Below are 115,343 nucleotides of genomic sequence, written 5' to 3'. Positions count from 1 at the left end.
GACCACCATCCTCAAGATGCGCGCGCCAGGCATGGGCTATCTGCGCATGCCGATGTTCTGCTGGACCTCGCTTGCCTCCAACATGCTCATCGTCGCCGCATTCCCTATCCTTACCGCAACCCTCGCCATGCTAACCCTCGACCGTTATCTCGGCTTCCATTTTTTCACCAACGAAGCCGGCGGTAACCAGATGATGTTCGTCAATCTCATCTGGGCCTGGGGTCACCCCGAGGTCTACATCCTCGTGCTTCCCGCCTTCGGGATCTATTCGGAGATCTTCTCGACCTTCTCGTCGAAACCGCTGTTCGGCTATCGTTCGATGGTTGCGGCGACGATGTTCATCTGTATCGTCTCCTTCATGGTCTGGCTGCACCACTTCTTCACCATGGGCGCCGGCGCTGATGTCAATGCGGCTTTCGGCATCGCCACCTCGGTTATCGCCGTCGGCACCGGGGTCAAGATCTACAACTGGCTCTTCACCATGTATGGCGGGCGCGTGCGCTTCGAAACGCCAATGCTGTGGGCGCTAGGCTTTGTCACCACTTTCATCATCGGCGGCATGACCGGCGTGCTGCTCGCCGTTCCGCCGGCCGATTTCATGCTGCACAATTCGCTCTTTCTCGTGGCGCATTTTCACAACGTCATCATCTCGGGCGTGCTGTTCGCGGCCTTTGCCGGCTTCACCTACTGGTTCCCGAAAGCCTTCGGGTTCCGGCTGCATGAGGGTTGGGGCAAGGCGGCGTTCTGGGTCACGCTTGCCGGCTACATTCTGGTGTTCGTGCCGCTCTATATCGTCGGCCTTCTCGGCATGACCCGCCGCCTTCAGCATATCGACATGGATATGTGGGCGCCGTGGCTTGTCGTGGCGGCCTTCGGAATCGTGGTGATGATCGTCGGCGCCGCATGCCAGATCACGCAGCTCGTCGTCTCGATCAGGCATCGCGACGAGTTGCGCGACGAGACCGGCGACCCTTGGGACGGGCGCTCGCTGGAATGGTCGACATCCTCGCCGCCGCCCGTCTTCAACTACGCGCGGCTGCCGCATGTCGAAAACGAGGAGCCCTACTGGACCATCAGGCAAAGGGCAATGGACGAGCAGAGTCAGGAAGAGGACTACGAGGCGATCGAGATGCCGCGCAATAGCCCCACAGGCTTCGTCACCGCCTTCTTCAGCACTCTGATTGGCTTCGCGCTCATCTGGCACATCTGGTGGTTGGCGGTTGTCGGCTTCATCGGGGCCTATGCCACCTTCGTTGTATTCGCCTGGCGCGAGCATGGCGATTACGAGATCCCTGCCGACGAGGTCGGCCGCATCGATCTTGACCGCAAGGCAGCCCAGCTTGCCTGGATGCGTAGACGCGAGCGTGTGGCATGAGCGACATCCCCGCCGGCACCGCAACGCGCGATCCCTACCGGCTGGGCCGCACCGCAGGGCATGGCCATCACGTGTTCTCGGCGACCGGCCACGGCGAGGGAGGCCCGGCCTCGAAGTTCGTCACGGTTGCCTACGGCTTTTGGATCTTCCTGTTGTCGGACATCATAATGTTCTCGGCTTTCTTCGCCGCGTATGCCGTCCTGTCCAATTCGGCGGCGGGCGGGCCAACAGGCAAGGAGCTGTTTGAGTTGACGCGCGTCGCGGCACAGACGGCGCTGCTGCTCACCTCGAGCTTCACCGGCGGCCTTGCGATGCTCGCGACCCACCGCCGGTCAATGGCCGCCACCCAGTTCTGGTTGCTGGTGACCGGCCTGCTTGGTGCAGCCTTCCTGTTCCTGGAGGTGCAGGAATTCGCGGCCATGGTGAATGAGCAGGCGGGCCCATCACGCAGCGCCTTCCTGTCCGCGTTCTTCGCCCTTGTGGGCTGCCACGGAACTCATGTTGGACTTGGCCTGCTTTGGCTCGGCACCATGATGGCGCAGCTCTGGATAAAAGGCTTTCTTCCCGACATATTGCGCCGGCTTCACTGCTTCAGCCTGTTCTGGCACGCGCTCGACATCATCTGGATCGCCATCTTCACCCTGGTCTATCTGCTGGGAGCGTCATCATGAGCGAAATGGACAGCCGGAACGAGGACATGCTTGACCGCCGCGATTCCGCACCAGGCGAAGAACGCAGCGAGGAACACGAGGTGGCGGGAGGCCTTTCCGGCTATCTGCTGGGCTTTGGCCTGGCAATCCTGTTGTCAGTGGCGTCCTTCATTGCGGCACAAACCGATCTAATTTACCAGCCGGCCGTGATCTCGGCCCTGACGGTGCTTGCCATCGCACAAATGGGCGTCCATCTCGTCTTCTTCCTGCACCTGACGACAGGACCTGACAACACCAACAACGTGCTCGCGCTCGCTTTCGGTGTGCTGATCGTGACCTTGGTCGTTTTGGGCTCGGTGTGGATCATGAATCATCTCAGCCAGAACATGGGAGCGATGGATGCGAAACAGGCTCACATGATGCCATAACGCGGTTCCAGGTCTGTGGCCTGGGCGCAAAACCGCCTGTCCGTCGGTTCGGTTACCTTGCGCATAGCGTCTGCACTTTCAGGCGTCGAAAATCCATAGGTGCGGAGAGCGGTGAGGAGCTGGTCGAGCTGTTTGGCCCGGCAATGTCTATATCGGCCCGCTCACGGTCGGCGGCAGAATGAGCTGCTGCCCATGGTCGCAACGTCTGTGCCTTCCATCATAATTTCAGGAACTAGGAACATAGGGGCCTCGTCCGAGTTCCATTGAAAGTGTGGGAACATAGCTCAGTTTGCCAAGGGATCGGGCGAGGATTCCTTGCTCTGTGAGCGCTCCCACTTTCCACATTGTGTTCAACGAATGCTCCGGATCATGGGTCGCCCACAGCTTTCCTCCCTGGCTTTCAGCCTCCTGGTACTCGTTAATTGTGCATTGCTGCAAAGCAGGGCCTGGGCACAGCTACCCTGCCCCGCCGACCACGCCAAGCTCCTGGCTGCCCTCAAGGCAAACGTCAAAGCAAGCGGAGGCCCCGCCAATGGCGGCTTCGAGACCAATGAATGGGCGGCGATCGTTACGCGTGACGGGACAGTTTGCGCCGTTGCTTTCAGCGGCCCCACCAGCGATGCGCAGTGGCCCGGCAGCCGGCTGATCGCAGCCGAAAAGGCCAGCACGGCCAACGGGCTCAGCGTTGCCCAGATGGCTCTCTCGACGGCGAATCTATATGCTTCTGTTCAGCCGGGTGGCCCCTTGTTCGGCTTGCAGCTTACCAATCCTGTCAACCAGGCAGCCGCTTATGCCGGCGACAGCAAGAACTTTGGGAGTGCGAGCGATCCGCTGATTGGCAAGCCGATCGGCGGCGTCGTGGCATTTGGCGGCGGCCTTGCTCTCTACGACGGCAAAACGATTGTCGGCGGGCTTGGCATCAGCGGCGACTCCTCCTGCGCCGATCACAATGTCGCTTGGCGCCTGCGTGCGGCCCTGGGCCTGGACAAGGTTCCGGCGGGCGTCAACCCCAACGCCAAGGACGCCATCGTCTACGATCTCGATCCTGGCGGAAAGAGCGCCTCCGGCTGGGGTCATCCGTTGTGCGCGGGAACCGAGGCAGACGTCGCGGCCGAACTCGGCGCCGGAGTGGGAGGTTCGATCCGCAAATGAGGGGATCTCTGAAAGTGGCGGGGAAATACGCATCTGCGACACCAGACGGCCGAGGAGCGGAAAGGGGCCGCGGTTTCGACTTTAGGCCGTTGAAGTGGCTAGTGCTGGCCGCAGGCTGCTCATTGCTGAACGCCGCGGCCGCGCAGTCCGCGGTGACACCCGCCATCACACCGCCCGCCGCGGCCGCGCCACCTGATGACGGCCAATGGACAATGCCGGCTAAGAATTATGCCTCGACGCGCTACAGCGAACTGGCGGACATTAACGAGGACAATGTCAAGAACCTTCAAGTTGCCTTCACTTTTTCGACCGGAGTGAACAAGGGTCAGGAAGCGGCGCCACTCGTCGTCGGCAACACGATGTATATCGTGACACCTTTTCCAAACATCGTCTACGCGCTCGATCTTTCCAAACCGGGCGCGCCGATGAAATGGAAGTACGAGCCAAATCCTGAGCCTGCCGCGCAGGGCGTTGCCTGCTGCGACGTGGTCAACCGCGGTGCGGTCTTCGCCGACGGGCGCCTCTTCTTCAACACGCTGGATGGTCACACGATCGCGCTGGATGCCGCCACTGGCCAACCGGTGTGGAACGCCCATGTCGGCAACATCAATATCGGCGAGACCATAACCATGGCGCCGCTTGTGGTGAAGGGCAAAGTGCTGGTCGGCAATTCCGGCGGCGAGATGGGTGTGCGCGGCTGGGTCAAGGCGCTGGACGCGGGCGACGGACATGTCGTCTGGACGGCTTACGGCACCGGACCGGACAAGGACGTGCTGATCGGGCCGGATTTCAAGCCGCATTACGACATGGACAAGGGCAAGGACCTTGGCGTGACCACATGGCCGCCGGAAGCCTGGAAGATCGGCGGCGGCAACATGTGGGGCTGGATCTCTTACGATCCGGACCTCAACTTGATCTATCACGGGACCGGCAATCCAGGGCCGTGGAATCCGGACCTTCGGCCCGGCGACAACAAATGGACCTCTGGGATTTTCGCGCGCGATCCCGATACCGGAGCCGCGAAATGGTTCTACCAATGGAGCCCGCACGACCTGCACGACTACGACGGCATCAACGAGCAGATCCTGCTCGATATGAATTGGCAGGGTAAGCCGCGCAAAGTGCTCGTCCGCCCGGAGCGCAACGGCTATCTCTACATTCTGGATCGGACCACCGGGGAAGTCCTGTCAGCGACACCCTATGGGGCCGTCAATTCCAGCAAGGGCGTCGATCTGAAAACCGGGCGCCTGATCGAAAACCCGGACAAGAAGACCGGCACCGGCAGGGTGATCCGGGATATCTGCCCGACAGCATCCGGGCTCAAGGATTGGCAGCCATCTGCGTTCTCGCCGAAGACAGGACTGCTCTACATCCCACACAACAATCTGTGCATGGACGAAGAGGGCCTCGAGGTGAACTACATCGCCGGCACTCCCTATGTCGGCATGAATGTGCGCATGATCCCGGGCCCGGGTGGCAACCGCGGTGCCTTCACCGCCTGGGACATCGCGGCCGCAAAGCCAGCTTGGAACCTGAAAGAGAATTTTCCGGTGTGGAGTGGCGCGGTCGCCACCGCCGGCAATGTCGTGTTCTACGGCACAATGGAGGGCTGGTTCAAAGCTGTGAGCGCAAGGACAGGGGAATTGCTTTGGCAGTTCAAGACCTCGTCCGGGATCATCGGCCAGCCGGTCACCTATCGCGGCCCCGACGGGCACCAATATGTCGCGATCCTGTCGGGCGTCGGCGGTTGGGCCGGCGCGATCGTATCGGGCGACCTCGACCCGCGCGACGCTACCGCCGCGCTCGGCTTCGTCAACGCGATGAAAGACCTGAAGAACGCGACCACGGCGGGAGGCACGCTCTATGTGTTCCGGCTCCCCTGATGCTTTCGAGTTGAAGGCAGTTCGAAGACGCGAGGCGAACGGAGGTCTGGTAGCAGCGGTGGTAGCGTTTGCCTCGCTGCTCTTCGCGGTTGCCGCCGACGCCCGTGAACTCAAGGTATGTGCCGACCCTAATAACATGCCGTTTTCCAACGCCGCTGGACAGGGCTTCGAAAACAAGATTGCCCAGATCATCGCCAAAGAACTGGATGCAAGACTTTCCTATACCTGGTGGGCCCAACGCCGCGGTTTCGTTCGCAACACGCTCAAGGCAGGCCTGTGCGATCTCATACCTGGCACTCCCGCCAATCTCGAAATTCTCCGCGCCACCGCTCCCTATTACCGCTCGACCTATGTCTTCGTGACGCGGCGGGATAGTCCCGAGATCACGTCTTTCAACGATCCACGCCTGCGCACTCTGCGCATCGGCGTGCAGCTCATCGGCGATGACGGGGCCAATTCCCCACCGGTCCAGGCACTCGGCCGCCGCGGCATTGTCGGTCATCTCGTCGGCTATCCAGTCTATGGCGACTATTCGGCTCCCAACCCGCCCGCGCGCATTGTCGAGGCGGTGGCCAGCGGCGAGATCGATGTTGCCGTCGTCTGGGGCCCGCTCGCTGGTTATTTCGCCGCCAAGCAGAAGACACCGCTGCGCATCACGCCCGTGACACCTCGAACCGACGGGCCTCAATTGCCAATGGTCTACGACATCTCCATGGGCGTCCGACGCGGGGACGACGCGCTGCGCGACGAAGTGGATGCAGCCCTTGCCAAGCACAAGGCTGAGATCGACGCGACCCTGGCCCGATACGGTGTGCCGCGCCTTGATACCGGCGGGAGCGCGGCGCGATGAAGCGGAGCCTCACCGTGCTCTTGTCGACGATGCTGACCCTTGCCGCTTGCCAGCGGGAAGAGCGCGACACACGTCCGCAATCGGCCCTTGGGTCCGGCCAACAGCCAACGCCGGTGACTGCGCTGGAGCCAGGCGGCCAAAGGCCGCTCCCGAGCGACAACAAGGCGGCCAGCTTCGAGGCCAACGCCTTTCATCTCAGCGAGGGCAAGCGCCTGTTCAGCTGGTTCAATTGCTCGGGGTGCCATGCCAATGGCGGCGGCGGCATGGGACCGGCGCTGATGGATGAGAAGTGGGTTTACGGCAGCTCGATCGAGAGTATCCACGCAACGATCCGGGACGGGCGGCCTAACGGCATGCCGAGCTTCCGAAACAAGATTCCCGATGATCAGATTTGGGAGCTTGCAGCCTTCGTACGTTCGCTGAGCGGCAACGCGCCCTCCTCCGCCGCACCGCAGCGTAACGACGACATGATGGTCCATCCGTCGGAAAATCGCCTCCCCGATGCCGCGACGCTGGGGAAATCGCCGTGAAACGCCTTTTTCCCAAAGCGTGTTGCGCAGCCGCCCTCCTGGCGCTTTCAGGTTGCAGCGGCTGGCAGTCCGCTCTCGATCCGAAAGGCCCCGCCGCGGGCGAGCTCGCCTGGCTGATCTGGTTTTTCACTGCCCTGTGCGCGGCCGTGTGGATGCTGGTGATGGTCGTGCTGGTCGCTACCCTGTTCCAGCGAGTTCGAACAGGAAAAGATCCGCTCGTGCTCGACCTCGCCTCCGAACATCGCAAAATGCGCGTGGTCTTGACCGCGGTTGGGGTGACTGCGGCGATTCTAATTGGGCTGACCCTGTTGAGCTTTTTCGCCAACAGGACGCTTGCCGGGATCGGCTCGGATGAGGCGCTGACGGTCCGCGTGACCGGCCACCAATGGTGGTGGGAAGTGCGCTACGAGAATGCCCAGCCAAGCCGCATCCTGACGACGGCGAACGAAATCCACATTCCGGCCGGCGAGCCGGTTCGGCTTCTTTTGACTTCAACAGACGTAATCCACTCCTTCTGGGTGCCGAGCCTTGCCGGCAAGCTCGACCTCATCCCCGGACATATGAATGTGCTGGACATCAGGGCTGACAAGCCAGGCGTCTATCGTGGTCAATGTGCTGAGTTCTGCGGCGCGCAGCACGCCAACATGGGCACCTTCATCATTGCCGAGCCGCGGCCGCAGTTCGATGCGTGGCTGGACGACCAGTTGCGGCCTGCCGCCGCTCCGACCAATGCCGAAGCCAAGGCCGGCGCGGATCTTTTCCTCCAGCGGCCCTGCGTGATGTGCCACAGGATCGGCGGCACACCCGCAGGTGGCACGGTAGCGCCCGATCTTACCCATATAGCCAGCCGGCAAACTCTCGCAGCCGGAACGCTGACGATGAGCCGCGGCAATCTCGCCGCTTGGATCGCCGACCCGCAAGGCATCAAGCCCGGCTCCCACATGCCTGTAACGGCTCTCAATGGCGACGAGCTCAATGCCATCATTGCCTACCTCGAGGGGCTGAAATGACCAGCGCCGACCTGACGAGCGGACGCGACCTGCGGGCGGAAGCCCAAGCAAAGGGAGATCTCGCTCCCGAGCATGACGGACCGCGCGATACCGGCATGGAGGAAGCCGACCTCCAGCGGCGGCTGGAGCGCACCTGGCGTACGCCCCCCGGCATCGTCGGCGGGCTTTCGAGCGTCGACCACAAGGTGATCGCCAGGCGCTATCTGATCACTGCCTTTATCTTTCTGTGTCTGGGCGGGCTCAACGCAGTGGCTATGCGTGTTCAGCTCTCGGGACCACAGCGTGGGCTGATCGGGCCGGACCTCTACAACCAGCTGTTTACCATGCACGGCGTCACGATGATGTTCCTGTTCGCGGTACCGATCGTGCAGGCGACCGGCATTTATCTCGTGCCGCTGATGGTCGGCACCCGCAACATTGCGTTTCCGCGGCTGAATGCGTTCAGTTACTGGGTCTATGTTTCGGGCGGCCTGTTCGCCTGGGTGTCTTTCGCTCTCAACATGGCGCCGGACGTCGGCTGGTTCGCCTATGTGCCGCTGTCCGGTCCCGAATTCGCCCCTGGCAAGCGCGCCGACGTCTGGGCGCAGATGATTACCTATACCGAGGTGTCTTCACTGGCTGTGGCAGTGGCGACGATCGTCACGATCTTGAAGCAGCGTGCTCCCGGCATGTCGCTGGACAAGATCCCGCTATACGTCTGGGCGATGCTGGTCACCTCCTTTGTCGTCGTCTTCGCAATGCCGGCGGTGATGATCACCTCGACATTCCTGATCCTCGACAGGCTGGTCGGCACACACATCTTCAACCCGGCCGAAGGCGGTGATGCCTTGCTGTTCCAGCATCTGTTCTGGTTCTTCGGTCACCCCGAGGTCTACATCATCTTCCTGCCGGCGACCGGCATGGTCTCCTCGATCATCCCGGCTTTCGCCCGCCGACCGGTGTTCGGCCATCTCGGCATGGTTCTGTCGTTGATCGCGGTCGGCTTCCTGTCCTTTGGCCTGTGGGTCCACCATATGTTCGCGACAGGCCTGCCCAAGCTCGGCGCCAGCTTCTTCACCGCTTCCAGCATGATGATCGCTATTCCCAACGGCGTACAGATCTTCTGCTGGCTGGCAACGATGTGGGACGGCAGACCGGTGATCCGCGCGCCAATGTTGTTCGTGTTCGGCTTCTTCTTCATCTTCGTCATCGGCGGTCTCACCGGCGTCATGCTGGCCTCCGTGCCGCTGGATCTGCAGGTGCACGACACCTACTTCGTCGTCGCGCATTTCCACTATGTGCTGATCGGCGGATCGGTATTCCCGCTGCTGGGTGCGGCCTATTTCTGGTTTCCTAAAATCACCGGCCGCATGATGAGCGAGCGCCTGGGCCGCTTGCATTTCTGGCTGGCCTTCATTGGCTTCAACGCCGCCTTTTTCCCGATGCACATCGTGGGGCTGTGGGGCATGCCGCGAAGGGTCTACACCTATCCGGCCGAGCTTGGCTGGGGGAACATCAACCTGTTCATAACAGCAGGCGCGGTGGTCTTCTTCCTGAGTTTCGTCCTGTTCACCTTCAATCTTGTGCATGGCGCGTTGAAAGGCGCAGCGGCAGGCAACAATCCCTGGGAGGCCGGCACCCTGGAATGGGCAACGCCCTCGCCGCCGCCGAGCTATAATTTCGCGCGCATTCCGGTCGTCACCAACGCGGAGCCACTCTGGGCCGAGCGCGACGCTCTTCCCGTAGCGACCGGGCTTCGCGTCGACGCGCGCGAGCTGCTGGTCTCGACAGTCGCTGAAGCGCATCCCGACATTCGCGAGAAATCGGCGACACCGTCGATCTGGCCGCTCTTTGCAGCGTTCGCCGTAGGCGGCACGTTTCTCTATTCGATCTTCACCCCCTGGGCCATCGTGTGGGGCGCCCTGCCAATCGCCGTCACCTTGATCGGCTGGTTCTGGCCAAAAGGTGATCTGGAGGACGAGGAATGAACGAGCGTCCCGTCACAGATGTTTCCGGTCTCCCCACCTTTGGGCATGGTCCGCGCAGCCCGACCTGGTGGGGCACGCTCGCTTTCATGGCTCTGGAGGGCACCGGCTTTGCGCTCGCCGCAGCCGCCTATCTCTACCTGGCGGTCTCTTGGCCTGAATGGCCGTTGAGTGCACCGCAGCCGAACCATTGGCCAGGAACGATCGTCACGCTGCTGCTGATCGCCAGCCTGGTGCCGAACCACATCCTCGATCGCTATGCCAAGCAATGCGCCATCGTGCCGGTGCGGATCGGACTGGTTGTCATGTCGCTGCTCGGCCTCGCCCCGCTCCTTGTGCGCTGGTTCGAGTTTCCGGCCTTGAACGTTTACTGGGATACGAACGCCTACGGCTCGATGCTTTGGGTGCTGCTCGGGCTCCACACCACGCATCTGATAACAGATGTCGGCGATACGATCGTGCTGACGGTGCTGATGTTCACGCGCCATGGCTATAGCGGGCGACGCTTCGGCGACGTCGGCGACAATGTTTTCTATTGGGATTTCGTGGTCGCAACCTGGCTTCCGATCTATCTGCTGATCTACTGGGTACCGAGGCTCGGCTGACATGCGCGCGGTCCGGTTGGGAACTTCTTGGGGTGGGCTTTTGTCGGGCCCGTTGGCTTGGGCGGTCTCGACGCAACTGAACTACTCGCTGGTTCCCTGGCAATGCAATCACCAGGTGCCGGTCGTGCTTCCCTTAGCGTTGCTGCTCGCCTTGTTCTCGCTTCTGGGCGGTGCTCTGTCCTGGCAAGCAAAGCGGCAAGGCGGCGCTGCTTTCAAAGCAGAACGCACGCGCGGTACCGAGCATTTTGTCGCCGATCTCGGCATGCTGGCGGCTCTCCTGTTTGCACTGGTCATCATCATGCAGGGAAGCGCCGCACTCATCCTGGACGAGTGTCTGCGATGAACCTGGCCACGCTCTTCTCCACCTCGATCTGCTATGGCTCCGGCGCGCCCGAGGCCGGATGGACACTTGCGCTTCCCATCACGGTCCCGCTGACGGCGGTCGCGCTCATCTACATGGCCGGTGCGATGCGGCTGTGGCGCCGCAGCACTCGCGGCCGTCCGCTGCGGATGCGTCAGGCGCTGCTGTTTGCCGCCGGCTGGAGCGTACTGACGGCAGCGTTGGTCAGTCCGATCCATGCTCTCGGCGAGCGGCTGTTTGTCGCGCACATGATCGAACACGAGTTGCTGATGGCGGTGGCGGCGCCGTTGCTGGTCATCGCCTGCCCCGCCCCTGCTCTGCTGTGGGCATTTCCCGTAACGTTCCGGCGCGCCCTGGGCACGGTCGGGCATGGCAAATCGCTGCGAGCGCTCTGGACCGTTGCGAGCCGGCCTGTCACCGCAACGATTGTTCACGGGATCGCGATATGGGTGTGGCACATTCCGGTCCTGTTTGAGGCAGCGCTCGAGCATGGCGTGCTGCATTATGCCCAACATGCGAGCTTCCTCGGCACAGGCCTGCTCTTCTGGTGGGCGTTGCTGCCGCGCCAAGGCCAACAGCAGGCCTATGGAAGTGCCGTGATGCATCTTTTCTTCACCTCCCTGCACACCGGCCTGCTCGGCGTCCTGCTTCTTCTATCGCCGAAGCTCTGGTACCCGGAGAATGCTGCCGGGGCGGCAGTGTGGAATTTAAGCCCGATCGAAGACCAGCAGCTTGCCGGGCTCGTTATGTGGGTCCCGGCCGGCCTTATCTATGGCGGGGCAGCGCTATTGCTGGCCGGCCTCTGGATAACGACGAGCGGAACCAGGAAGGTCGCGCATGCGCCCTGGCCCATCTAAATTGATCATCGCCGTGTGCATTCTGCTGGTCGTCGCGGGCGGCGCGCTCGCATTGTGGGCCGACCGAGCCCGTCGGGTGCAGCAAGAGGCGGACGCCGCTACCGGCGGCGTCGGTGCACGTGCGGTACCGATCATGCTGGCGAATGGCTGCGCCGGCTGCCACACCATCACCGGTGTACCCGGTGCGGTAGGCCACGTCGGCCCGCGCTTAGACGCCAGTCTATCTGACAGGATCTATGTTGGCGGCGTGCTGGCTAACAATCCGGAGAACATGATCCGCTGGATACGATCAGCAAGGGACGTTAATCCGCACACCGCCATGCCCTCCACCGGCATCACCGAGCAGCAAGCGCGTGACATCGCCGCCTATCTCTATGCTTTGAGATAGACCGCCGCCTCGGCGGGATCACGGGCTGTGCCCAGGACCATAGCCGACAGGGGAACAAAGCTGCCCGATTATGGTTTGGACAGCAGCCGGCGCAGTACAAATTCAAGTCCGCCGTGCTGCTGGGTCATAAGCCCCAGCCAAAAGCCCGCTTCCCCCTCCCTCAAGAGCGGGCTCTTTCCTTGTGGATCGGATGCGGAGCGATCAGGGGCGAGGACTGAGGCGACATGAAGCAACTTCTGTCAGATCTCGCCGCAATGGCCGAACCCGGCTTCTGGATCGCCTTGGGGCTTTTAGCCCTGCCTTACTCCGTGGGAGTAATCTTCCTGATCAAGACATGCCACTGCCTCTGATCGCCCAGCCTTCCGATCGTACGGGCTTTGTTACCTGCCAGCGCAAGATGTGAGTGACCATCACGAACTGGAATCGTCGCCGAGGCCATCCGCGCCGCTCGAACACCCATAAGGTTGCCGACCACGCGTTGGAGGAGTTGCTGGGGGAGCATGCATTGCCGCGGAGGAGCCTTCCGCACTTGTATGTCGCCTTCGGTGGGCCCTGAACGATGCGCGGAAGCGCGCGTTCACAGCATCGAACTGGCCGGTTGAGCATACCGCGACGTTGGTCGAAGAATCCGGATTGCGGCGAGCACATTTCTCCCCTTTTTCGGTCACATTTTATCGGGGCGGATCCCACTCACACCAATGCGGCAACCATCGAGTCCGAGGAGACACTGGACAAGTCGTTCTGTTGCTGGCGGCGAAACCAGTCCAGGGTGAGGCGCACACCCTCTTCAAGAGGTATTTGACAGGCCCAGCCGGGGATGATCCTCCGCGCTAGGGTTAAGTCCGGACAGCGGTTCGTCGGATCTTGGGGAATCGGATCAACATGCACGATTTTGGTGCCTGGCACCAAGCCAGCGACGTAACGGGCAACATCGACAACGGAAATCTCACGATCGTTTCCGATGTTCAGGGGACCAATATAACCATGCTCCTTCCCCCAGAAGAATTGTTCTAGGCCGTCCACGATATCGCTGACGTATCCCCAACTCCGCGACTGCAAGCCGTCGCCAAAAACGATTATAGGTTTGCCGAACAGCGCATTCGTGATGAAATTTGATACTGCACGTCCATCGTCAGGTCGTGTCCTAGGTCCGTAGACGTTGAACAATCTTGCAACTCGAATGTCGAGCCCGCTCAATCGGTTACTCTCAAAAAGCAGGGCCTCGGCGCAACGCTTACCTTCGTCATACGATGAACGCGGCCCGGTGCAATCAACGGAGCCCCTATAAGTTTCCGGTTGCGGCGTTACCAGCGGATCGCCGTAAACCTCAGACGTGGACGTGAAACAGAAGCGGCCCCCGGCGCGAAGAAGGGTCAGAAGCCGCATAGTTCCTATTACGTTGGCCGAGATGGTTCGTACCGGATCTTGCATATACCAGGGAGGCGAAGCAGGCGAGGCGAGATGATAGATCTCGTCAAAAAGGCTCCCCTGCTGAAAATCTTCAACAGCCACATCTATCACGACCAAGCGAGGGTCGGCGATATGATCCAGATTGGCACGCGTACCAGTCCAGAAATTGTCAACAGCAACAATTCGATTGATTTCTTGCCTTAACAACAGTCGATCAACCAGGTGGGATCCGATGAACCCGGCTGCTCCCGCGACAAGAACACTTTTCATTTCCGACCCAAAGCTTTGCAGCTTGCTCAGGAGCTATGAACGCTGACTCGTCAAGCCGTCTGAATTTCCAATGAGATGTCACTCCCTCCACGCAATGATGGTTCGCGCAACGCGCATCGCCCGAACAACCCTAATCCGCGCAAATAGTACCACCCCATTGGACAATGGCACATCTTAAGGACCCTGTCACCAGCGGTGCAGTGCATACACTACACTGTAAAAACGACAGATTTCTGTAGCCTGACTATCTTCGATGGGCATAACATCACCACAAGTTCAATGGGAAATGTATCCTCGACAAACCCAGCACAGGTGGGAGAGTAGCGGTAGAAACTCAGACGGCCCGGGCAGGTGTTCGTTCGCATCCGGATCGAACGTAAAGTCCGTGTGCGAGAAATGCCCTCCTTCTTATCGAACAACGGGGATATGTGGCGCGATCTCGCGCCCCCGGAGGATCTGGTCGAGCATTAAGGGCGGCTGCTTGCGCTCTCGAATGGTGAGGTTCGTGGAACGGCAGGCACCATCAAAAGTGCTGATTGCACTGCGCGGAAATGTAGGCCTCAATGGGGCTGTCAAGGGAGGCGGACGCCATCATCGTGTCAGATCGGACAGGCGCGCAATCAGTTGTCGTGACAATCATCGATCCGTCCCGCAAGCGAGGACTGTTCGAACCTTCCGAGCTTTGGCGATATCGGGAAGTTGTGTTCTTCCTGGCCTGGCGTGATTTCAAGGTCAAATACCGGCAGACTTATCTGGGCATCCTTTGGGCAATGCTGCAGCCGCTCGTTGCTATGTCGGTCTTCAGCATCTTCTTCGGCAAGCTCGCAGGCATTTCGTCCAACGGCGCGCCATACCCGCTATTTGTTCTGTGTGGGCTTGTGCCATGGAGTTTTTTTTCGCGAGCCGTCGCCAGCATGACGGGCAGCCTCGTCAGAAACCAGGAACTGGTGAAACGCGTCTATTTCCCGCGTCTGATCATTCCCATCTCCACGATGGCCTCATGCCTGACCGATATGCTCGTCGGCTTCGCTCTTTTGTTCGCCGCCATGCTGGCATTCGGAAGCTGGCCGGCACCACAAGCAGTCTTCTTGCCGCTGTTCGTGCTCGTAATGGCTGCGTCAGCGACTGGAGTGGGCGTGGCATTGTCGGCGATCAACGTTCGCTTTCGCGATGTGGGCTATCTGTTGCCGTTCAGCCTTCAGATACTTCTGTTCATGACCCCGATCGTGTACCCAGCCAATCTCGTCCCTCAATTGTGGCGGCCGCTTTATAGTCTGAACCCAATGGTTGGGACAGTCGAGGCCATCCGCTGGAGCGTGCTGGGCACGCCTGCGGACTGGCTCATGATCTCGATATCAACGCTCTCCTCGCTAGCCCTTCTCGTTGCCGGACTGACTATCTTCTCAAAATCCGAACGCGCGTTTCCGGACCTGATCTGAGTGATGACCGACATCGTGATCCAGGCTGCCAATCTCTCCAAGGCGTATAGACTTGGTGTGGCGAACAACAGCTTCCCCACGCTGCGAGACGCGCTCGCCAGCAAAAGGCGGGGTCTTCGCGGGGAGGCCGATACAAGCCACCGCAAAGGTGCGGACGAGCCGTTCTGGGCGTTGAAAAACGTCTCCTTCGAGGTGCACGCAGGCGAAGTCCTTGCCGTGATCGGTCCCAACGGTGCAGGAAAGAGCACCATTCTCAAGATACTGGCGAAGATCGTGGAGCCGACTTCCGGCCGCGCGACGATACATGGACGGCTGGGAGCTTTGCTGGAGGTCGGCACGGGGTTCCATGCCGAACTGACCGGCCGTGAGAACATTTATCTCAACGGGGCCATACTCGGCATGCGGCGCATCGAGATCAATTCCAAGCTTGACGAGATCGTGGATTTCTCCGGGGTCGAGCCGTTTCTCGATACGCCTGTCAAACGATACTCAAGCGGCATGTACTTGCGTCTGGCCTTCGCGATTGCCGCCCACGTCAATCCCGACATTCTGGTGGTCGATGAGGTCTTGGCCGTCGGCGATGCCACGTTCCAGAAGAAATGCATCGCCAAGGCAGCGAGCATCGCCGGGACAGGCCGCACCGTGCTGATCGTCAGTCACCAGATGCCGGTTCTGCAGCGACTTTGCACCCGCGCAATCCTTATCGACGGCGGGATGATCCAGGCGGACGGTCCGACTCAGGACGTGGTCCGGGATTATCTCCAGACGCTTGAGGCCCGCGCAGGAACCGATCTGAGTGTGCGATCCACGCGCACCGGGCGCGGCCGCCTCCGTGTGGTCGGCATCGAAGTTTTCAATGAAATGGGTCCCGTCGCGTCCGGGCAGCCGGCAACTTTTCGGCTTCAGGTTGATGGGCCGCGCGAAACATTGCAGTGCCTTGTGACTATCATTGATGATCTCGGGGATCCTGTGACCTCATTTGATAGCCGGGAGCATTCCCTGCATGACCGTCACGGCGAAGTCTACACGGTACATGTGGACAGCCTTATGCTGAGACCAGGGCGCTACAGGATTGACGTAGCGCTGGTGGCGGACGACAGGGTGGTCGAAGACCATGTCGAGACGGCCGCTGTGTTCGATGTCATGCCCGGTTTGCTCGACGATCGACCGGTCAGCGCCCAGCCTGGCTTTGGCAATGTCAGCTTCCCGCATCGATGGGTGGTCAGGAAGTGACGCCTGTTTTCACCTGGCCACGTGCGCAAGCTGTCGCCGAATCCTGCGCCGCTGCTTTGCTGTCCACATCATGATCTTCAGGGCAAGCCGTTCGGCTTTGCTTCCGATCGTTGCAGGCGTGACATAGGGCGCGCGTGCCAGCCGCAGCACCAATTGGAGGCGGAAATCCCGCGTTCCACTTTCCATCATATGCTCCGCGATCCAGTCCAGAAAAGCGGCGCGGGCGGGGTGTTTCCCCATCCGATCGTAGAGCCCTCGCTGAGTGGCAATCGCCGAGGCCGAACTGGAATGCTGCCGGTAACGTGCGAGAGTTACAGGAGTGATAAAGGCTGGGAATCGCAGGAATAGCTTCGCCCACAGAGCCTGGTCTTCATAGAGCTCAAAGTGCTCCTCAAAGCCACCAACCGTGCCAACCGCGCTTCTCCGCAAGAGCACGGAACAGGTACACGGAACGTGGCCGTCCTGCATCAGCAGCAGCCGACCCAAAAGCCGGGGGGGCTGATGTAAGCGTGCGGCAAGTCCATCTGTCGGCTCGACCCAGTCGGAGCGCGCTCCATCCGGGTACCACCATTTGGTCGGCCCGAAAATCATTGCGGCATCCGGGTTGGCATCGGCTGCCGCCAGGACCGTCTGCAGCATATGCGGCTCGTACAAATCATCTGCATCCAGGAAGGCAAGCAAATCGCCGCAGCTGGCCGCTATTCCGGCGTTTCTCGCTGCCGCGGCGCCACGCTTGGATCCGGGAGGCCTGCGCAGCACCTTAATTCGAGGATCGATTGCCGCGGCATCATTGGCGATCCTGATACTGTCGTCCGTCGAATTGTCGTCAACCAGCAAGAGCTCCCAATCTGCAATCGTCTGGGCCCGGACGCTGGCGATCGCTTCACCCAGATTTGACGCCGCATTGAGGAAGGGGGTTATGATCGTCACCCGCGGCACGGAAGTCATCGCTGCAGCCGTCTTACGATGCTTCGCTTGCTCGTCTTCCAGGTTTCGCGCGCGAGCACTTTCCAGATTGCGGAACGAATGCGGAAGGAGGCGCCCTGATCCGCCATCACCCCATTCAGCCATCTGAGAAACATGATACGCGCGGCTTCGTCAGCGCCTGCCCTGGCAGAAGCGGCAGAGCAGCTTTCGACGTGCTGGCGGTATCTCGCCCAGGTCTGGCCGGACACGTAGACGGGCGCGAATGCGAGCGCCTTCGCAAAGAAGGTCTGGTCTTCGAACATCAGGCGGAAGCTGTTCTCGAATCCCCCGAGCGTTGCCAACAAACTTGAACGCATCAGGGCGTTGCAAGTTGTCGGCGTCTGGGCTTGGTTCTGCAGCAGCAGTTCCAGCAGCACGGGCGGATCGTATCGGGCGTTCGGTTCGACTCCGAGCGGGTAATAGTAGTCCGCACGACCAGCAAGCTTTGCCCAGCTATGCCAGATCAACGTCCGGCCGTAGATTAGACCGAGCGCCGGATCGTTTTCCATGATGGAGACTTGTTCGGACAGCTTTTCGGGCAGCCATGTATCGTCTGCATCGAGAAACGCGACATAGGCGCCCCGCGCCTCGGCCAGCCCGCGGTTGCGCGACGCGCTGATACCATGATTGCCCTTGTCGGGATGGGAGAGTAGTCGCACCTTGCCTGGCAAGCGCTGCGCATAGTCGCGCACGATGACAGATGAACGGTCCGTCGAGCCATCGTCGACGACGAGGAGTTCCCAGTCGGTGAAGCTTTGACCTACAACGCTGTCAATAGCTTCCCGGAGGTATCTCTCGCCGTTGAACACGACGATGATTGCCGTGACGCGCGGTTCTCGGCATGCATGGTCAGCCATGGCAAAGGACCGCGCGCCGGAACTCTCTCTCACCCCAATCAGCGACCGTGACCCGCGGCAGTCGGAAGGGGTCGACCCTGAGCCCAGCTTCACGCGGCAGGGTGGTTACTGCATAGTCCATGCCAGCAGATTTTACCGCTTCGGCGGTGCTGTCGTCGAAGTCTCCGAAGGGGTATGCGAATCCCGCCACCCTCCGCCCTGTAATCTCTTCGCATTGTTGGCGGCTAGCAGAGATCTCGCGTTCAAGACTGTCCCGTTTCAGCAACGGCAGGGATGGATGCGTGCAGGTGTGGGCACCGATCGAAACGCCATCGGTGTCGGCGAGATGCCGCAGCTCCGAATGAGTCATGGCGCGGTCACACCTTCGGGGGCTGGCGTCGGTTCCTGCCCATCTTGCCAGCTGCTGCAGCGCCCTCCTCCGTTCGTGTACTCTCAACGGCTTCAGCAGTGCGTGCAAGCCGAAATGGAGCGCCGTGCGGCTGATGACGAGATTCGATTTCGCGCGCGTGGCGTCCTCCGTCACGAGCCAATCATAGTTTCGGCCTGCGATCTGGATCGCGAGCCTCTCCGGGAGAGCAGGCGTTTCCAAAGTGATGCGCGACAGAATATCCCACCAGAACACTGAGGGGTCGCTGAGCGCGTGGGTAGTGACGAAGACGGTCACAGGAGCGTTCATGCGTAGCATGACCGGCACGGCATTTTGCACGACATCCGCATAACCGTCGTCAAAGGTAACTGCCGCGGCATTTCTCGCTGGCTTTCCGTCCCGAAGCCGTTGTGCCAGCCATTGCAGGGGAACAATATCGCGCGCCTTTGTCAGGATTTCGATTTGGCGTGCGAAATTTTGTGGCGAGACCGAGAGTTCCCAAGGATCGACGCGTGGTTCTCCGACGCGATGATACATCAGCACGAGCGGCCGGTTGTAACCGGCAAGCAATCGGCCCCGTCGCAGGAGCTTGCTAAGAGCTTGACGCACTGTCACGCCGCTCATCGCCTGAAAGCGCGCGCGGCGACAATCACCGGGCAACATGGGTCATGCACATCGAGCATTGCCGAATTCAGCTCATGCTCCGCCAAGCCATAGAGAAACCCGGTAGCCGAATAGGCGTTTCCATAGTGGCGGACTTCGACATTCTCCACCCCGAACCTGTCTGAGAGAAGCCGGCCCAGTGCCGCCGGGGTTATCGACCAGAACCAGCTCTCGCCCCATTCTCCTCGGTCAATCGGGCTTACCCAAGGGACCGTGACCAGAAGCACGCCTCCCGGTTTCAGCATCCGCCATAGGGTTGCAACCGCGACAGGCATGTTGAAAAGGAGGTGCAGTGTCTGGGTGAGCACGATGCAGTCAAATGTCTCGGGCGGCAGGTCGTCGCCGTTGGCCAGATCGCCCACGAAGGTTGTCAGCGGGTGACCTTCATATCGGTTTAGAACGTCGCTCCTGGCAACTCGACTGCCTCCGAAGCGGGTCGTATAGGCGTTGTCCCCGATCTCCAGAACCCTGCCGGATATGTTCAGCGAACATGATGCGAGGAAAGTCTCGACATAGCGGCGGTCCACTGGCTTGCCGCGATCAAAACCGAAATTTGTACTGAAGGGCAGCGGGCGGCTGAGGTCACCGAACCGGACGCCCGATCGGCGCCGACTTGACCAGCCCTTGAAACGCTGCCGCAGCATCATGGTGGTCTGCAATGGCGCTGCGAGCGAAACGGCAATGGTGTTCAGGAGCTGACTGCCGAGCGAAGAACGGGATCGAACCGCTGTACTAAGCTGTCCCAGTTGCATGTGCGCATAATAGCGTTTCCAGTTTTCGACGCCCTGATGGTAGGCGGCCGTCCAGTCTGGATTGGTCCGCGCAAGATTCCTCTGCCGGCCAAGGACTTTGAGCGCCGCGCGCAACATCATCGGATTGCTGTTGGACATATTCGTTGCGTGCCTGCGGTAATCTGCGAGACACTCCGGGGTGCATGCGGCCTTGTTTGCCCGAAACAGGCGAAGGTAGACGTCGTAATCCTCGCAAGCCCGCAGGGATCGGTCAAATCCGCCAGCAGCCTCCAATGTGCTACGCCGATAGAGCACTGTCGCATGCATTCCAATCAGGTTGCCGGTCAAGAATCCGGCATACGGGTCCTCTCCCACCGGCCTCAGCGGAACTGAATTCCTGACTGCGCCGGCCTCATCGATGTAGCAATAGGCTCCATAGACCAAGGCGCAATCCGGACTGTCATGGAACAAAGCAAGATTGGTAGCGAGCGCCGTCGGGCGCAGCCTGTCATCGGCATCCAGGAACGCGATGAATTCGCCACGTGCTGCCTTCATTCCCGTATTGCGGGCAGCGGCTAAACCCTGGTTTTCTTGGCGGATGTAGTGGACGTCGACATACCGGCGAACAACATTTTCGGGATTGTCCAACGAACCATCGTCCACAACGATGATCTCATCGGGCCGCACGCTCTGGTTCCGGACACTGTCGATCGCTTCCGCGAGAAATCGAGCATGGTTATAGGTCGTAATGACAACCGAGACACAGGCTGCGGCGGGTCTGACGGTCATCTTTCGCCCACTTGGCTCTGCGCAGTCGGGTAGCCGGCAAAGGTTAGCCATGCGACTGAGCGCCGACATGCCTCCTCGAAGCCGACCACCGGCTGGTATCCGAGCTCGCGCTCGGCCTTGGCCGACGGGAGTTTCACCCGACACCGGTGCAACAGCGCACGTTCTTCAGATACCTTGATCTTTGGAGCCATAGGCGGCCTCTGATCGAGCCCTGATTTCCGCCACTCGGCATAGCCTACCTTTAGTCCGCTACGAACGGGTCTCGGGAGGCTTCGGACAAGCCGCCGGTAAAGGTCGCCATCTCTCAGCCATTGTGTCCAGTTCGGCGCGAATGACAATGGCGCGGAAACCGAAATCGCAGCCAGGTCGAAGCCCAATGCCTCGGCTATCGGGCGGCAAAGATCTGCCCAACTTATCCTTTCGCGGTCCCCGACCAGATAAGTTCGCCCAGCCGCCTCGGGCACTTCGATGGCAAGCTTGATCGCATGAACGACATTGTCGACATAAGCGCTGTTGCAGATGCCATGGCCGCCATCCACCAGATAGGCAGAGCCGTCGAGGAGATCGTTGGCGAAGCCCCCCGTCCAGCTGGAGCGCGGGCCAAAGACAATTCCGGGCCGCAGCACCACCACCTGGACTGCACCGTCCCGTGACAATTCCCCGAGACGACGTTCAGCACGAACCTTGGCATTGTTGTACTCGACCGTCTGGCCGTCGTGCAGCGCGCTCGTTTCGTCCGTTCCGGGCGGCGGCGATTGGCCATGAACGGATGCGCTACTGAGGTAGACCAGGCGAACGACGCCCGCAGCGGCGGCGGCACGATAGACAGGCTCGACGGCATCGACGATCGTGCGACTATCACCGGCAACTGCATGAACAACGGACTGACAGCCAAGAAGGGCCGCAGTAAGAGCCGGAACGTCATGCGCGTCCGCCACCCTTCCATCGATCGCAAAGCGGGACAGGCTGGCGAAAGCACTCGGCCTGCGAACGATCGGCCTCACCTCAGCCCAGCCGGAAAGATGCAGCAACTCCACTGTCCGGCAACCTATGAAGCCGTTGGCGCCAAGCACGGCAACAGTGCCGGTCATTGTCTGGTCTCGGCGGAAGCAATGACGTGGCGAAAGTCTTCTGCTCCGAGCCAAGGCATGTCCAGCCGTTTCCGTCTGGCATAGCATTCCTCGATTCGCTTGAGCACGTTGCGCCCCGCTGTGGCTGACCCGGAAAGGAGGGTTCCATTTCGGACCGTGTCGACCAAGTCCGAAATCTGATCGCAGAACGCGTCGACGAAATCGCGCGACCGGTCGTCGGTGTCGGTGAAGGAGGCGGTGGCTGCCGTGCGGCATCCTTTCAAGGCGATCTCTACAAGCTCAGTCTCATTGACTGCCCAAGAAATCGAGCCACGTTCGCCCTCAAGACGGTAAAGGTTGGGACGAGCCCAATCACGGCTCAGCCGGACCGTTGCCTCGAAGCCGCCAAAACCTAACCGGACAAGGCAGTTCGCCTCGACGCCGCCCATTGCGTCATCGGCGTAGTGGATTTCATGGGGCTCTCCGAACCACCAGGTCAGGAGGTCAAGGCAATGCGTGCCTATGTCCTGAAGCACGCCACCGCCGGATTCCGCGCGGCTGAAATAGCTCGTCGAAGCGACAGGCCACTGGAAAGGGCCACCCTCAAAACAACAGACACCTTGAATTTTTCCGATCAATCCGCCCTCGACCATGGCCTTTATCGATCGGGTGGCAGGGAACTGCCTTCTGACGAGGCCTGTTGCCACATGCAGATTGTTGGCTGCCGCTACCGCGAGGATAAGGTCCGCGTCGGAGCTGCTCGTGGCCATCGGCTTCTCGCATAGAACATGCATGCCGGCCCGCAACGCCTGCATCGACTGATCAAGATGGTATCGAGGCGGGGAAGCGATGATCGCCACATCGGCGCCCACAGCCAGAAGGCCGTCGAAACTGGCTGCAACCTTCGCTCCGGGCAGCCGCGCCTGTACGACCGCGGCGGATTTCGCTTCGGGATCAAAGATGGCTGCGACTGCGATCTGGCCTCTGCCTTGAAGGCGCGACAGCGCTTCCGCATAGTAGAGCTTCGTGACGGCGCCACATCCGGCCAAAACGAGACGGACAGGCTCACCTTGCCGCAGCCGTGCCGGCTGCCGTTGCACAGTTTCAATTTGGGCGGACAATCTCGCCTCCCTGCTTCGCAACGAGCCGCAGCATACGTCCAATTGTCTTGAGCGACGGATCGAGGTGGAAGGCTTCACTCATTTGCGCGAGGCATCCAGCCCAATCACCAGAGCCAAGCAGTCGCCGTCCGGTTTCGAGAGCGCTTTGCGAATAAGTCCGCCGAGCCGATGCGGCGACATCGTCCGCGAGTTCGCTTGGAAGATAGCTCTTGAAAATATCAATCGCCATTCGCGTGTAGGCCATGTCCGCGGCATTCCGGATATGGCGCCCTGTGTTCGATTGCGGGTGCATCCGATAAAGCGCAAGGGCTTGCGGTTCGTACCAGACAGGAAAACGAGAAGCGATGCGTATCCACATCTCCCAGTCTTCGCTGCATTTCAGCCGCCGGTCGAAGCCGCCGAGTTCTTCGTAGACCGCGCGTCGGACCGCGATGGACGGCGTCATGATGCGCTGTTCGAGCGCCAATCGGACCACCGCATTCTCAAGCCTTCCGGAGATTGACTGCATTCCAGGTTCGATCGACAACTCCTGTCCGTGGGCGTCCATGAAGACCGTCCGGCAGAACGCCGCTCCTACTCTCGGATCCGCATCGAAACCCCGACCGAGCAATTCGTAAAATTCTGGTCGGACGGCATCGTCGCCGTGCAGGAGATGGACAAGTTCCCCCTGGGCTCGGCTCAGACAGGTATGGAAGTTGCCGATGTGGCCGAGGTTTTGCGGCTGGCGGAAAAAGCCGACACGCCTTCCCCCGATTTCGTTCACGACTTTTTGCGGATCGTCGGACGAACAATCGTCAACCACTTCGATCTGCATATGAGCCGGGTCAGGGGCTTGCGCGAGCACGCTTTGCAGCGTTGAGGCAAGAAAGCGGGCGCTATTATAGACGGGGATCATCACCGACCACTTCGGACGAACAGCCCCCTGTGGCAATGACGGGACCGGATCGCGATTCTCGAAGTTGCGGAAAGCCGTCATCTCCCGAGCACCGAGGATTTCAGCAGGAGCAGTGCCAACCGCGCGATATCGCGTTTCGGCACGTTGTTTCCGCCAGTGCCGCTTCGCAGCAATCGTAGGAAGCACGATCTGGCCGACGGCAAGTCACCTCCGTTCAGATACTGCTTCGACCATTCGTAAAAGTAGCGGGAACAGCCGCCACGGGCAAACTGTGCCCCACGGGCATCCATGACATTCGCCATTCGCCGGTAGAATCCCTCGATCGCATCAAGCCTGAGCGGGCTTGGCAGCGCCGATACAAGCCCACCCGGGTGCAGACGATAGATACCTGCCACCTCGTCGACAAAGGCGAGGTCTGCTGTCTTTGCGCAATGCACATACAGCGGCCAATCAGTAATCGGAAAGAAATCTGCATACCAAGACGGTACATCCCGAACGCACGCGGTTCGCATCATACCGCCGCAAGTGGCGAAGGGATTGCCTTCCCAAATTTCCCTTTGTGTGATTAAGGGCTTCTGATCCCGTGGCGTCCACCGCCGCGACGTGATCTCGTCGCCGTGCGCCACGAGCGCATTGTAAAATATGGCCGAGAGCTCAGGATGCGCGTCAAGATGGGCCACCTGATCTCGCAGCTTGGTCTTGGATGTCCACAGGTCGTCGCCATCAAGGATCGAGACATAGCGCCCGCGCGCAACCCGGAGTCCTCTCGCAACGACCTCGTTGGATCTCAAATTGCTGCCAGAATAGATCGCCGATAGTCTTTCGGGATAATCGGATACATACCGCTCCACGATCTCCCGGGTACCGTCCGTCGAAAAATCTTCGCTGATCAGGATCTCGACACCGGATTCCGTATCTTGCATGAGAACGCTGTCGATCGCTGCCGCTACGTAGCGAGCGTGATTGTAGGTGACAATGAGCACGGTCACACTGGCCGTCGGTTCATTCACTGTCCGCTCAAAAGTGCATTCTGCCCTCTGAGCCAAATTGCGGCCCGACGAAATCTGCTCTTCCGACAGCAGCAGCTTCTTCATTCCAAGCCTCTAAGGAGAAACGGGCTGTCTGAGCCGCTGCCCTCTTGGGGCATTGCAAAGGTTCCTCGTTCGGGATGCTGCGCCAAATAGCCTCCGCAGGGTCCAAGTTTGCTGTCCATTGCAGCCAGATTGTTGAGCAAGGCACGGTAATCGGTATTCTCGCCGCGATCGAAAAGCTCATCGACAGCGTAGTCCCAGAACGGTTTCCCAATCCCCGAGCTGCGGCCTTCGCGTTCCAGTTTGGTTCCTTGTTTCGCCTTGCGCCGGAAAATGGCAAGCGTCGCACCGACGACTTTCGCGAACTGCGAGGGCGATCGCCAGAGCACTCTGGCGAAGTTCATGCCGACGGCAGCAAAGCGGCGCCTTTTAAGCCCGAGCCTGGCGATCTCGACATCGTTACGGAACATCACATCCGATAGGATCGGGCTCACCATCTCGCTGCAGCGAGCAAAGAGGCTCTCGAGCACCATCCGACGCGAGATGAGCATTCGGACGAAATCTTGCGACATGGCTCCTGGCGTTCGGCGGTATCCGACCAAGTGCTCCTTGACGACATCGAATCGGTATTTCGAGGCGATACTCAATTGGAGGAAGAAGTCCTCACAACCCTCCGCACCGTTTTCGCGCAGTCGCGAGGAATAGCCACCCATTTCGAGTAAGACATCGCGCCGGAACATTGCCGAACTTCCGTGACCGATAAAGTTCTGTCCGAGATGCTGCATGAATACCCATCCGTGCGGGTGCATGCGCTTAGGCGTAATGATCGCCTTATCATCGGCATCAATCGTCCGGTAAAGCGTATAGACAAGCCCAACATCATTGCCTGCTGCAGCGAAAACACGCAGCTGCTTTTCGAGTTTGGTTGGGTGCCAGAGATCGTCGGCGTCTATAGGTGCTATATAGATGCCCTTGCTTGCACGTATCCCCGTATTCCGCGCCGACGCGACGCCACTGTTCTTCTGTTGGAGCAGCTTGATACGCGGGTCGTCATTGGATAGTCGGCGGACGATTGATGCAGTTTCATCAGTCGAACCGTCATCAACGACTATTATTTCGATGTTTCTGTAGGTCTGGTTTATCACCGACGCCAAGGTGCGTTCGATAAATTGTTCTGCGTTGTAGGCAGGGATAATGACAGCCACGAATGCGTGAGTAGGACATTGTGAGTTGCTCGTAGAACAACTCCCCTTGGTGCGGCCACTTCCCTTCACTGTCACCCGGCCTCTGAGCTCTGCATGTACTGCTAAACGGCCGCTGTCCGGCTCACTAACATTTGGGGCCACGCACACTGGACGGCCCTCGCGCGGCCTTCTTAGGTGGCCGATCCATTCTCTTTGTGCCACAGCCCATAGCGTATTTTCCTTTCGCCCCTGGCCGACTTGGGGTTCGAAAACTCACGCAATAGCCCACGCTGCACCCTGACTAAGTGACCCAAAATGATCTCGCCCGTGCGTAGAGCCGCCCACGCAGAGTGGCGGATCCGAGAGTATCTGCTGTTTCCTGCAATCTATGCCCCTGGATGGCGAGTAGATAGATCGTCAAAAGCGGTACCCGTTAAGGAAAATTCGCGACCGTTTCGGGATGCCGCGAGAATAAACGGTCTCTTTGCTGCGCGCGTTCACGAATGTCACGAGCTGACTGAATCGCACCCAAGACTGCGGAAATTCGCCTTCCATCTGGAGTTCGCCCCTGGGACCGGACAAATTGAACAAGCAGGATTGCCGGCTGATGGCGCGCGATCAACCTACTACGATCAGCCCGACACCGCCGTGGATGACACAGCGCTCGTCGAGACGATGGGTCAAATCTCCGACAGCTTCGAAGCTTAAGGCTATCGCCGCATGCAGGCGGCGCTGGCAGCGCGGCATCGTCGTCAGCCCCAAGAAGGTCAAGCGGTTGATGCGCGAGCGTGATCTGCAGCCCAGGATCAGGCGCCGCTTTGTCGCTGGCTGCCTCCGCCCGCCCGATGATGAAGAGCGGGGGTGCCTCGCCCTGATCGATGCGGCACAGGAATTTCCAGATAGACCTTACTGCCATCGTCGAAGGGCGCGCGTCGGCCTCACCCGGTGCCCCGGCGACGGCCGCCTTCAGCGGCAGGACATCGCCGTATATGTCACGACCTTTGCCGGGAAGAATGCTTGCGAATCGCTGCGGAGATCGCCGCCAGGCCACCCCGCAGTTCGTCCTCAAGAGGATAGAGGAAGCCGACACGCATGTGGTTGCGCGGCATCTCGAACCAGTGGCCCGGACCGACATAGGTGCCATAGCTTTCCAGCAGGTCTGCGTAAAAGTCGTCGAAATCGAATCCCGGACCATGACGGAAACGGGGGAAGCAGACCACGCCGCCCTGGGGCTCGACCCATTCGATCAGTTCGTCGCTCTCAATCCAATCGCGCATGATGGCAAGGCGTCCGGCTAGCACTGGCGCCTGCGCGGCGAGGAAGGCGTCGCGGCCTTCCAGGATGCGGGCGCCGATCCACTCGTCGACGACGCTGCCGCAGATGCCGATCTGCTCCTTCGCCGCCAGGAAGCGCTCCATCAAGTGCACGTCGCGCGTCATGATCCAGCCCACGCGGATGCCCGGCGCGCCGTAAGCCTTGGACAGCGAAGCCACACTGATCGCGGCGGGGCTGAGCGAGGCGGCGGGGGGCAGCATCTCGCCATGGGTCAGGTCGCGGTAGGTTTCGTCCACCAGTAGCCTGCATCCCGCCTTTTCGACCAAGGCGATCAGCGCGTCCAGTTGAGGGCGGCCGATCATCGTGCCGGTTGGGTTATGCGGGCAGGTGATGCTGACATAGCGGGTGTTCGGGCGCAGAGCGCTGGCGACGGCATCGATGTCGAGGCCGAACCGATCGTCGAATTTGAGGTCGATAAAGGTGATGCCGCAGCCGATGGCGCGCGGCGTCTCGATATTAGTGGCATAGTTCGGCCGCACCACGACAAGATGGTCGTCGCGCGATAGAAGCGTGGTGGCGATGATGAACAGCGCGCCAGCGGCGCCGGCGGCCACCAAAACGTTGTTGGGGCCGAGGCCCTTGCCCTGCGCGGCTACCAACGCCCGAAGCTCAGGGTCGCCGCGATGCTCGCCATAGGGCAGCAGCAGGTCAGGGACGGAGAGATGGAAATCGGACAGCTTACGGTCTCGTACGGAGCTTTCCGACAGGTTGAAGCGAATGCGGTCATAGCCGTATTCCTCCGGTGATTCCTTCTCGATCACCATGCGTGCGTAGTCCATGCTTTCCCCCGTCAGGCTGCCAGCCGGGCGACGGCCAAAACGGCCTGGTCGACCTCGTCTGCTGTGGTGTAATGCGATAGGCCGAGCCGAGCGACGCCGCCTTGCTCGCGCAGGCCGAGCAGGCCGGAGGCTTCATAAGCGTAGAAATCGCCGGCCCAGCCGAAGATGTTTTCGCCCGCCAGCGCGGCTGCGATCTCCTGCGGCGACCTCTTGGCCAGCCGGAAGCTGAAGGTGGGCACACGGGCGTCCAGCCGGTTGCGGCTGGCGATGCCGCAGAGCTTGAAACCGGGAATGCCGGCAACACCCGCCAGGAACCGGTCCATCAGTCCGGCTTCGTAGTCGGTCGCCGCCTCCAATCCCGCCACGATGCGCTGGCGCAGCGGCGCGGCAACGTCGACGCCGGCGCACTGCTCGCCGAGCCAAGCGATGTGCTCGATCGCCGCCTGCGTGCCGGCCTGCGCCTCGAAGGAGGGAGTGCCGGGGGTGTGGCGCCACGGCATGTCGAAGGAGGCGGGCCGCACCTTGAGCGGCGTGAGCCGGTCGCGCAGCTCCGGCCGTATATACATGACCCCGGCGTGCGGACCGAAGAACTTGTAGGCAGAGCATGCGAGCAGGTCGCAGCCGATCGCCGACACGTCGAGGGCCAAATGCGGCGCCGACTGCACGGCATCGACCATGGTGACGGCGCCGGCAGCTTTACCAGCAGCCACGATACGGGCAACGTCGTTGACGGTGCCAAAGATGTTGCTCGCGTGATTGCAGGCAACCAGACGCGTGCGCGGGCCGATCAGTTCGTCCAGCATGTCGTAGCGATATTCGAAGGTTTCGGTATCGAACTCGAGCCAGCGGACGGTGACGCCACGTTCCTCGGCTGCGATGATCCACGGGCCGACATTGCCATCATGGTCCATGCGGGTAAGCACGATCTCGTCGCCCGGTTTCCAGTCGCGTGCCACCATGCGCGAAAAATGGAAGATCAGCGAGGTGCTGTTGAGGCCGAAGACGATCTCGTCCGGCTGTGCGCCGAGCAAGGCGGCCGCCGCTGCATGCGCTCCCACCAAGATGCGGTCGCTATCACGCGAGGTGTGGAAGGCACCGCCCTCGTTGGCGCAGCTTCGCAGCATCACCTCGCTCATCCGCTCGACCACGCGTGCCGGTACTTGCGAGCCGCCCGGCGCGTCGAGATAGATACGTGGCTTGCCGTCGTCGGTGATCGCCAGCGCCGGGAAGGCCCCGCGCACCGCCTCGATGTCCCATCGTCCAGTCGTCATGGAATTCCCTTTCAGGTCGGTCGCACCGCCGCGATCGCGGCCGTCAGTTCGTCGTAGTCGAAATTCCCGCCGCACAGCACGATCGCATTGACTTGGCCGCGGTACCGTTCCGGGTGCTTCATCAGCCCTGCCAGCGCTAGGCCGGCTGCACCCTCGACCAATAGATGCTCTTCGATCGCGAGACGGGCGAGCGCGCCGGCGATCTCGGCTTCGGAACAGATGACCACATCGTCGACGACCGACCGGGCGAGGCCGAGCGTGACGGAATCCTCATCCATGCCGCCGGCGACGCCGTCGGCCAACGTCGGCAAGTGCTCGACATCGATCACCTTGCCCGCTTCCATCGACGCTGCCAGCGCCATGCTGTTGGCGGCCGCGCAGCCGATGATCCGCGTGCGCGGACTGAAGGCCTTCATCACGGCGCCGATGCCGCCGATCAACCCGCCGCCGCCCATGGCGATGAAGACATTGTCGATATGCGAATGCTCTTCCAGCAGTTCGAGCCCGATCGTGCCCTGGCCAGCAACAACATCGGGATCGTTGTACGGAGATACGTAGACGAGTCCCTTCTCCTCGCCCAGGCGGCGCGCGTGCGCCTCGGACTGGCCGCTTTCGTCGCCATGCAGGATCACGTCGACGCCAAAGGACCGTATGCGCGCCAGTTTGGCCTTCGTGACATTGTGCGGAAGCACGACCGACAATTTTCGGAACAGGCGCGACGCCGCGAAGCTGGAGGCTATGCCGTGGTTGCCGGACGAGGCGGTGACGAACGGCCGGCCCCCGGTCGCATCGTCCATCGCGGTCAGCTTCGAGAAGGCGCCTCGCGCCTTGAAGGAGTTGGTGAACTGGAAATTTTCGCATTTGAACAAAACGGTGCTACCGATCGCGTCGCCGACGGCGGACGCGCCCAGCAGCGGCGTCTTCGCGATGTGGCCGCGGATGCGGGCATGCGCCCGCACGGAACGCGCGGCAGCGGCGGCGATGTCACCTTCGTTCGACATGGTTCTGTCCTGGGTCAAGAGTTTGCGGCTGTGCCGGCGCTCGCGAGGATGGCGCTGGCGATTGCCGCGTCCTCTGCGCCGAGGCCGGTCAGGTCGGCGATGCTGATGTCGCCAGGCTTGCGCGTCAATGAGCCAGTCCGCAGCGATACGCCGATCTCACCGATCCGCTCTGGCTCGACGAGGCCGGCCACGATGGCATGAGCGAACTCGCCATGGTCGATACTCTGCAGGGCCGAATCGGCGAGCAACGTGTCGGCGCGCGCGACCAACGTATTCTCCAATTCCTGTTTGCCGGGCGCATCGGCTCCGACGGCTGTAATGTGCGTGCCGGGCGCGATCCATTCAGCGCGTACCAGCGGCGCGGTCGCGGGCGTCGTGGTGACAATCACTTGTGAATCGGAACAAAGGTCGGCGAGCGAGCCGACTGGCGATACCTGGAGGCCAAGGTCGGCCACGTCGGCGGCGAAGCGTCCCGCCGCCGCTGGGGAGCGGCCCCATACCGCGACCGAAAGCGGCTCGCCGTGAGCCAGCACTCGCAGCGCGCGTAACTGAATGCGTGCCTGGGTTCCGGTGCCGACGATGCCGAGGCGCGTCGCGCCCTTAGGCCAGCACAGCCGGGTCGCCAGCGCGCCGGCATAGCCAGTGCGCCAGTCGGTCAGCATGCCTTGGTCGAACAGCAGCGCTACCGGTTCGCCTGTCGTGGCCGACAGCGCCACCATCATGCCGTTGCCGCTTGGAAGGCCCTTGGTCGGATTGTCGTAGAACCCAGTCGCGACTTTGACGACGAAGATCGACGCGCCCGATACATGGGCGCATTTCACATGGCAATCGCCGTTCGCCGCCGCGAATCCCATATGCACGACGGGCGGCTGCTGGACTGCCCCGGCGCTGTAGGCGACGAGGCTTTCGCGAACGGCCGCAATACCGGCGGCGTGGTCGAGCCGCCGCAGGATCTCCGCCCGGTCGAGGATGAGCGGCATGTTTGCGGCTGGCCTAGCCATGGTCGTTCCGTTCAGGCCGCCGAGCGGGCAAGGCCGCGCAGGAAGAGCTGCACACGTTCCAACCCGTCTTCCAGGACATGCGCCGGCGCGCCGATGCCGACGCGGAAATAGCCGTCCATGCCGTAGACGTCGCCCGGCGCGACAAGCACGCCCTGCTCGTCCTTGACGCGATGCGCCAGTTCGGTCGAATTTATCGGCAAGTGATAGCGCATGAATGCCATCCCGCCTGCCTGCGGCGGCGCCAGCGAGACCAGCCCCTCGTTGGCGCGGACCCAGCGCACCATCATGTCGACATTGCGTGACAGGAGGTCCCGGCTGCGGTCGAGGATCGCCTTGCGGCGCGCCGGCTGCAACACCATCGACGCGACCAGTTCGCTGACCGCGCCGGTGGTGATGGAGGTATAGTCCTTGCGCTGCCAGGAGGCATAGATCTCGGCGGCAGGGCCGACCAGCCAGCCGATGCGCAGGCCCGGCATCGCCATCGCCTTCGACAAGCCGTTGGTGACGATGGCTTTCTCATAAAGGTCGACGCTGCTCGGCGGCTCGACGGTACCGTATTCGGCGCCCTTGTAGACCTCATCCGTATGTAGCCAGATGCCGTTGGCGCGTGCGATGGCCACAATTTCCCCGAGCAGGTCCGCCGGCACCACGCGTCCGGTCGGATTGTTGGGCGTGCAGAGCGTGATGACCTTGGTGCGGGGCGAAATCGCCGCGCGGATATCGGCCGGATCGGGCAGCCAGCCCAGTTCCTCGCGCAGCGGCACATCACGTACCACCGCGCCGAGCGCCTTCGCCCATCCCCTGATCTGCAGATAGTTGGGGACGACGACGAGATCTCGTCGCCCGGCTCCAGCAGCGTCATCGCCATCAGAAAATTGGCTTCGGCCGAGCCGTTGGTGACCATCACCTCGTCGGCCGTACGATTCTTGTATGTGGCCGCGATCGCCTCGCGAAGGACGACGGCACCGTTCGTCCAGCCGTAACCGAGTTCGGCGGCAAGCACCTTTTCGCGTTCCTCCGGGCTCAGCAGTTCGTTGAGCGAATAGGGGTGTACCCCGCTATCGGAGAGGTTGTACTCGACGATGTTCTCGTAGAGCGACTGGATGCGTTCGAGGGTGAATTCTTCGATCTGCATGTGTGTACGATTCCTCTTCTTCAGGAAGCCGCGCGGGCCGGTGAGGTCGCGTTGGCCAGGATGCCTAGCACAGTTCTGTGCAACTCAGGTGTGGCGCTGGCCACGACGGAACGGCGGCCGGAACGGATCGTCAGCTCGCCGCCCTGCCAGTCCGTCATGACGCCACCGGCGTTACGCACGATCGGGATCAGTGCGCAATAATCGAAGGCGTCCAGCCCCCCGTCCACATTGATGTCCAGCGCGCCGTCGGCGACGCGGCCATAGGCATGGCAACCGCCGCCATAGACGCTCCAGCGCACCTGGCGGCGCAGCCTCTTGTAGGCGGCCGTATCCTTGTCGTCGAAGGATTCCGGGTTGCCGTTGCCGACAAGGGCCTCGCTAAGGTCCTGGCAGGCGCGCGTGCGTACGGGCTTGCCGTTGAGGGTGGTCGGCGAACCGTCGGCGCCCAGCCAGCGCTCGTTGGTGACGGGATTGTCGATGACCCCGAGCATGGGAACGCCGTTGCGGGCCAGCGCGATCAGCGTGCCGAAGGTCGGAATGCCGGTGATGAAGGCTTTGGTGCCGTCGATCGGATCGATGACCCAGACCCATTCCGCGTCGAGGCCGACGGACCCAAATTCCTCGCCGAGGATGCCGTGGTCGGGATACGCCTCCTGGATGCGCGCGCGCAGCCTCTCCTCGACCTCCCGGTCTACCGCGGTGACAGGGCTTGCATCGCCCTTGGAAACGAAGCCGTGTTGCTCGCTGAGCGCTTCCTGGATTGTCGCCCGGCTGACGTCTGCCAGCGAACCGGCGAAAGCCGTAAAGGTCTTGGGGTCAGATGCCGGCATTGTCGGCTCCCTCTATGAGTGGGGTTGCGGGTTCGCCCAGAGGACGCGTGTGTCGTGAAAGCCTGTATTCGAGGGCGCGCAACGCCGTGGTGAGCACGTAGGTAATGGTGAGGTAGATAAGCGCCGCGGTGATGAAGAGCTCATAGGGCGCGAAGGTGCGGGCGACGATCGTGTTGGCGGCGCCGGTCAGCTCCATGACGGTGATGGTCGAGGCGAGTGATGTGGATTTCAGCATGCTGACCACCTCGTTGCCGTAAGCCGGCAGGGCGATGCGGAAGGCGCCCGGCAGGATGGTCGTGCGGTAGGTCAACGCCGTCGACATGCCGCAGGCACGCGCCGCCTCGATCTCACCGGCTGGCACCGCCTCGATGGCGCCGCGCAGGATGTAGGCGGTGTAGGCGGCCGTGTTCAGGCTGAAGGTCAGAATGGCGCACACCCAGGCCTGGCGCAGATATGGCCACAGAAAGCTGTCGCGAACGACCTCGAGCTGGGCGAGACCGTAATAGACAAGGAAGATCTGGACCAGGAGCGGCGTGCCGCGGAAGAAGTAGATGTACCAGTGCAGCAGGAGGCGCACCGGCGCCGGGCCGCTGACGCGCAGGATGGCGACGGGAAGTGCCACCGCCATGCCGCAGAAGAGTGAGGCGACGAGCAGTTCGATCGTCGTGACGGTGGCCGACAGCAGCGCCGGCAGGCTCTCGACCATAAGCTCGAAGTTCATCGCGCCAGCTTCCTCTCGCCGCGCGTCGCACGCCGTTCCAGCGCGTCGACAATCGAGGTGTTCAGTATGGTGAGCAGGAGGTAGATCAGCGCTGCGGCGAGGTAGAAGCGGAAGGGTTCGCCATTGACCTGCGTCGCCATGGTGGAGATGCGCATCAGCTCCTCCAGCCCGACGATGGAGATAAGCGACGTGTCCTTGATGAGCGAGATCCAGTTGTTGCCGAGGCCGGGCAGCGCGTAGCGCCACATCAGCGGCAGGCGGATGTGGATGAAGCTGGTCGCGGCCGACATGCCGAAGGCATCTGCCGCCTCGATCTCGCCCTTGGGAATGGCGAGATAGGCGCCGCGCAGCACCTCGGCCGCGTAGCCGCCGAAGACCAGGCTGAGCGCGAAGACGCCGGCCGGCATCGCCGGCACTTCGAGAAAGCGGATGCTGGGGTCAATCATCTTCGCCAAGCCGGTCAGGGCCACCGTGCCGCCGAAATAGGCGATGAGGATGATGAGGAGTTCGGGCGTGCCGCGCACGACCAGAGTGAAGCCCCGGCCGATGGCGCGCAGCACACAGTTCGAGGAGAGCTGTGCCAGCGCGCCGAGAATGCCCCAAACGAGGCCGACCGCCAGCGACAGCAGCGCGACCTCGACGGTGGTCATGAGCCCGCGCGCGACCTCCAAACCCCATCCCTGGAAAATGTCCATCTGCCGCTCCTGCGGTGGCAAGAAGAAAGACGCCGGCCATCGGGTGAAATGGCCGGCGATGAACCGTACGGCTCGGCCTAGTTCGATGCCGGCAGCACGCTGAACGACCAGTACTTGTCGTTGATGGTCTTGAACGTGCCGTCGTCGATCATGGCCTTCATCGCCTTGTCGAGCTCGTCGCGAAGGCCGGCATCGTCCTTGCGCATGCCGATGCCCACGCCTGGCCCGAAATACTTCACGTCCTTGATCTCCGGACCGATGAATTTGTAACCCTTGCCTCGGTCCTTGTTGAGGAAGTCGTTGGCGAGCTTGATCGGGCCGGCGAAGACGAGATCGGTCCGCTTGGAGGTCAGGTCGAGCAGCATGTTGTCGGCCGTGTCGTAGAGCTGGATCGTGGCCTCAGGAAAGTTGTCTCGCATGTAGTTCTCGTAAGTTGAGGCACGCTCGATCCCGATGGTCTTGCCCTTGAGACCATCGGGGTTGGGCTTGCCGTCGTCCGTCAGCGGCTTGGCATCGCTTCCGTCCGGACCGACGAACCGGGCGGTGGAGGAGCGGTACGGGATCGAAAAGTCGATGCTCTTCTTGCGCTCGTCGGTGATCGACATCGACGCGGCGAGAAGATCGAACTTGCCGGCGACAAGGCCCGGAATAAGCGAATCGAAAGGCATGCAGACAAAGGAGGCGTCGGCGCCGAGGCGCTTGACAACTTCCTTCGCGACATCGATGTCGAAGCCGCGCAACTCGCCGTTCGCGTCCTTGTAGTTGAACGGCGGGTATGTGCATTCACTGCCGACGCGCAGGTCGCGCGCCGAGACCTGCGCGGCGAAGGCGGCGAGGCCGGCCGCAAGCATCAAGACAAGTTTTTTCATCATGTTCCCCTGTTGTTTGTCCTGTTCAAAGAACGCGCTGCAGGAAGGCCCGGCAGCGCGCCGATTGCGGATCGCCGAGAACCTGTCCCGGCGGGCCGCGCTCCTCCACCATGCCCTGGTGGAGAAAGAGCACCTCGCGCGAGATCTCGCGCGCGAAACCTATTTCATGGGTGACGACGATCATCGTGCGTCCTTCTTCGGCGAGCGTGCGCATGACCGAGAGCACCTCGCCGACCAGTTCCGGGTCGAGCGCGGAGGTCGGCTCGTCGAACAGCATCAGCTTCGGCTCCATCGCCAGCGCGCGGGCGATGCCGACGCGCTGCTGCTGGCCGCCGGAAATATGCGCGGGGTAGTGGTCGCGCTTCTCGAACAGCCCGACCTTGGCGAGATAGGCCCCGGCTCGCTGCCGGGCCTCCTGTTTGGACAGGCCGAGCACCTTCATCGGTGCAAGCATCACGTTGTCGAGCACGGTGCGCTGGCTCCACAGATTGAAGCTCTGGAAGACCATGCCGATGCGGCTGCGGATGCGATTGATCTGGCGCGCATTCAGCTTCGCGCGCCCCGAACTGCGATCCAGCGTCAATTCCTCGCCTTCCACCGCGATCGTGCCGGCGTCGGGAATTTCCAGAAGATTCATGCAGCGCAGGAAGGTGCTCTTGCCCGACCCGCTGGCGCCGATCATGGTGATCACGTCATGGGCATGGGCGACCAGGTCGACGCCTTTCAAGACTTCCAGAGCGCCGAAGCTCTTACGGATGTTATTTGCCCGCAGGACGGTGTTTTGGTCCATGTCCACTTGGTGCCCTTGCCTCCCGATCGGCTGGACACGGAGATTGTCCCGGAAGCGCGGCTGCCCAAAGAGCCAATTTCGCCGACGGGCAGCGGACCAATTCCAGTCCCGTGGGCTGTGAATGCGTCGTCAACCGTGTTCGAGGATAGTCTGCGCGAGGATGTCGACGCAACGCGGGATGCGGCGGACCGACGTGTTGCCGAAGCCCAGCACAAGACCCCTCGGCTTGGTTTCCCGGCGTGCGTAGCGCGAGAGTGGTGGGCAGTCCAGCCCCTTCTGGAGCAGTGTTCGCGATACGGCCACGTCGTCAAACGGTTCGCGTGCGTGGACGGTCAGGTGCAGGCCGGCGTGAACGTCGGGAACGTCGAAGCCGTCTCGCAGCTTTGCGCGCAGGCATTGTGTCAGGCAGGCGGCGCGATCGCGGTAGATGGTGCGCATACGCCGAAGGTGCGAGGCGAGCCGCCCCTGGTCCATGAAGTCGGCGACCAGCGCCTGGTCCGGTAGCGGTGCGTAGAAGGAGAAAATACGCTGGGCGAGGGCGAACGCCTCGACCAGCGGCATCGGCGCGATCAAATAGGCGAGCCGCAGGCCGGGCGCCAGCATGCGGTTGAACGAGCCGGCATAGATGACCCGCCGCGGATCGCGCGCGTAGAGCGTCGTCTGCGCTTCGCCCGACCAGCGGATCTCGCTATTGGAATCATCCTCGAATATCCAGCCGGGCCGGTCCGCCGCCCAATCAAGCAGCTTTTGCCGGCGATCCGACGTCATCGTGCAGCCGAACGGCCATTGCTCGGTCGGGGAGACAACGGCCATACGCGCCTCTCGGACCATCACGCCGGCGGCTTCTGTATCGAAGCCTTGCCTGTCGAGCGGGGCGGGAACGGTGACAAGGCCGAAGGCTTCCAGCGTGGCGATCTCGGGCATGTGGCAAGGATCCTCGACCAGAACGGTGTCGCCGCGGTCGAGCAGAACATGAGACGCGAGAGCGGCCGCTTGCAGCGTATTGCCGATGACGATGATCTGTTCGGGACGACAGTTGATCGCTTTAGCCTCCGCCAGATAGCCCGCGATGCGGGTGGCCAGCAGTGGCGCGCCGCGCGAATAGTCATAGCCGGTGTGGGCGCTGGCGTGCTCGCGCCAGCGGCGGCTAGCGATCTGAGCGAACTCGTCATAGGGGAACTCGTTCAGCGCCGGCACGCCGGCGCTGAGATCGTAGGTCTCGATGCGTTCGGCTGGCAGGTTCATGTCGAGCAGCGCCTGGCCGCGGCGCGAGGGTGCCGGGAGCGCATTTGGACCTGACACCGGTATGACCGCCGTCTCGGCTCGGGGGTGATTGTCTTCCGGCAGCATGGTTTCGACGAAGGTGCCGGCGCCGATCCGACGTGCGACATAGCCCTCCGTGGCAAGTCGCTCATAGGCGAGGACAACGGTGTTGCGCGAGAGCCCGAGTTCCTCGGCCATGACGCGGCTTGGCGGCAGGCGCGCTCCTGGCGCCATGATGCCATCCCGTATCCAGCGGCGCAACTGCTCGAAAAGTTGCTCGTTCAACGGCGTGCCACGGCTGCGGTCGAAGACGATCCTGTTCCAGCTGGGATAGTTGAAAGCGTGCATGTCTGTTCACCGGCTACGGCGGGACCTCACGAGCGGCGACGCAGCCATAAGGATGATCTTCCTATCGAATTGAAATCACCCTATCACATGACGAACGATGAGCAGAAAGCCTTCTCTGCATGCGTCGAATGCCAGCTTTCAGCCACTGGCAGCGTTCACCAAATGGCCGAGATGCACGCGCAAATTGTTCACGGCTCCACTCGTGAAGTGGAGCCGCTCTTGATCACACCTCAGTTGCCTCGGCAAGTTCGAGAGCATCTTCTACATCGACTCCCAGATAGCGGACCGTGTTCACGATCTTGCTATGACCGAGCAAAGACTGGATGGCTCCCAGAGGATAACTGACCTCAATCCAACAAGCATGTTTCTGACAGCTCAGCCTCCGCACGTCGACAGAGCCGGTTTGGGCGGGCCCGGTCCTTTCCGAATGATTCTCTCTGCTGCTCAGCCGCCGCCAAAGGTTTGTGCCCCTCCGAGCACAGGAACCGTTATTGACCGCTGAATGCCGCAAAGCTTTTTTCGAAGCGGTCGACGACATCCTCGATATCGGACATTGCCAAGCAAAGCGGCGGACACATGCGGATGACATTGCGGTACGGTCCCGAGCGGCTGGCGACGAGCCCGTTGCGGCGCGTTTCCTCGAAAATGGCGAGCGTCTCCTCCGGCGCCGGCTCTTTCGTCGCGCCGTCCTTGACGAGTTCGATCGCAAGCATAAGCCCACGGCCCCTGATATCGCCGATGATTGGAAAGCGCTCCTTCATGTCGTTAAGGCGACCCTTGAGCACCGCGCCAACATCCCGGGCGTTCTCCTGGAGTCGTTCCTCTTTTATGACCTTTAGCACGGCTCGGCCGGCCGCGCATGCCACCGGATTGGCGCCATAGGTGTGGAACAGAAATTTATCGGCCATGGATTCAGCGACATCTCGCTTGGCGATGACCGCGCCGAGCGGGATGCCGTTGCCCACACCTTTGGCGATGACGACGATATCGGGCACAATGCCATGGGATTCAAACGCCCAGAAGGCATCGCCGGTTCGGGCGACACCGGATTGCACTTCATCAATGATACAGAGACCGCCGGCCGCGCGGACACGCTCGACAGCGCCGGCAATGTAGCCCGGCGGCATCGGCACGATGCCGCCATAGCCCTGCACCGGCTCGATAATCATGCCGGCCAGCCCGCCGCTGGTTGAACTCGCTATGGCGCGCTCGACCTCGTCGAGATAGGGCTGCAAGCCTTCGCCATGAATGCCGCGATACTGGTTGGGCTCGGCCACGAAAGTGACCCCGCCAAGCTGGGGCACGGGATGGCGAAAACCCGCTATCCCGGTCACCGACTGCGCGCCGAAAGTGGCGCCGTGATAGCTCGAGGCAAGCGCCAGCATGTCGATGTTGCCGGTATGCGAGCGCGCCATCAGCAGCGCAAGATCGATCGCTTCGGCCCCGCTGTTGGTGAAATGTACGACCCAATCGTGACCGGCCGGCATCGTTGCCACCAGTTCCTCCGCGTACTGAGCCGGAACCGGGTGGTAGAACATCGTCGTGCAATGCGTCAGTTCCGCCAGTTGCTCGGTGGCCGCCTTGACCACCTGCGGATGCGCGTGGCCGACCGAGATGCAAAGGTTCATGCCGAGCAGGTCGATGTATTTACGATCCTTCTCGTCCCAGACATACTGGCCCTTGCCGCGCTTGAGGATCAGCGGGTCCTTGTAAGGAACGAACTTGCGCTGCGTGGCCGAATAGAAGCGGTTCCGCCGATCGACGATGGCCTCGGTCGACCAGTCGATGTCCAGATTGGAATGGACGTGCGGAGCGTTCATGCCGTGTCTCCCGTGTTGCGAACTCCTGGATTGAAAACACGGAATGCGCGGCGCGCACACCGCCAAACCTCCTTATCAGGATAACTGATGGAGTTGATTAGTCATGCGACGAGGGGCGATCGACGGCATAGCAGTCGGCGGGAAGGCCAGGCAGGCGGGTGCTGATCGCGTTGGTCAGCACTTCCGCGGTACGCGTGGCGAAAGCCTCGGGGAGGTTTCCGAGCTCCCGCTCGCGCGCGACCAGAAGGATGTTGCGCGACAGCCCGGTGAACGGCAAGGGATGGACGTCAATCTCCATACCCTCCGCCAGCCCGTCGATGAGCAGGGTCGGCGTCAGGATCGCAAAGCCCATGCCGGCCGCGACCGGCGCCATCACCACGCTGGAGCGGTCACCTTCCATGGCACGCGGGATCTCGATTCGCAGGCGGCTCAGATGCTGGTCGACGCGCAGGCCAACCGGCGTCTCGCGCGAGAAGCGCACGAAGGCGAGCTTCTTGGAGAGCTTGACGATGTCACCGACATCGCCGGCAAAACCCTTTGGCGTCACCAGCAGGAATTTTTCGGTCATCACAGGATAACGTGTCAGTCCCTCGATCTCGAACAGCTCGCCGGAGGTGACGGCGAGGTCGGCGCGGCGGGCCCGCAGCAAGGCGACGTGGTCGGTCGCCAAACCCGCGAACAGGCTGAGCTCGGGAATGCCGAAACCCTTGCGGGCAAGGACCGAAAGCGCCGGCGCCAGCGTTGTCGCGATCGACGCCAGAAGCGCGATGCGCAACAGCGGCAGCGGTGCTGCATTGACGCGCCGCGCGTCGGTGCGCAGGCCCTCGACCTCGGCCAGTATGGCAACGGCGCGGCGATGCAGCGCGATGCCGGCTTTGGTGAGCTCGATCGGCCGCAAATTGCGATCGATCAGGCTGACGCCGAGCGCGCTTTCCAGGTTCTTCAGATGCTGCGAAGCGGCCGATTGCGTCATGCCCAGCATCTGTGCCGCCTGGGTGACGTGCCTGGTCTCGACGATGGCGACGAAAACCTCGATCGATCGGAAAAGGTTGAAATCGAAACTGCCGCTCTTCACCCGCAACTCCGCCCGTGAAGCATCATAAGTTTTCCTAATGTTGCGAAATTTGGGTTGAGCGCAAGTGGTTTAGCGGGAGAAGATCGCGCTGTTCCAATCCAGCGAAGGTATCCCACAAGGTGAATGGCAGCGCACGCATCGTGATCATTGGCGGCGGTGTCATTGGCCTCGGCATAGCCTATCACCTTGCCGAACTGGGCGTGAGCGATGTCGTCCTTCTGGAGCGCCACCAACTGACCAGCGGCACATCCTGGCACGCCGCCGGAATCGTCGGTCCGTTACGCGCCAGCCTCAACCTAACAAGGCTGGCGCAATATGCGACCGAGCTGTTTCCACGCCTCGAGGACCTGACGGGCCAGGCGTCCGGCTACCGCCGCACCGGCGGCCTGTGGCTGGCGCGACGTGCGGAGCGCATGGACGAACTGAAGCGCATCGCGCATATGGGTGATGTCTGCGGCTTGACGGTTGGGATCGTCGATCAGGCGGGCGTGGCCGAGCACGTGCGCGGCATCGTCACCGATGGCGTCGAGGGCGCGCTGTGGGTCGAGGAAGACGGCCAGGCCAATCCAGTTGATATCTGTGCGGCCTATGCAAAACGGGCCCGCGCCGCCGGTATCCGCATCCTCGAGGGGTTAGCCTGTTCGGGCATCGTGACCCGCAACGGCCGGGTCGCTGGCGTCAAGCTGGCCTCCGGCGCCACCATCGATTGCGAGACCGTCGTCAACTGTGCCGGCGCCTGGGCGCGCGATATCGGCGCGCTCGCCGGCGTTCCTGTGCCGCTGCAGGCCGTCGAGCACATGTATGTCGTGACGGAGCCGATCGCCGGCCTGCAGGATCCGTTTCCCATCCTGCGCGACCTCGACGAAGGCATCTACATCAAGGGTGATTCGGGCAAGCTGGTGCTGGGCGGCTTCGAGCCGAACGCCAAGCTCTTCGACGTTCGCGGACCGGTTGGCGACAGGCCATTCCTCGAACTGCCCGAGGATTGGGAGCAGTTCGAGCCTTTCATGTCGGCCGGGCTGAAACTCCTGCCGGCGCTGTCGCAGACCGGCATCAGGCACTTCATGAATGGCCCGGAGAGTTTTACCCCCGACACGCGGCCGCTGATAGGCGAGTCGCCCTATCTGCGCGGCTTCTATGTCGCCGCCGGCTTCAACTCGACAGGCATGATGTCGTCGGCCGGCGCCGGCAAGGCCATGGCCGAATGGATCGTCGACGGCGAGCCCAGCCTCGATCTGTGGGCGCTTGACATCGCCCGCTTCGACCGCGCCGCCGCGGCGCGCTCTTTCGTCGGCGCCAGGATGGAGGAAGCGGTTGCCGACCTCTTCCGCATGCATTGGCCTTACAAGCAGGCCGCCGCCGGGCGCGAGGTGCGGTGTTCCGCCTTTCACCGTACGTTCGCCGAAGCGGGTGCTGTGTTCGGCGCGCCGACCGGCTGGGAGCGACCGCTCTGGTTCGGCGGCACGGAGACGCGCGGCTATTCCGTCGGCGCTCAGAAATGGTGGAGCCCGGCCAAGGCCGAAGCCGAGCGAATGGCGCAAGGCGTTGGCCTGTTCGAGCTTTCGCCTTTCACCAAGATCGATGTGCGTGGACGCGACGCGATCCAGCTGATGCAAAGCCTGTGCGCGGGGGACGTCGACAGGCCCGAAGGCCGCGCCGTCTATACGCAGATGCTCAACGCACGCGGCGGCATCGAGGCCGATGTGACGGTCACGCGAGTCGACGAGCACGGCTTCCGGGTTATTTCAGGTGCCGCGACCAGACAGAAAGATTTTGCCTGGATCGCGCGCCATGCTGAGGATCTTGGTCTCAACGTCTCGGTCTTCGACGCCACGTCCGCGGAGGCCGTTCTCGGGGTCATGGGGCCGAATTCGCGGGCGCTGCTGCAGAGCCTGACTGACGTCGATCTTTCGGACGCAGCCTTCCCGTTCTCGACTTCGCGCCGCATCGACATCGGCACCGCGAATGTGCGGGCGACCCGAGTCAGCTTTGTCGGCGAGCTCGGCTTCGAGCTTTATGTGCCGGTCGAACACGCCGAGAGCCTGCTTGCCACGATCGTCTCAGCGGGCGGCGCCCATGGCCTGACCTTTTGTGGCCACTACGCGCTGGATGGCTGCCGGTTGGAAAAGGGCTATCGCCATTGGGGCCATGATATCGGGCCGAAGGACACGCCGCTGGAGGCGGGCCTGTCCTTCGCGGTGTTCTGGAAGAGGGATGATTTCATCGGCCGCGATGCCCTGCTGAAGCAGAAGGCCGATGGCCTGAAGCGCCGGCTCATGCATTTCGCCGTCGACGGCGACAATCCGCTTCTGCTGCATGACGAACCGATCTATCGCGACGGCAAACTTGCCGGGTTGACGACGTCAGGTGGCCTCGGCGTTCGCACGGGGCTCAGCCTTTGCCTGGGCTACGTTGCCTGTGATCCAGGCGAGACGAAAACGCAGCTGCTTGCCTGCGACTACCAGATCGCGGTGGCCGGTGCGCGCTACAGGCTGCGCCCACTCGACAAGCCACCCTATGACCCAACCGGATCGCGCATGCGCGTAAGCGCGGAGGAAAATTCATGAGACAACAGGCCCGCGTGGTCGTTATCGGCGGCGGCGCCATGGGCGTGTCGCTGCTCTATCACCTGGCCAAGCGCGGCTGGAGCGATGTCATGCTCGTCGAGAGGCAGGAGCTGACAGCAGGCTCGACCTGGCACGCCGCCGGGCTCTGCACGCATTTCGCCCACAATGCGACGATCATGGAGATGCGCGCGCATTCGGTGCGGCTCTATCGCGAAATCCTGACCGCCGAGACCGGGTTGCCGACAGGTTTCCACCCAAGCGGCGCATTGCGCATTACGCGCTCGCCGGAGCGCATGGACGAATTCCGCCATGTGCAGGGGCTTGGCCGGTTCGTCGGCCATGACTTCCACATTCTCAGTCCCGATGAGCTCAAGCAGATCTATCCGCTCTGCCATACCGACGGCATCATAGGCGCGATCTACGAGCCCAATGACGGTCATGTCGATCCGACGCTGGCGACCAACGCAATGGCCAGCGGCGCGCGCTCGCGCGGCGCCGAGATCGTGCGCCACAATCCGGTCCTGGCAATCGAGCGCAAGCCATCGGGCGAGTGGCTGGTCCGCACACAACAGGGTGACATTGTCGCGGAGCATGTGGTGAACGCGGCCGGCACATGGTGCCGCGAGATTGGCGCCATGATGGGGCTCGACCTGCCCGTGGTGCCGATGCTGCACCAATATGTCGTGACCGATACCGTCCCCGAGATTGCCGACCGGATCGCCGCCGGCGCCAAGGAACTGCCGATCATCCGCGATCCGGAAGAAAGCTGGTATCTGCGCCAGGAGCGCGACGGCTTTATCGTCGGTCCCTATGAAAAGTCGGCTCACCCCTGGGCGGTCGATGGCGTGCCACCAGAATTCGGCATGGACTTGCTGCCGCCCGACCTGGATCGGGTCGAGCACATCATCGCGCTGGCGATGGAGCGTGTCCCGGCACTCGCCAATGCCGGCATCAAGACGGTGGTCAACGGGCCGATCACCTTCACGCCGGATGCCAATCCGCTGGTCGGTCCGGCATTCGGCCTCGGCAATGCCTGGCTGCTCACCGGCTCAAGCATGGGCGTGATGGAAGGCGGCGGCGCCGGTCGCTTCCTCGCCGACTGGATCGTCGACGGATCACCGCCAATGGATGCGCTTGCCATCGACCCACGCCGCTTCGGCAATTATGCCGACCGCGACTATCGCATCGACAAGGCGGTGGAAGGGTTCGGCCTGCAATTCGGCATCCACTATCCCAACGAGGAACGCGAGGCCGGCCGCCCGCGCCGCACGACGCCGGCGCTCGAACTTCAGAGAAGCCAGGGGGCAGTGCTGGGCGCCGCCTATGGCTGGGAGCGGCCGAACTGGTTCGCTGCCAACGGCGCCGACCGTGACCCGCCACTGACCTTCCGCAAGCCCGGCTGGTTCGACGCGGTGCGCGGCGAGTGCCGTGACGTGCAGGCCAGCGTCGGCGCCATCGACCTTTCGGCCTTCTCCAAATTCGAGATCGGCGGACCAGGCGCCAGCGCCTTCATGGCTTCGCTCGGCGCCAACCGACCACCGGAACGTCACGGCCGCATCGGGCTCATTCACGCGCTGACGGCAAAGGGCGGCGTGGCGTCGGAATTTACCGTGACCCGACTCGGCGACGATGGGTTCTACCTGACCAGCGCAGCACTTGCGGAGCGACATGACGAAGGTCTGCTACGCTCGCGCGCCGCAGCCTTTCCAGGTGTGACGATCGACAACGTCACCGAAAGGCGCGGCGTGCTCGGCGTAATGGGACCGCGTGCTCGCGACCTGCTGCAAAAGATCTGTGAGGCCGATCTGTCGAACGCGGCATTCCCCTGGCTTTCGGCGCAGATCATCCGCGTGGCCGGCATCAAGACGGCAGCGCTCCGGGTCTCTTATGCCGGTGAGTTCGGTTGGGAACTGCACGTTCAGTTGGCGCAGTTCGGCAAGCTCTACGAAGCGATCACCAAGGCCGGAGCGCAGTTCGATTTGCGTCCGTTCGGCATCTACGCGCTCAACGCAATGCGGCTGGAAAAGGGCTACCGCGCCTGGGGCGCCGACCTGACCACGGAGCGCACGCCGCTGGAGGCCGGACTGGGTGCCTTGGTCAAGACTGACAACCGGATGTTCGTCGGTCGTGAGGCGATGCTGGAGCGGGTCGGCGAAAACGCCTGGTCCATGCTGCTGCTCGAAATCGACGACGACGGCGAGCGACTGCCGTTTTACGCCCATGCCGTGATGCAGGCGGGGCGCCCGGTCGGGATCGTTTCCTCCGGCAGCCACGGCTTCCGCACCGGCAAGACCGTTGCGCTCGCCTATCTGCGACCCGGTGTTGCGGCGGAAGGCCTGACCGTCTCGATCCTCGGCAGGGAACTGACGGCGCGGGAGCTGAAGAAAGCGCCTTACGATCCGGACAATCTGCGGCTGCGCGGCCTTCAGGCCGATGCGCCGGCCGCCTTCATGCCTGCCTGATCACGGAGACGAAAATGGACAAGGACGCGATGATCGACGCTCCAGCGCCACGAAGCGGGGGCCGAGCGGGAAGGCAAGGCCAGCGCCTGGCCCAGCAGGCGCCGCGGCGTCCCTACATCAGCCGGCGGATCGGCACGTTCAATATCCTCGACGAAGAAGGCCTGAGCCTGATCGAGGCGAACGCCGACCGGCTGCTCAAGGAGGTCGGCATGGAGTTCCATGACGATCCCGAGATCCTCGACATCTTTCGCGATGCGGGCGCCGACGTGCAGGGCACCAGAGTCCGCTTCGAGCCCGGCATGTGCCGCAAGATCGTCCGCGCCACCGCGCCTTCGCAATTCAAGCAGCACGCCCGCAACCCGGCCAACACGGTGGTGATCGGCGGCGACAACACCGTGCTGTGTCCGTCGTGGGGGCCGCCCTTCGTCCACGATCTCGATCGCGGACGGCGCTACGCCACGATCGCGGACTTCCGCGATCTGGTGAAGATCCATCAGATGATCCCGCATCTGCATCATTCGGGCGGCGTCGTTTGCGAGCCTGTCGACCTGCCGGCCAACAAGCGTCATCTCGACATGCTCTACACCCACATCCGCCATTCGGACCGTGCCTTCATGGGCGCGTTCATCGGTTCGAGGCGAGCACAGGACGCGGTTGACATGGCCAAGATCGTCTTCGGCGAGGAGTTCGTCGCCAACAACGCTGTGCTCTACAACGTCTCCAACACCAATGCGCCGCTGGTGCTCGACGCCAACATGTCGGGTTCGCTGAAGGTCTGCGCCCGCAACAATCAGCCGGTCGCCTGCACGCCATGGACGCTGGCCGGCGCGATGAGCCCGTGCACGGTCGCCGGCACGCTGGCGCAGGTGCTGGCCGAGGCGCTCGCCTGTCTCAGCCTCGTACAGCTGATCAACCCCGGCGCGCCCTGCCTGATGGGAAGCTTTGCCAGCACGATCTCGATGCAGAGTGGAGCGCCGACCTTCGGGACGCCGGAAGCGGGCAAGATGGTGCTCGCCTGCGGGCAGTTGGCGCGTCGCGTCGGCGTTCCGTTCCACACCGTCGGTTCGCTGTCGGCCTCAAAGCTTCCCGACGCACAGGCCGAGCAGGAAGCGACATGGGGCATATTGATGTCGATGTTTGCCGGCGCCAACGTGATCAACCACGCCACCGGCTGGCTCGAGGGCGGACTGGTCACCGGTTTCGAAAAGACGGTCATCGACGCCGATCTCTGCGGCAAGGTCGCCAGCCTGTTCGAAGGCATCGATCTGTCGCTCAATGCGCAGGCGATGGAGGCGATCGAAGCGGTCGGGCCGGGATCGCATTTCCTGGGCAGTGCGCATACGCAGTCCAATTTCCTCTCGGCCTTCTATCGCTCCACCAGCAGCGACAACAATTCCTTCGAGCAATGGAACGAGGACGGCCGGCTCGACGCCGCGCAACGCGCCAACCGGCAATGGAAGAGGCTGCTCGACGACTACCAGGATCCGGGGCTCGATCCGGCGATCGACGAAGCGCTCCAGGCCTTCATCGCCAACCGCAAGGCCAGCGAGCCGGACCAGGCTTATTTCTAGAGCCGGTACCGCATCTTTGATGGCCCGTTCGTGGAATGTTGACCGGCCGAGCTCCACGAGAAGATCGTTCCCAAACGGCTTTATCTGGTTCGTCCTTGCACGATACGGTCGATGATCATGGCGCAGAGAAGTATGGCGAAGCCCGCGAGCAGTCCCTGCCCGACAGCTGCGTATTGAAGCGCATTGAGGACATCTTCTCCCAACCCTTTGGCGCCGATCAGGGAAGCGATGACCACCATTGAAAGGCACATCAAAATGGTCTGGTTTATGCCGGCCATGATGGAAGGCATCGCTAGCGGGAGATCGACCCGGGTCAGGAGAAACCATCTTGTTGCACCATAGGCTTGCGCGGCCTCTCTAATGGCCGGCGGGACACCCTGCAAACCGAGCGCAGTCAGGCGCACCACTGGCGGAGTACCGAAAATCAGCGTGGCGATGACGCCGGGCGGCTTGCCGATGCCGAACAATGCGATCACCGGGATCAAATAGACAAATGCCGGCATGGTCTGCATGAAGTCGAGCACCGGCCGCACGGCGGCATAGACGCGCGGTCGGCGTCCGCACCATATCCCAAGCGGAACTCCTATCGCGAGGCAGATAATGGCCGATGTGCCCAACAGGGCGACTGTTTCCAGGCTCTTTTCCCAAAAGCCAAGCACGGCAAGATAGGCGAGCGCAGCCACGGTGAAGATGGCGACGCGCGGCCCCGCCAGTTGCCAGGCCAGGGCTAGAATGATCGCCATTGTCACTGGCCAGGGCATGCCCGTCAGTCCATAGGCCAAGGCATCGAGCACCAACGATATTGCGCCTGTGATGCCGCCGAAAAAGCCCTCCCCGAGATGCGACACCGCTCCCATCAGGCTGTCCAGACCCGATGACAACGCGGCCTGCCACTCGCGATTCGAGGGCGCGGCAATCAGCCAGACGGCTGGTGTCGGCGCGGCGAAGCGATAGACCGAAAGCCCATAGGCTGCGATGCAGAAGGCAAGGGCGCATAGCGCCAGCGGATGATTGAGCCCGCGCTGAAGCGTCGGATTCGAACGCCAGCGCGCGAAGCGCCGCTCCAGCATCCGGTTGGCGAGGAAACCGGCGATCAGCCTGGCGAAGAGCAAAGTGACAATACCGGACCCAATTACAACCGGCGCCTTCGCCTTTGCGGCGTCGGCCCGCATTCTGGCCGTGTTGGCAGCTTTCTCCAGAGCGGCCGCTGATGATCTCAGGCCAGCTGCATTGTCCGCCCCCGCTGCCTCGGCGGCTTTTGCCTGTTCCGCGCGCGCCTGTGCCTGCTTGGTCACGCGTTCGGCTCGTGCTTGCTCTGCGGCGCCGAGGTTACCAGCCGCGCCGACGCCGATCTGAACCACCGCAAGCGTCTCCAGGAAGAAGATGAGCCAGAACAGAAGTGTGATGCCTCGGGCAGCGGCCCAGACCGGCCCAAGCAGTGCGGCCGCCAGGTTGAACGGCCAGACGGCACCGGACGCCCGCCGGATGCGGGCGAACACATCGATATAGTAATCGGGGTTGCGGAGGACGAATTCCCGAACGAGTCCTTCCTCTGCCGGTTGCGATTGCACAGCGACAGGATCATGGGCGTTCACGGGTTTCGCCCTTTCGCAGACCGTGGAGCAGGATCTGCCTGTCGACGATGCCGACGACAGACCCACCGGGATCTGTCACAGCAAGCGGTGCGGCATCCCGTGCCGCGAGTTCGACGAGTTCGGCCAGGGATTCTCGAGAATCCACCCTGTGCAACCGCTCGACGTCCAATTCCGGATGAGACCGGCTCTTGAAACTCTCGACCGACTCCATGATGCGCCCGGCGGTGATCACGTTCAGGCGCGAGATGTCGGCGACGAATTTCGCGACATAGTCGTGCTTCGGAGATGTGACGATCTCCTCGGGCGTGTCGGTCTGGACGATGACGCCATCTTTCATGATCGCGATGCGATCGCCGATCCGGATCGCCTCGTCGAGGTCATGGGTGATGAAGATCACTGTCTTTCCCATCGAGCGTGAGAGGGCCAGGAACTCGTCTTGAAGTTGCCGCCTTATCAAGGGATCGAGCGCGCTGAATGGCTCGTCCATGAGCAGGATCGCTGGATCGGCAGCCAAAGCGCGGGCGAGGCCGACGCGCTGCTGCATCCCGCCTGAGAGCTCATGGCAGTAGCGATCCCCCCAGCCCGACAGGTTCACCTTGGCAAGTGCCGTCTCGGCGGCGTCAAATCTCCGCTGCTTGGTCGCGGCTTGGATCTCCAGCGGGAGCGCGACGTTGTCGCGTACGGTGCGATGCGGAAGCAGACCGAAGCTCTGGAACACCATGGCGATCCTGCGAGACCGCAATGCCCTCAACTCAGCGGGCGACTTGGCCATGACGTTTTCACCGTCGACGAAAATCTCGCCGGCGGACGGCTCGAGTAGGCGGTTTATATGGCGGATCAATGTCGATTTGCCACTGCCCGACAGGCCCATGACGCAGAAGATTTCACCCGGCCGAACCGAAATGTTGACGTTGGCGACGCCCACGACACATCCGAAGCGCCTGGCCACTTCGTCCTTGTCCAGGCGGTCGCGCAAAATCGCCATCATCGCCACTGGCGCGCGGGCGCCAAAGATTTTCCAGACGCCCTTCAAAATGATGGCGGCACCGTGGCTTGCCGCGTCTCCGCGGTCCGCCAGGCCGGGTCCTCCCGGCGCAATGATCGGTGCGGTGTCCACCGGCTACCGCTCCCGTCCGATCACGGATTTGAGCGGCCGGGCAACAGTGCAGGCCGGTTCAGAGCCTGCAATGCCGGCCCTGGCCTTCAATGACCGAACCACTTCGCCACGTCGTCGGGGTGGGCTTTGATCCATTCCTTCGCCACATCGCCTGCCGGCTTCTTGTCGACGATGATTGCATAGGCCCATTTGCTGATGTCGTCCGGATTGAAAGTAATCCGATCCAAAGCGGCGGTCAGTTCCGGTTGCCGCTGGGCCAGCGAACCAGCATAGGCGATGTGCACGGTGGTGTCAGCATATGCCGACGACACTTTCGATTTTTCGAACCATTGAGGATCCTCGCTCGGCTGCAGCATCATGAACTTGGCTGGGTCGTGTTTCGGTTCGGTGAGAAAGGCAAGCTTGTAGCGGGCGAAATTCTGGTGTGGGCCGTAGCAGTAGCCGACCCATGGCTTGTCTGCCTTCGCGGCCCGGTCGAGCGATGCCGCGGCCACCGCTTCGTCGGTCACCTGGAGATCGAAGAAATCGGCGAATCCATAGTCGCGGGCCCGCACCTTTTCGATGTTTGTCGACTGCCAGCCTGACGCGCCGATCCAGATTTCGCCCTTGCCGTCGCCATTGGTGTCGAAGATCTTGGCGTTGTCCGGATTGGTGAGATCCGCGACATCCTTGATGCCATATTTGTCGATCGCGACCTGGGTGACGCAGTAGCCTTGCTTGGCTTCGTAGCCGTTCTGCGCGAGTTTCACCGTGCCGGCGCTTTTGACATATTTGTCTACCAGGCCCTGCTGGTTCGGCAGCCAGACATCTGGCCAGATGTCGACCTCCCCTTTGTTGCGATCCATGGCTTCCCAAATGACTGGGACTGCGGTGGTGGTGACGGTGGAAACGTCGAGCCCAAGCTCCTGTTCGGCCGCGTTCTTGATGACGTTCATGACCGCCGTTGCGGTAGCATAGTTTGGATCCGGCATAGTCACGTCTGCACCGAACGCCGACGATACCGGCGCCAACAATAGAACGCCGAGAGATGGTGCAAGAAGTCGGTTTTTCATATCGTTCCCCAGTTGAGTTGCGCTGATTTTTCTCAGCTTATTGGTCAAGTTAGCGAAACGTGCAGGCAATCCATCCCAAATTGTGCCGCATTAGCAAAAACGATGAAGCGCATAAGGCGGTCGTTGAGATTCCGATACCCGCTCTGTAGGCAGAGGGTGTCTCCATGCTCAGGCCGTCACGTATATGCTCCCTGCCTCGACGGAGACTGGGAACGTCCTCGCGCGAACGGACGGGTTGACCAATGCTGCGCCCGACCTGATGTCGAATTCCCACCCGTGCCAGGCACAGCGAACGATTTCATTCTCACGGTGATAGATGAATTCGGCTCGCTCGACGGGAGCAGTCGTTCCGCATTGCGGTCCCTCACAAAGGGGGGCCCCTCGATGCGGGCATACATTCAGCAGCGCATGGAAACTATCGCCGATCCGGAACACGCCGATCGACAGGCTGCGCACCTTGGCGATGAACGGCGTTCCGACCTGGATCTCGTCGGCGCGACAAATATACGTCTTCTCAGCCATGTCAGGTCGTCACGCTGCAGCAGCGGCTTGCGGGCGGGGAATGCGCTTGTAAACGTCCAGCGCATTCTGGCCGAGCACCTTGCGGCGCCATTCCGGCGGGATGTGCAAAGTGTTGACGTCATCGTAGTCCCAATGGGGGTAGTCGGACGCAAACAGCAGCGTGTGCTCCCCGTCCATGGCCTCCAGGATCGCCCAGAGGTGGTTGACATTCGAAGGCTGCTCCAGCGGTTGGGTGGAGAAACGTATGTTACGCCGGCAATATTCCGACGGCAGCATTTTCAGCCATGGCGTCTCTTTTCGCAGTGCTTTGTAGTCGGCATCCAGGCGCCACAGGACCGACGGGACCCAGGCGACGCCGCACTCGATGATCACGAAGTAGAGGTCCGGCCATTTCTCAAAAACGCCATGGGCAATCATGCTTGCCACATGCGACATGGCCGACATGTGCAGGATCGCATGGGTCTCCCAGAAGAAAGTGGTGGGCGCTGGCGCGACAGCGTTCCAGTTGATGCCGCCATGTCCACCAAGATGTATGGCGAACGGCAAACCGACCTCGGCACAGGCCTCGAAGATCGGGTGATAGAACGGGTCGCCATACGGCCGCACAGAGCCTTGGGAGGCCAGAACTTGCGCCATCCGGGGATGCGCGCCGAGGCGCCGGATCTCCGCCGCCGCAAGGCGCGGGTCTTGCGGTGCGATGATGATGGAGCCCATGAAGCGGCTGTCTTTCGGCAGCCATTCATTGATCTGGTAGTCGTTGTAGGCGCTTACCAGCGCGCTAGCGTAATAGGGATTTGCCAGTGTCGACGCTTCGATGGGCTCGTCGCCAGTTAGGATTGCCACTCCGACATTGTATTTATCGAGGTGCTTCTCCTTCATGATCAGGTAGTTGTCCGCCTCCACCTTCGGTCGCACATCCTTGCGGGAGAAATCCTGCGGATGAAACCAGGGGCGATGGCCGTGCGGAAAAGCGCCGACCGGGCCGGTCTTCTCGCCCTCGATGAACATGTCTTTCCAGACACCGGACAGGTAGGGCTCCAGCACCGTCGCGTTGGACCAATAGTTGTGGCAATCGCAATCGACTATGAACACTTTTCCCTCTTCCTTTGATGCGGCCGTCACAGACCGTGGCTTCTGCACCGAACTTCCGCTTTGATAGTGCACGGATCAAGCGTATGAACAGCTAGATACGATCGCAAAAATCGATGGCTCGCCTATGCAGTTGGAACAAATAGAGACGTTTCTCGACATCATTGAATCGCGAAACTTCAACCGGTCGGCGGAGCGCCTCGGACTGACGCAATCGACGGTCAGCACCCGTGTCAAGAACCTGGAGGCCGCCGTGGGGTCCGAACTCTTCCATCGCGGCCGCGCCGGTGCCGAGCCGACCGCGGCAGGGCGGCGGTTTGAGGTTTACGCGCGGTCAATGCTGTCGACCTGGTCCCAGGCCCGTCACGACGTGCGCGCCTTTAACAGATTCGAAGGCAGCCTTCGGGTCGCTGCCCAGGTTGGAATGACCCGCTCGATCCTGCCGGGTTGGTTGGAAATGCTGCTGCAAGTCTTGCCGCGGTCCTCGATCCATGTCGAATCCGACTACTCGCCGCAGATGATATCTGATCTGAGCCTGGGAAACCTCGATATTGCTGTTGTTTATGCTCCACGCTACCTGCCCGAGATCACATATGACCAACTGATGGTCGAGGAATATACAATGGTCTCGACCAAGGCACGCCGGCTTAGCGATGTAAGCCCGGACAATTACATCCGGCCGGGTTACACCGTTGCGCTCGAGAAGGCTCATGCCGAGGCGTTGCCAAATCTGACTGCGTGCCGGCTTTCGATGGGCTCCGAAACGCTGGCCGACAATATGCTGAGGCGCGCAGGCGGCACCTGCTACATGCGCGCCGACGATGCGCGTCGCTTCGCCGCCGAGCAACCCTCCCACATTGTGGAAGGTGCTCCAACTCTGCATCAGCCCGTCTACACCGCAATTCTCGCGCGACGCCGGCATGAGCCAATCATAAAGAAAGGCATTCGCGCGCTTCATCTTGCGGTCATGTCGCTGGAAGGTTGATCGATATTGTCGATCATAGATGCTTGAGGTTCCTCCTGTATCGAACGTAGGCCTGCTGGCATTCTTGGCCCCTTAATGGGAGCCAGATGATGAACGCCCTCGTTTCTTTCCCTCCCTCCTGCCGATCCGACCGCGTCAGCGGACGTCACACGCTGATCTGTCGCGGCATCGTTCAGGAGACGCACGACGTGAAGACCTTCGTCTTTTGTCCAAAGCGCGGGCAGGCCGGCCAGTTCAAAGCCGGGCAGTTTATCACTCTGAACCTCGTGATCGACGGCGCTCCGGCCGTCCGGACTTACTCGATCTCTTCGCCGCCAACCCGGGTGGGAGACCTCAGGATAACCGTCAAGCGCGTCCCCGGCGGCCTCGCTTCCAATTGGCTGCATGACAATCTCGAACAGGGAAGCGAAATAGAGATCGACGGCCCGTCCGGCAGCTTCAACTGGGATGACCTGCGGAGCGACCGGCCGCTTTTCCTCTCCGGCGGCAGCGGCATAACACCGGTGATGTCGATGCTGCGCACGCTCGCCGACAGTGGCTCCGACAAGGATGTCTGCTTCATTCATAGCGCACGCTCGCCGAAGGACATCATCTTCGGTGACGAGCTTGACAACCTGGCACGGGACCATCGCAATTTTCACGTCCATGTCGTCTGCGCCGAAGCTGTTCATAATTGGGCCGGTCCAACTGGATTGGTTGGTGAGTTCATGTTGCTGAAGTTTGCTCCCGACATTAGGGAGCGCACCGTTTATGCCTGTGGGCCCGAGCCTTACATGAACGCAGTCCGGAACGCCCTCAACAGCATCGGCTTGGATCCTGGTCGGTACCATGAGGAGAGCTTTGGCGGCCTGCTGAAGCCTGCACCGGTGTTGCAAACAGCCCAGGCCGCTTCCGTGCGTTTTGCTCGCACAGGTGTCACCCACCAATGCCGTTCGACACAGACCCTGCTCGAAATCGCTCGAAGCGTTGGTCTGTACCTGCCAAGCGCTTGCCAGCAAGGGATTTGTGGGACCTGTCGTGTGCTGAAGGTCAGCGGCGACGTGGAAATGGCTGATTTCGGCGGACTCAGCGCACAGGAGAAGGACGCCGGATATGTGCTCGCCTGCTGCACTCATCCCATGGGAGCGGTGTCGATAGACTTGTAGCTGCAGGCGCACACCGCGGCCGTGCAAATCACAAAGCAATTCAATACCGATATTGTCGTGGAAGGCACCGAACCGATGACCAATTCGCGTGAGAGATAAGACATAGGCAGCATCGATCTGGTGTTCGACGTCATCGGTGGCGACATCCAGAAGCGGTCTGCAGCCCTGATCCGGGGCGAGGTATGCTGGTGACCGTCGTCGGACCAGCCGAGGCGCAGCCCGCGGATGGGTTGGCGGTCGATTTCGTCGTCGAGTCCGGTCGTGGCCAGTTGAGCGAGATCGTCCAGCAGGTGCGGAACGGACGGCTGCGGACGAACATTGGCAAGGTCGCGATCTCGACGAGGCGATCGCCGCCTCAGGAAAAAATACTGTCAGAGCATTGTCACCCGACAACGCTTCACTCACAACAACGCGTGCATGTCACGACGCGATTCGTGGCCGCCCGGTGGCTGTCGCGACGACGATGGCTTCCACGAAACTGCGCTCGCCTTCGATTGTAGCAACTCTTATGTCGCGTGCGATCTCGATCCGAGCCTGATCGGCCCCGGCGCGCTCGGCAAGACCTGCCGCCAAGACTCGAATGTGGGCTTCGGCTGCGGCCATCGCCTCGTCCTCGGTGTCATAGTCGTCCAGCCGCTCGCCGGAATTGAGACGGAAAAGCCCGATCTCCGGTTGGCTGACACGCGCTTCCGCTGACATTCGCACCTGCCCAACCACGGCGCCCAACGCATTTGCGACATCGGCGTGTTCGGCAATGCTGCATTCATTGCCGATCAATTGCGGCAGCCCGGCAAAGTGCAGCGAAGCCGACGCCCCGAGGCCGATCACCGGCCGGTCGAGCGCGATCGACAGCCGCGCCATGCCGCCTCGCCCGCCAACCGCCCGCTGAACCAGCGGGTTGGCAACGGAGACGCCGCCCTCCAGCCCGTCCTCGGCAAATACCGATTCAAGAATTACTTCGGCAGAACGCCGGGTGACGGCGGCAAGAACCATCTCGGAAAACGCTTCTGCGCCTTTGGCGACACGATGCCCCTGGCCGTCGCGCTTGCGTGAGAACAATTCGGCGCCCAGTCGAGCCGCGACAGGATCCCAGTTCCCTTGCCGGCCGAGCACATGGGCTGCATCGGATGGCGTGAAGCCGACGATATGCACCAGGCCACGTGCGACGAGGCGATTGAGCGTCGCGACCTGTGACGTCGATACGAGCAACCGGTCGAGCGCGGCGGGAATTGCCGAAATGTCAGCATAGAGCCGCGTCTCGGTAACCGTCAGGCCTGCGGCTAGACGTTCGGGCACACCTGTGCGCAATGCGAAGCGGCCGTCCAGCCGGCTGGTGTTGGGACTGAGCAATTGCCGCTTGAGACCTTGGTATATGGCATCGCCATGTTTCACCGCAGCGAGCGCGAGCGGTACCAGCCGCCGGGGCCCGAGCACGATCGTCGAAGCCAACGACTGCTCATGAAGCGAAACTTCCGAATCCCCACCAAGGCCAAAGGTGTGCATGGCGACGGCTTCCACCATGGTTCGCATTCCGCCGACGGTGGCGCCTTCCGGATCGAGCCGCAGGCGGCCACCATCCAGAACTGCGATGTCGGTGGTAGTGCCGCCTATGTCGGACACCACCGCATCATCGATGCCGGTCATGTACCGCGCGCCCACCAGGCTTGCCGCTGGTCCTGACAGAATGGTCTCGATCGGCCGAGCGCGGGCGAATTCTGCGGTAATGAGCGCGCCGTCGCCGCGCACGACCATGAGCGGAGCGACGATCCCGCGTCTTGCCAGAAATCCCTCCGTGGCGTCGACAAGGCGATCGATCATCGAGATCAACCGGGCGTTGAGAAGCGTGGTCAGCGCCCGACGCGGGCCGCCGAGTTTCGACGACAATTCATGCGAACAGGTCACCGGGAGCCCGATGCGCTCGCGGATGACGTCACGTACCGCGATTTCGTGTTCGGGATTGCGAACGGCAAAATAGGAGGCCACGGCGACGCCTGAAACCGTGTCGGCGAGAAACGGCAGCGCAGCCACGAGAGCGTCGAGCACCAGCTCACGCGGATCTCCGTGGACGTCATGTCCGCCCGGGCAAAAGATCACGGGATCGGAGCCAAGGGCCTTTGACAATCCGTTCCGGGCAAGGTCGGCTTCAGTGAAGCCGATCATCACCAGCGCGACCCGCCCGCCCTGCCCTTCGACGAGGGCGTTGGTGGCCAGCGTGGTCGACATCGAGACGAGCTTGATCGCGCTGGGCTCGATGACTGCCTCGGACAAAACAGCGTCTGCGGCGCCGGCGATGCCCTCGGCAAGATCGTGTCGCGTGGTCAGCGACTTGGCCTTGGCCACGATGCCTGTGGATTCCGACCACAGCACGGCATCGGTGTACGTGCCGCCAGTGTCAATGCCCAGATAAAGTGGCGACGGCTGGTGCGCACATGCGTTCATTTTGATCAGTCACCCGACCCAGGTTCCGGCGAAAAATATTTCGCGAGCTTGTCCGCTTCGCCGTCGAACGCCTTGGCGTCGGCGGGTGGATCGCGCTTGATCGCAATATTGGGCCACACAAACGCATACTCGGCGTTCAGCGCGAGCCAATCGTCGAGACCAGGCTCGGTATCGGGAAAAATGGCCTTCGCCGGGCATTCCGGCTCGCAGACGCCGCAGTCGATGCATTCATCGGGATGGATGACGAGCATGTTCTCGCCTTCGTAGAAGCAGTCCACCGGGCAGACTTCCACGCAGTCCATGTATTTGCATTTGATGCAATTGTCGGTGACCACGAATGTCATTCGGTGGCCTTCAGACCAAGCCGTAGGTCATATCGAAGGGAATGCGATGGTCATCGATAGCCCGCACGCCAGCGGTGTTTTCAGCCAGGACGATCGAGGCTTTCCGCTCCTGCTCCGACAGATACGTTCCCCACAGGGTGACCACGCCGTTGTTCACGATCACGTCCGAAGTCGAGGGCCACGATTCGGATCGCAAGGCATCGACAATCTCCATCCTGATGCTGCTGTCGTCATGCAAGGCCGGAGCGCGCCACCCTTTCCTGGCAATGACCAGCGCTCGCACCAGATTAGCGCGACTGACGATCCCAACCACCTGCCCGTCGCGCAGCACTGGGACACGCTTGATCCGATTGTGCTCAAGCAGGATTGCGATCTCGGCGACTGGCGTACTCTCGACCACCGTCGCAACCTGCTGTGTCATGACGTCGATCACATGATCGGAATGAGATTTGACATAGTCTTCCGCCTGAACCGCGTTGTTGGTGAATAAATGAAGCCACCAGGAACGACCCTGCGGTGCTGTTCCGATCTCCGCCCGGCGGATCAGGTCTCCTTCACTGACGATGCCCAGCAGCGCACCTCGATCGATCACCGGCACGGCGCTGATCCCGTGCGACAGAAGAATATCGGCGACCTCGTCCACCGTACTGTCAGGCCCTACCGCGATGGCCGGCGACGTCATGACGTCCTTGGCGATCAGCATTTCGTTCTCCTTCACCGGCCTGCAGGCGGCAGTACCGGCGGCAAGGTCGTTCCAGAGCCTTGCCCGTTGCCAGCATGGAGATGGATCGCGCGACAAAACTCCCTTGCATGGAAAGCGTACGCTTCCAGATCGGCCGGATCGCCAGCGAACAGCCCCATGTCCTCGGCTTTGTGGAAGAACCAGGGAGCGGGCAAACCAGGATCGAGCGCGTTCACGGCAACGGCCGCAAGCAATGGCAGGCCTTCGTCCGCATCGTCGTCCATCAGTTGTTCGAGTGCACCCTGGATCACGCCTGTTGCTTGCGAACCAACCATGCTCTTGGCCAGTCTTGCATAGGTGATCGGCAGCCGGGTCCGTGCTTGCAGGAGCAGTTCCTCGCGCAGCCGGGTTTTGAGAGCATTGTCATCCACGGGTACGATTGGGATGCCGTCATCTGCGTCAGGGCGATTGGCAGATACCATTCGACCGACGACATGACGCCGAATGTCCGGGCCAGAAAGGATCCTGCCGAAATCGTGTTCAAGCCTGTCCATTATTGTCATTGCCGAGCCCAAGGTGCCCTTCGCGCGATATCGCCAAACAGTCCCCTAGCGTTGAGACCTGCTGGCTGGCACCCAATCTGTCGTTTCGCTACGCACGAGCTTCACTCATCCTTATCTGCAAGACAAACGAAATTTATTGCCGCTTCAGCACAATTATTTTGCATCATGATTCGATCGCGGTGAGGGGCGCAACCCTTTCCTTTTCGGATTCGATATGCATTTTTTACGGACGCGGCCGTCGCACTCCCAGCGTCCTGGGTTTCAGCAGGCGGCAATTCGCTCCCAAAGCGATCCAGAAGGAGATTTTGAGGATGATCACTGGTGCTCAATGCCGTGCCGCTCGCGCACTGGTCGAATGGACCCGTGAAAAGCTCGCCGGCAATTCAGGCGTGGATGCGCTGGTCATCGAAGAATTCGAGCGCCGGATCAACCTTCCTGACCGAGATATCTGCGACACGCTGCAAACCGCGCTTGAAAGCGCCGGCGCCGTTTTCATTGCCGAGAACGGCGGCGGTATTGGCGTTCGCCTGAAGCTCAACCGCTCGGAAGTCAAGCGGATCGGCGTTCTGGAGAATGAAGGCGGCATTGTCGGAACAGATGCCGTTCCATAAGCAAGACCTTCGGGGCCCAATGAATTCATGGTCGCAGCCCGTCGCTGGACAATCCAGGATCGGCATCGGCTTGATAGTGCACACAAGGGAGATGGCTCTCATGACAGTTATCTGGGACGATCTCACCAAGGAGGAGCAGACGGCACTCAAGCGAATGAACCGCGGACCCTACCCATCTCTATCGAAAGCCTTGGCCGAACGTCTTGTCTTTCTCGGGCTGGCTGAAGAAAGACCCAGCGGGACCGGGATAAACCGGGCCGGAAGAGAGCTGGTGATAAGAACGTTGCTTGGCGCCCGCTCTGACTAGTTTAGGATTGATACCCGCCAAACTGCACCGAGGTGGCTGACTTGACTTCCCGGATTGCTTCACCAACTATGGTCCTATGAACGCCGCAGTCAGAATTCGTCGCGATTTTCTTTTCCGGGTTTGCCCCATAGCGGGAATGTAGCCCCCGGCTCGGCTGCCATGCGTGCCCCGAGCCGAGGGGCGGTGCGATTACCCACATGGGATGGTTCCGCAGGACCTCAAGCCTCCGGAGCATTGGCGTTCCATCAAGATTTTCACGAATTGGCTCGATTCCGGCACCCTCCGTGGCGGCTGGTCCGAGCGGAAGCACGAGTATTCAAATGCAAGACAACACGAAAACGCGGCGCAAGCCGAACATCCGCATCTCACAGTCAGACCATGCGCGTCTGTCGGCGGTTGCGAGCACCGTGGCCGCGCGCAATCCGGAGGCCTCCGATGAACTGCTCGCCGAACTCGAGCGGGCACGTATCGTCGCCGATGATTGGGTCTCCGCCGGCACCGTCCAGATGGGTTCGACGGTGACATTCAAGCCCGATACTGGCAATGCCAAAACAGTCACGCTGGTTTTTCCTGGCGACGCGGACATCTCCGAAGGCAAGGTTTCAGTCCTCACGCCGATCGGCACGGCCCTGATCGGCCTCTCGGCCGGACAGTCGATCATGTGGACAGCGCGCGATGGGCGCCGGCACAAACTGTCGGTGCTTGCCGTAGGCCAACCCGCTGCGGAAGGCGATGCAGTCGATCGGCGCGCACCAGCGTCTTCGGCGATCCCGGCAGACGCCTAGACATGGGCGTTTCCACCCGTCTCCTCAATCACGCAGGCAGCCTGATCGCGGGAGTGTGACCCCTGCGCCGGCCTGTTCTGGTCCGGCACAGGGGTAGCTTCCACATCCGATCAAATGCTTGACGCCGGAACCCTTTCACGGGTCCGTCTTGGAGACGCACCATGCCCACTATCGATAGCTGCCAACTGACCACCAAGGACTTCACGATTCTTGAAATGATGCAAGAGCGCCATCCCCGCGGCGATGCCTTGTCCGTTGTCCTTCAACGGAAGATTTCGAGCGCAATTGTGATGTTTCGAGAAGACATTCCGCCAACGGTCGTGACGCTCAGCACCCGAGTGACCTATCGTGTAAACGACGGCCCTGCCGAGACCCGCATCGTCGCACATGACGAGATGCGCGGTCTGGTTGGCATGCTTTTGCCGATCACCAACCCGCGCGGCCTGGCGCTGCTTGGTCTGGCCGAAGGTCAGTCCATGTCCATTCCGACCGCGCAGGGCGGCCATGAAACGCTGACTGTGCATGAAGTGGTCTACCAGCCGGAAGCGGCAAGGCGGGAGAGATTGGAGCTGGCGGGGGATGCAGCGCCGGACCCGTGGCGACCGAACGGACCGGTTTTGCGCGTCGCCCATCACTCTGATGAGTCACAACCCAAAGCGGAAAACAGCGTCATGGCGGCTTTCAACGACGGGTTCGACGACCCGGGGCCGTCGGCCGCCTGAGGCCTCGACTATCCAGAACGCTGGGAAAGCGGGTAGACAAGCGTTCCGTCGAGCCTTGCCTCCACACCGTCGGTGAGCTTCGCCGGCTCGACCTTGTCATGGCCCATCAGATGAAAAACGGCCTCGCCACGACTGATCAGATAGTCCGCGACGATTCTTCTGTGGCAACGCCACCAAAGCGTTTCCGAGCACATGATGGCGCACCGCTGCTGCCTGCCAAGGGACACAAGCCGCTCCAGACCGCCATGAAACTCCGCTGACAGCGCGTAGTCGGCGTAGTTGTGAAAACTCTGGTTGAGCCAGAATGCGTTGAGCGTCGGTGGAATGGCGTGCGCCCTGCCGCGCAGGCCGCCAAGCTCGGCAATATGCTCATATCCGATCGCGAAATCCGCAAGGCTGTCCGGCAGCGTTTCGCTGTTGAATTGCGGATTCGCCCGCGATCGCCGCATGGTCCTTATGTCGACCACGAGCGTAATCTCGCCAACCCGCAACAGGGCGACGAATTCGGCGATCGACCGGGTCGAGTGGCCGATGGTGTGGAACGGATAAGGCATGTTCGATCAATCCATGGCGGTGGATTTCTTTCCGGCCGCATGATCAGTGATTTGGAACTGACAGAACACGGTCATTTCACCACCTGCTTCAATCCACGTAGCGCCTCCTGTACGTCGGTTCGCGACGCGCTTGCATCCGGATAGACTGCATAGGCCGGATAGGTGAATTCCGGCGCGCCCTCCACGACCTCCAGCTGCCCGGCCTCGATATGGGGCGCTGCCGCGCCCCTACGGAAATAGCCCATTCCGCCGGCGCGCAGAATGTAGCTCAGCCCAAGCGGACCAAGGCCGACCATTAATCCCGGCTCGCCGAAGGCAGAGGAACTGGCGCCATGTTGGGCCGCAAACAGCGGCCCCCAATCGACATAGACATAGTCCCTTGAGGCGTCCAACTCTGAGTCTCTGTCCGTGCTCCGAACCAAGACGAGCTGCTCCTCCACGAGGAGCTCCACCCTGAAGCCTGGCAGCAGCTTCGGCGCATAGAGCACCGCGATGTCGAGAACGCCAGTCCTGAGCTGCTCGAGGAGCTGGTCCGGCACGCCGACCTGGGCTTGGATGGCGATTTCCGGCCTGGCCTTCTTCATCCAGACCAGCCAATCGAGCAGCAGCGGGTTCCACAGGCTGAGCTCCCCGCCCAGGGCAACGACGCTTGTCCGTCCCGATGGGATGGCGAGCTGGTGGCGTGCTCGTTCCCAGATTTGCACGAATGATTGCGCGAACCGCTCGAACTCCCGGCCCGCCTGCGTCAACTGCGCACCATTGCGATTGCGGACAAAGAGCTGACGTCCGAGCTCTTCCTCCAACGTGCGTATCCGCGCGCTGACAGTGGTCTGGGTGACGTGGAGTCGGTCGGCAGCTCTCAGAAAGCTGCCGGAATGGACGATTTCCAAAAACGTGCGCGCGCGGTCGATGTCCATGCTGGTTCCCGATTAGTGCAATAATCTTGCATCAATACAGCATTTAATTCCGTTTGCCTTCCTGTTTTACGCAGCGCAACGTCCACGTAGGCGAGGGTCTCCGCTGTAACGGATATGGAGCGTGCGATGTCTGATCAGGAGGATGTTTGTCCGGAGACGAGAGAATACGCCTCTCCACCATGCTTTATGCATGAGCTTGTCCCGGGGTACGGCACTGAGCCGGCCGTTCAGGACGCATGGCCCGATGTCTGTCGATGGCGCAAGGCGGAACGCAAGCGTCTAATCGATGAGCGTCTCGCGATCGACGCCGAGGAACGCAATGCGAGGTCTTTACGCATCGCTTCCGTTCTCGACCTGGCCGTCGGTCGGGTGAGCGGGCGGATCGTCAGCGGCTATTGGCCGTTCCGCGGTGAGCCCGACCTCCGCAACTGGGCGATAAAGGTGATCGAGCGCGGCGGGCGGATTGCGCTTCCAGTCGTCATCAAGAAAGGCTGGCCGCTGGAGTTTCGCATCTGGGGGCCGGGAGACCCGCTCGAACGCGGAGTCTGGAATATTCTTGTCCCCTCTCATGGACCTGCCGTCCAACCGGATGTGGTCATCGCGCCCGTTGTCGGTTTCGACGACGCTAACTATCGCCTGGGTTATGGCGGCGGCTTCTTCGACCGGACCCTGGCCGCGGCGCCCAGGCGGCCTCTCGTCGTCGGCGTCGGTTACGCCCGTAGCAGGATCCGAACCATCTATCCGCAGCCGCACGACATTCCGATGGATGCGATCGTCACGGATGAATGAAAGAGCGCAGGCAAGACCTAGCCCCGTGTGACGGCGGATCGCAGGTGCCGTCCATGGTTGAGGCCGTCTTGCCTGCCGGAAGAGGAGAGCAGGAAGCACATCATGTCCAATCCAGCCTCGACCTTGGATGATCACAAGCCCCGGTTTCTCGTCCGATGGCTGTTCTCGACCAACCACAAGGATATCGGGACGCTTTACCTGCTGTTCTCGATCATGGCAGGCGTCTTCGGTACGGCGCTTTCCGTGTTGATCCGCATGGAGTTGCAGGAACCGGGTTTGCAGATATTTGGCGATCCGGGCGTCTACAATGTCGTCGTCAGTGCCCATGGGCTGGTCATGATCTTTTTCGTGCTCATGCCGGCGCTGATTGGTGGCTTCGGCAACTGGATGGTGCCGATCATGATTGGCGCACCCGACATGGCTTTCCCCCGCTTGAACAACATCTCGTTCTGGCTGCTGGTGGTGTCATTCATCCTCTTCATCACCTCGATGTTCGTTCCGGGAGCGCCCGGTACGCTCGGCCATGGCGGCGGCTGGACGCTCTATCCGCCTTATTCGACGGATGGCCAGCCAGGTCCCGCCGTCGACCTCGTTATTCTGTCTATCCACCTTTCGGGGGCCTCCTCGATCCTCGGCGCGATCAACTTCATCACGACCATCTTCAACATGCGCGCACCCGGCATGACCATGCACAAGATGCCTCTGTTCGCCTGGTCGATGCTGGTCACCGCCTTCATGCTTCTCATGTCGCTGCCGGTGCTCGCCGGCGCGGTCACCATGCTGTTGACCGATCGCAATTTCGGGACGACCTTCTTTTCGCCGTCCGGCGGCGGTGATCCGATCCTCTACCAGCATCTGTTCTGGTTCTTCGGCCATCCCGAAGTCTACATCATGATCCTGCCTGGCTTCGGCATCATCAGCCACGTCATCTCGACCTTCGCCAAGAAGCCGATCTTCGGCTATCTCGGCATGGCCTATGCAATGGTGGCAATCGGCGCGATCGGCTTTGTCGTCTGGGCGCATCATATGTATACGACCGGCCTGTCGGTCGACACGCAGCGCTACTTCGCCTTCGCATCGATGGTCATCGCCGTTCCAACCGGCGTGAAGGTGTTTTCGTGGCTGGCGACCATGTGGGGAGGATCGATAGAGTTCAAGACACCCATGATGTGGGCTCTCGGCTTCGTCCTGCTGTTCACCATTGGTGGCGTCACTGGCATCATGGTTGCGAACCCCGGTATCGATCGCGTGTACCACGACACTTATTTCGTGATCGCTCACTTCCACTATGTGCTGTCTTTGGGGGCGGTCTTCGCGATCTTTGCCGGCTTCTACTACTGGTTCCCGAAGATGACCGGCTACATGTACAGCGAAACGCTCGGCAAGCTGCATTTCTGGCTGATGTTCATCGGCGTCAACCTCGTCTTTTTCCCGCAGCATTTTCTGGGCATGGCCGGCATGCCGCGACGTTACGCCGACTATCCCGATGCTTTTGCCGGCTGGAATTTCGTCTCGTCGATCGGTTCCTACATCTCAACGGCCGGGCTCGTCGTTTTCTTCATCGCGGTTGCCGAGGCCTTCAGCCGCAGACGCCCAGCAAGCGCCAATCCTTGGGGCGAAGGGGCGACCACGCTGGAATGGCAACTGCCATCGCCGCCGCCCTTCCATCAATGGGAGAAGCTGCCGCACGTTGCCTGAAATTCAGCTCCGGTTCCGAACCGGCGCCTGCTTCGACATTCTGTCGGGAGAACGTCATGAACGAAACCACAGATCCAAACAACCAGATCCTGCTCGTGGCGATCATAGCGTTTTATTGGGCATTGCTGGGCAGTTGGGGCCAAACTCTGCCGCGCTCGGGCAACGACAAGGCCAAGCAGGACGATGCGCCGACAGAGCAGCGAACCGGCAGTATCGACGATATATCCTATACGGACACACGCTTGGATGCGATCCGAGAGATCGACCCAACTTTCGACCTTGCCGCGTTTCTGACCGGTGCCAATATGGCTTATGAAGCTATCCTGCGCGCGTATGCGGACAGCGACATCCCAACGTTGAAGCGTCTCGTCGGGCCGGAAGTGCTCGATATCTTCGGACGAGCGATTGCCGGCCGCCGGGATCGGGGGGAGATGCTGCAACTCACCTTCATTGGCACGAAGGAAGCAAAGGTCGTCGACGCTCTTGCGGAGAACGGCACCGCTGAGATTGCCGTTCGCTTCGTTTCCGACGTGGTCAGCGTTACACGCTCGGCCAACGATGCGATCGTCGCCGGCGATCCCCAGCAGATCGTTGAGGTGATCGATACGTGGACGTTCGCCTGTGACACCCCGTCAACAAAGCGCAATTGGATGTTGATCGCCACGGAAGGCGAGTAACGAGTGCATGCTCATCCGATGCCTGCCTGACAGCCTTGTCAGGTCAACCCGGAGCGCTCGAGCCGCGCGGAATTTCAGCTTTTGACAATGTGCATCCACGATTTGTGTATCACGATCAAATCGGCATGACCGGTTCAGTCGATCATTCTCAAGCCGCGAGCGGGTAGCACCGCCAAAGATCCACTCCCTGAACCTGCTGTAGCCTCAGGCGCCGGATATGGTCAGATCCGCATGCATCGCATCGGCCACATCAGCGATTGATCCACCATCAGATCTTTCCGGAAACACGTCAGCCTTCGCCCTTACGCCGTGGCTCGAAAGGAAGGCGACGATATTGTTCAGGCTGTTCCAGGTTTCATCGGTCGCGGCATCCTCGATCGTGATTATACCAGCCTCCTGAGCCATTTGAAAAAGGGGCACGGCATCGGTAACCGCGCGCTTGGCTTCACGCCTATCCTTCCATCCGACAAGAATCTTGTTGATGCGGAAATTTTCCTGGCTGGTCGAGGCGACGAAGACAGGCCGTCCTGCCTGAAGGATCAGGCTACCGAGGTCGGGTGGAACGACGAAAATTGCCAGAAGAGGCGCCCTCGGGCGACGCTGCGACGATGCCGGCTTGGCCAAGGGGAAAACGTCAACAGACACCCTGCCGCGCAACGCGGCTTCACAACGCGACAACCCTCAAAGCCGGAGGTCTACCTGCACAGTTTCAAAAAAGTCGATGATGAACGATGGTTGTGGTGAGAAGTACGCCGGCCGACGTGATCGTGAATGTCCTCCCTACTCGAACATGATCCGAGCGGTGCCTCTTTTGGCAATCAACAGTCTCCGAGCCTCTTGGATCCGCTCAGCCTGTTGTTTGGAATAGGGACCCATTGGCCGAGTCTTTTCATCGCCGCGACGGACCCTGCAGTACCAGCGGCCCCTGTCCGAAAAGATTTCGACCGAGGTCGGCGCCTCATCGGACGCTTCCCTGGCCACACCGGTAGCGAACTTGACGATCTTTGAATGAACCGCGTCCAATCCGTTGGTGGTGCTCGGTTCCTGTTGCACTGTGGACATAAGTCGAACTCCTTTCAGTCACAGCGACGCACCGCTGCGCCATACGGGTTGCGCTCTCTACGGATCGCGGTGCCCAAGAGCGCTTGCTACCTTGCCATTTGGCGCTCCATTTCCATCTCCGCCCCTAGACTTTCGATGTCACGGAAGATCGAAGCGACAGCCAGCGTGCGCCCTTCGCGCTTGAAGCGCAGCAGGCAGTCCCTGGCACCGATGTCTCCATCGACAGCAATCTCGTCCCATTGCCCGGCATGGCCGACATAGTTGATGGGAACGTCGTAGTGCTGGCTCCAGAAGAACGGCACGGCCGCGAATTTCTCGCGATGGCCGAGCATGTTCAGGGCCGCGGTTTGCCCCTGCCTCTCTGCAACCACCCAATGCTCGACCCGAATGTTCTCGCCAGTGTGAGGATCCGGCCACCGCGCAATGTCGCCGGCCGCGAATATGTCCGGTGCGCTCGTCTCCAGAAAGGCATTTACGGCGACGCCGCGGTCAAGAGTGAGCCCCGCCCTTTCGGCAAGCCCGGTCCGCGGACGCACGCCGACGCCGGCGACGACGAAATCCGCCGTCAACATGTTGCCACTGCTTAGTTTCACTTTGTTGCCGTCGATGCTGCTCGCGGTGTCCTCGAGATGGAACACGACTCCATGCTCCTCATGGAGTGCGCGGATGAAGTCACCCATTTGCGGACCGAGGGCCCGTTCCATGGGTCGTTTATCCGGCGCCACGACATGAACGTCGATATTGCGCGCGCGCAGCGCTGCGGCAACTTCCAAGCCAATGAAACTGGCGCCAAGCACGATGGCGCGGCGCGCAGTCGTGGCTCGCTCGATGATCACCTTGCAATCTGCAAGCGAGCGCAGCGTGTGAACATGTGGCTGATCCGCGCCGGGGATGGAGAGGCGCACCGGTTCGGCCCCCGTGGCAAGTAGCAGTCTATCGTAAGGAATCCTGCTTCCGTCAGCCAGAATGACCTCGCGAGAACGCAGGTCGATATCGACGGCCTTCGTATCGAGACGCAGGTCGATGTTGTTTTTTGAATAGAATTTCTGGCCGCGCAGCGGAATCCAATCCTCCGGAGCCTTCCCTGCGAGGTAGTCCTTGGAGAGATTCGGCCGGTCGACGGGCGGCGCATGGTCGTCGCTGATTATGACGATGCTGCCCTGGTACTGCTCTCGCCGCAGCATTTCGGCCGCCGCGAAACCGGCCGCGCCGCCGCCGACAATGACGACTTTCTCGGGGACCCCGCCCGCGCTTCCGCCGCGCGGCTTCGGCGCCGTCCGTTTGAGTTTCTCGCCCACGAATATCCGCCCATCGCGCTGTTCCACCGACCAGCAAGCGAGTGGATTGAAGGCAGGCGCTCGCAAGGCCTCGCCTGTGCGCAGATCGAAGCAAGCGTGGTGCCACGGACATCGAATGGAATCCGACACCACAAGACCGTCACCGAGCGGCCCGCCGTAATGTGTGCATGTCGCGCCGATGGCGAAGATCTCGGCCCCGCGGCGCACCAGCAACACCTGCTCGTCGCCGCAATGGCCGACAAGCTTTCCGCCATCGGGAAGGTCGGACAGCGCGATCCCCTGGACCAGATCCGGTCCGTTTGATTTGGTATCAGCTTCAGCCATATTCTCGTCCTTGGCGATCCGTGTCAAAACCGCTCGTGCGGCGAGGCGGCACACTGCTTCGGGGTACCTTCTGCCTGGCTAGTGCGCCTTCAGATTCTCAGCATTATCCGCGCCGACATTCCGACTGCGTCATGTACTGGGCTGAGTGGCTCAGACCGCAGTCTCCCGCTCTCGCGGACATCATGCAAACGAATTTAATCGATAGTTGAGTGCAGTTTTCATGATGGCTTTCCCTCCGCGATTCCACTGCGCACAACTACAAGATCGCCTGCCCAGTCTTTCCCCAGTCGGCAAGAAACGACTTGAGGCCCTTGTCGGTGAGTGGATGTCTGGCGAGGTTTCTGAGTATCGCTGGTGGTACGGTCGCGACATCCGCGCCTGCGATCGCCGCCTGTTTGACATGGAGTGGAGTGCGAATTGAGGACGCCAGGATTTCCGTCGTGAAGGATTTGCCGTTGTCGTAGATCGCACTTCAGGTTCGGGAGCGACTCCGGCTGGCACGGTCATCTGATGAGGCGTTGGCGACTCTCGAAACTGAGCCACATCGGGAATTCCCCGCCAATTTAGATACTTCCGGCCTCGGGCCTGGGGTGATGTCCAGGCAGTTCGGAAATGCCTAGGATTAAGGGCTCGTCATTCGCCGCTTGGTCGGACAGACCCATTTCTGGTGCGGCATCACGGCGTCTTGCCACGCAATAAGATAGATTGACAATATATCTTATATAGAGGATCACATCGAAGAGCGAACCAAGGCTTCAGCCAGCTTGCGTCGGAGAAAACAGGAGCTTCGGAATGACCGCGAACGGTCGAAGCAAGAGAACAATCGTGGTCGACGGCGTGCCATTGCCCAACATACTCGACGAGGCAATGATCCGCGGTGTAGTCCACGGGTTTTATGACGAAATTCGCCGTGATGACCTTCTCGGTCCCATTTTCCACGATCGGATCGAGCCAGATAAATGGCCGCAGCATCTGGCGAAGATGTGTGACTTCTGGTCCGCTACTCTACTTCGGACATCCCGATACGACGGCAGGCCACTGCCGCCGCACCTGGTCATAGCCGGCCTCGGCGCGGCGCATTTCCGTCGCTGGCTAATATTGTTTCGGACAACGGTGCGTCGCATTTGCCCGGCCGAGGTGGCGACGCTTTTTATGGATCGCGCGCTGCGAATTGCTCACAGTTTCCGTCTCGCGATCGCCTTCAACCGCGGCGAGACCACGATCGGCATCGAACCTATCGTCGAGAGAGACTTGTGATGCACGACCGGTTTGTGAGTGGTTCCTACAATGCACAGCGATCGACAGGGAGCCGTGATTCATGCGGCTGACCAGCTTTTCGGATTATGCATTGCGGATGCTGATGTACACTGCCGCCGCCGGTAGCCGGCTTATAACGATCGAGGAGGTTGCCCGCACCTTCAACGTGTCGAAGACGCATCTGAACAAGGTCGCCAACACCCTGACCCGTGGCGGCTATATGAAGGCAATCCGCGGCCGTTCCGGTGGTCTCATTCTCGGGCGCCGGCCTGAGATGATCCGGATTGGCGATGTCGTGCGGTTAACCGAGCCGGATTTCGCGCTGGTCGAATGTTTCGCGACCGGAAACCTATGTGTGCTAACCGCCTCCTGCAAGCTTTCAGGCATGTTTGACGAAGCGACAGCCTCCTTCCTGAACGTCCTTGACCGCTACACGCTCGCCGACATCACACTGATGCCCGAAGACTTCCTCGGCGGTCAGATACCACCCGTTCGCACCGGGGCGACACGCAAGACCGTATAATGTTGCGCGGCTTCGACGCGCGCTGTTTTTGCTCGGATGTGAGATGGGCCATGGCTGAACCAAAGAAGAATGATCAACAGGTCACAAAGGACATTGATTCTGATATCGACCCGGACAACACTCTGCTGCCGATGCTTATCGGTGGGCTTGTCCTGATAGTTATCGGAGCGATCATCGTGATGATGTTTGTGTAGTTTCGCAACGATGGCGTGTGACTTTATCGGCCCGGCTGTTGTCTGGGCGCCTGCAACCCCAATTGCGATTTGGCGGATGGAGAACTGTCGGCCGAGGAGGGGAAGTACAGAGCGCGCGACCGGCGGGCGCTTGGACAGCGCATAGCCGGCGACGATGAGCTGCAGGAGGTATATCGTCGTCTGCGCCAGCCCGGCCCCGATGATCCGGCAGAGCCGATCTCCACGGCCGAGATGCGGCGCAAGCGCCTGCTGCTCACCCCGCGGAGACGTACGTCGTCATTGAGTTCAGAACTTGCATTCCGCTTCGTTAAACTACCATTTCGCACTGCTCTTGTTCCGAGCCCCTCATGACGTCGGCGTACCGTTTTGGGTTGAAGTGCAGATAGAGAAACGCTGTGACGGTCACGCAGCCGAGATGCATGATCCATCCGCTGCTGAAGCTCCCGCTCCAGCCATGCAGGAGCGCGGTGGCGAATGGACCAAGCGCGGCGATCAGAAAACCGCCGCCCTGCATCAGCGCAGCCAGCGCGCCCGCCTGCTCCGGGCGCGGCAGATGATCGAGCGCCGTGACGATTGCAAGCGAGAAGCTTCCGCCAAGACCGGCCCCGCATATCCCCACCCACAGAAGGGGCGACAGTGCGGGAAAAACCGCAAGTCCGGCAAAGCCCGCCGCCTGCAGCAGCAGCGTCAGCCAGAGCCAGGGACGGCGGTCGATGCCTCGACGCGCCAGGACAGGCAGCACCAGGGCCGAAGCCGCCTGGCAAATGGCCATCACGGCCACAAGATTGCCGCTGGCGGCACTGCTCCATCCTTGCGCCTGGTAGTAGGGCGCAAGCCAGGCGACCATAGAGGAATAGCCGGAGTTGACCAGGCCGAAGGCCGCCATCAGAACCCAGGTCCGTGGGCGGCGAAGCAGAAAACCGGTCAAGGCGCGATCGGGTCTTGAAGCCTTGGCGTCGGACAGGACGCGGAATGCCGCGCACAGCGCAATGGCGGCGGGAGCCGCGAGCCAGGCAAGGGCTGCCCGCCAGTCGTATCCGTTGTTGACGAGCAGGGGCGCCAGACGTGCGCCGAGCGCCCCACCGCCCATGATCATGCAGGAATAGAGGCCGGTCACGGCGGGTGTGCTGGTCGGGAACTTTGCCTTGATGATCCCCGGAAACGCGGCCTGGATGAAGGCCACCCCCGCCCCGCAAAGTGCCGCCGTCAGGATCAACGACAGGCCGCCGGGCACGACAAGCCTGAGCAGCGAGCCCGCTGTCAGCACCGTTAGCGCCGCGAGCAGGCCCCGGCGCGTTCCGACGGCCGCCTGGATGCCCGGTGCAACGAACGCACCGAGGCCCATCAGCAGCATCGGCAACAGCGTCAGCATGGCCAGGCTGCCATAGCCCATCCCGGTGTCGGCCACGATATCGGCCAATATCGGTCCCGGCGCCGTCAGAAAGGGACGCAGGTTGATCCCGATTAGCACGACGAGGGCAAGCAGGGTCCATTGCCTGTCGGTTGCAGGCTGCGCGGTCATCGACATTTTCGCGCTGTTCATCTGGCGCCCGCTTGCACCAGCAGGGTTATCATCTGCGCATAGCCGTTCCTGCGCGCGTGCCGCAGCGGCGTCGCCCCGTCCTTGTCGGCGAGATTGACGTTGGCGCCGGCCTCGATCAGCCGCCTCACGATCTCGACATGACGCTGCCCGCCATCGCCGAGGATGATGGCCTCCAGCAACGCGGTCCAGCCGAGCTTGTTGACGTGATCGACATCAATACCGGCATCGATCAGCGCGCCGACGGTGTCGACATGTCCGCGTTCGGCAGCCGGAATGAGCGCGGTACCGCCATAGCGATTGGTGCTCTTCAGGTCGGCGCCGTGCGCAAGCGTCATCTTCAGGATTTCGAGATGCCCGCGCGCGCCGGCGTAGAGATATGGACTATCCTGGATATCGTCCTTGGCGTTGACGTCCGCGCCAGCCTCGATGAGAGTCCTGGCAGCGCTGACCTTGTTGCCGTGGGTCGCGACGAGAAGAGCCGTGCGGCCGTTCTTGTCGCGCGCGTCGATCCGGGCCCCCTCGGAAACAAGCATCTTGATCATGGAGACATCGTCATTTGCCGCAGCCGAGTGAAGCCTTGTCTCATTCATGTTCTGCCCCAACGCTATCAATGGAATGCAGGCGACGATGACGCCCAAAAGTCTGCGCTCGATCATCGGCATCAGCCCCCCGACAGGCCAAGGGTGGAAGCCGGGCAGGTTGCCGCGGCGAGCGAAGCTGTCATGCTCCGCCGAGAGGTGGCGAAAGCATCCTGCCTGGGACGGAGCTCCAGGCCGACGAGCAATTCCGCGAGCCTGACAGCCGCCGACACCCCTTCGACGACCGGGACACGGTGAAGGCTCGCCAGTCGCCTCGCCATGTCGGCCATGCCGGCGCAGCCAAGCACGATGGCGTCGGCACGATCGACCCGCAGCGCCTCCTGGATTTCTTCGCTGATGATCGACAAGGCCGCCTCGCCATTAGCTTCCAGCGCCAGGACGGGAATGCCGCTCGCCCGCACGGTGGCGAATGGCGAAAGGCCGTAGCGAACCAGATTGTCCTCGAGAATGGGAACGGAAACCGGCAAGGTGGTAATCACCGTGAAGCGCCTCGCCACGATGCTGGCGACACGGGCGGCGGCCTCGCCTATGCCGATGACCGGCTTGCGCGTCAGCATCCGCGCGGCGTCGAGTCCGGTATCGTCGAAGCAGGCGATGATATAGGCGTCCACGGCGTCACTGCGCTCGGCCCCTTCGATACGGTCGAGAAGACCTGGGACCGCCTTCGCGCCATCGATCGCGCCTTCGATAGAAGCCGGGCCGCTGTCGTTCTGCATGGCGATGATTTCGGTGCCCGCCTGCGCGGTTAGCCGCGCCGCGACGGCGATGGATCCCGTCATCGACACGGTCGAATTGGGATTGATGATGCCGATGCGTACCATGCGAAAATTCCTATAGCCGCCGTCCGATGGAACGTGCATCGCTGCCGTTCCGCATCGCTGATGGGACTGTCTCGATATTGAAGCCTATTCGATCAGATCCGTGTCGCGGCTGTGCCGCCAGAACCGGTCCGGGGTCCTGAGCAGATCGCGCAGGCCCAGCCGCTCGATCATCAGTTCCGTCTCCCGCTGCGCGGCATCGAGCACGGCATCCTGATCGATATGAACCGGCTTGCGGTCTCGCAACAGCACGCGTCCGCCGACCAGCACGGTGTGGACGTCGTTGCCGTTGGCAAAATAGGTGACACGGAATTCCGGCATGTTGGCCGGGTAGAGATGCGGGCGCCGCAGGTCGACAAGAATGACGTCGGCCTTCTTGCCGGGCTCCAGCGATCCGACCTGATGGTCGAGGCCCAGGACACGCGCGCCGTCGATGGTGCACATCTCCAGGGCCTTGCCCGGCGGAAGCCAGCTCGGATCGTGGAAATGAGTGCGATGATAGTGCATGCATTGCTGCATGTGACGGAACATGTCCGCGGAGCGGTCCGGCGCGGTCGCATCGGAGCCGATGGCCACCACGACGCCAGCGTCGAGAAGTTCCGTGACCGGGCAGCGCGCGAGAATGGCGGCCACGGCGCTCGGATTGTGCACGATGCTCGTGCCGGTTTCGGCGCAGATCGCTATTTCTTCGTCAGTCAGGGCGGTCGCATGCGACAGCAGTGTGCGCGGCCCCAGAATGCCGATCTCCCCGGCGATCTTCACGCTGCCCTTGGTATGACCATCCTGGGTGAAGATCAGGCCGCGCTGTTCGGCGATCTGCCTGACCTTGCGCGATTGCGCGATGGCGTCCCCTGCCCCGGGACCATCGAGATGTTCCTGATGCATGGTCGGCGTCAGCAGGGCGAGATGCAGACGATCCTCGTGGGTGCCGTGCCAGCGGTCGGCCAGCTTTTGCGAGGTGGCAAGCTGCTGGTCGAACGACACCGGATAATCGGTACGGCTGGCGCCCTTCCAACGTGCATAAGTCAGGGGGTGCGGCGGGCGCGTGGTGCCGACGGCGACCACTGAGCGCGTGCCGATGCCAAGCACGCCTTCCATATGGGCGTTGCCATAGGCCGGATCGTCGGTGCGCATGACCGAATCGCCGCCGCCAAGCAAGGACACGCCGGTCGTCACGCCGAAACGCAGGCGTTCCAGCGCGGCAAGCTGCGCCTCCGCATGCCAGAATTCCGGCGTCGAACCCACCGTATAGGCACCTTGGCATGCCCTGTACCAGAGGTCGCTGCGGCCGCCGCCCATCGTCTTGATCAGCCCGTGCCCGGCATGGGCGTGGCTGTCGACGAAGCCTGGCATGACGGCCATGCCGCGGGCGTCGATCGTCTCGCGCGCCGGATGGTCCCGCGCCACGTCTTGCGAAGCGCCGACGGCCACGATGCGGTCTCCCTCGATGGCTACGGCGCCATCGGGAATGATCCGCCGATCGGGATCGACAGCGATGACGGTGCCGTTTCTGATCAGAATGTCTGCCATCACAGGCTCGCTTCTCTTTTTTCGCTGCAAAGGATGCGGTCGAGCGAAGGCGCGAGGCGCAGGAGTTCGCGCGTGTATTCGTGAGTGGGCGCGGAGAACAATGTTTCGGTATCCGCGAGTTCGACGATCTCGCCGCCTTTCATCACGGCGACCCGGTCGCACATCTGCCGTATCACCGCGAGGTCGTGGCTGATGAACAGCATCGACAGCCCGGCAAGATCTCGTAGGTCCTTCAACAGGTTGAGAATTTGCGCCTGCACCGACACGTCGAGCGCCGAGGTCGGCTCGTCGCAGATCAGCAGCGATGGCCGGGGGCCGAGCGCCCTCGCAATCGCGATGCGCTGGCGCTGGCCGCCTGAAAAGGCATGGGCGAACCGAGAGCCGGCCTGCGCCGGCAGGCCCACCGCCTCGAGCAATGTCTCGGCGTCCAGCCGCGCTTCCGCTGCGCTGGAGGCAAGCTTGTAGAACAGGATTGGCTCCGCGATCGCCGAATTGATCCGCAGCCTTGGATTGAGGGCCGAATACGGGTCCTGGAACACCATCTGGAGTGACTGGCGCACGGTCTTGTCGCGACGGGCGGCCAATGCCGTGCCCTGAAACTCTATGGTTCCCGAACTCTGCGTCACGAGACCGGCAATGGTGTTGGCGACCGTGGTCTTGCCGCAACCGGACTCGCCGACAAGCCCGAAGATTTCGCCGCGGCGCACCTCGAAGGAGACGTCCTTCACGGCCTTGAAGACCGATGCCTTGCGGCCCGGGATGAACGAGCGCTGGCCGTATTCCACGCAAAGATTGCGTACCGTCAGCGCGGTTTCGCCGTTGCGCCCCGCAGCGGTGCCGGTGTTCTTGGAGCGCACGGCTTCGCGCGCCTCCAGTGTTGTCTTCGTTTCCTCGCTTGGGACCGGCAAACGGTCAAGGCGAATGTCGATCGGCGGAACAGCGGCGATCAGCGTGCGCGCGTAAGGTGCCTTGGGCGCCGTCAGCACATCGTGTGTCAATCCACTCTCGACCACGCAACCGTTCTGCATGATCGTGACCCGGTCGGCAATTTCCGCAACCACGCCCATATTGTGGGTAACCAGCAGGACGCCGACGCGGCGATCATCGGCAAGTTCGCGGATCAACTTGAGGATTTGCGCTTGCACCGACACGTCGAGCGCCGTCGTCGGCTCGTCGGCGACGATCAGCCTTGGGTCGCAGGCAAGTGCGGTGGCGATGACGACACGCTGGCGTTGGCCGCCCGACAATTGATGCGGATAATTGCCCAGCCGGCGTTCCGGCTCGGGAATGCCAACGGCTCTCATCAATTCGAGCGCGCGGGCCCTGGCTTCGCGGCGCCCGATCTTCAGATGCGCCAGCATGCCTTCGCACAACTGGCTTTCCACGGTGAAAAGCGGGTTCAGGCTTGTCATCGGATCCTGAAAGATCGCGCCGACGTCACGGCCTGGAATGATCCCCTTGGTGCGACCGGTTCGGATGTCGATCGGCTTGCCCGCTATGGTGATGGTGCCGGAAGCAATCCTGCCGGGAGCCTGCAACAAGCCCATCAGCGCATTGCCGACGGTGGTTTTTCCCGCACCGGATTCTCCCACCAGCGCATGTATCTCGCCGGGCCGGATCGTCAGGTCGATGTCGTCGACGGCAGCGAGAATGCTGCCGTTGGCAAGCGGATATTCGACCCGCAGATTCCTGATGTCGAGTGCGTGTGGCGTTGTGTTTTCCATCAGTTCGCCATCAGTTTGGGGTTGAAGCGATCGCGCAGGTAATCGCCGATTATGTTGACTGCCAGAACCAGGACGACTAGCACGACGGCGGGCATAACGGCGATCCACCACAGGCCAGAGAACAGGAACTCGTTGCCGATGCGGATCAGCGTGCCGAGCGAGGGATAGGTGGCCGGCATGCCGGCGCCGAGGAACGACAGGGTCGCCTCGGTCAGGATCGCGCCCGCCAGATTGATGGTGGCGATCACCATGACGGAGCTCATCACGTTGGGCAGGATGTGCCGCATCATGATGCGGCGGGACGGAAGACCGATGACCTTGGCGGCTCGTACATAGTCGCGGGAAATTTCCACCATGCTGGAGGCCCGCACAGTGCGGGCATATTGCACCCATTCGTTGACGGCGATCGCGAAGATCAGGATGACCGGTGCCCAGCTCGAGACCGTATCGGCGCTCAATTGCGCGCGGGCTATGCCGCTGATCAGAAGCGCGACGAGGATCGTCGGAAAGCTCACCAGAACATCGGCGATCCGCATCACGATGCTGTCGATGATACCGCCGAAATAGCCGGCTATCGATCCCAGCGTGACGCCTATGGCAGCGGCCAACAATACCGCCCCGGCGCCGATCAGCATCGATATGCGCAGGCCGAAGAGGATGACCGAGACCAGATCGCGTCCCTGATTGTCGGTGCCCAGCAGGAAGCGCGGATCGCCACCGTCCATGAACACGGGCGGGATTTCCATGTCGATCAGCGAATATGAGGAGACATCGCGCGGATCGATGGGTGCGATCAACGGAGCGAAGATCACCAGCACCAGCATGGTCACCAGGATCAAGCCAGCGATCATGACCGAGATGGGAGGAAGCCTGCGAGACAGAGATACCTGCGTTGCCATCATTTTGTCCTCAGCCGCGGATCGATCAATGCGTAGAGCATGTCGACGACCATGTTGATCACGACGAACAGGAAGCCGACGAACAGCAGATAGGCCGCGAGGACGGGGATGTCCGGATAGCCGACGGCGTTGGTGAAAAGCAGCCCCATGCCCGGCCACTGAAAGACGGTTTCGGTGACAATGGCGAAGGCGATGAGTTGTCCGATCTGCAGCCCGGTGACGGTCACGACCGGCATCAAGGCATTGCGCAGCGCCAGACGGCCGTAGATGTAGCGGCGGGGCAGACCGCGCGCGAAGGCGAAGCGGACATAGTCCGAAGAGAGCACGTCGATCATCTCGGAGCGCACGAGGCGCATGATCAGCGTCAACTGGAACAGCGCCAGTGTGATCGAAGGCAGGATCAGCGATTTGAGGCCGGAGGCCGTCAGGAAGCCTGTCTTCCAGAAGCCGAGATCGACAAGCTCGCCACGCCCCGAGGACGGCAGCCAGCGCAGACTGACGGCGAAGATCAGGATGAGCAGCAGGCCGGTGACGAATGTCGGCATGGATATCCCGACGAGGGTCAGCGACTGGATCAGCCGCGACAGAAAGCCGTTCGGCTTCAGGGCGCAGAGAACCCCCGTCGGGATGCCGATGAACAGCGACAGGAGGGTCGCGACCACGACCAGTTCCAGCGTTGCGGGAAGCCTGGTCAACAGCAGGCTGACGACAGGCTCCTGGTAGCGAAAGCTGGTGCCGAGGTCGCCATGAAGCGCGCGCCCGACGAATTCGAGGAACTGTACGAAAAGTGGCCTGTCGAGTCCGAGAGCGACGCGCAAGGCATCCTTCTCAGCCTGGCTCGCGCCTTCGCGCACCATCGTGGCGACCGGATCGCCGACGAAACGGAACATGATGAAGGCGATGGCGGTTACGGCAACCATCACGAGGATGGCCTGCAACAGCCGCACCGATAGAATCCGGATCATCAGGAAAAACCTTTCAAGAAGCGCGGATCGAGACAGGCGGGGCTTGCGCCACCGCTGGAGCAGCTCGCGATCCACCACGGATAGCAGGCGCTCCAACCGAGTCAGGCGTGTCCGCGAAAGCTCCCTCGCAAGCGCGGGCACGCCTTACCGGCGCATTTTCCTAGTTCATATGCGCGAACCAGGGACGCACATACTCGTCGGGGAATTGCGGCATGTCGACCTTGTCGCTCATCGCCCAGGCGACCGGCTGCTGGTGCAGCGGCAGATAGAGGGCCTCATCATGCGTGATCTTGAAGGCCGCCTTCAGCATATCCACCCGCTTGGCCTCGTCCAGTTCGGTCGATGCCGAACGGGCCAATTCGTCGATCTTGGCGTTGGAAAGCCCGTTGGGGTTGCTGCCGCCATAATTGCCGTCATTGGTCGCCAGCAAGGCTTGCAGCACGCTGTAGCCATCCATCGGCGGTAGCGAGGCCCATCCGAGCATATAGATATCGAGATCGCCCTTATCCATTCGAGGGAAATAGGTCGTCTTGCTTTCGACGTGCACGTCGGCCTCGACGCCGATCTTGGCCCACATCGACGCGATTGCCAGGCAGATCTGTTCGTCGGCGATGTAGCGGTCGTTGGAACAGGCCAGTCCAACCTTGAAGCCGTCGGGATAGCCGGCTTCCGCCAGCATGGATTTCGCCTTCGCGACATCATAGTCCAGCGGTACGTCGATCGACTGATCGTAGCCGGTGACCTGTGGCGCGACCAGCGTGCCGGAGGTGCGCGACTTTCCGCGCATCAAACGCTTCTGGATCGTGTTCAGGTCGACCGCGTGCCAAAGCGCCTGGCGCACTTTCACGTTCAGCAGCGGATTGGGCTTGCCGGGCGCTGCATGAAGCTCCGGCCGGAAGCTGAAGCCGAGAAAGATCTCGCGCAGCGACGGGTTCTCGACAACCTTCAGGCCGGCGGTGTTGGCGACCCGGTCGATGTCCTGCAACGGAACCGGCGCGATCATGTCGAGTTCGCCCGAAAGCAGCGCCGCGACGCGCGTGGCGTTCGAAGCGATCGGGCGGAATTCCACCCCCGTCAGATTGTGCTGCGGCTTGTCCCACCATTCCTTGTTGACGGCGAAGACCGAGCGCGAGTCCGGCTCGTAGCTGACCAGCTTGAACGCGCCGGTGCCATTGGCATGATTGCTGGCGTAGGTGACGACCCCCGTCGAGGCATTGCCGGGCTTGAGGGCATTGTGCTCCTCCATCCATGGCTTGCTCATCATGTAGATGGCGACGAGATCGTTCAGGAGCAGCGGATAGGGTCCGCGCAGGATCAGGTCGACCGTGTAGTCGTCAACCTTCTCGACGCCGGTTACGGCGGAGAGGTTTTCTCGGTTGCGCGCGCCGGGATCGATCTGACGTTGGATGGTGGCGACGACATCATCGGCATTGAAGGGTTGACCTTCGTGGAACTTGACGCCCTGCCGCAGCTTGAAGCGCCAGCGCGTCGGCGAGACGATCTCCCAGGAGGTCGCAAGCGCAGGCTCGATAGCCATTTCCTTGTTGCGGCGCACCAGCCCGTCGAACACCATGTTCTGGACGCTCTGGGTAAAACTGTCGACCTGGGCATTCGGATCGTACGAAATGACGTCGCCGGCCGATGACCAGCGCAGTGTCTGTGCAAGCGAAGGCGCTGTCACCGACATCACCATCGCAAGTCCGGCGAGCAGGACCCTAACGCATTTTCTCATTCTCTTCTCCCATTTGTATACGAAGTTTCCGATATATTGGATACCATTTATCCCCATTGATATCGTACACACATTGTGCACAATATCAAGGCAGGCATGTTCGATTTCGTTTCTCATGTGCAAAACCGCTCAAGTGACCGTTCCGAAAAGGGATTCCGAATGACCCAGGCCTTGCTGATAGAAAACGGTGTCATCGTCACCATGGATGCGGGGCGCCGGATTTTCTCGAGGGGTCATGTCCTGGTGGAGGATGGCCGGATCGTCACCGCCGGCGACGGCGCGGCCCCCGCCACAGATCAGAAGGTGGCGCGCATCGATGCTTCGGGAATGGTTGTCATGCCGGGTCTCGTCGACACGCACGCGCATGCGGGTCACATGCTGACCAAAGGCCTGGGAGACGATTCCGAAGCCTGGATGACTATCGCGGGGCGTATCTATGCAGAGGCGTCGGATACGGAATTCTGGGCAGCCGAGGCCACATTGTCGGCCCTTGAGCGCATAAAATGCGGAACGACCACCGCTGCCCTGCTGTTTGGCGGCGGGCCGGACATCATGCGCACCGAGGCGCCGGGGGCAGCACGGGCACATCTTGCCGCCATCGCCGAAATGGGAGTGCGCGAGATACTCGCCGTCGGGCCGAACCGGCCGACCTCGTCCCATGTCTATCGGGACCACGCATACGTTCCGTCTGTCGAAATCACCATTTCGCCGGAAACCCAGTTGGCAGTGTGCGCGGAAATCATCGATGATTGGGCTGGTCGCGATGGCCGGGTGCGGATTGCGGTCTCTCTCCCGGTGTTCACTCGGCGCGAACTTGACGAACAAACGGTATACAATCTGTCCCGCAATGCTCGCGACCTTGCTCGCGCAAAAAACGTGCTGTTCATCCAGGATGGCCATCGCGACGGTTCCATCGCCGCCAATGCGGAACGGCTCGATCTGTTCGACGAGCATTCGCTGCTGGCGCACTGCATCGAACTGACCGAGGCAGACATCGCCGCGCTGAAACGCAGCCACGCCAAGGTGGCGCATAATCCAAGTGCTCTGATGTCGGTCTCGGGCCGTTGTCCGGCGACGGAACTGATGGAAAGGGGTGTCACCGTGTCGCTCGGCACCGACGCGGCGGCGCCCGATCGCTCTTTCGACATGTTCCGCAACATGTTCCAGGCGCACCGCTATCATGCCCGGCACTTCAGGAACGATGCGGTCCTGCCGCCGATGCAATTGCTGGAGATGGCGACCATCGAGGGCGCGCGTGCCCTGTCGATGGAGAACGAAATCGGCTCGCTGGACCCGGGCAAGCGCGCCGACATCATCCTGGTCAACATGCGCCAGCCGCATCTGTGGCCGCCGGCACACCCCGCGCAGCGGCTGGCACGCTTCGCCAACGGCGCGGATGTTGACACGACGATCGTCGACGGGCGTGTCCTCATGCGCGGACGCCGCCTCGTCGATCACGATGAAGACGCCATTCTGGATCGCGCCGAAGGAGCCTTCCATCTGATGATGAAACGCGCCGGGCTGGCATAGGCCGAGTTCCGGGGCGCAAACAGGGAGACCCAGATGACCGAAGACCTTCTCATTCGCAATGTCAGGCCCTTGGGCGGCGCTGTCACGGACCTCTACATTCGCGACGGTCGGTTCGCGCACGCAACCAGCGGGAAAGCGGCGCATGAAATCGACGGGCTTGGACAGGTTGCCCTGCCCGGCCTGGTCGAGGCGCACACGCATCTCGATAAGACGCTTGTCGGCATGGACTGGTTTCAGAACCGTGTGGGACCCACGCGCAACGACAGGATCCTGGCCGACAGGAAGGCCAAGCGGGAACTCGGCATCGATGCGCGCAGGCAATCGGCGCGTCAGATCGTGCAGACGCTGGCTTTCGGCGTGACGCATATCCGCAGCCATGTCGATGTGGATACGGAAATCGGCATTACCAACATCGAGGGTGTCGTTGCAACGCGCGAAGCCTTCAAGGGATTGGTCGACGTGCAGGTCGTCGCCTTCCCGCAAAGCGGCATGCTGGGACGCGAAGGCACGCAGGCGCTGATGGAGGACGCATTGAAGGCGGGGGCCGATATTGTCGGCGGCATCGACCCGGCAACGATCGAGCGGGATCCGGTTCGCCACCTGGACGCAATCTTCGCGCTCGCGGATCGATACGGCAAGCCGGTCGACATTCATCTGCACGAACCGGGAGAATTGGGCGCCTTCTGCCTTGAGCTGATCGTCGAACGGACCAAGGCGCTCTCCCTTCAGGGCCGCGTCATGGTGAGCCATGCCTATTGTCTCGGCATGCTGGACACGCATAGGCAGCACACGTTGATCGACGCGCTGGCGGCTGAAGACATCGCCGTCATGACGGTCGGCAGCCCATCCGCGCCGGCGGTTCCGCTGCGCATGATGCGCCAGTCCGGCCTCGTCGTGGCATCCGGTTCCGACGGCATCCAGGGCACCTGGGAGCCATGGGGCAATGGCGACATGCTGGAGCGGGCCAAATATCTTGCGCAGCGCAACGGCATGACCAACGATGCCGATCTGGAAGAGACGGCGCGCGTTTGCACCTTTGGCGGCGCGCAAGGTATCGGCCTGACGGATTATGGGCTTTCGCCCGGTTGCCACGGCGATGTCGTGCTGGTTTGCGCGCGGACCCTGGCGGAAGCCGTGGCCCTGACCCCACGGAAGCGCACGGTCATCCGCGGCGGCCGCGTGCTCGTGCGTGACGGTGCGCTGGCCGGAGATCTGCCCGATGTCGCATAGTCGTCGGACGAACCAGCGTGACGACGGACCTGTCCTGCTCACCGCGCGATGGGTTGTCGGCCACCGGGACGGGCGCCATGTCCTTCTGGAGAATGGCGAGGTCGTCCATGAGAACGGCAGGATCGTCTTCGTCGGCCATCGCTACGGCGGGCCTGTAAAGCGGCGGATCGATCATGGCAGGGCGCTGATCGGCCCGGGTTTCATCGATCTGGATGCGCTTTCGGACCTGGATACGGGCGTGCTCGGCCTCGATCATCAACCCGGCTGGAAGAAGGGCCGCGTCTGGCCGCGCGACTATGTGGAAGCCGGGCCGGTCGAAATGCTGGCGCGCGAGGAGCTGGCGTTTCAAAAACACTATGCCTTCGCGCAACTCATCCGCAACGGCATCACTACTGCATTGCCGATCGCATCGCTGTTTTATCGTGCATGGAACGAGACATCGGACGAATTCGCATCCGCCGCCGAAAGCGCCGCAGAGTTGGGCCTTCGCGTCTATCTCGGGCCTGCCTTTCGCGCCGGCCATTCCGTCATCGAGGTGGATGGCGGCATCGTCGTCGAGGTGGACGAAGAGCGCGGCGCGGAGGGTCTGGACGATGCCGTTGCCTTTTGCCTGGAGCACGAAGGACGCTTCGGCGGATTGGTGCGAACCATGCTTGCACCGGACCGTGTCGAGTTCTGGACCGCCGACCTGTTGCGCAGGACCGCCAATGCCGCGCGAGACCTCGGCGTGCCGGTCCGTCTGCATTGCTGCCAGTCTTCATTCGAGATCGAGACAGTGCGTCGCCGGTTCGGCACGACATCCGCCCGCTGGCTCCAGGACATCCGCTTTCTCAGCGAAAGAGCGTTGTTGCCGCATGGCACCCACGCCGACGGCGATGATCTCGAAATCATCGCCGGTTCGGGTGCCACATTGGTGCATTGCCCGCTGGTGATGGCGCGGCATGGCGCGGCGCTCGACAATTTCGCCCGCCTTCGCGGCCAGGGTCTGCGCATCGGCATGGGCACGGACACCTGGCCACCCGACATGGTGCAGAACATGCAGGTCGGCCTGATGCTCGGCCGCGTCATGGCGGGCAATCTGGAGACGCCGAAATCAGCCGATCTCTATGACGCGGCAACGATTGGCGGCGCCGACGCGCTCGGCCGGTCGGACCTGGGACGTTTGCAGGCGGGAGCAGCCGCCGACATCGTCGTGTTCGACCTGTCCGGCAACCATCTGGGACAGGTCCTCGATCCGATCGCCTGCCTGACGACGTCCGCAAGCGGACGCGATGTGCACACGGTCATCATTGACGGGCGCACCGTGATGAGCGCCCGAACCATTCCGGGTTTCGATCTCGATGCAGCCCACCAGCGCGCACAGGCCCAGTTCGAACGGCTTGTCCAGCGTTATCCGCAACGCACCTGGCGACATCCGACGGTCGCCGAGATTTTCCCTCCCAGCTATCGGATGTTCATGGCATGAGGGCTCCAGAAACGACACACAACGATTGGAATAAACCTTGATGGCACGCGAGCCGACGGCATTGGCCCTCGACGCCGGGCCGTTTGCATCTCTAAACTCCGGCTTTGCGGATGCTTTTCTTCTTGTGTGCTTGGATATGAATTTTCAGGATCGGTCATGACAATCAACATTCGCAATAAAAATCCGAAATCCGCCGTATCCAAGTCCGACGCGGTCTATCGCACGTTGAAGCGCGTCATACTCGACCAGGCGCTGACTGCGGGAACAAAGCTGCCTGAGGATTCGATCGGCGAGCGGCTGGGCGTCAGCCGCACCATTGTCAGGCAGGCGCTGGCAAGACTGAACGGCGAAGGCCTGGTCGAATTGCGCCCGCACAAGGGCGCCTGCGTCGCGCAGCCGAGCCTGGAGGAAGGCCACAATATATTCGAGGTGCGGCGGGCGCTTGAAGCGCTGGTGGTCGACACGCTGATCGGCAAGCTGACGCCGCAAAAGATCAAACAGCTCGAAGCTCATGTCGACGCGGAAGAGATGGCCAAAGCCAACAATGCCGCGTCGTCGATTCAGTTGGCCGGCGAATTTCATGTGCTGCTTGCCTCGCTGACCGGAAACGAACTGTTGCTGCGCTATGTCACGGAACTCGTTTCGCGTTCATCGCTCATCCTGTCGCTCTACGGGCGGCCGCATTCGTCCGACTGTGCCGTATCCGAGCATCACGAGATCATTGCCGCCCTGGCCGCGGCCGACCGGAACAAGGCTGCTGCCTTGATGGATCATCATATTGATGCAATCACCACACGTGCACTGCTGAAAGCGAAACCCGAAAATGACTTTCCGGACCTTCTTGCTGCCTATGCGCGGGAGGAAGGGCTATGATTTATTGGATGAATGCCGAAGAGACGAGGAGTGACCCGAAAATGATCAGGACGAAGGTGATGTCAGGTTAAATCCGCCTCCTTATGCGGTCGTGGCGACCAGCACTTCGGTCGGCTGGAACTTCAACACATCGATCAGTCCGATGTCGGAGATGCGCAATTCCGGGATGACGACAAGCGCCAGCAGAGAGTGCTGCATATAGGCATTATTGAGGGCGCATCCGCAGGCAAGCATCGCCGCGATCAGGCCATTGGCTTCTTCTGCCACGATTTCGGCGCGCTGGTCAGACATCAGTCCGGCGATCGGCAGCTTGACAAGCGCAAGTTCGCGTCCTTCGCTGAACAGCACGACGCCGCCGCCGACCTGTCCCAGCCGATTCGCCGCCAGCGCCATGTCGTCCTTGTCGGTACCCACCACGATCATGTGATGACTGTCATGGGCGACGGTGCTGGCGATGGCGCATGGTTTGTCGTAACCGAAGCCGGAAACAAACGCGTTGATGACCTTTCCCGTGCCGTGATGCCGTTCCACCAGCGCGATCTGGCAGACGTCACCGGTCCGATCCATCTGAACGATACCATTCAAGACGCCGAGCGAAGCCTCCAGGGCACGGGTCGGTGCCTGGTTCTCGAGCACGCCGATGACCCGCGCCATGACCTGGTTCGCACCCTCGGGCGCCACGATGTCGAAGTCCGCCGCTGAGAGCTTCTTGCCCAAGCGAACCGTGTTCTTGGTCGAGGCGGGATAGTCGTAGGGCGTGATGTCGGCGACGAGCTTGCCGTCGTTCGACACCACACAGCCGCGTGCGATGACGGTTTCGACCGGGAGTTCGGTGAGATCGGAGGTCAAAACCAGGTCGGCGCGCCGCCCGGGCGTTATCGAGCCAAGCTCACGCTCCATGCCGAAATGCTGAGCAGTATTCAGGGTGGCCATCTGAATCGCGGTGATCGGCTTTAATCCCTGGGCGATGGCATGGCGCACAACGCGGTTCATATGGCCGTCATTGACTAGTGTGCCGGAATGGCTGTCGTCGGTACACAGCACGAAATTGCGCGAGTCCAGGCTGAGCTCGGTCAGCGCCTTGATCTGCGCGGCGACGTCGTACCAGGCGGAGCCAAGCCGTAACATGGCGCGCATGCCCTGGCGCACCCGCGCAACGCAGTCCGCCAGGCTGGTGCCTTCGTGATCGTCGGACGGACCGGCGGCGACATAGGCATGGAAGGGCAGACCGAGATCCTTCGAGGCATAGTGGCCGCCCACCGTCTTGCCTGCCGCCTGAGTGGCAGCGATCTCGGCCAGCATGTCGCCATTTCCGGCGACCACCCCAGGAAAGTTCATCATCTCGCCGAGGCCGACGATGTTCGGCCACGACATCGCCTCACGCACGTCGGCGGGACCGAGGCTGGCACCCGCGTTCTCGAGGCCCGGAGCGCTCGGCACGCAGCTCGGCATTTGCACGAACACATTGATCGGCAGTCCGGCAGCCTCGTCGTGCATCAGCTTGACGCCCGGCATGCCCAGGACGTTGGCGATCTCGTGCGGGTCGATGAACATCGAGGTGGTGCCATGCGGGATGACCGCACGCGCGAACTCGGTAACGGTGACCATGCCGCTCTCGACATGCATATGCGCATCGCACAGCCCCGGCAGCGCGTAGCGGCCCTCTCCGTCGATAATCTGCGTCTCGGGGCCCACGGCATGGTCGGCATTCGGGCCGATGAAGGCGAAGCGGCCGACCGCGATGGCAATGTCCGTCGCGGGGATGATCTCGCACGAATGGACATTCACCCAGCGCACGTTCCGGACCACCATGTCGGCCGGCGTGCGTCCCATGGCGACATCAACCAACTGCGGCGCGCATTCGAACCAGCTCTTGATCATCTGTTGTTTTCTCCCCCAGCGCGCGCGCCCGCAAAGGGCCGCACGACCTCGACGCAATATCTTGGCGAACTGTAAGCGGCGCGCTGGCGGTAATAGTCCAGGCAGAAATCAAGGAAGGCGGCGAACTTACGCGACACATACCGGCGTCGCATGTAGAGCAGATTGATTGGAACCAGTGGCGAGCGCCATTGCGGGAGCACCGGCACCAGATCGCCGTTCTTGCACTCGATCTCGGTGAAGAAGGCTGGCAGATAGACGATGCCCTCGCCGGCTACGGCGAAGTATTTCAGCATCCAGTAGTCGTTCGCCATGCACTGCGCGGTCGGCATGAAGTCGACCGTTTCCGCGCCGCGCTCGAGATGCCAGGATTGCACGCCGCTCGGGCGGCGGAAGGCGACGGCCCCATGGCCCGCCAAGTCTGCGGGCGTCGACGGTTCCCCGAATTGCTCAATGTAGCGCGGGCTGGCGTAGAGACAGAAGGAAGCCTCCCCGAGCTTGCGAGCGATGTAGTCTGAGTTCGCCGGCTCGCCCCAATGGAATATGCCGTCGAAAGGCTGGTGCTTTTCGGGCGCCAGGAAATATCCGAGCGAAAGGAAGATCACGTCGACATTCACCTGCGGATACTGTTGGCGGAAGGCGAACAGCAGTTCCGAGGTGAAGGAAGTGCCGAACTCGCCGGTCGAGCCGATCGTCAGCGTGCCGGCGATATCGTGGCCCGCCTCGGCGATCGCCGCTTTGGCTCCTTCGCAACTTTCCTTGATGCGTTGCGCATGGTCGAGGAACTCGGCCCCGGCATCGCTCAAATGCAGTTCCCGACCGTCGCGCACAAACAGTGCGACACCGAGCGAATCCTCCAACGCGCGCACTTTGTGACTGAGGCTGGACTTGGGCAGTCCATACAGTTTCGCGGCGTGCGAGAGCGACTGCGCCTCCGCCACTTTGATAAAATAATCGATCGCTTCAAAATCCATCGATCGTCCAAGAATTTGAACGGTGCGTCCAGAACTAGCCAGAAACTGCCATTTGCATGGACGACCCTAATACGACAGGATCAGAGCGCGCAAGGTGGGATTTTTGGCGCAGACAAGCTTGGTCCCAAGCCCGAGCGAGGCCACACGAGCGGAGATGAATTTGTCCGACATACGCGAATTCATCCGTGCTGGTCGCGCCGAGCATAAATCGACTCTCATCGTCACCGGCGGCACACTAGTCAACGTCGCTTCGGGCGAGATCTATCCGGCCGACGTCGCCGCCTACAAGGATCGCATCGTCGCTGTCGGAGACGTCTCGGAGTACCGCGGCCCCGAGACCGAGATGATCGATGCTACTGGTTATTTCCTCTGCCCTGGCCTGATAGACGGCCACCTCCACGTTGAATGTTCCAAGATGTCGGTAACTAGCTTCGCCAAGGCGGTGGTGCCGCTCGGCACCACTTCGATTGTGTCGGGCCTCGACCAGATCCTCGTGGTGTCCGGCCTGGAAGGCGCCCGCGAATTCCTCGACGAGGCCAAGGCAACCCCTCTCAAGATCTTCTGGGGCGCACCATGCAAGACGCCCTACACACTGCCTCGCTCCAACGTCGGCTATTATTTCGGACCGGACGATCACCGCGCCACCCATTCCTGGCCGGAATGCGTCGGCATATGGGAGACGGTGCGCGAGTTCGTCGACACGATGGATGAGCACGTTCTGCAGGCGGTCGAGATCGCCGAAAAGAGCCGTCTGCCGATCCTCGGCTGCTCGCCGATGTGTCGCGGCAATCGATTGAACAGCTACCTGCAGGCCGGAGTGCGCTCCGACCACGAGAGCTACACGGCGGACGAGATGCTGGAGAAGCTGCGCAAAGGCATGCATGTCGTCATTCGCGAATCTTCGATCTCCCATTTTCTCGAAGAGAACCTGCGGATGGTCACCGAGATGGGAATAGCCGCGACGAGCCGGGTCAGCTTCTGCACCGATGACGTGGTCGCCTCGGATATCCTGGCCCGCGGCCACCTCGACAACATGATCCGCATGGCGGTCGCGATGGGAGTTCCGCCGCTCACCGCCATCCAGATGGCGACCATCAACGGCGCCGAGGCGCTGCGCATCGGCCAGAAGGTCGGCTCGATCTCGCCCGGGCTCGCCGCCGATATCCTGCTGGTCAAGGATATCGCGGATTTCCATGTCTCAGGTGTCATCGCGAAGGGCAAGCTGGCCGCCCGCGACGGCAAGCTCGTGGACGATCTTGCGCCGCCTGCCCGCAGCGCCGTTGTCACCAACACATTCAAGGTAGCGCCGGTTTCACAGAAAGACCTATTGGTGCGCGCGCCCGGAGCGGGCGACAAGGCGGCCGTGCTGGCGATCGCCGTTACGCCCGAGAGAATATTCGTACGCACGCGACGTGATGTCGTGCTCCCGGTCCGCGACGGCTATATAGACGCGGATCCATCACAGGACGTGCAGTATCTCACCGTCGTCGAACGCTACGGCCGCACTTCCCATCGGCCGGTCGCGTTCGCTTCAGGCTTCGGACTGCGCTCCGGCGCACTCGCCACTTCGACGGCGCCTGATGATAACAACATCGTTTGTGTGGGCACCAATCCCCACGACATGTCGTTGGCAATCAACCACATTATCGAGAACAATGGCGGCCAGGCGGTGGCGGACGGCGGTCGGATCGTGTCATTCCTGCCCCTGCCGATCGGCGGAATCGTATCGGACATTGATCCTCCAGAGATGGCGAAGAAAGAGCAGGAGCTCGACGCGGCCGCGCGCGCGCTCGGCTGTAGGCTGCCATGGCCTTTCATGTACATGTTCGTGCTGCAGATCACCGCGATACCCGATTTCGCGATAACCGATCTCGGCCTGATCGATTGCATAAACCTGACGGTGGTCGATCCGTTAAGCCGGCTTCATGACTGGGAACGCTAGAAAAGGGAGGGAACCATGCTGAAAAACCTTGTTGTCGCTGTTTCGCTCGTGGCCGCGACGTGGCTGTGGGGCGGCCGCGTACAAGCCGAAGAGCCGACCAAGCTCAGGATCGCCGGTATTCTTTCGGCGGGCAAGGAAGCACCGTGGGAATCATCCTTCGTGAGTTCCATGGACCGGATCATCGCCGCCAAGCCCCACGGCCTCGACATCGAGGTCAATTATACCGAGAACGTTTACGACAATGCCGAGCAGGTGTTCCGCACCTATGCTGAGACCGGTGACTACGACATCTTGTTCGGCGACACCGCCTATGCAGATGCGATCGAGAAGCTGAAGGACGAATTCCCCGATACGATGTTCGTCATGAGCGGTTCGGGCAATCGCGGACTCGGCGGCAATGCCTATTGGATATTCGTCCACGCGCACGAGCCTGCCTACGTGATGGGGCAACTGGCCGGCAAACTCACGAAGTCGAATGTCATCGGCGCCATCTCCACCTTCCCGGCCGAAGATACCAACGATCAGATCAATGCTTTCTTCACCGGCGCCAAGGAAGCGAACCCAAAGGTGAAACAGAAGATCACCTTCATCCAGTCCTGGTTCGATCCGGCTAAATCGAACGAGGCGACCTCGGCGCAGATCGCCGCCGGCGCGGACATGATCTACCAGATGTCGGGCGCCTTCGAGGTTTGTGAGGAGCGCGGCATAGGCTGCTTCGGCAATTATGTGGACATGTCGAAAGTGGCGCCGAAGTCGATCGTCGCCTCCACCATCGTCAAATGGGATCCGCACATTAATTGGATCATCGATGAATGGTGGAAGGCAAAGACCATGAACGCCAAATTCGACGCGCCGAAGGAACCAAGGTGGTTCAGCTGGCAGCAGGGTTCGGGCGACCTCATCCTCAATCCTGCTTGGGAAGCCAAAATGCCCGATGACGTAAAGGCGCTTGCGGCTGAAACGGCCAAGGCCATCCAGAGCGGCGAGAAGAAAATCGAGCTCAATGTGAACGAGCCGAAATCGGACTGACGCCGGAGGTGGTGCCAAGCCGGGCCGATCCGAGATGAGCAAGATACCGCGCCTGTCGGTTCGGCACCTGACGAAACGTTTCGCTGCGCTTGCCGCCAATGACGACGTCTCGCTCGACGTCATGCCCGGAGAATTGCATTGCTTGTTGGGGGAGAATGGCGCAGGCAAGTCGACACTGTCGTCCTGCCTTTATGGGCTCTACCAGCCAGACGCCGGCGAAATTCGGGTGGACGGCAAGACCGTCCAGCTAGGCTCGCCGGGCGAAGCCATCCGCGCCGGCATCGGCATGGTGCACCAGCATTTCGTCTTAGTGCCCAGCTTCACTGTGCTGGAGAATGTGGCGGTAGGCACGGGCTCCGGCTGGCGGCTCGGCCGGGCTGAGGCTCTGTCCAGGATCGAGACGATCTGCTCCACCTACGGCATCTCGCTCAACCCACACCGGCACGTCGGCGACCTTTCCGTCGGCGAACAGCAATGGGTCGAGATTGTCAAGGCGCTCTACACTGGCGCCAGACTGCTTATCCTCGACGAACCGACGGCGGTGCTGACGCCCGAGGAATCGCGCCGCCTGTTTGCGATCGTGCGGCGGCTCACCAGTGAAGATCTGTCGGTCGTGCTGATCAGCCATAAGATGTCGGAAGTGATGCAATCCGACCGGGTCAGCGTGCTTCGCAAGGGCAGACTGGTCGGAACGGTCGTAACCTCGAACGTCAGCCGCGACCAACTCACCACCATGATGGTCGGCCGCTCCGTTGCGGCGCCGGCGCGCGCCGCAGATGCGAAAGCGACCGGCGAGACGGTGCTTTCGGTGCGTGGGCTCACGCACCTGCGCGATGGAAGGCCCGTGCTGGACAACGCATCGCTCGACATCGCAGCCGGCGAGATCGTCGGCATCGCCGGCGTTTCCGGGAATGGCCAAGATGAGCTGTTCGAGTGCCTCGCAGGCCTCGCCGCGCCCGACGGCGGCACGGTCTTGCTCGATGGCGAAACTCTGCAGGCGTACTCACCGGCGACGATTGCTGCGAAAGGCATTGGCTACGTGCCCAGCGACCGCTTCCGCGACGGGCTCGTTGCCGATCTCGATATCGGCGAGAATCTTGTACTCGGCCAACAATGGCAAACGCGCTGGCGCAATGGGCCATTTATCGACACCGCGGCGCTCGACGCAAATGCACGCATGGTCATCGCTGCCTATTCGATTGCCGCAACCGGGCCGTCGTCACCCTCTCGCAAATTGTCTGGCGGCAACGCGCAGAAGGTCATCCTCGCCCGCGAGTTCGCCAAAGCGAAGCGGCTTCTGCTGTGCAACCAGCCGACGCGCGGACTCGATGTCGGCGCCATCGAATTCGTTTACCGACAACTCCTGCACAAGCGCGACGAAGGCTGCGCCATCCTGCTTGCGAGCGAGGAACTGGAGGATCTTTTCGCTCTCAGCCGTCGTATATGTGTGATGTTTCGCGGCCGCATCCTTGCGGTGCTCGATACGGAAAAAACCACCTATGACGAAATCGGCAGCCTGATGGCCGGCCATGGGAGCGAGGCTGCGGCGTGACCGGTTTCAATCTCGTGGAGTGGCGCCTCGAGCGCCGGCTGGAACCGCGGCCGACCGCGCGCATTGTTGCACTTGCTTTGGCGGCGATCGCGGCGGTTTTGGTTTGCAGTCTGCTTTTCGCCGCCGCGGGCGCCAGCCCGGGTGCCGCCTTCACGGCTCTCCTGAAAGGCAGCTTTGGCTCGTTGCGCGCCGCCGGCGAAACGCTGGTCAAGGCAACGCCCCTGATCTTCACCGGTCTTGCCGCCTGTGTCGCCTTCCGCGCGCGTATCTGGAACATTGGCGCCGAAGGCCAGGTTTTTGCCGGCGCCATGTTCGCTTATTGGGCGCAGCACAATCTCACCGGATTTTCGCCTTTCATCCAAATTCCTGTGGTTATAATCGGTGGCATTGTCGGCGGCGCACTCTATGCCGGCCTTGCGGGCGTGCTGAAGACCCGCTTCTCGGTCGATGAGGTGATCTCGACCGTCATGCTCAACTACATCATCGTCTATGTCCTTTCGCTGCTGCTGCTGCGCGGCCCATGGAGCGAGGCGGGCGCCTTCTTCGAACAGACGCCGAAGGTCGATCCGGGCTCGGTGCTTCCGTTGCTGTTTTCCGGTTCACGCCTGCATTCCGGCTTCCTGCTGGCGATTGTGGCGGCTGGCTTGGTTCACATGCTGTTGACGCGCACACCGCTGGGCTATGAGATCAAGGCTGCCGGGTCCAACATGCGCGCGCTCGATGTACAGGGCACCAATACTCGAAGGCTGGTCATAGTTGTGCTTCTGGTTTCCGGCGCGCTTGCGGGGCTCGCGGGGATCACGGAAGTCTACGGCGTCCATTACCGCCTGAAGGCAGGCGTAATAGCAGGTTACGGCTACAGCGGCATCATCGTGGCCATCCTCGGCCAATTGCATCCGCTTGGCGTCGTCGTTGCCTCGGTGCTGTTCGGAGCGTTGCTCAACGGCGCTACGCTCATGCAGATCAAGACCGGCGTGCCCTCGGCGCTGATATACGCCATCCAGGCGATCCTGCTTTTGTTCTTCCTAGCTGGCTGGGCAGCGTGCAATTTCCGCCTGCGGAGGGTCGGCCGTGCTTGACGCACTCTTTCAAACCTCAATCCTGGTCAGTGTGGCGGCGGCCACCATCCGCATCAGCACCCCGCTCCTGCTCGCCGCACTTGGCGAACTTATCGCCGAGCGCAGCGGCGTCTACAATATGGGTCTTGAGGGCATGATGCTGATGGGAGCCTTCACCGGCTATCTCGCCGCCTATGAAAGCGGGTCGTTATGGCTGGGCGTCCTCGCTGCCGGATTTACCGGCGCGCTGATGGCTCTCGTCTTTGCCGTGCTGGTGATCACGCTGAAAGTAGAGCAGATCGTCACCGGTCTTGCCGTCAACCTGCTCGGCGCCGGCCTTTCCACATACTGGTTGCGTTCCGCTTTCGCTGGCGACGGCAAGACGCCGACCATCCCTTTCTTCGCCGATGTGCCGGTGCCAGGGCTGAGCGATGTTCCCGTGCTGGGCCCCATCCTGTTTGACCAGCGGGTGCTGACCTACATAGCCTTTCTGATGGTGCCGGCGGTATGGCTCTTCCTGTTCCGGACGCGTTATGGACTGATCGTGCGCTGCGCCGGCGACAATCCCAAGGCCCTCGATGTTAAGGGGGTAAAGGTCGCGCCGGTGCAATATGCCGCCGTGCTCTTCGGCGGCCTGATGGCGGGCGTTGCCGGCGCGTTTCTCTCCGTCGGCCAGGCGGCGCGTTTCGTGCCGGACATGACCAACGGGCGCGGCTGGCTGGCCATCATCATCGTCATCGCCGGCCTATGGCGCCCCTACCCGATTTTCGTGGCGGCTCTGGTGTTCTCCTTCCTCGACGCGCTGCAATTGCAAATCCAGGGCGTCGGTATCGCCATTCCCTACCAATATATGTTGATGATGCCTTATGTTGCGGCGATCGTTGCGTTGATGATCCGTCGCTCGCGGACCAGCGCACCGGCTATGCTGGGCGTGCCGTACAGGCGGGAATAGGGTGGTCGGTTTTCATTCTGCTGCTGTAAGGCTGCCTGTACGTAGCTGCCATGCGGCATGGCTCAACCCGTGACCGCGGCAGCAAGCTTCCAGCAAGATCGACCGCTTTGGCGAAGCCGGTATTGTAGCCCAACCCGCCCAGGTAGGGAGACCTGACCGTCAGTCACGGGACGTCACAGGGCAAGCAATTTGCCGCCCTGGAAATCTGGATCGTTGGAACTCGACTATCCCGCTGGTGGTTAGCCAGAAGGCTGCATAAGCCTCGCTCAGGAACGCCAGCCACCACTGCCGAAGTGACCTGAACTACGGAGCGTCGCCAGCAGGATGTTGGCTGCTCCGCGTTGATCAATCTTCGCTTGCTCACCAAGCGGAGACGCATTCCAGGCAGCCAGTTCTGACACCAAAAGAGCGGTCTCCCCGTCTACCGATGCGCATCTAAGTTGTCCGTTCTTCCCCATCACGATTATAGCTGTACCTATCACGCCATATCCAATCGCAGCTATCCGCTGAACCCAGGTATCGCCGTCAACGCGGACATCGAACAGAACCGACCCTTCGGTTTTTTCCGCAGCGTCCGCCACACGATCACAGAACGGTCGATTGAGGCCTTCGATGTTGCCGAGTGACTGCTCAAACAAGGCCAATTCGACATGCTCTGCCACCATAGCTGTGAGAGTGCGCGCTAGCTGGCCCAATCAGCAAGACACCAGGACCATTATCCACAGCAGCCACAGCTGGTCCCCTTTTTGCCTACTTAATGCCCCCCGTCGGACCGCGAGCCGGGCAACGGCCTCTATGGCTTGGTCGACCTCGTCCGTCGTGGTGTAGTGTGACAGACCCAGCCGGGCGACGCCGCCTTTTTTCGCGCAGTCCAAGCCTGCCGGAGGCTTCATGGCATAGAGTCGCCGGCCCAGCCGAAGATGTTTTTCCTCAGCCAGCGCGGCCGCGTTTTCCAGCGGCGAGCGATTGGCCAGCGGCGAGGTGCCTGTTGAGCGGCAGATTCAGGGCCCTGATATCTGCGCACGCGGCACATCTTGCCCACCCCGGTTGATCGCCTAAATGTTTGGTCCCGGCATTTGCTGGAGCGGATTGAGTCTGAAGCGTTCCGGCTGTGACGCCCACGCCTTGCAGATGAACTCGTAGCGATCCTTCCGCAGTCAGCCTCCGGTTCAGCGGTCAGCTTCACTCCAATTTCTTCAAGCGATTGCGGGCCTCATCTATTCTCGGCACTACAATTGTCAGCCTACTGAATCCAGCATTCTCTTTATCACGGAAAATTTGAAGGTTCGCGCCTGCGACGCCACGCCATATGGATCAACCCCGGCATGGGACGGTCATCAGGCCCCGGGTCGAACAGGTGAGTATAGAACTTCTCTCCACCGCTCATGCTTGGATGTTGCGAGTGCGTCGAAAATTCCTTGGATTTCCGTTGTGCGCGTCCTTCCAAGTCACCAGCATCTGCAATTAGAGAACGTTTGGCTTCGTTCCAAGATGGTTCCCGGGCGGCAGCGCAAAGTCCGCTCGGCGTGCACACCATATGTGTCTCAGCTCGGCCCTTTTTTACTTTGCGTTGGATTCAAGGTGAAATTAGGGGACGCAAGCGAGAGGTCGGCTTTCGGCATCAAGCGGGCTAAGCAGTCATTCAACTCCTGGCCTCAAGCAGCTCATGCACGCTCCACTTGACGGTGCGTGCCGCCCCAGCCGATGTCGGGTTTATCTATGTCGCCGGCGAGACATGCCTTTGACCACGCTTATTGGGGGCGCCGACTGGCGAGCCGCTTCGCAATCATTAGCGATGGAACGGAAAAGAAACCATTCTGCATAAGACTGCTGCTTTTCGACGCACCTTTTCGAAACGTCGGAACGAGCGCTTTTCGCGCAGGCCTCGATGCCCCCATAGGTGAACCGGTTCCATGACGAGTCTGACAATACGCCACCGCATCCTCGTCAGTTTCGCTGCCGTTCTGGTGGTTATGTCCGTGATCGCCGTTATCGCGTACGCCTGGTTTCTTCAGGCGGAGCGGGAGGCAACTGAGGTCGAGAAGGGCATCCTTCCAGACCTCTATCACAGCACCGAGATCATGATGGGGCAGATGAAGGCACATAGCCTGCTTCAGGAATATGCCCTCCAGGACAACCCGTCGGATAAAAGCACGCTTGAAAGCACGATCGCGACCAATCGCGACCAAGTGCGGCGGTTGATGGACGAGTATGAAGCAACGATCGTCTCCGACATCGACAAGCAGAATTACGCAGTCGTCAAAGAACTCGCCAACCAATTTCGGCTGGCGGAAACTGCTGTGCTGGACACGAGCCGAGCTGCCTTGTCGAAAGGTGAAACTCCCAATGAAAGCCCGGTCATCAAGAACACGGTAGAGCCGATCTTTGTGAAATTGCAGTCCGCTCTGCAAGCCATGCTCGAGGATCACAGAGGCGAGGCAAACAGCGCGACGCAGCGAATCAGCTCAATCGTTAGCACGGCGGAAGTCGGTTTGAGCGTGGGCTTGTTGATAGCCCTCGGACTAGCCCTTCTTTTGGGTTACCAGCTGTTCCGCGCTATCACAGCTCCGCTCACACGTTTGGTCGACGCAGTTCAAATGATACGGCAAGGCGACTTCAGCGAACGCCTCGATCTGAGGCGCCGGGACGAATTCAGCGTGCTTGCCGACGGCTTCAACGCAATGGCAGACGATCTCACAACTCTCATTGGTCAGGTACAAAGGTCCAGCATACAGGTCGGCACGTCGATAACTGAGATTGCTGCAACCTCCAAGCAGCAGCAGGCAACAGCGACTGAAATCGCCGCGACCACAACTGAGATCCGCGCGACAGCCAAGGAAATTTCCGCCACTTCAAACGAGCTGGTTCGCACGATGAACGAGGTCTCGACAGTTGCCGAGCAAACGGCGGCCGTCGCCGGCGGAGGGCAAGAGGGGCTGACCCGTATGGAAGGAACCATGCAGCAGGTCATGGACGCGGCGGGTGCGATCAATTCCAAACTCGCGATCCTGAGCGAGAAAGCTGGCAGCATCAATCAGGTGGTGACGACCATCACCAAAGTGGCCGATCAGACGAACCTGTTGTCGCTCAACGCTTCCATCGAGGCTGAGAAGGCCGGGCAATATGGCCGGGGCTTTGCAGTGGTGGCGACAGAGATCCGAAGGCTTGCGGACCAGACGGCCGTCTCCACTTACGATATCGAGCAGATGGTCAAAGACATCCAGTCGGCAGTCGCTGCCGGTGTGATGGGCATGGACAAGTTTTCCGAGCAGGTCCGCCGGGGCATGCACGAAATCCAGCAGGTCGGCGGTCAACTCTTCGAGATCATCCAGCAGGTCCAAGGGCTGGTGCCACGTTTCGAAGTCGCCAATGAAGGCATGCAAGCACAGGCGATCGGCGCGGGACAGATAAGCGACACGCTAACCCAGCTAAGCGAGGCAGCTCAGCAAACAGTCGAGTCCCTTCAGCAATCGACGCTCGCGATCGACGAGCTCAATCAAGTCTCAGGCAGCATGCGAAGCAGCATTTCAAGGTTCAAGCTGAGAGCACAGTGAACTGGCAGTAGGAGGTGATAATGTTATTCCTCGCCTTCAGTATGGGTTCGGATCGCTACTTGATCGATGTCCACCAAATTGAAGAGGTGCTGCCCTATATCGATGTGAAAGTTCTGCCGGGTGCGCCAACCGGTGTGGTGGGCCTGGTCAATTATAACGGAATACCCATTCCCCTGATCGATGTTACTCTTCTCGCGCTTGGCCGGCCATCGGAGCGCCTATTGAGCACCCGGATCGTTGTTACGCGCTACCCGGCGCGAGATGGCGAGCAACGCCTGCTTGGGTTGGTCGCGGAACGGGTGACGGATACGGTCGAGCGAGACCCTGCCGACTTCGCGCCGTTCGGCCTCGAGCCAGAAACGCCGTCTTATCTTGGTCCGGTGGCTTCGGATGGCACGGAGATCATTCAGTGGGTCAAAGCGGAAGCGCTGCTTTCGGAAGAGATTCGTACCGCATTGCTCCGCCAGGCCGCGATGAGTGTTTAATGACCGGCGCAATAGAAAAGCTCCTGATGGAAACCATTGGACTGGACAGTGCCAGCGTTGGCCCGACAGTGGTCCGTCAGGCGGTCAGAGACCGGATGGCAGCGTGCCGGATTGCCAATCCTCAGGCCTATAGGGAACACTTGACCGGTTCCCCGCAGGAGCTGCAGGAGCTGATCAATGCGGTGGTGATCCCGGAGACTTGGTTCTTTCGCGACCGAGAAGCGTTCACGATGTTGGCGCGGCATGCGCGCGTGCACAAGCGTGCTCAGCCGACAAAAGTCTTGAGCCTGCCATGTTCAACCGGTGAAGAGGCCTATTCGGTCGCAATGGCCATGTTCGATGCCGGCTTTGAAGCGCACGAGTTCAACATCGATGCGGTGGACGTCAGTACCCGCAATATCGCGTTGGCTGAACGTGCCGTCTACGGGCGCAATTCCTTTCGCGGCAGCTATCTCGAATTCAGGGACCGCTATTTCGAAGCGGTCGAGGGTGGGTTGCGGCCCAGTGCTGCGGTGCTGAAACAGGTTCGCTTCAGGGTCGGCAACCTATTCGGTACTCGCGCAATTTTTGGGCAAGAGGTCTATGACATCCTACTCTGTCGGAATTTGCTGATCTATTTCAATCGCGAACTGCAGGATCGCGCATTGACCCGCCTGAAAGATCTCTTGGCCACGGACGGACTTCTTCTGGTCGGTCCCGCGGAAGCAGCACTTCCAAGGCTGCATGGCTTTATTTCCGCTGAATGGCCCTTGGCCTTTGCCTTCCTGGAATCGGAGCCCATCAAGGCCGCGGCGCCGACAACTGCTATCCCGGTGCGGACATCAACCCCGAAGCTCAACAAGAGCAAGCCCGTTCTTCCGCCACGACTGACCGTCCGCAAGGAAAACAGTGCGCCGGCCCTGGCCAAGCCCGTTGATCAGGTCTCGGAAAGCCTAGTCGCGGTTGAACGGATCGCCAATGCGGGTCGGGTAAAGGAGGCACAGGAGGTCGCCCTCGCCCATCTCGAGAAATTCGGTCCTTCCGCGCAAATCTTCTACCTGCTGGGCCTCGTTCAGGATGCGGATGGCGCTGCATCCAAGGCCGCGCAAAGCTATCGCAAGGCACTCTATCTCGCGCCAAATCATCGAGAGGCTCTGGTCCACCTGGCTTTGCTGCTTCGCAAGCAAGGCGACCACAGCGGCGCCGAGGCGCTGGCCGGAAGGCTGGTCCGGGTCCAGAAAAGGAGCGGCACCTGATGCCGGCTTCGACAAGGATCGCTCTGCCAGTGGAGCAGATTGAAATCGACGACTGCTGGCGGCGGATAGGCGTTCGGGGTGACAAGTCCTGTCCCCAACTGGAGCAGCATCTCCACTGCCGGAATTGCCCGACCTATAGGAAGATTGCACGGCGCCTCCTTGATCGTGCGGCGCCCTCGGCATATCGCGGCGAATGGCCTGATGACGCTGGTCGTGCAGCGGTCGTTTCGGCGGACGATGAAGCGCCGCAGACGGCCGTTCTCTTCCGGTTGGGGCACGAATGGCTGGCGCTTCCAGCTGGCATTTTTCATGAAGTGGCTGAATCCCGTCCCGTTCATTCCCTTCCACACCGCAGGAATAGTGCAGTGCTCGGCATCGCCAATGTCCGGGGCGAATTGCTGATTTGCCTGTCGCTCGCTGAATTGCTCGGGATCGACGAACCCAAGGAGGAGGAACAAGGCAGACGAGCCAAGATATTTCGCCGCCTCGTCGTGGTGGGCGAGCGGGACAAGCGGGTTGCTTTCACGGTTGATGAGGTCCACGGCTTACATCGCTACCGGGCACGCGACACTCTCGCTGTGCCAGCTACGATCGGCAAGACGCTGTCGGCGGCTACTGTTGCCGTTTTGCCCTGGCGGGAACGGGCTGTTGGCTGTCTCGACCCGGGACAACTGCTCACGATGATGGATCGGAGCATGGCATGACAGATGAGGACTTCAGCCAGGTTTCGATGTTGAGCCTTTTCCAGGCCGAACTGGAGACGCAATCACAGGCTTTGACCTCCGGCCTTCTAGCGCTCGAGCGCGATCCTGTCGCCACCGACGCCCTGGAAGAATGCATGCGGGCCGCGCATTCGCTGAAAGGAGCAGCCCGCATTATCGATCTGACGCCCGCCGTCAAAGTTGCAAATGCAATGGAAGATTGCTTGGTCGCCGCGCAACGTGGGCATCTGAGGGTACGCAAGGAGCATATAGATGCGCTTCTGCAAGGCTCTGACCTTCTGAAATTGATCGCATCGGGATCATCGAACGAGAGCGTCAACCCGGAAGTCGAAAGCTTTCTGGCGAAGTTCGAGGAACTGTCCCTCCCCGAGCCCGCACCCCAAGATTCGGCAGCTGATTTCGCAACCCCAGAGCATAGCCGAAAGGAGCCGACGGCAACCTCGTCAGCGAACCCCCTTGTCGAGCCGAAAGCTCAAGCCCGAGGGAGCATCGGCTCAGATAGAATGGTTCGGGTGACGGCAGACAGCCTGAACCGATTGCTCGGTTTGGCTGGCGAGTCGCTGATGGAAGCTCGGCGGCTCAGGCCATTCGCTGACGGGCTGCTGCGGCTGAAGCGCCTTCAATCAGACATCGCAAGTGCGTTCGACAATCTTGATGCAGTGCTGCTGCCGGTCGCAAAAGATGCGGCTGTGGTGGAGGCGCTGGTTGAAACGCAGCGAAAGCTTCGGTTGAGCCAAGCCTTCTTGGCGGAGCGTCTCGATGAGTTGGATTCAGTCGATCGGAAAGCCACCGATCTTGCCAACCGATTGTACGAGGAGACGTTGGCGAGCCGGATGCGGCCTTTTGAGGACGGGGTGAGACACTACGCAAGAACGGTCCGCGACCTCGGTCGTACACTTGGCAAGCGGGTGCGACTGGAGATCGTAGGCGGCTCGACCGGCATCGACCGCGATATCCTCGAGCAGCTGGATGCCCCCTTGGGGCATCTTCTGCGCAACGCGGTAGACCATGGGCTTGAACCGCCTGATGAGCGCCTCGCAACCGGCAAACCCGAAGAGGGACTCATCAGGCTCGAAGCGAGGCACAATGCCGGACTGCTGCAAATAGCCGTGGTGGACGACGGCAGAGGGATCGAGCTCTCGAAGCTGCGCGAGACTGTCGTCGCCCGGCAGTTTGCAACCAGGGAAAGCGCCGACGCGCTCAGCGAAACGGAATTGCTGGCATTCCTTTTTCTGCCCGGCTTTTCGATGAAAGTTGGCCTGTCCGACGTCTCCGGCCGTGGCGTGGGACTCGACGCAGTGCAGGCGATGACGAAGGAGGTCCGCGGAATCACGAGCGTCTCCTCGGAATTTGGTCGAGGAACCCGGTTTCAACTGCAACTGCCGCTGACGTTGTCAGTCCTGCGCACCTTACTCGTCGAAGTCGATGGGGAGCCCTATGCGTTTCCACTCGCTGCCATCTCCAAGACAATGAAATTGCAGCGGATGGAGATCAACCTCCTGCAGGGCCGCCCGCATTTTCGCTTGAACGATCGACAGATCGGGTTGGTGATAGCGCGCGAGGTGCTGGATCGAGGAGAGTCTGCGTCCGAACCAGAGGAACTCTCGGTCGTCGTGGTGGAAACGGGTCGGGGGGAAGCCTACGGCCTAATCGTCGACCGTTTTCTCGGGGAACGCGAACTGGTGATCAGACCTCTCGATTCCCGGTTTGCCAAGATCAAGGACATCAGCGCAGCGGCCCTGATGGAGGACGGTTCGCCTGTTCTGATCTTCGACGTCGATGATCTGGTTCGATCGGTGGAAAAGCTTGCGTCGTCCAGCGGATTTCGAGCCCTTCGGCGAGCCGCGGGCGGTCCCGGACCGAGCAGACGCAAGCGCGTGCTGGTGATTGACGATTCACTCACGGTTCGCGAACTCCAGCGCAAGATGCTGGGCAATCACGGTTATGACGTCGAAGTGGCAGTCGACGGTATGGACGGGTGGAATGCCGTCCGATCTGGTCCTTTTGATCTCGTCGTCACTGACATAGACATGCCGCGCATGGATGGTATCGAACTGGTGAGCCTGATCAGAAAGGACGCCCATCTCAGGAACACACCCATCATGATCGTTTCATACAAGGATCGGGAAGAAGACCGCTCGCGCGGGCTTGACGCCGGTGCCGACTATTATCTGACCAAGAGTACCTTTCAGGACGAGGCGCTGATCCATGCCGTCGTGGACATGATCGGCGAGGCGACTGAATGAGATCGAAATTGGCGACCAACGAATGAGAATTGGCGTAGTCAACGACATGCCGATGGCGGTTGAACTTCTGCGCCGGCTGGTCATGTCGACCGGCGAACACCAAGTCGCATGGATTGCGACCAATGGGCGTGAGGCGGTCGAGGTCTGCAGACGTGATCTGCCGGATCTGATACTCATGGATCTAGCGATGCCAGAGATGGACGGGGTGGAAGCGACCCGCAGAATCATGGCGGAAACCCCATGTTCAATCTTGCTGGTGACCGCCAGTATCGAAGCCAACGTCGCCGGCGTCTACGAAGCGATGGGGCATGGCGCGCTCGACGCCGTCGATATTCCCTCAGTCGGCATCGAAGGTGATGCGTCCTCGCAATCCGCACGGCTGTTGACCAACAAGATAGCAACGATCGGCAAGCTGATCGGCGATGCGCCGGGCAAGGCAAGAAGGAGGATGTCCCGTGCGGCTGAGCCGACAGCTCGACGGCTAATTGCAATCGGTGCCTCTGCTGGCGGGCCGGCCGCCGTTGCCGCAGTCCTGAGCGCGTTTCCCGTTGATTTCGCCGCCGCCATCGTGCTCGTACAGCATCTCGATGCCCAATTCGTTCCAGGCCTTGCTGATTGGCTCGGCCAGCATACGCCTCTCCCGATCCGTCCAGCGCGGGAAAACGATAGTCCTCAAGCGGGCACCGTTCTCATTGCCAGTTCCGCGGATCATCTGGTTTTCAAGTCAGCTCAGCAACTTGGCTATACGCCTAGCCCCGAGGACAGCGTTTATCGGCCGTCCGTAGATGTGTTCTTCGAAAGTGCCGCGCAATGGTGGCCTGGCTCGGTGATTGGAGTCCTGCTCACAGGCATGGGCAGGGATGGTGCGCACGGGTTGAGACAGCTCCGCGACAAGGGGCATCTCACAATCGCGCAGGATAGAGCAACCAGCGCCGTCTACGGCATGCCGAAGGCCGCCGCCGATGTCGGCGCGGCTGTTGATATTCTTCCTTTGAGTGCGATCGGCTCACGCATAATCGAAGCCCTTTCAGCGCTCCAGGTGAAAGGGTTCGTCCGATGACGCTAGAACCACAGCTGGTCCCACCACTTGCAGATAACTATTCATCCATGGTTCTGCTCATCGATGACCAGATCATGGTTTGCGAGGCGGTCAGGCGCGCTCTAGCCAGCGAGCCTGATATCTCGTTACACTTCTGCACCGACCCATTGAGAGCGATGACGGTCGCCGACGAGGTAAAGCCAACCGTCATCCTGCAGGATCTCGTCATGCCCGGGGTCGATGGGCTGCATCTGGTGCGAGAATACCGGAAGCATGCTTCGACACGCGCGGTCCCAGTCATTGTGCTGTCGAGCAAGGAAGACCCAGCCACCAAGGGCGAAGCGTTCGGTGCGGGAGCGAACGATTATCTCGTAAAGCTTCCGGATCGTATCGAGCTGATTGCACGCGTTCGATATCACACGCGGGCCTATCTGGATCACGTCCAGCGAGAAGCTGCATACCGAGCGCTAAGGGAAAGCCAGCGACAGCTGATCAGTGCTAATCTCGAGCTTGAACGTCTGACGCGGATCGATGGCCTGACGGGCCTCGGCAACAGGCGCTATTTTGACGAATATCTGGCGTCTGAATGGAAGCGTGCTTTTCGCGCACAATCCCCATTGTCGCTGTTGATGATCGATGCCGACAACTTCAAACGATACAATGATACCTATGGCCATATGGCCGGCGACGAGGTGCTCAAGCAAATCGCCCGCGTAATCCAGAGCGGTTCCGGCCGTTCCACCGATCTCGCTGCGCGGTACGGAGGCGAAGAGTTCGTCATCGTGCTGGTCGACACTTTACTGGAACAATCCAGTGCGATCGCAGAGCAGCTCGTCCAGAGCGTGCGGGAGCTGAACATACCCCACGGCTCGGATCGCGTGACCATCAGCGTTGGCGTCGCAACAGCGGTGCCCACCGAGAACGAAACGCCGAAGGATTTCGTCAATGCCGCCGATCTGGCTCTTTTTCGTGCCAAATCGGAAGGACGAAATCGTGTTGCGCTTCAGATGTCCCGCGCTTGACGGGTGGCTAGGCAAACTGTTGGGCCATGCAAGCCGTATTGCCGGTCGTGAGCTCATGGCGGCAGGATGGTACACTTTCACCAATTGCATGATAGCGGACGTGCTGCGGCCGCCGACCTGTCGGCCTATCCGAATACGCAGCAGGCTCCAAACATTTGAAAATACGTTGAATGCACCCCGCTCGCCGGCCTTCAAGAAGGTCTATGCCGACCAGCTCGCTCATTCCGCGGTTGGACATCAAAAACTCATCGCCATTGCATTTGGCTGAAGCGGGCGCCGCAGTTCTGCTCTGACAGGAGCGTGGACCGCAAGCAGTTCGTTCCACTCCACCGAGTTTTCTGCTTGAATACCTCTAAAGCCATCCATGGAGGCCCCTTCCATTCTGAATGATCCCTTCGCCCCCTTACGACAGCGTTTCCTGGCTCGGTGCGCCACTCAACTCGCGGAGTTGAGGGCGGCGCGTCAGAGAGGCCCGTCAGTGGGCTCCAACGACACCCTGATTCCCACCGCGCACTCGCTCGCCGGGGCCGCGGGGACATTCGGGTTTGCGGAGATCAGCGCGCGGGCATCGGCGTTGGAGACATTGCTGATCGAGCAGGCGGACGATGGGGCCTCGCACGCCGCACTCGATGCGCTTATCACGGAGATCGAGCGGACGCTGAAGTGACTCAGCAGACGGGGCTCACTTCTTCGCGCCGCCCAGGCCAGTCCTGGTCATCTCACCCCAGCTCTGGTCGGCCCGAAGAAATTGCCACCAGCCCTTCACGCGCCAGAAATTGTTGAGCTGGCGGTAGCCGAAATTCTCGATCACGGCGACCGCCGTCAATACCGCGAGGTCCCTGGCGCGGGGAAAACGCTGCAACTCGGCCTCTTCGAGAACGAGGGAGCATACGCTCACGCAGACGCCATAGGTGAAGATGAGCGAGGTGAAGGCCAGAAGATATTCGGCCGAAAGGACACCGAGCAGCCAGAAGGCGGGGATGAGGATATAGCCCAGCACCTCCGCCACCGGTCCCAGAACGTCGACAATGAAGATGTGGCCGAAGCCGAGAAAGCCGACGCGGCCATAGCGCGGGTTGAAGAGCATGGAGCGGTAGCGGAAGAAGCATTCGAGCGAGCCGCGCTGCCAGCGCGTGCGCTGCCGGGCAAGGACGCTCAGCGATTCCGGCGCCTCGGTCCAGCACACCGGCTCCGGAATGAACTGGATGCGGTATTTGCGCTTTTTATCCCGCATATAGCGGTGCAGCTTGATGACGAGGTCGAGGTCCTCGCCCATCGAACCCTTGGTGAAGCCGCCGACCGCCACCACTTCGGCCCGGCGAAACATGCCAAAAGCGCCGGAGACCAGCATCAGTGTGTTGATGCGGCTCCAGGCAAGCCGCGCCATCAGGAAGGCGCGCAGGTATTCGACCACCTGGAGCAGTGGCAACAGACGGCGTGGCAGACGGACTTCGCGCACCCTGCCTGCCTCGATCCTGGAGCCGTTGGCGATGCGGATCGTGCCGCCGACGGCAATGGTGCGCTCGGGGTCGTCGATGAATGGCTGGGCGGCACGCATCAGCGCGTCGGGCTCAAGGATAGAGTCGCCGTCGATGACACAAAAGAGCGGCGCGCGACAGACATTGATGCCGGCGTTCTGGGCGTCGGCCTTGCCGCCGTTCTCCTTGTCGACGACGAACAGCCGCTCGGTCATCGGTGACGAATAGAGGCCGCGGATCGGATTGTGCGCGAGCGCCTCCTCATGGGGCCGATGGAACTTTACCAGCTGGAACGCCTCGATAAGGCGCAGCAAGGTCTCGTCTTTCGAGCCGTCGTTGATGACGATGACCTCGAAATTGGGATATTCGAGCGCCAGCATGGAATGGACGCTCTCGACCACGTTCAAGGCCTCGTTGTAGGCGGGCACCAATAGCGCGATCGGCGGCGCGACATCGCCATAGCGGTGCCAAAGCAGCGCCGAGCGCGCGACCGGTGGGCGCTTGGACAATGCATAGCCGGCGACGATGAGCTGCAGGAGGTATATCGTCGTCTGCGCCAGCCCGGCCCCGATGATGAACCAAGACAAGATGGTGGCGGCAAGAACGATCTCGTCGCTCCAGTCGGCGATCATACGGCTGGTCCCTCGGCAAGAATGAGCGAGGCGGTGCGCTGGCTGCGCGAGACCTCGCTGTCGGCAATCTGGCGCAGCAACCGCTCTCCCGGCTGGCCGAAGGAGCGCAGCGCGTTGGCGGCGGCATAGCGCACGTTCCACACCTCGTCGCCCATCAGCTTGGATAGCGGCCGGCCAAGTTCGGCGAGGCCGAGGCGGCCGGCGGCATCGGCGGCCGCGCTGCGCACCTCCCAGTCGCCTTTTGTCATCGCGGTCGAGAGGATCGCCGGCGCGTCGGCATTTCCGGTGAGGCCGAGCGCCCGCAGTGCCGCCGCGGCAACCTCGGACGAGGCGTCGTCGGCCAAGCGGGCGAAGAGATCGGCGAAGCGGAAGCCGCCGGCGCGGGCCAATGCGTCGATCGCGGCCGCCCTTATGAAGGGCACGGCGTCGGCGCGCGCGGCATGGTCCGCCAGTTCCTCCAGGCGCGCGTGCGGAAAGCGCCTGAACAGCTCGATCAGGCGTCGCGAGCGCTGCCCGGCCACGCCGATCTTGCGCAGCGCAATGCCGAGCGGCGGCAGGCTGTTCAGATCGCAGAGCGCTATGGCGACGGCGATCCTGACCTCGCGCGAGCGGTCGTGGTCGAGCGCGGAAAGCAGGCTTGCCACCGCACCTTCCGAGCGCAGCGCCGCCAGCATCTCGGCCGCATGGATGCGTTCGGCGCCGTTGCCCTTTTCCAGTTGCCTGCCGACAAGGGCCGGCAGGCCACATTCCTTGAAAGCAGCAAGGACATCGTCGTGCTCCTCGCCGCGCAAAAGCGAAATGAACTCGAAGCCGGTATTGATCGCCACGCCAGCGGGCACCGAAAGAATGGCCGTTTTCAACACCTCGCGGTCGCGGCTCTCGGTGAAGGCGATCAGCGCATTCAGAAGCTGACGCCGCTGGTCGGCCGCAGCCTTGCTCCGGCGCTCCTGCAGGACGCGTCTCGCGATCAGGAACAGCATGATCACCAGCGAAAGAGCGCTGAGCAGTATGGAGAGATCCCAGATGTTCCACATGGTCAGAACCGCGCGGTCAGGCCGAGACCGAATGTATTCCGGTCGAATCTCGGTCGTTCTTCATGCGCGATGCTGGCGCGCAACGTCAGCGGATCGCTGATGTCCCAGGAAACACCACCAAAGACCGCGCGCGTCGGCACCAGCGTGCCGTCGGAGATTTCGGGAGCGTCGGCATAACCGCCGAACACGTTGAAGTGCGGTGTCGCAGCAAGGTCGACGCGAAGCACATAACCGTCTGCGCCCGTGCCGATATCATCCTGCGCATGAACCCAGCGGGCGGAAAGCCCCAGGCGGCCGTCTAGGATAGAGGTCTGCACCCATGGCGAGATGCTGGTGACATTTGTGTCGGCGAAATTGTCGTAGCGGGCGTCGATGTTGAGCGAAAGCGGGCCGAACGCCTTTGCCGGCGCCATGACCTGCCACGAAGCCCCGGCGCCGATCGAATAGCGCGCGAGGAAATCAGCGTCCGGCGTCGCCGCCGCCAGAGCATAGGCAGAGAACGCCGGCGAGAAGGCCTGGTCGATACGGCCTTCGATCTGGACGTCGGTGCGGCCGAAGCGTGTAGCCAGCCGGGTGCGACCGGAAATCGTGGTGCGCGGCGACAGCCGATAGGCAAGACCTGCCGAACTGTCGGTCCAGTCGCCGAGCTCGCTCGTGAGATCGCTCACCTCGCTGCCGAGATCGAGCCGCCATTTGCGCGGCGGCGGCACGGCCAGCCTTTGCTCGATATCGAAAGAGCCAGGCTCGACGGCGAGCGCTTGGCTGTAGGCATCCCGCGCGTCCTCCTCTTTACCCTCGGCGCGGCGCACATCGCCGAGCCCGACCAGCGCCTCGGCATTGCGCGGATCGGCCGCAAGCACGCGCTGGAACGACTGCCCGGCCCGCGTGTAATCGGCCTCGAGCAAAGCCACTCTCGCATCCAGCTCGAGCGCCTCGACATTGCCTGGCACTGAGGCCAGCACGCCATCGACCAAGCGGCGGGCGCTCGGCGCGTCGCCCCGCCAGATCGCCAGGCGCACCTTGCCGAGCCGCGCGTCGAGAAGGCCCGGCTTGATCGCAAGCGCGCGGTCGAAGAAAAGCCCCGCCTCGTCGAAGCTTTGGCTGGAGCCGACGACCAGGCCAAGGGCGACGAGGATGTCGGTGTTCTTCGGCGCCAGTCCCAGTGCCCGGCGATAGACTTTCTCCGCCTCGGGCAGCTTTCCCGCCGCTCGCAGGCGTCTGCCCTGCTCCATCAGACCGGCGACGGGATCGGGCCGCCGGCTAGTCGGTTTCTTTGTCGGCGCCGGAACCGCGGGAGACCGTCTCACCTCACTGCCGGCGGCTTGCTTCGCCTTCTGGATATTCGCGATAAGCGTGGCGGCGTCAGCGTTGCCGGGCTCCGCCCGCAGGGCCGTTTCGGCTAGCGGAAGCGCGGCATCCAGATTGCCCGAGCGGAACTCGACCTCAGCCATGCCAAAGCTGGCGTCCCGATAGGTTGGGGCCAAGGACAGGGCGTTGGAAAAAGCGTCGCGCGCTGCCGACAGATTGTCGCGGCCGAGTTCGGCAAAACCGAGTTGCACCAAGGCGTCGGCGTTATCGGGTTTAAGCGCAAGGGCGCGCCGTAAAAACTCCACCGCCTCGTCAAAATGCTGCGCTTGCCTGGCCTTGACGCCGAACTCGTAAAGTTCATCCACCGTCTGCGCCAGCACCGCGCCCTGGGGCGCAGCGATCGCCAGGATCAGACATGCGCCAAGGGCTGCGCACCGGCAGCGCCGCATCAGCGTTTCCCGCTCTTTCGCGCGAGCAGACGCGCCAACCGCGCCAGAAGCTCCTCGGGGATGAATGGCTTCACAAGGTAGTCGTCGGCTCCTTTTTCGAGGGCCGAGACGATGTCCCTTTCGCCCTTGCGGGCGGTCAGCATGACGACCGGGGTTTCGGACAAAGCCGGATCGCCCTTGATGCGGGCAAGGACCTCCAGGCCGTCGGCCTTGGGCATCATCGCGTCGAGCACGATGATGTCCGGCGCCTCATGCTCTGCCTTCGAGAGCGCTTCCGCCCCGTCTACTGCTTTGATGACCTCATATCCCTTTGCCCTGAGCCTGAATTCCATCAGCTCGATCAACAAGGGATCGTCATCGCAAATCAGAACTCTTGCCTTCGCTCCGTTCACCAGCCTTGCTCCGGTTCCGTCGCCCCCCGGAGTGATCCCATGAACCGACATCCGCCAATGCGGTCCATGCAGACAGAAATATTCGTCTCGACTCTCTCATCGACGTCCGCCGATGCCACGCGATTATAGACAACCTGATTCGCTGCGCCTGCACCTCGGCACAATCAGTAGATGAATAAGGCGACATGGTATAGGAGCCCTGAACGGCATCGCACAGTGTGCAGACAAACTGCGCTCGGTGGCCAAGCCATACGTCGGCTCAGGTGCGCGATAGAAGCAATCTTTTGACTTCACCGGCAAGCGCAAGCGGGTCGAAAGGTTTGGCGATCACCCCCACCGCCCCCATAGCCAGATAGCGTTCGACCTCATGCGTCTGGGTGCGCGCGGTGATGAACACCACGGGTATCGACGCCGTCGGCCGGGACTCGGCCAGGCGCCTCAGCGTCTCCGGTCCGTCCAAGTCCGGCATCATCACATCGAGCAGGATGAGGTCGGGCCGCCATTCGGCGGCATCGGCCAGCGCCTGCATGCCCGAAGAACAGGATCGCACCTCGAATTCCGGCTCGAGCTCCAGCGACATCTGGGCGATTTCGCGGATATCGTCCTCGTCGTCTACATAGAGGATCCTTGCGGGCATTAGCATCACTCCTTGGCGTGCGCGGCAGGCCGAGTGCCATTGCGGGACGAAACCAACATGTTCCGTACCAACTTTGCCACATCGATTTCCGACGCTCTGGTCTTGGTCATGATCGCCTGCACCCGATCGCCGAGCTTCTGGTCGAGTTCCGCCGCCGAGAACACGATGACCGCAGTCTCGAGCGGCAGATCGGTCAGGAGGTCGAGGCCCGATCCGTCGGGAAGCGCGATATCCAGGATGACTAGGTCGAAGCGATAGCGGGCGATCGCCTCCTGGGCCTGCTTTAGTGTCTTCGCCGAGGTGATCGAGACGCCCGAACCCAGCCCTTCTGACATCACCGCAAGCACGCCCTCATCGTCTTCGACATGCAGGATTTGTGGCTTCGGCTCGACCCTACGGCCGACGATCTTGGCAAGAGCGGCGTGAAGCCGTTTCGAATCCACCGGCTTCTCCAGCCAGTCGACGATGCCGACGGCGCTGCCGTTCAGCGAGCGCCTGGCCTCGTCGGCGACGGCGGAGATGACGATGACCGCAATGTCGGAATTCACCGGTGATGCCCGTATGTCGTGGAAGAGCTTGATTCCGGATTCCCCCGCCAGCTTGATGTCGAGCGTCAGCGCCACGTAGTCGCGCGAGCTCAGCAGCGCTTTGGCGGTGTCGATATCGGGCGCGACGTCGCTGGCAAAGCCTTCTGCATCGAGAAGTGCTGCGATCACCACAGCAATATCAGGCTCGTCCTCGCAGATGAGGACACGCAGGCGGCCATCGCGCTTGCGCGCCCGGCGCTCGACCGAAACCGGCTTCTCGGTCTGCCTGTGCGCTTCGGGGAGGTCAATGTGAAACGAGGTTCCCTTGCCTTCCTCGGTTTCGAAGGAGATGCCGCCGCCCAACTTTTCAGTGATGGCCTTGACGATGCTCAAGCCCAGGCCAGTACCGCCTATCTTGCGAGTGCTGGAGGCGTCCGCCTGCTCGAACTTCCCGAATATGCGACTGCGGAACGCCTCGGGGATGCCAGCGCCCTGGTCCACGACCGAGATGCGCAGCATATCGGGGGCACGACGATGGAGTTTCACCGTGACGATGCCATCAGTGTGCGAGAACTTGATCGCATTCGACAGCAGGTTGGCCATCACCTGATGCAGGCGATCCGGATCTATGTTGGCTTCGGCGCGCGGGGCATCGTCGACCAAGACGATCCTGATTCGGCTGTCGGCCATGTAGTTGGTGCTGGCGGCAATCGCCTGTTCCAGGACCGGGCGGACAGCCATCTGCCTGATCTTGAAGGTGATCACGCCAGATTCGATCTTCTCCATATCAAGGATGTCGTTGATGAGAAGAACCAGCCTTTCACTGTTGGTGTGGGCGATGTTGACGAGATTGGCGGCCTTGGGCGGCAGTTCGCCGGCGACGCCGGCCGCGATCAAACCAAGTGAGCCGCGGATGGAGGTCAGTGGGGTGCGCAATTCGTGGCTGACCGTCGAGATGAAATCGTTCTTCAGCTGGGCATTTCGCTTTTGCTCGGTGATGTCGCGATTGTAGGTGATGACGCCGCTGATCTTGCCGGTCTCGTCGCGGAACGGTGCCTTCAGCGTGTAGAGCCAGCCTTGTCTGCCGTCCGGGAAAACCGCCGGCTGGTCGATGCGCAGCGTCTGCCCGGCTTCCAGAGCGCCCATCTCATCCTGCCGGAAGCGCTCGGCCACGTCCTTAGAGTAGAAATCGAAATCCGTCTTGCCGATAAGCTGTTCGACCGAAGCGGCGCGCATCATTTCGGCAGTGGCGGGATTGGCGGCGATGAACCGGCCGTCGACATCCTTAATGTTCAGGCAATCCGGGAGTTCGCGGACCATGGCCCGGTAGATCATGTTGGACATCGCAAGATCGCGCCGCCGCTGCTGCCGGTCCAGCAGAACGCTTATGAGGACGGTGCTGAGGAAGCGGAACACGAGTGATGGGAGTGTGCTCTGCTGCACCAGGTCGGCAACGACTTGCGAGGGGATGATCAGGAGCGTGATCAGCCCGGCGAAAGCTACCGACACGCCGAGTCCGAATATGTCGAACATGGTGCGAGACCGGGCAGTAACGATGTGGTGCCACGCAATACCGACTATAGCGGTGATGAGGATCCCCACGACACCGACGCTCGCGCCCTGTCCACCGAGATAGATGCGATAGGCAATGGAGCCGGCAGTAGCGATGAACATCGCCGGCCATCCACCGAAGAACGCGGCAGCCGCAATGAAGGCGGCGCGGAGATCGACGACGAAGCCGGAGACGGACAAGCCCGTCGCCATGGAAATGATCGCGCCCATGCACATGACCACACCAAGAACCAGCGACTGCATCCGCGTCGACAGGCGCCCGGTGAAGTCCGCCACAAGATCCCAGGCGACCACGAGGATGGAGACCAGGGCAAGATTGGCGAGGAGTGACTGCCAGAACTCGGTCATGACTTTCCCGCTCCTTTTCCCGATAGATACCGCCAAAACCTATCCGAGGTCTAAAGAAGCTACAGACTCCGGCCCTCTGCCAGTTGAGGCTCGCTGCTCGAAGTCGCGTCGGTGGTTAATCCGCGCGTCGACAGCCCTCTGGCCGAGCCTGCCATAGCCCGGGCGGAACCATCCTCTCCGCTCGCGGTTTGGGCGAGCAACCCAAAGGGAGAGCTTCATGACACAATCGCGCAACTGGTTGATACAGTGGCTGAGAGACGCTCACGCCATGGAGGAGCAGGCCGAGACGATGCTCTCCGGGCAACTGTCACGCCTCGAAAGCTATCCGGAACTCGGCGACCGCATCCGTCAGCGCGGCAGCAGGCCTCGCGCCTCAAAAGCTGTCTTGACCGGATCGGAGAGGGATCCTCCGCGATGAAAGACGCAGGTGGCAAGCTCACCGCCATGTCCCAGTCGATCAGCGGCGTGTTCGCCGGCGACGAGGTGATGAAGGGTTCGCTTGCCAGCTATACTTTCGAGCATATGGAGATTGCCTCCTACACGATGCTCATCGCCGCGGCCAACGCCGAAGGGGAGGCCGAGGTGGCGCGTGTGTGTGTGAACAGAATCTGCGCGAAGAGGAGGCGATGGGGGGATTGGCTCAAGAGCCATCTCGCCGAGACGACGCAGATGTTCCTGTCTCGCGCCGCTGCCGACAGCGATGCCGCGAAACGGTGACGCCCAAATGGCGTGGGCGGACTTTTTTTCTGGCGATCGGGTCCGCTGGGCGGCTCTTGCGCCGGCCGCTGGGTCTTAGGTCGCAGCTAAGAGCCCGCTTCTCCTCCCACAAGAGCGGACTCTTGTCTCGAGTTTATGATCGGCCGCGGATTCGTCAGGGCACGGGTGGGGCAACATGAAGCGACTTCTGTCAGATCTCGCCGCAATGGCTGAGCCCGGCTTCTGGATCGCCCCGGGGCTTTTGGCGCTGCCTTACGCAAGTGGGCGTATTCGTCCTCATTAAGACATGCCGGTGCCTCTGATCGCTCAGGCTTCCAGCCGCCCATGCGCGGACCTTAATACACCATCGTTGAGAGCACTTTCGGGTCTCACTGTCATGATCGCAAAGGGGCCGCGTGACCGACGAGGTGGGGATGCATCGACCGATGAAGTTGCTGGGCGCGTGTTGAGCAATCCGCTCGGTGTTATTGCGGGGTTGCTCCCATTCTTGCGCGTGGCGCACCATATTAGCCATTTGACGGGCGCAGATGCCGGTTTGCGGGGACTCGTCCACCAAGAGGCTCTAGAGTTGCGAGTGTAGTCTGCTGGCCAGCCAGTCCGATATTTTTTCGGTCAGGGGGCGCGCTTCCCATTCGCCCAAACTGATCTGCCTTGATCGCGCAAGATCCTGGCTGAACAGGTCGATCTGCGTTTTGGCAAAATCCCGGCCGTATACATTCAGCGTGGCTTCGTCGTTCAGTCGCAAAGAGCGCTCGTCCAGGTTGGCAGAGCCAAAGCTCGTCCAGACGTC

General features: G+C 61.5%; 102 protein-coding genes and 4 pseudogenes (1 of these 106 running past the window's edge). 50 read left to right on the top strand and 56 right to left on the bottom strand.

The genetic code is table 11. From position 1 onward, the window contains the following. From cyoB to FJ443_RS31935, 14 genes are all read left to right on the top strand, one after another. Positions 1 to 1,375, top strand: the 3' portion of a protein-coding gene (gene cyoB, locus FJ443_RS08270; protein ID WP_181175081.1) for a cytochrome o ubiquinol oxidase subunit I. The gene continues 623 nt to the left of window position 1, outside the view; only the last 1,375 of its 1,998 coding nucleotides appear in the window; its start codon lies off the left edge, out of view; it ends in the stop codon at positions 1,373 to 1,375. Then, positions 1,372 to 2,046 (top strand): cytochrome o ubiquinol oxidase subunit III, encoded by a 675-nt coding sequence (cyoC, locus tag FJ443_RS08265; RefSeq protein WP_140622727.1) that lies wholly within the window; start codon positions 1,372 to 1,374, stop codon positions 2,044 to 2,046. Before cyoB ends, cyoC begins: the two co-directional genes overlap by 4 nt. Then, positions 2,043 to 2,453 carry a cytochrome o ubiquinol oxidase subunit IV gene (gene cyoD, locus FJ443_RS08260; RefSeq protein WP_140663474.1) on the top strand — a complete coding sequence of 137 codons (411 nt, stop codon included), beginning with the start codon at positions 2,043 to 2,045 and terminating at the stop codon, positions 2,451 to 2,453. The genes cyoC and cyoD overlap by 4 nt, the downstream gene beginning before the upstream one ends. Positions 2,454 to 2,882: 429 nt before the next feature. Continuing rightward, positions 2,883 to 3,605 carry a heme-binding protein gene (locus FJ443_RS08255; protein WP_224656130.1) on the top strand — a complete coding sequence of 241 codons (723 nt, stop codon included), beginning with the start codon at positions 2,883 to 2,885 and terminating at the stop codon, positions 3,603 to 3,605. 122 nt (positions 3,606 to 3,727) lie between these two features. After that, complete coding sequence (locus FJ443_RS08250; RefSeq protein ID WP_263486167.1) at positions 3,728 to 5,488, top strand: methanol/ethanol family PQQ-dependent dehydrogenase; 1,761 nt, start codon at positions 3,728 to 3,730, stop codon at positions 5,486 to 5,488. 58 nt (positions 5,489 to 5,546) lie between these two features. Next, positions 5,547 to 6,338, top strand: coding sequence for a substrate-binding domain-containing protein (locus FJ443_RS08245; protein WP_224680348.1), 792 nt, complete (start codon positions 5,547 to 5,549; stop codon positions 6,336 to 6,338). Further along, entirely contained in the window at positions 6,335 to 6,868 is a 534-nt protein-coding gene (locus FJ443_RS08240; RefSeq protein ID WP_140663469.1) for a c-type cytochrome, read from the top strand. The genes FJ443_RS08245 and FJ443_RS08240 overlap by 4 nt, the downstream gene beginning before the upstream one ends. Continuing rightward, positions 6,865 to 7,878, top strand: coding sequence for a cytochrome c oxidase subunit II (gene coxB, locus FJ443_RS08235; RefSeq protein ID WP_140500653.1), 1,014 nt, complete (start codon positions 6,865 to 6,867; stop codon positions 7,876 to 7,878). The genes FJ443_RS08240 and coxB overlap by 4 nt, the downstream gene beginning before the upstream one ends. Further along, the gene (gene ctaD, locus FJ443_RS08230; RefSeq protein ID WP_140663467.1) at positions 7,875 to 9,845 is read left to right on the top strand and encodes a cytochrome c oxidase subunit I; all 1,971 of its coding nucleotides are present in this window, start codon (positions 7,875 to 7,877) and stop codon (positions 9,843 to 9,845) included. Before coxB ends, ctaD (FJ443_RS08230) begins: the two co-directional genes overlap by 4 nt. Further along, positions 9,842 to 10,447 (top strand): cytochrome c oxidase subunit 3, encoded by a 606-nt coding sequence (locus FJ443_RS08225; RefSeq protein ID WP_140500655.1) that lies wholly within the window; start codon positions 9,842 to 9,844, stop codon positions 10,445 to 10,447. Before ctaD (FJ443_RS08230) ends, FJ443_RS08225 begins: the two co-directional genes overlap by 4 nt. A gap of 1 nt (position 10,448) precedes the next feature. After that, complete coding sequence (locus tag FJ443_RS08220; protein ID WP_140500656.1) at positions 10,449 to 10,790, top strand: hypothetical protein; 342 nt, start codon at positions 10,449 to 10,451, stop codon at positions 10,788 to 10,790. Next, positions 10,787 to 11,665, top strand: a complete 879-nt coding sequence (locus FJ443_RS08215; protein WP_140663465.1) for a cytochrome c oxidase assembly protein — start codon at positions 10,787 to 10,789, stop codon at positions 11,663 to 11,665. The genes FJ443_RS08220 and FJ443_RS08215 overlap by 4 nt, the downstream gene beginning before the upstream one ends. Before the next feature lies 1 nt (position 11,666). Continuing rightward, positions 11,667 to 12,053, top strand: coding sequence for a c-type cytochrome (locus FJ443_RS08210; RefSeq protein WP_246671766.1), 387 nt, complete (start codon positions 11,667 to 11,669; stop codon positions 12,051 to 12,053). A 224-nt stretch (positions 12,054 to 12,277) separates the two neighbouring features. Next, a complete protein-coding gene (locus FJ443_RS31935) occupies positions 12,278 to 12,403 on the top strand; it encodes a hypothetical protein (RefSeq protein ID WP_263486168.1) in 126 nt (41 codons plus the stop codon). A gap of 340 nt (positions 12,404 to 12,743) precedes the next feature. Here the strand turns inward: FJ443_RS31935 and FJ443_RS08205 are convergent, their stop codons facing one another. Further along, positions 12,744 to 13,733: an NAD-dependent epimerase/dehydratase family protein gene (locus FJ443_RS08205; protein ID WP_140663461.1), complete on the bottom strand. Its 990-nt coding sequence runs from the start codon at positions 13,731 to 13,733 to the stop codon at positions 12,744 to 12,746. A gap of 629 nt (positions 13,734 to 14,362) precedes the next feature. On the opposite strand from FJ443_RS08205, the gene FJ443_RS08200 reads away from it, so the two are divergent. After that, positions 14,363 to 15,172 carry an ABC transporter permease gene (locus tag FJ443_RS08200; RefSeq protein WP_181168455.1) on the top strand — a complete coding sequence of 270 codons (810 nt, stop codon included), beginning with the start codon at positions 14,363 to 14,365 and terminating at the stop codon, positions 15,170 to 15,172. Between the two features lie 3 nt (positions 15,173 to 15,175). Next, complete coding sequence (locus FJ443_RS08195) at positions 15,176 to 16,405, top strand: ABC transporter ATP-binding protein (protein ID WP_140558720.1); 1,230 nt, start codon at positions 15,176 to 15,178, stop codon at positions 16,403 to 16,405. Between the two features lie 9 nt (positions 16,406 to 16,414). Here the strand turns inward: FJ443_RS08195 and FJ443_RS08190 are convergent, their stop codons facing one another. The 23 genes and pseudogenes from FJ443_RS08190 to FJ443_RS08085 form a co-directional block, all read right to left on the bottom strand. After that, on the bottom strand, positions 16,415 to 17,353 hold the full coding sequence (locus FJ443_RS08190) for a glycosyltransferase (RefSeq protein WP_181175080.1): 939 nt from the start codon (positions 17,351 to 17,353) through the stop codon (positions 16,415 to 16,417). After that, entirely contained in the window at positions 17,350 to 18,228 is an 879-nt protein-coding gene (locus tag FJ443_RS08185) for a glycosyltransferase (RefSeq protein ID WP_140657566.1), read from the bottom strand. Before FJ443_RS08185 ends, FJ443_RS08190 begins: the two co-directional genes overlap by 4 nt. Then, on the bottom strand, positions 18,221 to 19,165 hold the full coding sequence (locus FJ443_RS08180) for a polysaccharide deacetylase family protein (protein WP_181171785.1): 945 nt from the start codon (positions 19,163 to 19,165) through the stop codon (positions 18,221 to 18,223). The genes FJ443_RS08185 and FJ443_RS08180 overlap by 8 nt, the downstream gene beginning before the upstream one ends. Before the next feature lie 50 nt (positions 19,166 to 19,215). Continuing rightward, entirely contained in the window at positions 19,216 to 20,778 is a 1,563-nt protein-coding gene (locus FJ443_RS08175; protein WP_140663455.1) for a glycosyltransferase, read from the bottom strand. Next, positions 20,775 to 21,869 (bottom strand): NAD-dependent epimerase/dehydratase family protein, encoded by a 1,095-nt coding sequence (locus FJ443_RS08170; RefSeq protein WP_181172023.1) that lies wholly within the window; start codon positions 21,867 to 21,869, stop codon positions 20,775 to 20,777. The genes FJ443_RS08175 and FJ443_RS08170 overlap by 4 nt, the downstream gene beginning before the upstream one ends. Then, the gene (locus FJ443_RS08165; RefSeq protein WP_181167229.1) at positions 21,866 to 22,969 is read right to left on the bottom strand and encodes a Gfo/Idh/MocA family oxidoreductase; all 1,104 of its coding nucleotides are present in this window, start codon (positions 22,967 to 22,969) and stop codon (positions 21,866 to 21,868) included. Before FJ443_RS08165 ends, FJ443_RS08170 begins: the two co-directional genes overlap by 4 nt. Beyond that, positions 22,953 to 23,945, bottom strand: coding sequence for a glycosyltransferase (locus tag FJ443_RS08160; RefSeq protein ID WP_140663451.1), 993 nt, complete (start codon positions 23,943 to 23,945; stop codon positions 22,953 to 22,955). The genes FJ443_RS08165 and FJ443_RS08160 overlap by 17 nt, the downstream gene beginning before the upstream one ends. After that, positions 23,942 to 24,958 carry a glycosyltransferase gene (locus FJ443_RS08155; RefSeq protein ID WP_140663449.1) on the bottom strand — a complete coding sequence of 339 codons (1,017 nt, stop codon included), beginning with the start codon at positions 24,956 to 24,958 and terminating at the stop codon, positions 23,942 to 23,944. The genes FJ443_RS08160 and FJ443_RS08155 overlap by 4 nt, the downstream gene beginning before the upstream one ends. Next, on the bottom strand, positions 24,955 to 26,100 hold the full coding sequence (locus FJ443_RS08150; RefSeq protein ID WP_181165248.1) for a glycosyltransferase family A protein: 1,146 nt from the start codon (positions 26,098 to 26,100) through the stop codon (positions 24,955 to 24,957). The genes FJ443_RS08155 and FJ443_RS08150 overlap by 4 nt, the downstream gene beginning before the upstream one ends. A 971-nt stretch (positions 26,101 to 27,071) precedes the next feature. Further along, positions 27,072 to 28,193, bottom strand: a complete 1,122-nt coding sequence (locus tag FJ443_RS08145; protein ID WP_140517481.1) for an aminotransferase class I/II-fold pyridoxal phosphate-dependent enzyme — start codon at positions 28,191 to 28,193, stop codon at positions 27,072 to 27,074. A gap of 11 nt (positions 28,194 to 28,204) precedes the next feature. Further along, complete coding sequence (locus FJ443_RS08140; RefSeq protein ID WP_140500672.1) at positions 28,205 to 29,464, bottom strand: cysteine desulfurase-like protein; 1,260 nt, start codon at positions 29,462 to 29,464, stop codon at positions 28,205 to 28,207. A gap of 11 nt (positions 29,465 to 29,475) precedes the next feature. Then, positions 29,476 to 30,465, bottom strand: a complete 990-nt coding sequence (locus FJ443_RS08135) for a pyridoxal-phosphate dependent enzyme (protein WP_140584233.1) — start codon at positions 30,463 to 30,465, stop codon at positions 29,476 to 29,478. A gap of 14 nt (positions 30,466 to 30,479) precedes the next feature. Further along, positions 30,480 to 31,466, bottom strand: a complete 987-nt coding sequence (locus FJ443_RS08130) for an ornithine cyclodeaminase family protein (RefSeq protein WP_140663447.1) — start codon at positions 31,464 to 31,466, stop codon at positions 30,480 to 30,482. 11 nt (positions 31,467 to 31,477) lie between these two features. Then, the gene (locus FJ443_RS08125; protein WP_348641933.1) at positions 31,478 to 32,272 is read right to left on the bottom strand and encodes an aminotransferase class I/II-fold pyridoxal phosphate-dependent enzyme; all 795 of its coding nucleotides are present in this window, start codon (positions 32,270 to 32,272) and stop codon (positions 31,478 to 31,480) included. A gap of 349 nt (positions 32,273 to 32,621) precedes the next feature. After that, complete coding sequence (gene hisN / locus FJ443_RS08120; protein WP_140500676.1) at positions 32,622 to 33,431, bottom strand: histidinol-phosphatase; 810 nt, start codon at positions 33,429 to 33,431, stop codon at positions 32,622 to 32,624. Then, entirely contained in the window at positions 33,418 to 34,152 is a 735-nt protein-coding gene (locus tag FJ443_RS08115; RefSeq protein WP_140663445.1) for an ABC transporter permease, read from the bottom strand. Before FJ443_RS08115 ends, hisN begins: the two co-directional genes overlap by 14 nt. After that, complete coding sequence (locus FJ443_RS08110; RefSeq protein WP_140500678.1) at positions 34,149 to 34,847, bottom strand: ABC transporter permease subunit; 699 nt, start codon at positions 34,845 to 34,847, stop codon at positions 34,149 to 34,151. Before FJ443_RS08110 ends, FJ443_RS08115 begins: the two co-directional genes overlap by 4 nt. 77 nt (positions 34,848 to 34,924) lie before the next feature. Beyond that, positions 34,925 to 35,719: a transporter substrate-binding domain-containing protein gene (locus FJ443_RS08105; protein WP_140565715.1), complete on the bottom strand. Its 795-nt coding sequence runs from the start codon at positions 35,717 to 35,719 to the stop codon at positions 34,925 to 34,927. Positions 35,720 to 35,741: 22 nt separating this feature from the next. Then, a complete protein-coding gene (locus FJ443_RS08100) occupies positions 35,742 to 36,506 on the bottom strand; it encodes an ATP-binding cassette domain-containing protein (RefSeq protein WP_140500680.1) in 765 nt (254 codons plus the stop codon). 129 nt (positions 36,507 to 36,635) lie between these two features. Beyond that, positions 36,636 to 38,117, bottom strand: coding sequence for a PLP-dependent aminotransferase family protein (locus FJ443_RS08095; RefSeq protein WP_140663443.1), 1,482 nt, complete (start codon positions 38,115 to 38,117; stop codon positions 36,636 to 36,638). 223 nt (positions 38,118 to 38,340) lie between these two features. Further along, positions 38,341 to 38,451 (bottom strand): annotated as a pseudogene (locus FJ443_RS31605) (integrase); the annotation flags it as partial. 154 nt (positions 38,452 to 38,605) lie between these two features. Beyond that, positions 38,606 to 39,937: an aspartate aminotransferase family protein gene (locus FJ443_RS08090; RefSeq protein ID WP_140500682.1), complete on the bottom strand. Its 1,332-nt coding sequence runs from the start codon at positions 39,935 to 39,937 to the stop codon at positions 38,606 to 38,608. Between the two features lie 97 nt (positions 39,938 to 40,034). Continuing rightward, on the bottom strand, positions 40,035 to 41,012 hold the full coding sequence (locus tag FJ443_RS08085) for a LysR family transcriptional regulator (protein ID WP_140500683.1): 978 nt from the start codon (positions 41,010 to 41,012) through the stop codon (positions 40,035 to 40,037). 119 nt (positions 41,013 to 41,131) lie between these two features. Between FJ443_RS08085 and FJ443_RS08080 the strand changes: the two genes are divergently transcribed. From FJ443_RS08080 to FJ443_RS08070, 3 genes are read left to right on the top strand one after another with little or no spacing between them, the layout of a single operon-like run. Beyond that, positions 41,132 to 43,579, top strand: a complete 2,448-nt coding sequence (locus FJ443_RS08080) for an FAD-dependent oxidoreductase (protein ID WP_140663441.1) — start codon at positions 41,132 to 41,134, stop codon at positions 43,577 to 43,579. Continuing rightward, positions 43,576 to 46,041, top strand: coding sequence for an FAD-dependent oxidoreductase (locus FJ443_RS08075; protein ID WP_140663439.1), 2,466 nt, complete (start codon positions 43,576 to 43,578; stop codon positions 46,039 to 46,041). Before FJ443_RS08080 ends, FJ443_RS08075 begins: the two co-directional genes overlap by 4 nt. A gap of 14 nt (positions 46,042 to 46,055) precedes the next feature. Continuing rightward, positions 46,056 to 47,612, top strand: a complete 1,557-nt coding sequence (locus FJ443_RS08070) for a trimethylamine methyltransferase family protein (protein ID WP_224618847.1) — start codon at positions 46,056 to 46,058, stop codon at positions 47,610 to 47,612. A gap of 80 nt (positions 47,613 to 47,692) precedes the next feature. Here FJ443_RS08070 and FJ443_RS08065 read toward each other — a convergent pair whose 3' ends face one another. The 5 genes from FJ443_RS08065 to FJ443_RS08045 form a co-directional block, all read right to left on the bottom strand. Further along, positions 47,693 to 49,207, bottom strand: coding sequence for an ABC transporter permease subunit (locus tag FJ443_RS08065; RefSeq protein ID WP_140663437.1), 1,515 nt, complete (start codon positions 49,205 to 49,207; stop codon positions 47,693 to 47,695). Further along, positions 49,194 to 50,285, bottom strand: a complete 1,092-nt coding sequence (locus FJ443_RS08060) for a betaine/proline/choline family ABC transporter ATP-binding protein (protein WP_224705404.1) — start codon at positions 50,283 to 50,285, stop codon at positions 49,194 to 49,196. The genes FJ443_RS08065 and FJ443_RS08060 overlap by 14 nt, the downstream gene beginning before the upstream one ends. A 125-nt stretch (positions 50,286 to 50,410) precedes the next feature. Then, complete coding sequence (locus FJ443_RS08055) at positions 50,411 to 51,295, bottom strand: glycine betaine ABC transporter substrate-binding protein (protein ID WP_210239604.1); 885 nt, start codon at positions 51,293 to 51,295, stop codon at positions 50,411 to 50,413. Between the two features lie 249 nt (positions 51,296 to 51,544). Then, positions 51,545 to 51,898: a Rieske (2Fe-2S) protein gene (locus FJ443_RS08050; RefSeq protein ID WP_140500687.1), complete on the bottom strand. Its 354-nt coding sequence runs from the start codon at positions 51,896 to 51,898 to the stop codon at positions 51,545 to 51,547. Between the two features lie 9 nt (positions 51,899 to 51,907). After that, a complete protein-coding gene (locus FJ443_RS08045) occupies positions 51,908 to 52,990 on the bottom strand; it encodes an amidohydrolase family protein (protein ID WP_140558747.1) in 1,083 nt (360 codons plus the stop codon). 124 nt (positions 52,991 to 53,114) lie between these two features. On the opposite strand from FJ443_RS08045, the gene FJ443_RS08040 reads away from it, so the two are divergent. From FJ443_RS08040 to FJ443_RS31600, 3 genes and pseudogenes are all read left to right on the top strand, one after another. Beyond that, the gene (locus FJ443_RS08040) at positions 53,115 to 53,972 is read left to right on the top strand and encodes a LysR family transcriptional regulator (protein WP_140521272.1); all 858 of its coding nucleotides are present in this window, start codon (positions 53,115 to 53,117) and stop codon (positions 53,970 to 53,972) included. 86 nt (positions 53,973 to 54,058) lie between these two features. Further along, positions 54,059 to 55,117: a hybrid-cluster NAD(P)-dependent oxidoreductase gene (locus FJ443_RS08035; protein WP_140663433.1), complete on the top strand. Its 1,059-nt coding sequence runs from the start codon at positions 54,059 to 54,061 to the stop codon at positions 55,115 to 55,117. A 99-nt stretch (positions 55,118 to 55,216) separates the two neighbouring features. Beyond that, positions 55,217 to 55,469 (top strand): annotated as a pseudogene (locus tag FJ443_RS31600) (zinc-binding dehydrogenase); the annotation flags it as partial. A 68-nt stretch (positions 55,470 to 55,537) separates the two neighbouring features. On the opposite strand, the gene FJ443_RS08025 reads toward FJ443_RS31600, so the two are convergent. The 4 genes from FJ443_RS08025 to FJ443_RS08010 are packed head-to-tail and all read right to left on the bottom strand — an operon-like array spanning position 55,538 to position 59,136. Beyond that, positions 55,538 to 57,556 (bottom strand): hydantoinase/oxoprolinase family protein, encoded by a 2,019-nt coding sequence (locus FJ443_RS08025; RefSeq protein WP_140663431.1) that lies wholly within the window; start codon positions 57,554 to 57,556, stop codon positions 55,538 to 55,540. Positions 57,557 to 57,561: 5 nt separating this feature from the next. Beyond that, positions 57,562 to 57,900 (bottom strand): ferredoxin FdxA, encoded by a 339-nt coding sequence (gene fdxA, locus FJ443_RS08020; RefSeq protein WP_140525745.1) that lies wholly within the window; start codon positions 57,898 to 57,900, stop codon positions 57,562 to 57,564. A 10-nt stretch (positions 57,901 to 57,910) separates the two neighbouring features. Then, positions 57,911 to 58,603: a CBS domain-containing protein gene (locus FJ443_RS08015; RefSeq protein WP_210239603.1), complete on the bottom strand. Its 693-nt coding sequence runs from the start codon at positions 58,601 to 58,603 to the stop codon at positions 57,911 to 57,913. 11 nt (positions 58,604 to 58,614) lie between these two features. Then, positions 58,615 to 59,136, bottom strand: coding sequence for a hypothetical protein (locus FJ443_RS08010; protein ID WP_140525743.1), 522 nt, complete (start codon positions 59,134 to 59,136; stop codon positions 58,615 to 58,617). 2 nt (positions 59,137 to 59,138) lie between these two features. On the opposite strand from FJ443_RS08010, the gene FJ443_RS31595 reads away from it, so the two are divergent. The 4 genes from FJ443_RS31595 (at position 59,139) to FJ443_RS07990 (ending at position 61,570) form a co-directional block, all read left to right on the top strand. After that, positions 59,139 to 59,756 (top strand): hypothetical protein, encoded by a 618-nt coding sequence (locus FJ443_RS31595; protein WP_246671102.1) that lies wholly within the window; start codon positions 59,139 to 59,141, stop codon positions 59,754 to 59,756. Between the two features lie 100 nt (positions 59,757 to 59,856). Continuing rightward, positions 59,857 to 60,063 carry a hypothetical protein gene (locus FJ443_RS08000; RefSeq protein WP_140500693.1) on the top strand — a complete coding sequence of 69 codons (207 nt, stop codon included), beginning with the start codon at positions 59,857 to 59,859 and terminating at the stop codon, positions 60,061 to 60,063. Positions 60,064 to 60,383: 320 nt separating this feature from the next. Beyond that, positions 60,384 to 60,848, top strand: a complete 465-nt coding sequence (rnk, locus tag FJ443_RS07995) for a nucleoside diphosphate kinase regulator (RefSeq protein ID WP_140518336.1) — start codon at positions 60,384 to 60,386, stop codon at positions 60,846 to 60,848. A gap of 161 nt (positions 60,849 to 61,009) precedes the next feature. Beyond that, positions 61,010 to 61,570 (top strand): nucleoside-diphosphate kinase, encoded by a 561-nt coding sequence (locus tag FJ443_RS07990; protein WP_140663429.1) that lies wholly within the window; start codon positions 61,010 to 61,012, stop codon positions 61,568 to 61,570. An 8-nt stretch (positions 61,571 to 61,578) separates the two neighbouring features. Here the strand turns inward: FJ443_RS07990 and FJ443_RS07985 are convergent, their stop codons facing one another. Further along, a complete protein-coding gene (locus tag FJ443_RS07985; protein ID WP_140663427.1) occupies positions 61,579 to 62,124 on the bottom strand; it encodes a DUF488 domain-containing protein in 546 nt (181 codons plus the stop codon). Between the two features lie 71 nt (positions 62,125 to 62,195). Beyond that, a complete protein-coding gene (locus tag FJ443_RS07980) occupies positions 62,196 to 63,041 on the bottom strand; it encodes a LysR family transcriptional regulator (RefSeq protein WP_140518333.1) in 846 nt (281 codons plus the stop codon). Between the two features lie 126 nt (positions 63,042 to 63,167). On the opposite strand from FJ443_RS07980, the gene FJ443_RS07975 reads away from it, so the two are divergent. The 3 genes from FJ443_RS07975 to FJ443_RS07965 all read left to right on the top strand — a co-directional run bounded on the left by FJ443_RS07975 (position 63,168) and on the right by FJ443_RS07965 (position 66,205). Continuing rightward, positions 63,168 to 63,830 (top strand): 5-formyltetrahydrofolate cyclo-ligase, encoded by a 663-nt coding sequence (locus FJ443_RS07975; RefSeq protein ID WP_140663425.1) that lies wholly within the window; start codon positions 63,168 to 63,170, stop codon positions 63,828 to 63,830. A gap of 102 nt (positions 63,831 to 63,932) precedes the next feature. After that, positions 63,933 to 65,528 (top strand): cytochrome c oxidase subunit I, encoded by a 1,596-nt coding sequence (gene ctaD, locus FJ443_RS07970; RefSeq protein ID WP_140663423.1) that lies wholly within the window; start codon positions 63,933 to 63,935, stop codon positions 65,526 to 65,528. A gap of 56 nt (positions 65,529 to 65,584) precedes the next feature. Then, positions 65,585 to 66,205 carry a Tim44/TimA family putative adaptor protein gene (locus tag FJ443_RS07965; RefSeq protein WP_181165451.1) on the top strand — a complete coding sequence of 207 codons (621 nt, stop codon included), beginning with the start codon at positions 65,585 to 65,587 and terminating at the stop codon, positions 66,203 to 66,205. A 204-nt stretch (positions 66,206 to 66,409) separates the two neighbouring features. Here the strand turns inward: FJ443_RS07965 and FJ443_RS07960 are convergent, their stop codons facing one another. The 3 genes and pseudogenes from FJ443_RS07960 to FJ443_RS07950 form a co-directional block, all read right to left on the bottom strand. Beyond that, the gene (locus tag FJ443_RS07960) at positions 66,410 to 66,829 is read right to left on the bottom strand and encodes a universal stress protein (RefSeq protein WP_140500700.1); all 420 of its coding nucleotides are present in this window, start codon (positions 66,827 to 66,829) and stop codon (positions 66,410 to 66,412) included. Positions 66,830 to 67,353: 524 nt separating this feature from the next. Beyond that, positions 67,354 to 68,889 carry an FAD-dependent oxidoreductase gene (locus FJ443_RS07955; RefSeq protein ID WP_140663419.1) on the bottom strand — a complete coding sequence of 512 codons (1,536 nt, stop codon included), beginning with the start codon at positions 68,887 to 68,889 and terminating at the stop codon, positions 67,354 to 67,356. Positions 68,890 to 69,145: 256 nt separating this feature from the next. Continuing rightward, positions 69,146 to 69,355 (bottom strand): annotated as a pseudogene (locus FJ443_RS07950) (transaldolase family protein); the annotation flags it as partial. 326 nt (positions 69,356 to 69,681) lie between these two features. Here FJ443_RS07950 and FJ443_RS07945 point away from each other — a divergent pair. The 3 genes from FJ443_RS07945 to FJ443_RS31105 all read left to right on the top strand — a co-directional run bounded on the left by FJ443_RS07945 (position 69,682) and on the right by FJ443_RS31105 (position 70,863). Next, entirely contained in the window at positions 69,682 to 70,146 is a 465-nt protein-coding gene (locus FJ443_RS07945) for a group III truncated hemoglobin (RefSeq protein WP_140500702.1), read from the top strand. Between the two features lie 61 nt (positions 70,147 to 70,207). Further along, positions 70,208 to 70,669, top strand: coding sequence for an Rrf2 family transcriptional regulator (locus tag FJ443_RS07940; protein ID WP_140500703.1), 462 nt, complete (start codon positions 70,208 to 70,210; stop codon positions 70,667 to 70,669). A gap of 50 nt (positions 70,670 to 70,719) precedes the next feature. Continuing rightward, entirely contained in the window at positions 70,720 to 70,863 is a 144-nt protein-coding gene (locus FJ443_RS31105; RefSeq protein WP_181165452.1) for a hypothetical protein, read from the top strand. Positions 70,864 to 71,170: 307 nt separating this feature from the next. Here the strand turns inward: FJ443_RS31105 and FJ443_RS07935 are convergent, their stop codons facing one another. The 8 genes from FJ443_RS07935 to FJ443_RS07900 all read right to left on the bottom strand — a co-directional run bounded on the left by FJ443_RS07935 (position 71,171) and on the right by FJ443_RS07900 (position 80,673). Next, complete coding sequence (locus tag FJ443_RS07935; RefSeq protein ID WP_224619935.1) at positions 71,171 to 72,406, bottom strand: cyanate transporter; 1,236 nt, start codon at positions 72,404 to 72,406, stop codon at positions 71,171 to 71,173. Further along, positions 72,403 to 73,062, bottom strand: coding sequence for an ankyrin repeat domain-containing protein (locus FJ443_RS07930; RefSeq protein WP_140581935.1), 660 nt, complete (start codon positions 73,060 to 73,062; stop codon positions 72,403 to 72,405). Before FJ443_RS07930 ends, FJ443_RS07935 begins: the two co-directional genes overlap by 4 nt. A gap of 5 nt (positions 73,063 to 73,067) precedes the next feature. Beyond that, positions 73,068 to 73,826 (bottom strand): aspartate/glutamate racemase family protein, encoded by a 759-nt coding sequence (locus tag FJ443_RS07925; RefSeq protein WP_140581938.1) that lies wholly within the window; start codon positions 73,824 to 73,826, stop codon positions 73,068 to 73,070. An 84-nt stretch (positions 73,827 to 73,910) separates the two neighbouring features. Continuing rightward, the gene (locus FJ443_RS07920) at positions 73,911 to 75,353 is read right to left on the bottom strand and encodes an amidohydrolase family protein (RefSeq protein ID WP_140518195.1); all 1,443 of its coding nucleotides are present in this window, start codon (positions 75,351 to 75,353) and stop codon (positions 73,911 to 73,913) included. Then, on the bottom strand, positions 75,353 to 77,077 hold the full coding sequence (locus FJ443_RS07915; protein WP_140581943.1) for an ABC transporter ATP-binding protein: 1,725 nt from the start codon (positions 77,075 to 77,077) through the stop codon (positions 75,353 to 75,355). The genes FJ443_RS07920 and FJ443_RS07915 overlap by 1 nt, the downstream gene beginning before the upstream one ends. Continuing rightward, positions 77,077 to 77,976: an ABC transporter permease gene (locus tag FJ443_RS07910; RefSeq protein WP_140518197.1), complete on the bottom strand. Its 900-nt coding sequence runs from the start codon at positions 77,974 to 77,976 to the stop codon at positions 77,077 to 77,079. Before FJ443_RS07910 ends, FJ443_RS07915 begins: the two co-directional genes overlap by 1 nt. After that, a complete protein-coding gene (locus FJ443_RS07905; RefSeq protein ID WP_140500709.1) occupies positions 77,976 to 78,941 on the bottom strand; it encodes an ABC transporter permease in 966 nt (321 codons plus the stop codon). The genes FJ443_RS07910 and FJ443_RS07905 overlap by 1 nt, the downstream gene beginning before the upstream one ends. Positions 78,942 to 79,101: 160 nt before the next feature. Continuing rightward, positions 79,102 to 80,673 (bottom strand): ABC transporter substrate-binding protein, encoded by a 1,572-nt coding sequence (locus FJ443_RS07900; protein WP_140581946.1) that lies wholly within the window; start codon positions 80,671 to 80,673, stop codon positions 79,102 to 79,104. A 159-nt stretch (positions 80,674 to 80,832) separates the two neighbouring features. Between FJ443_RS07900 and FJ443_RS07895 the strand changes: the two genes are divergently transcribed. The 4 genes from FJ443_RS07895 (at position 80,833) to FJ443_RS07880 (ending at position 85,771) form a co-directional block, all read left to right on the top strand. Next, entirely contained in the window at positions 80,833 to 82,203 is a 1,371-nt protein-coding gene (locus FJ443_RS07895) for an amidohydrolase family protein (RefSeq protein WP_140581949.1), read from the top strand. A gap of 33 nt (positions 82,204 to 82,236) precedes the next feature. Further along, a complete protein-coding gene (locus FJ443_RS07890) occupies positions 82,237 to 83,433 on the top strand; it encodes an amidohydrolase (protein ID WP_140500712.1) in 1,197 nt (398 codons plus the stop codon). After that, positions 83,423 to 84,898 (top strand): amidohydrolase family protein, encoded by a 1,476-nt coding sequence (locus FJ443_RS07885; protein WP_140581951.1) that lies wholly within the window; start codon positions 83,423 to 83,425, stop codon positions 84,896 to 84,898. The genes FJ443_RS07890 and FJ443_RS07885 overlap by 11 nt, the downstream gene beginning before the upstream one ends. A gap of 156 nt (positions 84,899 to 85,054) precedes the next feature. Beyond that, the gene (locus FJ443_RS07880) at positions 85,055 to 85,771 is read left to right on the top strand and encodes a GntR family transcriptional regulator (RefSeq protein ID WP_140500714.1); all 717 of its coding nucleotides are present in this window, start codon (positions 85,055 to 85,057) and stop codon (positions 85,769 to 85,771) included. Positions 85,772 to 85,852: 81 nt separating this feature from the next. Here the strand turns inward: FJ443_RS07880 and ade are convergent, their stop codons facing one another. Both ade and FJ443_RS07870 read right to left on the bottom strand, forming a co-directional pair. Further along, positions 85,853 to 87,652: an adenine deaminase gene (ade, locus tag FJ443_RS07875; protein ID WP_140581954.1), complete on the bottom strand. Its 1,800-nt coding sequence runs from the start codon at positions 87,650 to 87,652 to the stop codon at positions 85,853 to 85,855. After that, positions 87,649 to 88,623, bottom strand: a complete 975-nt coding sequence (locus tag FJ443_RS07870; protein ID WP_140500716.1) for a LysR family transcriptional regulator — start codon at positions 88,621 to 88,623, stop codon at positions 87,649 to 87,651. The genes ade and FJ443_RS07870 overlap by 4 nt, the downstream gene beginning before the upstream one ends. A gap of 160 nt (positions 88,624 to 88,783) precedes the next feature. On the opposite strand from FJ443_RS07870, the gene FJ443_RS07865 reads away from it, so the two are divergent. From FJ443_RS07865 to FJ443_RS07845, 5 genes are read left to right on the top strand one after another with little or no spacing between them, the layout of a single operon-like run. After that, positions 88,784 to 90,565, top strand: a complete 1,782-nt coding sequence (locus tag FJ443_RS07865; protein WP_140663417.1) for an adenine deaminase — start codon at positions 88,784 to 88,786, stop codon at positions 90,563 to 90,565. Between the two features lie 15 nt (positions 90,566 to 90,580). After that, the gene (locus FJ443_RS07860) at positions 90,581 to 91,594 is read left to right on the top strand and encodes a BMP family protein (RefSeq protein WP_140560696.1); all 1,014 of its coding nucleotides are present in this window, start codon (positions 90,581 to 90,583) and stop codon (positions 91,592 to 91,594) included. Positions 91,595 to 91,628: 34 nt separating this feature from the next. Then, complete coding sequence (locus FJ443_RS07855; protein ID WP_140663415.1) at positions 91,629 to 93,146, top strand: ABC transporter ATP-binding protein; 1,518 nt, start codon at positions 91,629 to 91,631, stop codon at positions 93,144 to 93,146. Then, positions 93,143 to 94,225, top strand: a complete 1,083-nt coding sequence (locus FJ443_RS07850) for an ABC transporter permease (RefSeq protein ID WP_224681965.1) — start codon at positions 93,143 to 93,145, stop codon at positions 94,223 to 94,225. The genes FJ443_RS07855 and FJ443_RS07850 overlap by 4 nt, the downstream gene beginning before the upstream one ends. Continuing rightward, a complete protein-coding gene (locus FJ443_RS07845; RefSeq protein WP_140500720.1) occupies positions 94,218 to 95,156 on the top strand; it encodes an ABC transporter permease in 939 nt (312 codons plus the stop codon). The genes FJ443_RS07850 and FJ443_RS07845 overlap by 8 nt, the downstream gene beginning before the upstream one ends. A gap of 266 nt (positions 95,157 to 95,422) precedes the next feature. Here the strand turns inward: FJ443_RS07845 and FJ443_RS07840 are convergent, their stop codons facing one another. After that, the gene (locus FJ443_RS07840; RefSeq protein WP_246681202.1) at positions 95,423 to 95,800 is read right to left on the bottom strand and encodes a hypothetical protein; all 378 of its coding nucleotides are present in this window, start codon (positions 95,798 to 95,800) and stop codon (positions 95,423 to 95,425) included. Positions 95,801 to 97,069: 1,269 nt separating this feature from the next. On the opposite strand from FJ443_RS07840, the gene FJ443_RS07830 reads away from it, so the two are divergent. From FJ443_RS07830 to FJ443_RS07795, 8 genes are all read left to right on the top strand, one after another. Continuing rightward, positions 97,070 to 98,710 carry a methyl-accepting chemotaxis protein gene (locus FJ443_RS07830; protein WP_140581965.1) on the top strand — a complete coding sequence of 547 codons (1,641 nt, stop codon included), beginning with the start codon at positions 97,070 to 97,072 and terminating at the stop codon, positions 98,708 to 98,710. Between the two features lie 20 nt (positions 98,711 to 98,730). Beyond that, on the top strand, positions 98,731 to 99,195 hold the full coding sequence (locus tag FJ443_RS07825) for a chemotaxis protein CheW (RefSeq protein WP_140518206.1): 465 nt from the start codon (positions 98,731 to 98,733) through the stop codon (positions 99,193 to 99,195). Next, the gene (locus FJ443_RS07820; protein WP_140663413.1) at positions 99,195 to 100,430 is read left to right on the top strand and encodes a protein-glutamate O-methyltransferase CheR; all 1,236 of its coding nucleotides are present in this window, start codon (positions 99,195 to 99,197) and stop codon (positions 100,428 to 100,430) included. Before FJ443_RS07825 ends, FJ443_RS07820 begins: the two co-directional genes overlap by 1 nt. Then, positions 100,430 to 101,134, top strand: a complete 705-nt coding sequence (locus tag FJ443_RS07815) for a chemotaxis protein CheW (RefSeq protein WP_140622663.1) — start codon at positions 100,430 to 100,432, stop codon at positions 101,132 to 101,134. The genes FJ443_RS07820 and FJ443_RS07815 overlap by 1 nt, the downstream gene beginning before the upstream one ends. Next, complete coding sequence (locus FJ443_RS07810) at positions 101,131 to 103,398, top strand: hybrid sensor histidine kinase/response regulator (protein ID WP_140663411.1); 2,268 nt, start codon at positions 101,131 to 101,133, stop codon at positions 103,396 to 103,398. The genes FJ443_RS07815 and FJ443_RS07810 overlap by 4 nt, the downstream gene beginning before the upstream one ends. A 22-nt stretch (positions 103,399 to 103,420) precedes the next feature. After that, the gene (locus tag FJ443_RS07805) at positions 103,421 to 104,458 is read left to right on the top strand and encodes a chemotaxis response regulator protein-glutamate methylesterase (protein WP_140500726.1); all 1,038 of its coding nucleotides are present in this window, start codon (positions 103,421 to 103,423) and stop codon (positions 104,456 to 104,458) included. 47 nt (positions 104,459 to 104,505) lie between these two features. Beyond that, positions 104,506 to 105,459 (top strand): PleD family two-component system response regulator, encoded by a 954-nt coding sequence (locus tag FJ443_RS07800; RefSeq protein ID WP_281405526.1) that lies wholly within the window; start codon positions 104,506 to 104,508, stop codon positions 105,457 to 105,459. A 364-nt stretch (positions 105,460 to 105,823) separates the two neighbouring features. Beyond that, complete coding sequence (locus FJ443_RS07795) at positions 105,824 to 106,126, top strand: Hpt domain-containing protein (RefSeq protein WP_181165450.1); 303 nt, start codon at positions 105,824 to 105,826, stop codon at positions 106,124 to 106,126. A gap of 15 nt (positions 106,127 to 106,141) precedes the next feature. Here the strand turns inward: FJ443_RS07795 and FJ443_RS07790 are convergent, their stop codons facing one another. The 6 genes from FJ443_RS07790 to FJ443_RS07765 all read right to left on the bottom strand — a co-directional run bounded on the left by FJ443_RS07790 (position 106,142) and on the right by FJ443_RS07765 (position 113,836). Beyond that, a complete protein-coding gene (locus FJ443_RS07790; protein WP_181175077.1) occupies positions 106,142 to 107,569 on the bottom strand; it encodes a glycosyltransferase family 2 protein in 1,428 nt (475 codons plus the stop codon). Next, positions 107,566 to 108,603, bottom strand: a complete 1,038-nt coding sequence (locus FJ443_RS07785; protein ID WP_140663409.1) for a HEAT repeat domain-containing protein — start codon at positions 108,601 to 108,603, stop codon at positions 107,566 to 107,568. The genes FJ443_RS07790 and FJ443_RS07785 overlap by 4 nt, the downstream gene beginning before the upstream one ends. A 2-nt stretch (positions 108,604 to 108,605) precedes the next feature. Next, the gene (locus FJ443_RS07780) at positions 108,606 to 110,360 is read right to left on the bottom strand and encodes a YaiO family outer membrane beta-barrel protein (protein ID WP_140518213.1); all 1,755 of its coding nucleotides are present in this window, start codon (positions 110,358 to 110,360) and stop codon (positions 108,606 to 108,608) included. Then, positions 110,360 to 110,752 (bottom strand): response regulator, encoded by a 393-nt coding sequence (locus FJ443_RS07775; protein WP_140500730.1) that lies wholly within the window; start codon positions 110,750 to 110,752, stop codon positions 110,360 to 110,362. Before FJ443_RS07775 ends, FJ443_RS07780 begins: the two co-directional genes overlap by 1 nt. Before the next feature lie 259 nt (positions 110,753 to 111,011). Beyond that, positions 111,012 to 111,389 (bottom strand): response regulator, encoded by a 378-nt coding sequence (locus FJ443_RS07770; RefSeq protein ID WP_140500731.1) that lies wholly within the window; start codon positions 111,387 to 111,389, stop codon positions 111,012 to 111,014. A gap of 5 nt (positions 111,390 to 111,394) precedes the next feature. Continuing rightward, positions 111,395 to 113,836, bottom strand: a complete 2,442-nt coding sequence (locus FJ443_RS07765) for an ATP-binding protein (protein WP_140500732.1) — start codon at positions 113,834 to 113,836, stop codon at positions 111,395 to 111,397. A gap of 414 nt (positions 113,837 to 114,250) precedes the next feature. Between FJ443_RS07765 and FJ443_RS07760 the strand changes: the two genes are divergently transcribed. Next, positions 114,251 to 114,553, top strand: a complete 303-nt coding sequence (locus tag FJ443_RS07760; RefSeq protein WP_348641928.1) for a DUF892 family protein — start codon at positions 114,251 to 114,253, stop codon at positions 114,551 to 114,553. A 562-nt stretch (positions 114,554 to 115,115) separates the two neighbouring features. Here the strand turns inward: FJ443_RS07760 and FJ443_RS07755 are convergent. Further along, positions 115,116 to 115,343 (bottom strand): annotated as a pseudogene (locus FJ443_RS07755) (cardiolipin synthase B); the annotation flags it as partial.

The sequence above is a fragment of the Mesorhizobium sp. B2-6-1 genome (assembly GCF_006440475.1).
Taxonomy (GTDB): Bacteria; Pseudomonadota; Alphaproteobacteria; order Rhizobiales; family Rhizobiaceae; genus Mesorhizobium.
This window is presented reverse-complemented; position numbering and strand designations above follow the sequence as displayed.

Coding starts and splice junctions, on each gene's coding strand:
- fdxA (WP_140525745.1), bottom strand. CDS start 57,900: ATGACATTCGTGGTCACCGACAATTGCATCAAATGCAAATACATGGAC.
- FJ443_RS07785 (WP_140663409.1), bottom strand. CDS start 108,603: ATGTGGAACATCTGGGATCTCTCCATACTGCTCAGCGCTCTTTCGCTG.
- FJ443_RS07975 (WP_140663425.1), top strand. CDS start 63,168: ATGTCTGATCAGGAGGATGTTTGTCCGGAGACGAGAGAATACGCCTCT.
- cyoC (WP_140622727.1), top strand. CDS start 1,372: ATGAGCGACATCCCCGCCGGCACCGCAACGCGCGATCCCTACCGGCTG.
- FJ443_RS07890 (WP_140500712.1), top strand. CDS start 82,237: ATGACCGAAGACCTTCTCATTCGCAATGTCAGGCCCTTGGGCGGCGCT.
- FJ443_RS07900 (WP_140581946.1), bottom strand. CDS start 80,673: ATGAGAAAATGCGTTAGGGTCCTGCTCGCCGGACTTGCGATGGTGATG.
- FJ443_RS07980 (WP_140518333.1), bottom strand. CDS start 63,041: ATGGACATCGACCGCGCGCGCACGTTTTTGGAAATCGTCCATTCCGGC.
- FJ443_RS07925 (WP_140581938.1), bottom strand. CDS start 73,826: ATGGTACGCATCGGCATCATCAATCCCAATTCGACCGTGTCGATGACG.
- ade (WP_140581954.1), bottom strand. CDS start 87,652: ATGATCAAGAGCTGGTTCGAATGCGCGCCGCAGTTGGTTGATGTCGCC.
- FJ443_RS08140 (WP_140500672.1), bottom strand. CDS start 29,464: ATGACGACTGGACGATGGGACATCGAGGCGGTGCGCGGGGCCTTCCCG.
- FJ443_RS08175 (WP_140663455.1), bottom strand. CDS start 20,778: ATGACCGTCAGACCCGCCGCAGCCTGTGTCTCGGTTGTCATTACGACC.
- FJ443_RS08015 (WP_210239603.1), bottom strand. CDS start 58,603: ATGCTGATCGCCAAGGACGTCATGACGTCGCCGGCCATCGCGGTAGGG.
- FJ443_RS07910 (WP_140518197.1), bottom strand. CDS start 77,976: ATGGCAACGCAGGTATCTCTGTCTCGCAGGCTTCCTCCCATCTCGGTC.
- hisN (WP_140500676.1), bottom strand. CDS start 33,431: ATGCCGGCATCTGACCCCAAGACCTTTACGGCTTTCGCCGGTTCGCTG.
- FJ443_RS07965 (WP_181165451.1), top strand. CDS start 65,585: ATGAACGAAACCACAGATCCAAACAACCAGATCCTGCTCGTGGCGATC.
- FJ443_RS08110 (WP_140500678.1), bottom strand. CDS start 34,847: ATGGACATTTTCCAGGGATGGGGTTTGGAGGTCGCGCGCGGGCTCATG.
- FJ443_RS08145 (WP_140517481.1), bottom strand. CDS start 28,193: ATGGACTACGCACGCATGGTGATCGAGAAGGAATCACCGGAGGAATAC.
- FJ443_RS08160 (WP_140663451.1), bottom strand. CDS start 23,945: ATGACGGCTTTCCGCAACTTCGAGAATCGCGATCCGGTCCCGTCATTG.
- FJ443_RS07815 (WP_140622663.1), top strand. CDS start 100,430: ATGCCGGCTTCGACAAGGATCGCTCTGCCAGTGGAGCAGATTGAAATC.
- FJ443_RS08040 (WP_140521272.1), top strand. CDS start 53,115: ATGCAGTTGGAACAAATAGAGACGTTTCTCGACATCATTGAATCGCGA.
- FJ443_RS08010 (WP_140525743.1), bottom strand. CDS start 59,136: ATGGACAGGCTTGAACACGATTTCGGCAGGATCCTTTCTGGCCCGGAC.
- FJ443_RS07945 (WP_140500702.1), top strand. CDS start 69,682: ATGACCGCGAACGGTCGAAGCAAGAGAACAATCGTGGTCGACGGCGTG.
- FJ443_RS07955 (WP_140663419.1), bottom strand. CDS start 68,889: ATGGCTGAAGCTGATACCAAATCAAACGGACCGGATCTGGTCCAGGGG.
- FJ443_RS07790 (WP_181175077.1), bottom strand. CDS start 107,569: ATGATCGCCGACTGGAGCGACGAGATCGTTCTTGCCGCCACCATCTTG.
- FJ443_RS08220 (WP_140500656.1), top strand. CDS start 10,449: ATGCGCGCGGTCCGGTTGGGAACTTCTTGGGGTGGGCTTTTGTCGGGC.
- FJ443_RS08105 (WP_140565715.1), bottom strand. CDS start 35,719: ATGATGAAAAAACTTGTCTTGATGCTTGCGGCCGGCCTCGCCGCCTTC.
- FJ443_RS07935 (WP_224619935.1), bottom strand. CDS start 72,406: ATGAACAGCGCGAAAATGTCGATGACCGCGCAGCCTGCAACCGACAGG.
- FJ443_RS08195 (WP_140558720.1), top strand. CDS start 15,176: ATGACCGACATCGTGATCCAGGCTGCCAATCTCTCCAAGGCGTATAGA.
- cyoD (WP_140663474.1), top strand. CDS start 2,043: ATGAGCGAAATGGACAGCCGGAACGAGGACATGCTTGACCGCCGCGAT.
- FJ443_RS07885 (WP_140581951.1), top strand. CDS start 83,423: ATGTCGCATAGTCGTCGGACGAACCAGCGTGACGACGGACCTGTCCTG.
- FJ443_RS07915 (WP_140581943.1), bottom strand. CDS start 77,077: ATGGAAAACACAACGCCACACGCACTCGACATCAGGAATCTGCGGGTC.
- FJ443_RS08095 (WP_140663443.1), bottom strand. CDS start 38,117: ATGCACGCTTTCAACTATCCCAGCTGGAACAGGATCGTCTTCGACCGC.
- FJ443_RS07905 (WP_140500709.1), bottom strand. CDS start 78,941: ATGATCCGGATTCTATCGGTGCGGCTGTTGCAGGCCATCCTCGTGATG.
- FJ443_RS08025 (WP_140663431.1), bottom strand. CDS start 57,556: ATGAACGCATGTGCGCACCAGCCGTCGCCACTTTATCTGGGCATTGAC.
- FJ443_RS31935 (WP_263486168.1), top strand. CDS start 12,278: ATGAAGCAACTTCTGTCAGATCTCGCCGCAATGGCCGAACCCGGCTTC.
- FJ443_RS08050 (WP_140500687.1), bottom strand. CDS start 51,898: ATGGCTGAGAAGACGTATATTTGTCGCGCCGACGAGATCCAGGTCGGA.
- FJ443_RS07805 (WP_140500726.1), top strand. CDS start 103,421: ATGAGAATTGGCGTAGTCAACGACATGCCGATGGCGGTTGAACTTCTG.
- FJ443_RS07985 (WP_140663427.1), bottom strand. CDS start 62,124: ATGCCTTATCCGTTCCACACCATCGGCCACTCGACCCGGTCGATCGCC.
- FJ443_RS08190 (WP_181175080.1), bottom strand. CDS start 17,353: ATGACTTCCGTGCCGCGGGTGACGATCATAACCCCCTTCCTCAATGCG.
- FJ443_RS07930 (WP_140581935.1), bottom strand. CDS start 73,062: ATGATCGAGCGCAGACTTTTGGGCGTCATCGTCGCCTGCATTCCATTG.
- FJ443_RS08155 (WP_140663449.1), bottom strand. CDS start 24,958: ATGAAGAAGCTGCTGCTGTCGGAAGAGCAGATTTCGTCGGGCCGCAAT.
- FJ443_RS08055 (WP_210239604.1), bottom strand. CDS start 51,295: ATGCCGGATCCAAACTATGCTACCGCAACGGCGGTCATGAACGTCATC.
- FJ443_RS07855 (WP_140663415.1), top strand. CDS start 91,629: ATGAGCAAGATACCGCGCCTGTCGGTTCGGCACCTGACGAAACGTTTC.
- FJ443_RS08100 (WP_140500680.1), bottom strand. CDS start 36,506: ATGGACCAAAACACCGTCCTGCGGGCAAATAACATCCGTAAGAGCTTC.
- FJ443_RS07825 (WP_140518206.1), top strand. CDS start 98,731: ATGTTATTCCTCGCCTTCAGTATGGGTTCGGATCGCTACTTGATCGAT.
- FJ443_RS07830 (WP_140581965.1), top strand. CDS start 97,070: ATGACGAGTCTGACAATACGCCACCGCATCCTCGTCAGTTTCGCTGCC.
- FJ443_RS07795 (WP_181165450.1), top strand. CDS start 105,824: ATGGAGGCCCCTTCCATTCTGAATGATCCCTTCGCCCCCTTACGACAG.
- FJ443_RS08215 (WP_140663465.1), top strand. CDS start 10,787: ATGAACCTGGCCACGCTCTTCTCCACCTCGATCTGCTATGGCTCCGGC.
- ctaD (WP_140663423.1), top strand. CDS start 63,933: ATGTCCAATCCAGCCTCGACCTTGGATGATCACAAGCCCCGGTTTCTC.
- FJ443_RS07800 (WP_281405526.1), top strand. CDS start 104,506: ATGGTTCTGCTCATCGATGACCAGATCATGGTTTGCGAGGCGGTCAGG.
- FJ443_RS08115 (WP_140663445.1), bottom strand. CDS start 34,152: ATGAACTTCGAGCTTATGGTCGAGAGCCTGCCGGCGCTGCTGTCGGCC.
- FJ443_RS07895 (WP_140581949.1), top strand. CDS start 80,833: ATGACCCAGGCCTTGCTGATAGAAAACGGTGTCATCGTCACCATGGAT.
- FJ443_RS08170 (WP_181172023.1), bottom strand. CDS start 21,869: ATGACCGGCACTGTTGCCGTGCTTGGCGCCAACGGCTTCATAGGTTGC.
- FJ443_RS07820 (WP_140663413.1), top strand. CDS start 99,195: ATGACCGGCGCAATAGAAAAGCTCCTGATGGAAACCATTGGACTGGAC.
- FJ443_RS07760 (WP_348641928.1), top strand. CDS start 114,251: ATGAAAGACGCAGGTGGCAAGCTCACCGCCATGTCCCAGTCGATCAGC.
- FJ443_RS08135 (WP_140584233.1), bottom strand. CDS start 30,465: ATGTCGAACGAAGGTGACATCGCCGCCGCTGCCGCGCGTTCCGTGCGG.
- FJ443_RS08075 (WP_140663439.1), top strand. CDS start 43,576: ATGAGACAACAGGCCCGCGTGGTCGTTATCGGCGGCGGCGCCATGGGC.
- FJ443_RS08070 (WP_224618847.1), top strand. CDS start 46,056: ATGGACAAGGACGCGATGATCGACGCTCCAGCGCCACGAAGCGGGGGC.
- FJ443_RS08130 (WP_140663447.1), bottom strand. CDS start 31,466: ATGGCTAGGCCAGCCGCAAACATGCCGCTCATCCTCGACCGGGCGGAG.
- FJ443_RS08035 (WP_140663433.1), top strand. CDS start 54,059: ATGATGAACGCCCTCGTTTCTTTCCCTCCCTCCTGCCGATCCGACCGC.
- FJ443_RS07990 (WP_140663429.1), top strand. CDS start 61,010: ATGCCCACTATCGATAGCTGCCAACTGACCACCAAGGACTTCACGATT.
- FJ443_RS08225 (WP_140500655.1), top strand. CDS start 9,842: ATGAACGAGCGTCCCGTCACAGATGTTTCCGGTCTCCCCACCTTTGGG.
- ctaD (WP_140663467.1), top strand. CDS start 7,875: ATGACCAGCGCCGACCTGACGAGCGGACGCGACCTGCGGGCGGAAGCC.
- FJ443_RS07860 (WP_140560696.1), top strand. CDS start 90,581: ATGCTGAAAAACCTTGTTGTCGCTGTTTCGCTCGTGGCCGCGACGTGG.
- FJ443_RS08240 (WP_140663469.1), top strand. CDS start 6,335: ATGAAGCGGAGCCTCACCGTGCTCTTGTCGACGATGCTGACCCTTGCC.
- FJ443_RS07870 (WP_140500716.1), bottom strand. CDS start 88,623: ATGGATTTTGAAGCGATCGATTATTTTATCAAAGTGGCGGAGGCGCAG.
- FJ443_RS07880 (WP_140500714.1), top strand. CDS start 85,055: ATGACAATCAACATTCGCAATAAAAATCCGAAATCCGCCGTATCCAAG.
- FJ443_RS08205 (WP_140663461.1), bottom strand. CDS start 13,733: ATGAAAAGTGTTCTTGTCGCGGGAGCAGCCGGGTTCATCGGATCCCAC.
- FJ443_RS31105 (WP_181165452.1), top strand. CDS start 70,720: ATGGCTGAACCAAAGAAGAATGATCAACAGGTCACAAAGGACATTGAT.
- FJ443_RS08185 (WP_140657566.1), bottom strand. CDS start 18,228: ATGGCTGACCATGCATGCCGAGAACCGCGCGTCACGGCAATCATCGTC.
- FJ443_RS07770 (WP_140500731.1), bottom strand. CDS start 111,389: ATGCCCGCAAGGATCCTCTATGTAGACGACGAGGACGATATCCGCGAA.
- FJ443_RS07810 (WP_140663411.1), top strand. CDS start 101,131: ATGACAGATGAGGACTTCAGCCAGGTTTCGATGTTGAGCCTTTTCCAG.
- rnk (WP_140518336.1), top strand. CDS start 60,384: ATGCAAGACAACACGAAAACGCGGCGCAAGCCGAACATCCGCATCTCA.
- FJ443_RS07920 (WP_140518195.1), bottom strand. CDS start 75,353: ATGGCAGACATTCTGATCAGAAACGGCACCGTCATCGCTGTCGATCCC.
- FJ443_RS07765 (WP_140500732.1), bottom strand. CDS start 113,836: ATGACCGAGTTCTGGCAGTCACTCCTCGCCAATCTTGCCCTGGTCTCC.
- FJ443_RS07940 (WP_140500703.1), top strand. CDS start 70,208: ATGCGGCTGACCAGCTTTTCGGATTATGCATTGCGGATGCTGATGTAC.
- FJ443_RS07780 (WP_140518213.1), bottom strand. CDS start 110,360: ATGCGGCGCTGCCGGTGCGCAGCCCTTGGCGCATGTCTGATCCTGGCG.
- FJ443_RS08000 (WP_140500693.1), top strand. CDS start 59,857: ATGACAGTTATCTGGGACGATCTCACCAAGGAGGAGCAGACGGCACTC.
- FJ443_RS08090 (WP_140500682.1), bottom strand. CDS start 39,937: ATGAACGCTCCGCACGTCCATTCCAATCTGGACATCGACTGGTCGACC.